94 protein-coding genes and 1 other RNA gene (1 of these 95 running past the window's edge) are annotated in these 115,343 nt (G+C 41.7%); 45 read left to right on the top strand and 50 right to left on the bottom strand.

The window, feature by feature from the left end:
- Positions 1 to 158: 158 nt before the first annotated feature.
- From AAEY87_RS05070 to ilvA, 5 genes are all read right to left on the bottom strand, one after another.
- Positions 159 to 659 (bottom strand): low molecular weight protein-tyrosine-phosphatase, encoded by a 501-nt coding sequence (locus AAEY87_RS05070; protein ID WP_068327284.1) that lies wholly within the window; start codon positions 657 to 659, stop codon positions 159 to 161.
- 238 nt (positions 660 to 897) lie between these two features.
- Entirely contained in the window at positions 898 to 1,338 is a 441-nt protein-coding gene (locus tag AAEY87_RS05075; protein WP_350656213.1) for an RNA-binding S4 domain-containing protein, read from the bottom strand.
- A 108-nt stretch (positions 1,339 to 1,446) separates the two neighbouring features.
- Complete coding sequence (locus AAEY87_RS05080) at positions 1,447 to 1,620, bottom strand: FMN-binding negative transcriptional regulator (protein ID WP_350656214.1); 174 nt, start codon at positions 1,618 to 1,620, stop codon at positions 1,447 to 1,449.
- A gap of 29 nt (positions 1,621 to 1,649) precedes the next feature.
- A complete protein-coding gene (locus AAEY87_RS14495; RefSeq protein ID WP_502945450.1) occupies positions 1,650 to 2,015 on the bottom strand; it encodes an excalibur calcium-binding domain-containing protein in 366 nt (121 codons plus the stop codon).
- A 130-nt stretch (positions 2,016 to 2,145) separates the two neighbouring features.
- Positions 2,146 to 3,699, bottom strand: coding sequence for a threonine ammonia-lyase, biosynthetic (gene ilvA, locus AAEY87_RS05090; protein ID WP_350656215.1), 1,554 nt, complete (start codon positions 3,697 to 3,699; stop codon positions 2,146 to 2,148).
- A 258-nt stretch (positions 3,700 to 3,957) separates the two neighbouring features.
- On the opposite strand from ilvA, the gene rpiA reads away from it, so the two are divergent.
- Positions 3,958 to 4,617, top strand: a complete 660-nt coding sequence (gene rpiA, locus AAEY87_RS05095) for a ribose-5-phosphate isomerase RpiA (RefSeq protein ID WP_068327293.1) — start codon at positions 3,958 to 3,960, stop codon at positions 4,615 to 4,617.
- Between the two features lie 154 nt (positions 4,618 to 4,771).
- On the opposite strand, the gene argF is transcribed toward rpiA, so the two are convergent.
- The 3 genes from argF to dnaB all read right to left on the bottom strand — a co-directional run bounded on the left by argF (position 4,772) and on the right by dnaB (position 8,471).
- Entirely contained in the window at positions 4,772 to 5,695 is a 924-nt protein-coding gene (argF, locus tag AAEY87_RS05100; RefSeq protein WP_068035449.1) for an ornithine carbamoyltransferase, read from the bottom strand.
- Positions 5,696 to 5,889: 194 nt separating this feature from the next.
- Positions 5,890 to 6,996, bottom strand: a complete 1,107-nt coding sequence (gene alr, locus AAEY87_RS05105; protein WP_350656216.1) for an alanine racemase — start codon at positions 6,994 to 6,996, stop codon at positions 5,890 to 5,892.
- Between the two features lie 74 nt (positions 6,997 to 7,070).
- Positions 7,071 to 8,471: a replicative DNA helicase gene (dnaB, locus tag AAEY87_RS05110; protein WP_068035453.1), complete on the bottom strand. Its 1,401-nt coding sequence runs from the start codon at positions 8,469 to 8,471 to the stop codon at positions 7,071 to 7,073.
- A gap of 329 nt (positions 8,472 to 8,800) precedes the next feature.
- On the opposite strand from dnaB, the gene pdxA reads away from it, so the two are divergent.
- The 3 genes from pdxA (at position 8,801) to AAEY87_RS05125 (ending at position 12,078) form a co-directional block, all read left to right on the top strand.
- The gene (gene pdxA, locus AAEY87_RS05115) at positions 8,801 to 9,868 is read left to right on the top strand and encodes a 4-hydroxythreonine-4-phosphate dehydrogenase PdxA (RefSeq protein WP_350656218.1); all 1,068 of its coding nucleotides are present in this window, start codon (positions 8,801 to 8,803) and stop codon (positions 9,866 to 9,868) included.
- 207 nt (positions 9,869 to 10,075) lie between these two features.
- The gene (gene rsmA / locus AAEY87_RS05120) at positions 10,076 to 10,939 is read left to right on the top strand and encodes a 16S rRNA (adenine(1518)-N(6)/adenine(1519)-N(6))-dimethyltransferase RsmA (RefSeq protein ID WP_068035457.1); all 864 of its coding nucleotides are present in this window, start codon (positions 10,076 to 10,078) and stop codon (positions 10,937 to 10,939) included.
- Positions 10,940 to 11,241: 302 nt separating this feature from the next.
- Complete coding sequence (locus tag AAEY87_RS05125) at positions 11,242 to 12,078, top strand: symmetrical bis(5'-nucleosyl)-tetraphosphatase (protein WP_068035459.1); 837 nt, start codon at positions 11,242 to 11,244, stop codon at positions 12,076 to 12,078.
- Positions 12,079 to 12,264: 186 nt separating this feature from the next.
- On the opposite strand, the gene AAEY87_RS05130 is transcribed toward AAEY87_RS05125, so the two are convergent.
- The 11 genes from AAEY87_RS05130 to AAEY87_RS05180 all read right to left on the bottom strand — a co-directional run bounded on the left by AAEY87_RS05130 (position 12,265) and on the right by AAEY87_RS05180 (position 30,746).
- Positions 12,265 to 13,206, bottom strand: a complete 942-nt coding sequence (locus tag AAEY87_RS05130) for a lantibiotic ABC transporter permease (RefSeq protein WP_350656219.1) — start codon at positions 13,204 to 13,206, stop codon at positions 12,265 to 12,267.
- 606 nt (positions 13,207 to 13,812) lie between these two features.
- Positions 13,813 to 16,311 (bottom strand): site-specific recombinase, encoded by a 2,499-nt coding sequence (locus AAEY87_RS05135; RefSeq protein ID WP_350656220.1) that lies wholly within the window; start codon positions 16,309 to 16,311, stop codon positions 13,813 to 13,815.
- A gap of 314 nt (positions 16,312 to 16,625) precedes the next feature.
- Positions 16,626 to 18,410, bottom strand: a complete 1,785-nt coding sequence (locus tag AAEY87_RS05140) for an acyl-CoA dehydrogenase C-terminal domain-containing protein (protein ID WP_350656221.1) — start codon at positions 18,408 to 18,410, stop codon at positions 16,626 to 16,628.
- A 536-nt stretch (positions 18,411 to 18,946) separates the two neighbouring features.
- Positions 18,947 to 20,197 carry an extracellular catalytic domain type 1 short-chain-length polyhydroxyalkanoate depolymerase gene (locus AAEY87_RS05145; protein WP_350656223.1) on the bottom strand — a complete coding sequence of 417 codons (1,251 nt, stop codon included), beginning with the start codon at positions 20,195 to 20,197 and terminating at the stop codon, positions 18,947 to 18,949.
- Positions 20,198 to 20,253: 56 nt separating this feature from the next.
- Positions 20,254 to 20,676 (bottom strand): ribbon-helix-helix domain-containing protein, encoded by a 423-nt coding sequence (locus AAEY87_RS05150; RefSeq protein ID WP_350656224.1) that lies wholly within the window; start codon positions 20,674 to 20,676, stop codon positions 20,254 to 20,256.
- A 393-nt stretch (positions 20,677 to 21,069) separates the two neighbouring features.
- Positions 21,070 to 22,863: an acyl-CoA dehydrogenase C-terminal domain-containing protein gene (locus AAEY87_RS05155; protein ID WP_350656226.1), complete on the bottom strand. Its 1,794-nt coding sequence runs from the start codon at positions 22,861 to 22,863 to the stop codon at positions 21,070 to 21,072.
- Between the two features lie 381 nt (positions 22,864 to 23,244).
- Positions 23,245 to 24,954: a putative bifunctional diguanylate cyclase/phosphodiesterase gene (locus tag AAEY87_RS05160; protein WP_350656227.1), complete on the bottom strand. Its 1,710-nt coding sequence runs from the start codon at positions 24,952 to 24,954 to the stop codon at positions 23,245 to 23,247.
- A gap of 126 nt (positions 24,955 to 25,080) precedes the next feature.
- On the bottom strand, positions 25,081 to 26,013 hold the full coding sequence (locus AAEY87_RS05165) for a 16S rRNA (uracil(1498)-N(3))-methyltransferase (protein ID WP_350656228.1): 933 nt from the start codon (positions 26,011 to 26,013) through the stop codon (positions 25,081 to 25,083).
- 197 nt (positions 26,014 to 26,210) lie between these two features.
- The gene (locus AAEY87_RS05170; RefSeq protein ID WP_350656229.1) at positions 26,211 to 27,065 is read right to left on the bottom strand and encodes a methylenetetrahydrofolate reductase; all 855 of its coding nucleotides are present in this window, start codon (positions 27,063 to 27,065) and stop codon (positions 26,211 to 26,213) included.
- A gap of 13 nt (positions 27,066 to 27,078) precedes the next feature.
- Positions 27,079 to 28,503, bottom strand: a complete 1,425-nt coding sequence (ahcY, locus tag AAEY87_RS05175) for an adenosylhomocysteinase (RefSeq protein ID WP_350656230.1) — start codon at positions 28,501 to 28,503, stop codon at positions 27,079 to 27,081.
- 347 nt (positions 28,504 to 28,850) lie between these two features.
- The gene (locus AAEY87_RS05180) at positions 28,851 to 30,746 is read right to left on the bottom strand and encodes a TonB-dependent receptor domain-containing protein (protein WP_350656231.1); all 1,896 of its coding nucleotides are present in this window, start codon (positions 30,744 to 30,746) and stop codon (positions 28,851 to 28,853) included.
- Between the two features lie 421 nt (positions 30,747 to 31,167).
- Here AAEY87_RS05180 and AAEY87_RS05185 point away from each other — a divergent pair, with 421 nt between their 5' ends.
- On the top strand, positions 31,168 to 33,111 hold the full coding sequence (locus AAEY87_RS05185; protein WP_350656232.1) for a mechanosensitive ion channel family protein: 1,944 nt from the start codon (positions 31,168 to 31,170) through the stop codon (positions 33,109 to 33,111).
- A 44-nt stretch (positions 33,112 to 33,155) separates the two neighbouring features.
- On the opposite strand, the gene AAEY87_RS05190 is transcribed toward AAEY87_RS05185, so the two are convergent.
- The 5 genes from AAEY87_RS05190 to AAEY87_RS05210 all read right to left on the bottom strand — a co-directional run bounded on the left by AAEY87_RS05190 (position 33,156) and on the right by AAEY87_RS05210 (position 37,590).
- Complete coding sequence (locus AAEY87_RS05190; protein WP_068035487.1) at positions 33,156 to 33,788, bottom strand: DNA-3-methyladenine glycosylase family protein; 633 nt, start codon at positions 33,786 to 33,788, stop codon at positions 33,156 to 33,158.
- 149 nt (positions 33,789 to 33,937) lie between these two features.
- On the bottom strand, positions 33,938 to 34,669 hold the full coding sequence (locus tag AAEY87_RS05195) for a Smr/MutS family protein (protein WP_350656233.1): 732 nt from the start codon (positions 34,667 to 34,669) through the stop codon (positions 33,938 to 33,940).
- A gap of 92 nt (positions 34,670 to 34,761) precedes the next feature.
- Positions 34,762 to 35,637: an indole-3-glycerol phosphate synthase TrpC gene (gene trpC / locus AAEY87_RS05200; protein ID WP_350656234.1), complete on the bottom strand. Its 876-nt coding sequence runs from the start codon at positions 35,635 to 35,637 to the stop codon at positions 34,762 to 34,764.
- 96 nt (positions 35,638 to 35,733) lie between these two features.
- Entirely contained in the window at positions 35,734 to 36,870 is a 1,137-nt protein-coding gene (gene trpD / locus AAEY87_RS05205; protein WP_350656236.1) for an anthranilate phosphoribosyltransferase, read from the bottom strand.
- 96 nt (positions 36,871 to 36,966) lie between these two features.
- On the bottom strand, positions 36,967 to 37,590 hold the full coding sequence (locus AAEY87_RS05210) for an anthranilate synthase component II (protein WP_068035495.1): 624 nt from the start codon (positions 37,588 to 37,590) through the stop codon (positions 36,967 to 36,969).
- A gap of 707 nt (positions 37,591 to 38,297) precedes the next feature.
- Here AAEY87_RS05210 and glnA point away from each other — a divergent pair.
- Both glnA and AAEY87_RS05220 read left to right on the top strand, forming a co-directional pair.
- Complete coding sequence (gene glnA, locus AAEY87_RS05215; protein ID WP_068035497.1) at positions 38,298 to 39,707, top strand: type I glutamate--ammonia ligase; 1,410 nt, start codon at positions 38,298 to 38,300, stop codon at positions 39,705 to 39,707.
- 196 nt (positions 39,708 to 39,903) lie between these two features.
- Positions 39,904 to 40,746 carry a DUF4124 domain-containing protein gene (locus AAEY87_RS05220; protein WP_350656237.1) on the top strand — a complete coding sequence of 281 codons (843 nt, stop codon included), beginning with the start codon at positions 39,904 to 39,906 and terminating at the stop codon, positions 40,744 to 40,746.
- Between the two features lie 193 nt (positions 40,747 to 40,939).
- Here AAEY87_RS05220 and AAEY87_RS05225 read toward each other — a convergent pair whose 3' ends face one another.
- A complete protein-coding gene (locus tag AAEY87_RS05225) occupies positions 40,940 to 41,656 on the bottom strand; it encodes an SIMPL domain-containing protein (protein WP_068035498.1) in 717 nt (238 codons plus the stop codon).
- Between the two features lie 256 nt (positions 41,657 to 41,912).
- Between AAEY87_RS05225 and ffs the strand changes: the two genes are divergently transcribed.
- From ffs to msrA, 13 genes are all read left to right on the top strand, one after another.
- Positions 41,913 to 42,009, top strand: an RNA gene (ffs, locus tag AAEY87_RS05230) — signal recognition particle sRNA small type.
- 207 nt (positions 42,010 to 42,216) lie between these two features.
- Entirely contained in the window at positions 42,217 to 42,813 is a 597-nt protein-coding gene (locus AAEY87_RS05235) for a LemA family protein (protein WP_350656238.1), read from the top strand.
- Between the two features lie 50 nt (positions 42,814 to 42,863).
- Complete coding sequence (locus AAEY87_RS05240) at positions 42,864 to 45,800, top strand: M48 family metalloprotease (protein WP_350656239.1); 2,937 nt, start codon at positions 42,864 to 42,866, stop codon at positions 45,798 to 45,800.
- A gap of 122 nt (positions 45,801 to 45,922) precedes the next feature.
- Positions 45,923 to 46,816 (top strand): hypothetical protein, encoded by an 894-nt coding sequence (locus AAEY87_RS05245; RefSeq protein ID WP_350656240.1) that lies wholly within the window; start codon positions 45,923 to 45,925, stop codon positions 46,814 to 46,816.
- A gap of 156 nt (positions 46,817 to 46,972) precedes the next feature.
- Positions 46,973 to 48,082: a 3-phosphoserine/phosphohydroxythreonine transaminase gene (gene serC / locus AAEY87_RS05250; RefSeq protein ID WP_350656241.1), complete on the top strand. Its 1,110-nt coding sequence runs from the start codon at positions 46,973 to 46,975 to the stop codon at positions 48,080 to 48,082.
- A gap of 292 nt (positions 48,083 to 48,374) precedes the next feature.
- Positions 48,375 to 50,207, top strand: coding sequence for an extracellular solute-binding protein (locus AAEY87_RS05255; protein ID WP_350656243.1), 1,833 nt, complete (start codon positions 48,375 to 48,377; stop codon positions 50,205 to 50,207).
- Between the two features lie 178 nt (positions 50,208 to 50,385).
- The gene (gene gloB, locus AAEY87_RS05260) at positions 50,386 to 51,165 is read left to right on the top strand and encodes a hydroxyacylglutathione hydrolase (RefSeq protein WP_068327354.1); all 780 of its coding nucleotides are present in this window, start codon (positions 50,386 to 50,388) and stop codon (positions 51,163 to 51,165) included.
- A 42-nt stretch (positions 51,166 to 51,207) separates the two neighbouring features.
- Positions 51,208 to 52,278, top strand: coding sequence for a microcin C ABC transporter permease YejB (locus AAEY87_RS05265; RefSeq protein WP_068327356.1), 1,071 nt, complete (start codon positions 51,208 to 51,210; stop codon positions 52,276 to 52,278).
- Entirely contained in the window at positions 52,278 to 53,360 is a 1,083-nt protein-coding gene (locus AAEY87_RS05270) for an ABC transporter permease (RefSeq protein WP_350656245.1), read from the top strand. Before AAEY87_RS05265 ends, AAEY87_RS05270 begins: the two co-directional genes overlap by 1 nt.
- Position 53,361: 1 nt before the next feature.
- On the top strand, positions 53,362 to 55,059 hold the full coding sequence (locus tag AAEY87_RS05275; RefSeq protein WP_350656246.1) for an ABC transporter ATP-binding protein: 1,698 nt from the start codon (positions 53,362 to 53,364) through the stop codon (positions 55,057 to 55,059).
- Positions 55,060 to 55,115: 56 nt separating this feature from the next.
- Positions 55,116 to 56,330: a low temperature requirement protein A gene (locus AAEY87_RS05280; RefSeq protein WP_350656247.1), complete on the top strand. Its 1,215-nt coding sequence runs from the start codon at positions 55,116 to 55,118 to the stop codon at positions 56,328 to 56,330.
- Between the two features lie 133 nt (positions 56,331 to 56,463).
- On the top strand, positions 56,464 to 57,792 hold the full coding sequence (locus AAEY87_RS05285) for an iron-containing alcohol dehydrogenase (RefSeq protein ID WP_350656248.1): 1,329 nt from the start codon (positions 56,464 to 56,466) through the stop codon (positions 57,790 to 57,792).
- Positions 57,793 to 57,984: 192 nt separating this feature from the next.
- A complete protein-coding gene (gene msrA / locus AAEY87_RS05290) occupies positions 57,985 to 59,196 on the top strand; it encodes a peptide-methionine (S)-S-oxide reductase MsrA (protein WP_350656249.1) in 1,212 nt (403 codons plus the stop codon).
- Between the two features lie 187 nt (positions 59,197 to 59,383).
- On the opposite strand, the gene folE is transcribed toward msrA, so the two are convergent.
- Positions 59,384 to 59,980: a GTP cyclohydrolase I FolE gene (gene folE / locus AAEY87_RS05295; protein ID WP_228138924.1), complete on the bottom strand. Its 597-nt coding sequence runs from the start codon at positions 59,978 to 59,980 to the stop codon at positions 59,384 to 59,386.
- 342 nt (positions 59,981 to 60,322) lie between these two features.
- On the opposite strand from folE, the gene AAEY87_RS05300 reads away from it, so the two are divergent.
- Together AAEY87_RS05300 and AAEY87_RS05305 are read left to right on the top strand one after the other, a co-directional pair.
- A complete protein-coding gene (locus tag AAEY87_RS05300; RefSeq protein ID WP_068035523.1) occupies positions 60,323 to 61,132 on the top strand; it encodes an enoyl-ACP reductase FabI in 810 nt (269 codons plus the stop codon).
- 126 nt (positions 61,133 to 61,258) lie between these two features.
- Positions 61,259 to 61,957, top strand: a complete 699-nt coding sequence (locus tag AAEY87_RS05305; RefSeq protein WP_350656250.1) for a YoaK family protein — start codon at positions 61,259 to 61,261, stop codon at positions 61,955 to 61,957.
- Between the two features lie 59 nt (positions 61,958 to 62,016).
- Here AAEY87_RS05305 and AAEY87_RS05310 read toward each other — a convergent pair whose 3' ends face one another.
- A complete protein-coding gene (locus AAEY87_RS05310; protein WP_068035527.1) occupies positions 62,017 to 62,202 on the bottom strand; it encodes a hypothetical protein in 186 nt (61 codons plus the stop codon).
- A 510-nt stretch (positions 62,203 to 62,712) separates the two neighbouring features.
- Here AAEY87_RS05310 and AAEY87_RS05315 point away from each other — a divergent pair.
- Entirely contained in the window at positions 62,713 to 64,134 is a 1,422-nt protein-coding gene (locus AAEY87_RS05315; protein ID WP_068035529.1) for an SLC13 family permease, read from the top strand.
- A gap of 123 nt (positions 64,135 to 64,257) precedes the next feature.
- On the opposite strand, the gene AAEY87_RS05320 is transcribed toward AAEY87_RS05315, so the two are convergent.
- Complete coding sequence (locus tag AAEY87_RS05320) at positions 64,258 to 65,430, bottom strand: JmjC domain-containing protein (RefSeq protein WP_350656251.1); 1,173 nt, start codon at positions 65,428 to 65,430, stop codon at positions 64,258 to 64,260.
- A 152-nt stretch (positions 65,431 to 65,582) separates the two neighbouring features.
- Here AAEY87_RS05320 and AAEY87_RS05325 point away from each other — a divergent pair, with 152 nt between their 5' ends.
- A complete protein-coding gene (locus tag AAEY87_RS05325) occupies positions 65,583 to 65,768 on the top strand; it encodes an NF038104 family lipoprotein (protein WP_025653303.1) in 186 nt (61 codons plus the stop codon).
- A gap of 65 nt (positions 65,769 to 65,833) precedes the next feature.
- Here AAEY87_RS05325 and AAEY87_RS05330 read toward each other — a convergent pair whose 3' ends face one another.
- The 4 genes from AAEY87_RS05330 to mnmA form a co-directional block, all read right to left on the bottom strand.
- Positions 65,834 to 66,463 carry a DUF2238 domain-containing protein gene (locus AAEY87_RS05330; protein ID WP_350656252.1) on the bottom strand — a complete coding sequence of 210 codons (630 nt, stop codon included), beginning with the start codon at positions 66,461 to 66,463 and terminating at the stop codon, positions 65,834 to 65,836.
- A 40-nt stretch (positions 66,464 to 66,503) separates the two neighbouring features.
- Entirely contained in the window at positions 66,504 to 67,895 is a 1,392-nt protein-coding gene (purB, locus tag AAEY87_RS05335) for an adenylosuccinate lyase (RefSeq protein ID WP_068035536.1), read from the bottom strand.
- A 154-nt stretch (positions 67,896 to 68,049) separates the two neighbouring features.
- Positions 68,050 to 69,912, bottom strand: coding sequence for a hypothetical protein (locus AAEY87_RS05340; protein WP_350656253.1), 1,863 nt, complete (start codon positions 69,910 to 69,912; stop codon positions 68,050 to 68,052).
- Between the two features lie 67 nt (positions 69,913 to 69,979).
- Entirely contained in the window at positions 69,980 to 71,092 is a 1,113-nt protein-coding gene (gene mnmA, locus AAEY87_RS05345) for a tRNA 2-thiouridine(34) synthase MnmA (protein WP_502945452.1), read from the bottom strand.
- 385 nt (positions 71,093 to 71,477) lie between these two features.
- Between mnmA and ispF the strand changes: the two genes are divergently transcribed.
- From ispF to AAEY87_RS05380, 7 genes are all read left to right on the top strand, one after another.
- The gene (ispF, locus tag AAEY87_RS05350) at positions 71,478 to 71,981 is read left to right on the top strand and encodes a 2-C-methyl-D-erythritol 2,4-cyclodiphosphate synthase (protein ID WP_068035542.1); all 504 of its coding nucleotides are present in this window, start codon (positions 71,478 to 71,480) and stop codon (positions 71,979 to 71,981) included.
- Between the two features lie 135 nt (positions 71,982 to 72,116).
- Positions 72,117 to 72,467 carry a Grx4 family monothiol glutaredoxin gene (gene grxD / locus AAEY87_RS05355; RefSeq protein ID WP_068035543.1) on the top strand — a complete coding sequence of 117 codons (351 nt, stop codon included), beginning with the start codon at positions 72,117 to 72,119 and terminating at the stop codon, positions 72,465 to 72,467.
- A gap of 201 nt (positions 72,468 to 72,668) precedes the next feature.
- Positions 72,669 to 73,250, top strand: coding sequence for a hypothetical protein (locus AAEY87_RS05360; RefSeq protein WP_350656254.1), 582 nt, complete (start codon positions 72,669 to 72,671; stop codon positions 73,248 to 73,250).
- Between the two features lie 294 nt (positions 73,251 to 73,544).
- A complete protein-coding gene (gene mnmG, locus AAEY87_RS05365; protein ID WP_068327390.1) occupies positions 73,545 to 75,443 on the top strand; it encodes a tRNA uridine-5-carboxymethylaminomethyl(34) synthesis enzyme MnmG in 1,899 nt (632 codons plus the stop codon).
- A gap of 216 nt (positions 75,444 to 75,659) precedes the next feature.
- Positions 75,660 to 75,869 carry a ChaB family protein gene (locus tag AAEY87_RS05370; RefSeq protein WP_068035549.1) on the top strand — a complete coding sequence of 70 codons (210 nt, stop codon included), beginning with the start codon at positions 75,660 to 75,662 and terminating at the stop codon, positions 75,867 to 75,869.
- A gap of 176 nt (positions 75,870 to 76,045) precedes the next feature.
- On the top strand, positions 76,046 to 77,005 hold the full coding sequence (locus AAEY87_RS05375) for an AEC family transporter (protein WP_350656255.1): 960 nt from the start codon (positions 76,046 to 76,048) through the stop codon (positions 77,003 to 77,005).
- Positions 77,006 to 77,288: 283 nt separating this feature from the next.
- Positions 77,289 to 78,317 (top strand): ornithine cyclodeaminase family protein, encoded by a 1,029-nt coding sequence (locus tag AAEY87_RS05380; RefSeq protein WP_350656256.1) that lies wholly within the window; start codon positions 77,289 to 77,291, stop codon positions 78,315 to 78,317.
- Between the two features lie 113 nt (positions 78,318 to 78,430).
- On the opposite strand, the gene AAEY87_RS05385 is transcribed toward AAEY87_RS05380, so the two are convergent.
- From AAEY87_RS05385 to katG, 4 genes are all read right to left on the bottom strand, one after another.
- On the bottom strand, positions 78,431 to 78,583 hold the full coding sequence (locus tag AAEY87_RS05385; RefSeq protein WP_350656257.1) for a hypothetical protein: 153 nt from the start codon (positions 78,581 to 78,583) through the stop codon (positions 78,431 to 78,433).
- A gap of 30 nt (positions 78,584 to 78,613) precedes the next feature.
- Complete coding sequence (locus tag AAEY87_RS05390; RefSeq protein ID WP_350656258.1) at positions 78,614 to 79,633, bottom strand: LLM class flavin-dependent oxidoreductase; 1,020 nt, start codon at positions 79,631 to 79,633, stop codon at positions 78,614 to 78,616.
- A 331-nt stretch (positions 79,634 to 79,964) separates the two neighbouring features.
- Entirely contained in the window at positions 79,965 to 80,894 is a 930-nt protein-coding gene (locus tag AAEY87_RS05395) for a LysR substrate-binding domain-containing protein (RefSeq protein ID WP_068035558.1), read from the bottom strand.
- Between the two features lie 321 nt (positions 80,895 to 81,215).
- Positions 81,216 to 83,405, bottom strand: a complete 2,190-nt coding sequence (gene katG, locus AAEY87_RS05400) for a catalase/peroxidase HPI (protein WP_350656446.1) — start codon at positions 83,403 to 83,405, stop codon at positions 81,216 to 81,218.
- Between the two features lie 741 nt (positions 83,406 to 84,146).
- Between katG and AAEY87_RS05405 the strand changes: the two genes are divergently transcribed.
- From AAEY87_RS05405 to AAEY87_RS05425, 5 genes are all read left to right on the top strand, one after another.
- Positions 84,147 to 85,808, top strand: a complete 1,662-nt coding sequence (locus tag AAEY87_RS05405) for an AmpG family muropeptide MFS transporter (protein ID WP_068035559.1) — start codon at positions 84,147 to 84,149, stop codon at positions 85,806 to 85,808.
- 39 nt (positions 85,809 to 85,847) lie between these two features.
- On the top strand, positions 85,848 to 86,771 hold the full coding sequence (prmC, locus tag AAEY87_RS05410; RefSeq protein WP_350656259.1) for a peptide chain release factor N(5)-glutamine methyltransferase: 924 nt from the start codon (positions 85,848 to 85,850) through the stop codon (positions 86,769 to 86,771).
- Between the two features lie 49 nt (positions 86,772 to 86,820).
- Complete coding sequence (locus AAEY87_RS05415; RefSeq protein WP_350656260.1) at positions 86,821 to 87,621, top strand: HesA/MoeB/ThiF family protein; 801 nt, start codon at positions 86,821 to 86,823, stop codon at positions 87,619 to 87,621.
- Positions 87,622 to 87,712: 91 nt separating this feature from the next.
- On the top strand, positions 87,713 to 89,065 hold the full coding sequence (locus AAEY87_RS05420; protein WP_350656261.1) for an ABC1 kinase family protein: 1,353 nt from the start codon (positions 87,713 to 87,715) through the stop codon (positions 89,063 to 89,065).
- A gap of 110 nt (positions 89,066 to 89,175) precedes the next feature.
- Positions 89,176 to 90,456, top strand: a complete 1,281-nt coding sequence (locus tag AAEY87_RS05425) for a YbfB/YjiJ family MFS transporter (protein WP_068327414.1) — start codon at positions 89,176 to 89,178, stop codon at positions 90,454 to 90,456.
- A 10-nt stretch (positions 90,457 to 90,466) separates the two neighbouring features.
- On the opposite strand, the gene AAEY87_RS05430 is transcribed toward AAEY87_RS05425, so the two are convergent.
- Entirely contained in the window at positions 90,467 to 90,955 is a 489-nt protein-coding gene (locus tag AAEY87_RS05430; protein ID WP_068327417.1) for an Lrp/AsnC family transcriptional regulator, read from the bottom strand.
- Between the two features lie 204 nt (positions 90,956 to 91,159).
- Between AAEY87_RS05430 and leuA the strand changes: the two genes are divergently transcribed.
- On the top strand, positions 91,160 to 92,944 hold the full coding sequence (leuA, locus tag AAEY87_RS05435) for a 2-isopropylmalate synthase (RefSeq protein WP_350656263.1): 1,785 nt from the start codon (positions 91,160 to 91,162) through the stop codon (positions 92,942 to 92,944).
- A gap of 281 nt (positions 92,945 to 93,225) precedes the next feature.
- Complete coding sequence (locus tag AAEY87_RS05440; RefSeq protein WP_068035573.1) at positions 93,226 to 93,846, top strand: hypothetical protein; 621 nt, start codon at positions 93,226 to 93,228, stop codon at positions 93,844 to 93,846.
- A 429-nt stretch (positions 93,847 to 94,275) separates the two neighbouring features.
- On the opposite strand, the gene accC is transcribed toward AAEY87_RS05440, so the two are convergent.
- The 5 genes from accC to AAEY87_RS05465 form a co-directional block, all read right to left on the bottom strand.
- The gene (gene accC / locus AAEY87_RS05445) at positions 94,276 to 95,637 is read right to left on the bottom strand and encodes an acetyl-CoA carboxylase biotin carboxylase subunit (protein WP_350656264.1); all 1,362 of its coding nucleotides are present in this window, start codon (positions 95,635 to 95,637) and stop codon (positions 94,276 to 94,278) included.
- Positions 95,638 to 95,748: 111 nt separating this feature from the next.
- Positions 95,749 to 96,177 carry an acetyl-CoA carboxylase biotin carboxyl carrier protein gene (gene accB / locus AAEY87_RS05450; protein ID WP_068035577.1) on the bottom strand — a complete coding sequence of 143 codons (429 nt, stop codon included), beginning with the start codon at positions 96,175 to 96,177 and terminating at the stop codon, positions 95,749 to 95,751.
- A 434-nt stretch (positions 96,178 to 96,611) separates the two neighbouring features.
- A complete protein-coding gene (locus AAEY87_RS05455) occupies positions 96,612 to 97,979 on the bottom strand; it encodes an MATE family efflux transporter (RefSeq protein ID WP_068035579.1) in 1,368 nt (455 codons plus the stop codon).
- 324 nt (positions 97,980 to 98,303) lie between these two features.
- Complete coding sequence (locus AAEY87_RS05460) at positions 98,304 to 99,332, bottom strand: hypothetical protein (protein WP_350656265.1); 1,029 nt, start codon at positions 99,330 to 99,332, stop codon at positions 98,304 to 98,306.
- A 188-nt stretch (positions 99,333 to 99,520) separates the two neighbouring features.
- Positions 99,521 to 100,015, bottom strand: coding sequence for an EVE domain-containing protein (locus AAEY87_RS05465; protein ID WP_068327428.1), 495 nt, complete (start codon positions 100,013 to 100,015; stop codon positions 99,521 to 99,523).
- Between the two features lie 309 nt (positions 100,016 to 100,324).
- Between AAEY87_RS05465 and hemW the strand changes: the two genes are divergently transcribed.
- Positions 100,325 to 101,596, top strand: a complete 1,272-nt coding sequence (hemW, locus tag AAEY87_RS05470) for a radical SAM family heme chaperone HemW (protein ID WP_350656266.1) — start codon at positions 100,325 to 100,327, stop codon at positions 101,594 to 101,596.
- A gap of 128 nt (positions 101,597 to 101,724) precedes the next feature.
- Here hemW and AAEY87_RS05475 read toward each other — a convergent pair whose 3' ends face one another.
- A complete protein-coding gene (locus AAEY87_RS05475) occupies positions 101,725 to 101,865 on the bottom strand; it encodes an entericidin A/B family lipoprotein (RefSeq protein WP_068035587.1) in 141 nt (46 codons plus the stop codon).
- A gap of 374 nt (positions 101,866 to 102,239) precedes the next feature.
- On the opposite strand from AAEY87_RS05475, the gene AAEY87_RS05480 reads away from it, so the two are divergent.
- The gene (locus AAEY87_RS05480; protein ID WP_350656267.1) at positions 102,240 to 102,803 is read left to right on the top strand and encodes a tRNA (cytidine(34)-2'-O)-methyltransferase; all 564 of its coding nucleotides are present in this window, start codon (positions 102,240 to 102,242) and stop codon (positions 102,801 to 102,803) included.
- A 21-nt stretch (positions 102,804 to 102,824) separates the two neighbouring features.
- Here the strand turns inward: AAEY87_RS05480 and AAEY87_RS05485 are convergent, their stop codons facing one another.
- From AAEY87_RS05485 to tusD, 4 genes are read right to left on the bottom strand one after another with little or no spacing between them, the layout of a single operon-like run.
- A complete protein-coding gene (locus AAEY87_RS05485; protein ID WP_068035591.1) occupies positions 102,825 to 103,163 on the bottom strand; it encodes a TusE/DsrC/DsvC family sulfur relay protein in 339 nt (112 codons plus the stop codon).
- On the bottom strand, positions 103,160 to 103,489 hold the full coding sequence (locus AAEY87_RS05490) for a hypothetical protein (protein ID WP_350656268.1): 330 nt from the start codon (positions 103,487 to 103,489) through the stop codon (positions 103,160 to 103,162). The genes AAEY87_RS05485 and AAEY87_RS05490 overlap by 4 nt, the downstream gene beginning before the upstream one ends.
- Before the next feature lie 54 nt (positions 103,490 to 103,543).
- Entirely contained in the window at positions 103,544 to 103,867 is a 324-nt protein-coding gene (locus AAEY87_RS05495) for a hypothetical protein (RefSeq protein WP_350656270.1), read from the bottom strand.
- 47 nt (positions 103,868 to 103,914) lie between these two features.
- Positions 103,915 to 104,376 carry a sulfurtransferase complex subunit TusD gene (gene tusD, locus AAEY87_RS05500; RefSeq protein WP_068327448.1) on the bottom strand — a complete coding sequence of 154 codons (462 nt, stop codon included), beginning with the start codon at positions 104,374 to 104,376 and terminating at the stop codon, positions 103,915 to 103,917.
- A 362-nt stretch (positions 104,377 to 104,738) separates the two neighbouring features.
- Between tusD and glnE the strand changes: the two genes are divergently transcribed.
- The 5 genes from glnE (at position 104,739) to AAEY87_RS05525 (ending at position 112,094) form a co-directional block, all read left to right on the top strand.
- Positions 104,739 to 107,606 carry a bifunctional [glutamate--ammonia ligase]-adenylyl-L-tyrosine phosphorylase/[glutamate--ammonia-ligase] adenylyltransferase gene (gene glnE, locus AAEY87_RS05505; protein ID WP_350656272.1) on the top strand — a complete coding sequence of 956 codons (2,868 nt, stop codon included), beginning with the start codon at positions 104,739 to 104,741 and terminating at the stop codon, positions 107,604 to 107,606.
- Between the two features lie 193 nt (positions 107,607 to 107,799).
- Entirely contained in the window at positions 107,800 to 108,729 is a 930-nt protein-coding gene (locus tag AAEY87_RS05510) for a branched-chain amino acid transaminase (protein ID WP_068327454.1), read from the top strand.
- Between the two features lie 112 nt (positions 108,730 to 108,841).
- Positions 108,842 to 109,678 (top strand): glycosyl transferase, encoded by an 837-nt coding sequence (locus tag AAEY87_RS05515; protein WP_350656273.1) that lies wholly within the window; start codon positions 108,842 to 108,844, stop codon positions 109,676 to 109,678.
- Between the two features lie 59 nt (positions 109,679 to 109,737).
- Positions 109,738 to 110,835, top strand: coding sequence for a glycosyltransferase (locus AAEY87_RS05520; protein ID WP_350656274.1), 1,098 nt, complete (start codon positions 109,738 to 109,740; stop codon positions 110,833 to 110,835).
- A 131-nt stretch (positions 110,836 to 110,966) separates the two neighbouring features.
- Positions 110,967 to 112,094 (top strand): glycosyltransferase, encoded by a 1,128-nt coding sequence (locus tag AAEY87_RS05525; protein WP_350656275.1) that lies wholly within the window; start codon positions 110,967 to 110,969, stop codon positions 112,092 to 112,094.
- Positions 112,095 to 112,175: 81 nt separating this feature from the next.
- On the opposite strand, the gene AAEY87_RS05530 is transcribed toward AAEY87_RS05525, so the two are convergent.
- The 3 genes in view from AAEY87_RS05530 to AAEY87_RS05540 are tightly spaced (at most 44 nt apart) and all read right to left on the bottom strand, a layout consistent with a single transcriptional unit that may run on beyond the window.
- Positions 112,176 to 113,174, bottom strand: a complete 999-nt coding sequence (locus AAEY87_RS05530; protein WP_350656276.1) for an NAD-dependent epimerase — start codon at positions 113,172 to 113,174, stop codon at positions 112,176 to 112,178.
- A complete protein-coding gene (locus AAEY87_RS05535; RefSeq protein WP_068035614.1) occupies positions 113,174 to 114,340 on the bottom strand; it encodes a nucleotide sugar dehydrogenase in 1,167 nt (388 codons plus the stop codon). The genes AAEY87_RS05530 and AAEY87_RS05535 overlap by 1 nt, the downstream gene beginning before the upstream one ends.
- A 44-nt stretch (positions 114,341 to 114,384) precedes the next feature.
- Positions 114,385 to 115,343 carry the 3' portion of a stealth family protein gene (locus tag AAEY87_RS05540; protein WP_350656277.1) on the bottom strand. 40 nt of this gene lie beyond the right edge of the window, so 959 of the gene's 999 nt are visible here — the last part of the coding sequence; its start codon lies beyond the right edge, outside the window; the stop codon is at positions 114,385 to 114,387.

The following is a 115,343-nucleotide window of genomic DNA, read 5'->3' on the forward strand; positions in this document are numbered from 1 at the left end:
TTTATGATTATGTTTGATGATCGTATCAGCAAGCATTTAATCTAAATGGCAGTTACACAGAATCAGGGATGGTCTCACAAAAGCAGATAAAATACTTAGGTTTTAGTATCCAACCAATGTTATTTAGCCATCATTACATTTGTATGCCTAAAGTTTCCTTACATGGCTTTCCAGCTTTCAATCCATGCTTGTGCGCTAGATTCAATACGTTCAATAACGTTTTCAAAAGCTTCTCCATCACCCTGAAAAGGATCTGGCACATCATCGCCGCCATAGGTAGGATCTTCTTCGCTAAACAAAGCTAATTTAGCCAGAGGTTTTTGCGACGTACCTTCAATACTGTCTTTCAATGCTTGCAAATCAGCTAGGTTCTGACCGTCCATTGCAAGGATTAGATCAAATTTACGAAAATCATCAGCACTTATCTGACGTGCCACTAATTTGCTAATATTGTAACCATGACTCTTAGCATGGCGCTGTGAGCGTACGTCAGGGGTATGACCAATATGCCAATCGCTCGTACCTGCTGAGTCTATTTTCATTGAAAGCCCTGCAATAGCAGCTTGCTGACGGAAAATTTCCTCAGCAGTTGGTGACCGACAGATATTGCCTAGACAAACCAATAATACAGATGATGGTGCAGAAGCTTTAATCAGCATAATATGACCCTTTATGACAATAAAAAAACATGCTATAGGAAACCAACATTAATAATGTGGTTCGTTAGCATGTTAGTGGATAAATAAATCAGCGCCAATTTAGAGTAAAATGATAGACAGTTATCTTTGCTTAATTTAATAACGTCTACTTGTAATCTATTATCATCTAGCGCGACTTGTTAAGCGTAACGGTTAATGTGGTGAATAACAAGAGCACAGGCAAAACAATAGAAATATTTTAATCTTGCTGATGTTTGAAGCGTTGTAAATCACGGCGCTCCTTCTTGTTAGGCTTGTTATCAGGTCGAGCAAGGTTGGCAAGTTTACGCTGTTCAGCATAGTACGCGCGGCGCTCTTCACTTTCCTCAGTCTCTGAATACAACACTTGAGCATCGGTAGCATTGCCACGTTGCGCAGTTAATGCTTCGACGATGACTGTCTTTTCGGTCATGGCAGTGGCTGAGCCTTGTCGGATGCTCAATTCATCTCCGACTGCAATCTCTTTGCTGGTTTTGACACGGCTACCTGCATAATGCACGCGCCCACTTTCGATGGCTTCTTTGGCAAGAGTGCGAGTGCGATAAAATCGTGCTGCCCATAACCATTTATCGAGCCGCATACGCACAGCATCAGGTTTACTATGGCTGGGTTGATTATGGTTTTTATTGTGTTTACTCATCAAAACCTCATAGATATCAATAAACTAAGATAATAATGGTGTTTCTTTTACGAATTAAAAGAGTGATAGCCTATTAAAGTAACAGATGATTTAAATGTTTGTCTGTATTTAAAACAAGATAGCATCAACGGAGACTAGGGCGGCTTGATGCCAAAACAATGGTATATGACAAGCTTCAATCCCGTCAGCGGTTTGAGCAATCAAGGTTGCCAGCGGATTAGCCGTAAGAAGATCGATAATACTGTCAAAATTGTTTTCGGCAAAATTTGAAGGGACATGCATGGTATTCTCAATCTAAGCCTTAGTTAAAATCAGTTACACCATTGTTTTTCACACGGTATACCATCGTTGTTACCGTCCATTTTCGTATCTGGGCAGTTATTTGTGAAATAAGTGGCTTCTGCACACGAGGTCATCTGAGAGCAATGCTTTCTGCCATCGCATGAGAAGCTTGGCGCTGCTGGCTGTGACGTCAATACAGGACTTACTGCAGAGGTTGATGTTGAATTTGGATCAGAGTCAACGTAGGTTGGCGTTATATCATCAAGGTCATCAGATGTGAAAGCAACTCCAGTTGATGTGTCATTCGCAATATTAGGTATAGGATTACTCGTGAAATTTTTGGGTTGAAGGATTTTGTAACCTATAATTGCTAAAGTCAACAATACAGCGATCATCAATATTTTCTTTATCACTGCTCAATACCTATTTATAATATTTACCACGAATAATCACTATTAATTCATCTATAGCAGTTTTTCAATTGCTTAAAAAACTGCCACGGAAGATGATAGCTTACGTCTATTTTTATTTTAAAAATAACTGATAGCCAATATTGTCATTTAGCATGGTGCAGTCATAACCAATATCTAGTAAGGCGTCTTGTAACTGACGTGAATTACTCTCAGAGGCTTGCAGACCAACCAACACTCGACCTTCAGCAGCACCGTGATTGCGATAATGAAAAAGTGTAATATTAAAATCGTCACCCAGTTTTTCTAGGAATGTCAGTAATGCTCCTGGGCGCTCAGGAAAGGTGATTTTTAATAATTGCTCGTTCTCGACATGAGCATGTCCACCAATTAAATGACGAATATGTGATTTAGCGATATCATCATCAGTTAAGTCATGCGCCGTGTAGCCATCAGCTGCTAATTGGTTACTAATCGTTTGACGTTCTTTATCACCTTCTTTTAGCGCAATACCGACAAAGATTGACGCAGGCTCCATAGAGTCTGGTGATTTTTTGCTATCAGCACGGTAATTGAACTCAGTGATATTACGTCCATGCAGGCTGCGGCAAAAATTTAAGAACGCGCCGGTCTGCTCAGGGATAGTCACGCCAAAGATGGCTTCTTTTTTCTCACCGATTTCAGTACGCTCAGCGATATAACGTAGGCGGTCGAAGTTCATATTGGCGCCGCAAATGATACCGACACAGTTTTTATCTTGTAGGCCATTAGCTTCGATATATTTTTTCATACCAGCAACGGACAAGGCGCCAGCAGGTTCAACGATACTACGGTTTTCTTCAAAGATATCTTTGATAGCCGCGCAAACTTCATCATTGGTACAGGTCACGACCTCAGGCTCAACGATTGGCCCTGAATTATCGCTTTTTTGCGTACGTACGACGTCAAAAGGTAACTCGCCAATTTGAGCAACTGCCACGCCATCGACGAATAATCCTACTTGATCAAGCTTCACGCGTTCACCAGTCTCAAGCGCCGCTTTTAGGCACGCTGATTGTTCAGCTTCTACAGCGATGACTTTGACATGCGGAGCTACTTCACCTAAGAATGCTGCGACACCAGAAATCAGACCGCCACCGCCAACCGCAACGAAAACATAATCCATGTTGCGCCACTGCTGGGTCAGCTCAAGTCCAATAGTACCTTGTCCAGCAATGACCAATTCATCATCGTAAGGGGGTATGAAGGTTAAACCTTCACGCTCAGCGCGATCAATAGCATAACGGTTGGCCTGATCGAAGCTATCGCCATGCAAGTCGACATTACCACCAAGCGCTCTCACCGCATCGACTTTAATGTCAGGTGTCGTCGTGGGCATTACTATAATGTTTTTAAGATTAAGGGTGCGGGCAGAGTAAGCAACCCCTTGCGCATGGTTGCCCGCTGAAGCACAAATCACTCCGCGCGCTTTTTGCTCATCATTCAGTTGGCTAATACGGTTATAAGCACCACGCAATTTAAAAGATTTGACTGGTTGCAGGTCTTCGCGCTTAAGTCGAATATCATTGGTAAAACGCTGGGTCAGCTTAGGTGCGGCCTCAAGTGGCGTTTGAATAGCAACGTCATAGACAGTAGCTTGCAAGATGGCTCGTACCCAATGTGATAGCATAATGATCCCTAAACAAATGATATATGATGATAAAAATGAAATAGATTAGCCTATGCTGATTTTAACTATCTTGCAAGACACAATTGCAAGTTTTGCTTAGAATTTGATGCTTTGATGGATATGAAAGGTTTGTTTATAGCAAGTAGCACAGCTAAACAAAGATTAAATTAGAGTGGTCATTACCCTAACATCCATCAAATTCATCGGTTATAATAGCCGCGCATTTTGATATTATTCTCACGTTGCCAAGGATTTATGATGAGCGATCAGCAAGCACAGAAACAAGCCGCAGCCAAAGCTGCTCTAAGCTATATCGAAGATGACATGATACTTGGGGTAGGGACGGGCAGTACGGTCAACTGTTTAATTGAGTTGTTGCCTACATTGAGGCTTGCTGGCGCCGTTGCTAGCTCACAAGTCACCGAAGATAAGCTTCGCGCGCTTGGTATCGAGATAGTTGATCTAAACTTTGCAGGTCAGCTTGACATCTACATTGATGGTGCTGACGAAGTTAACGCGCAGTTGCAATTAATTAAGGGCGGCGGCGGCGCACTCACTCGTGAAAAAATCGTCGCAGCGGCGTCTAACAAGTTTATATGCATGGTTGATGAGAGTAAGAGTGTCGAGATACTAGGACGCGCGTTCCCAGTACCAATTGAAGTGTTGCCGCAAGCACGCTCATACGTAGCTCGCCAGTTAGCCCTTCTAGGCGGTGAACCCGTTTACCGTGAAGACTTTGTCACAGATTATGGCAATGTGATCTTAGATACTTATGATTTGGATGTTAGTAATCCAATAGCGCTTGAGAAAGAGTTGAACAATATCGTAGGCGTGGTATGTAATGGTATTTTTGCCGCCAATCAAGCAGATGTACTGTTAAAGGCGGGTAGTAATGGGGTGACGACACTCACTCGTTAAAAACGGCTCTTTAGACGGCTCGTCAACTAGTTGCTAATTTCTAATCGAAAGCTAAAAAGGCAGAACACTATAAATGTGATCTGCCTTTTTTATACGTAATACTTTATGCGTAATATTTTATGCATAAGATTTTATAAATAGTTTGCTTAGTTATCTATGCAGGTAGCTTAATCTTGTCTTTTAATAAAAATTCCATCAAAGCTTTTTGTGCGTGTAAGCGGTTTTCTGCTTCATCCCACACTACAGAGCGTGGATCATCTAGCATATCATGAGAGATTTCTTCGCCGCGATGGGCAGGTAGACAGTGCATAAAGACGACGTCAGGATCTGCTTTATCTAATAGCGATGGCGTCACTTGATAAGGCGCAAAACGACGCGCACGGGTATTTTGCTCTGACTCTTGTCCCATACTTGCCCATACGTCGGTGACAATGAGATTAGAGTCTTTGGCAGCGTCTTGTACGTTTTCAACGAGACTGACACAATGCGAGAAGCGTTCCATCAGTTTTGGGTCAGGCTCAAAGCCATAAGGAGCCGCTACACGTAGCTCAAAACCAAACTGATTGGCTGCTTGCATAAATGATGAGCACATGTTGTTGCCATCACCCACCCACGTCACGATTTTGTTTTCAATACTGCCGCGATGCTCGTAGTAAGTTTGCATATCAGCAAGCAGCTGGCAAGGATGGAATTCATCAGTTAGGGCATTGATAATTGGTACACTTGAATACTTAGCAAAGGTCTCGACCTTTTCGTGGCCAAAGGTACGAATCATAATAATGTCGACCATGCTGGAGATAACGCGAGCTGAGTCTTCTAACGGCTCGCCGCGACCAAGTTGCGTATCATTTGGTGATAAAAAAATCGCACTACCGCCAAACTGCCCCATACCAGTCTCAAAAGAGATGCGTGTACGGGTGGATGACTTCTCAAAGATCATGCCAAGCGTACGACCAACAAACGGCTGATATATCTCGCCTGCGTGTTGCATCTTGCGCAATTCGCTGGCACGTTTGATAAGATTTTCTAGTTCTTGTTTGGTTAAATCAGATAAGGTCAAAAAATGGCGCAAACTCATAGCAATCCTAGCAGTCGATCACAGTCAATGAAACGTTATCAGCCGTCAATGGCGACAGGCAACTGCCTTGGCCGTGGTGACAACAAACTTTTAGTATAGCGTAATTACTTTCAATGTAAATGCCAATTTTTGGTATCTGAGCCAGTATGATGACTGACCTATAGTAAGTAAATTAAATAGAAATACAGTTGCACTTATGCACGTTTGGGACGAGCGCTTAATCTACATAGTAGCTCATAGCCAATAGTGCCTGCATGACTGGCGACTTCATCAACGTGCGGCATAGCGCCCCACAGGACGACTTTGCTATCAAGTGCGATATCTACCGGAGCTGCGCTCAAGTCAATGACAATCATATCCATAGCAACTCGCCCACGGATAGGGCATGGATAGCTTGTGTCGCTTTCAGCATCGATAATACAAACGTAAGCATCATCGCTGATGACGCGTGGATAACCATCACCGTAGCCAATACTAACAAGAGCAGTTCTCGTATCTTGCTGTGCAGTCCAGCGGCTGCCATAGCCGATTGCATCACCAGCATTAACTACTTGCATTGCCATAATATGGGCGCTAAATTCCATCGCAGGCTGTAGGTTTAAGTCGTTAGCTGATTGATCGATGACAGGTGAGCTACCGTATAACATGATACCTGGACGTACCCAGTCAAAATGGTTATCAGAGAAATTTACTATTCCTGCTGAATTACACAATGAGCCTTCAATAGCTGGGCTTATCTGCTGTTGCAAATAGCTCAACATCTCAGAGAAGCGCTGTATTTGAATGGCATTTAGCGGATGGTCACGATTATCAGCGTTCGCAAAGTGCGTTGTTAGAATAAGCTGGTAACCAGCATCGTGTAAGCGCTGTGCTGCTTCTACGACCGTCGTTTCGTTGAAGCCTAAACGATTCATGCCAGTATTATATTTTAGCCAAACTTGCCGCGCTGGGCTGTCAGCTGCTGGGACGTTCTCTAAAGCCCAGTCTAACTGCGGGGCATGATGAATCACACAGCTGCAAGCGTTATCGATAGCTTGCTGCCACTCTTTGGCGCTAAACACCCCTTCAACCAAACCAATCGCTTTATCCCAGCCCAGTTGCCGCGCCTCCATTGCTTCGGCAAACGTTGCAACGCCAATACCATCTGCTTGCTGCAATGCTGGCAACACGGCAGCCACGCCATGACCATAAGCGTTGGCTTTTACCATTGCCAGCACTTTAGCATTGGGCGCGCGTTTTTTGACTTGATTCAAATTGTGAGTAAGAGCAACAGGATTAATAGTAATGGTAGCAGTGCGCATAATTAAATTCTTTATTAGCAATTGGTTGTTAGAAAGTAGTTATAAGTCGTCAATCATTAAATTGACGTTATTCATCATTCATCGTCAAAAGTCACACCTTGATAGTACTCAGGCGTCAGGTTGATAAAGCGGGTAAATTGACCTTCAAAACCTAAACGTATGGTACCGATAGGACCGTTACGCTGCTTACCGATAATGATTTCAGCCACCCCTTTATGGTCTGAGTTTTCATTATAAACCTCATCACGATAGATAAACATAATCAAATCGGCATCCTGCTCAATTGCACCGGACTCACGTAAATCTGACATGATTGGACGCTTGTTAGGTCGGTTTTCCAAGCTTCGGTTCAGCTGCGATAGGGCAATGACTGGACATTCAAGCTCACGTGCTAGAGCTTTTAGACTACGAGAGATTTCCGAGATTTCTCCAACACGGTTACCATCGAGGCCAGGGACTTTCATCAACTGTAAATAATCGACAATGATAGCGCCAAGCTTGCCATCATGGTTTTTAGCGATACGGCGACAGCGTGAGCGCAGCTCTGATGGTGGCAATGCAGTACTATCATCAATGTATAAATGCTTAGACTGCAAATGCTGAATCGCGTTCATCATTTTTGCCCACTCATCTTCATTCATTTGTCCTGAACGCAAATGAGTCTGATTAATGGCGCCCCAAGAAGATAGTAGACGCATCACAATAGATTCTGCTGGCATCTCCATAGAAAACACAACGACAGGCAAATCTTCATTAAACAACACGCCTTCTGCTAAGTTCATAGCAAAAGTAGTCTTACCCATAGAAGGACGTGCGGCGACAATCACTAAATCGCCTGCTTGTAGACCTTGGGTTTTATTATTCAGCTCAGCAAATGGTGTCTGTAAGCCGATCATACCGTCAGGATTTGATTTGAGCTCCTGAATTTTATCAATTACGTTGGTCAATACTGAGGTAATACCGACAGGGCCGCGCTGCTCAGCACGCTTATTGTGTTGCTCGTTGATGCTAAATATCTTGGCCTCAACGTTATCTAAAATATCGCTGACCGTTTGATCTTTAGGATTATAAGCAAGGGTCAGCATATCGTTGCCAGTGGTAATCAGCTGGCGTAGGGTTGATAATTCTCGTACACGCTGAGCGTAGGCGGTCAGGTTAAATAAAGTTGCAGGGCTTTGACTCAAAATATCTGCCAAGTAGCTGTCGCCGCCAGCGGTTTTGAGCAGTTTTTGCGCCTCTAGCCAATCATGTACCATGACAGTATCGTAGGGTTCGTTCACCGCTGCTAGATGAGCGATGGCGTCAAATATGTGTTGATGGCGACCTGCATAAAAGTCGTCTTTGGTGACGATATCTGCAATCTTGTCATATGCCTCTTCGATACTCATCAAAGAAGCCAGTAGCGCCTTTTCAATATCTATATTGTGCGGGGGCTGCTGATTGAGTAGGTCGTCAGTTTTGCTAGTGTCTGCCATGAGTGCCTAAGTATTTATAAGTGAATTATTTATAAGTTAGTACTTTTGAAATCGCTACATGTATAGCGCTAATTATAAGCGCTATATCATAAAATGGCGCATCCAGCACCTACGATAAGTACCATAAAACAAGCCTCAATTGATGCTACAATCAAAAGCGAAAGTCTATCACATTATGATTGTTAAGAGGCTGCTAATAGATGATTTCTCTATTTCTGTTAGTCGACTCATTGTCATAAATAGCAACTGTCATAACCGTATAAATGACGATTTCTTTTATAAAAAATATAATAATATCTGGTATTTAAGACAAAAATAAGGATAAATTCATGAGTCAAAAACAACCGTTGTTAATCACTACAGGTGAGCCTGCCGGTATCGGTATGGATGTAGTATTGTTATTAGCAGAAGCAGGGAAATTACAGGATTTTGCGCGGCCAATCTGGGTGACAGCCGATGCCAAAGCAATGCAAACGCGTGCAGACCAACTAATCGCTGCTGGTGTACTAAAAAACTGTCCTACTTGGCAGAGTGTCGCGCTCACTTCATCGTTAATAACTGATATTGATAGTATGGACTTTAATACGGCAAACAATGCATTTCTATTATTGGACATACCTTGTGCAGAGCCTGTGCTGGCAGGTCGTATTGACACTAAGAATGCAGCAATGGTTGCCAAACAATTGGAAATCGCTCATCAGCTTGCAGTGAGCGAAACCGTAGCCGCCATCGTCACTGGGCCCTTACAGAAGTCTGCGTTAATTGATGCAGATATTAAACTATTAGATGGCACTATGTTTAGCGGTCACACGGAATTTTTTATGCAGCAAAGTGGCTGTGAAAAAGTGGTAATGATGCTGGCCAATCAAGTGATGAAAGTTGCTTTAGTTACGACTCATCTAGCTTTAAGAGATGTACCTGCTGCTATCACTGTAGATAATGTTCGCCAAACCGTGCAAATCGTACTTGATGATATGGAGTCGAAGTTTGGCATAGCAAATCCGCGTATATTAGTTTGCGGTCTTAATCCGCATGCAGGTGAAGGTGGACATTTAGGCATGGAAGAAATTGAGATTATCAACCCCGTACTGCAAGAGTTTATTGCCGCTGGCGTAAACGTATCAGAAGCGATGCCAGCCGATACGTTATTCACCTCTAGGCATTTAAATAACTGTGACGCGGTGATTGCAATGTATCATGACCAAGGACTTCCTGTGCTAAAATCGCACGGCTTTGGTGATACGGTTAACCTAACCTTAGGATTGCCTTATATTCGTACGTCAGTCGATCATGGCACAGCGCTTGATTTGGCAGGGGGCGGCGGTGCAAGTGCTACTAGCTTGTATCAGGCATTAGTTATGGCAAATGAGATGGCTAACAAGTCATTATCTAGATAGTTAACGTATGCAGAATGAAGCATGATGCTAAAATACAGCCAGATTATAAGCTGTGGTATAATTTTGACCCAATACAATGCTATAAAATACAATGCTGCAAAATTATCTTTCAGCATCGTCCTATATTGTTGATGTCTATTAATAAGCTATTCTGTAGCTTTGTAATCTCATTTTATTATTTCGTTTCTCATTAATTAAGAATCTTTTATGTCCACAAACTCGTTTGATGCTAATACATTAGCTGCTAGCTTGCGAACTGCCAAACACCAACCGCGTAAACGGTTTGGTCAAAACTTTTTACATGACAGCAGTATTATTCGCCAAATTGTTGATAGTATTCGTCTAGACCGCGATGACAACTTGATAGAAATTGGCCCTGGTATGGGTGCTTTGACTGAGCCTTTATTGGCAGAAGTTGATGCCATGACCGTGGTTGAGCTGGATCGTGATTTAGCAGATAGCTTACGCATTCGTATCGGCGCAAACAGCCATCCTAACTTTACGATTGTTAAAGAAAATGCCATGAATGTGGACTATCGTGAATTTTATAGCACCGATCGTGGCAAGCTACGTGTGGTGGGCAACCTGCCTTATAATATCTCAACGCCAATACTGTTTCATTTGCTTGGCTATTCTGATGTCATTCAAGACATGCATTTTATGCTGCAAAAAGAAGTGGTCGAGCGTATCACTGCTGATGTCGGTAGCAAAACTTATGGTCGTCTGTCAGTTATTATGCAATATCACTGCGAGACTGACTATCTGCTGACTGTTCCTAGAGGCGCGTTTAATCCACCGCCTAAAGTGACCAGTGCTGTGTTTCGTCTGACACCGCATATTGATAAACCAGTCGTCGCAGAGGATGAACAGTATTTTGCTATCGTGGTGCGTGAAACCTTTAACCATCGCCGCAAAACTTTACGTGCTATCTTCAAAAAATCAACGCTATTACCGACCTTGAGTGAAGATGACTTTGCAGCTTGTGGTATTGATCCTCAAGCACGTCCAGAAACACTCAGTGTGAGCGACTTTGTGGCGTTAAGTAATCAAGCCAAGAGTGTAGAAGAATAAGCTCTACCTGGATTCAACAACTAATAGTTCAATTGCAATAGTCAGTCGTTGTACTTTCACACGTGTACAGTGCTATTATCATTAGTACTTAGGGTGTATCCTCATTTTGATAATGGTAATAAAAATGAGATAGATTTTTGTCAATCAAAGGAAATTTTGCAGAGAATATGAGTATATTGTCTAGAAATTTTCAAAGAGTGACGGAAATATAGCCATTTTTAGCCCATTAGAGGTTTACTCGTTCAGATTGAGGACACGCCCTAGCTATTTAAAAGAATCATTTAGATAATCATCGAGGGATTATGAGTTTTCGCCACCAATATGTCATCGGTGATTTACAAGGTTGCTATGCTGCGTATCAAAAACTACTCGAGACCTTAGATTTTGATCCTACACAAGATAAATTATGGTTCGCGGGTGACTTAGTCGCACGTGGAGAGGATTCGTTAAATACTTTGCGCCATGTGAAAGCACTATGCGAGCAGGGTGCGGCGGCGACTGTCCTTGGTAACCATGATTTAAATTTACTTGCAGTATGGCGGGGCGCAACTAAGATTAGGAAAAAAGATAAAACCGCGCCGATTTTTGCCGCCGAGGACAGTGAAGAATTATTGCAGTGGTTAAGGCGTCAACCGATTCTAGCGTATCCTGATGAGCGCACAGTATTGGTACATGCAGGTATACCACCGCATTGGACGATCGATGTAGCTGCACAGTATGCCCAGCAGTTAGAGGCGCAATTGAAAGGTAGTTTGCAACAACTGGATCGACTATTACCGCACTTGTATAGTAAGAACGCTGATGATTGGCATGATAATATTAATGGCTTTACCAAGATGCGTGCAATATCTAATTATTTTACCCGTATGCGCTTGTGCAAGCAGGATGGGACGCTTGAATTTAGTTTTACTTCTAGTCTAGATCAGCATATGCCTGATGATTTTATGCCATGGTTTGAATGGCAAGTACCACGTGCTCGCAAGATATTATTTGGTCATTGGGCAGCCTTAAAGGGTGAAGTGGACTTGCCACATGCGCGCGCGCTTGATGGTGGCTGTGTTTGGGGTAACTCTCTACTAGCTTACCGACTCAGTGATGGCAAAGTGATAACGTCAAATGAGCAGTGTCCAAACTCTTAATGACCGCTTATCTAACCTTGATATACAAGGCTAGATAAGCGGTCTGTTTTAAGTAGTTCTGTTATAGCAGTCTACTTTGAGTGGTCTATTAATAGATTTTATCAGTGTAATAGACTGGTTCCATTGGGGTATACCCAAAATATAAATCCTCTAAACGATAACTCATCTATCAGTAGTTGAGGCGGTTCAGAAAACTGATTTTACATCCATAGGTCGAGTCGTATGGCGTTTTGCCATATATTTGCCCAGTAAGGGTAAGCAAAATGCTGGTAATTGAAAAGCACCCAGTAACGGTAAAAACACCGTACCCATGAAGGGTGCAGTTATGGTGTAAGCAAGTAATACATTACGTCCACCACACACCAACGCAGCGATAATGGCATTTTCATAGCCAAAACGCCGATATATTATATAAGCGGTAAAATAAAATACCAATGCCAATGCAGAACTTAGCACCAGTAATGACAACGCTTGCCACGGTTTATGATCAAAGGTAGTACGAAACCCTGCCATCAGTCCCAGTGGAAATAACATCAGGAGTAAAATATTAAACTGTGCAATTTTGGGATAATAACGCGACAAAATAGGCGGTGAAACGAACCGACGCACCGCCACAGCTAGCACTATTGGCATAACAATATAAACTAACAAGCGATTAACATATATGCCAACGTCTATATGCGCATTGTCATCGCCTAATAGCCACAATACGCCTAATAATGTACATGGCATAACGAACGTAGCAGCGATAGTTTTTGCCGTCGCCAGTTGTGCATCAAATCCCACCGCATTGACCAACGCACCACTACCGAACAATGGGGCAGTGGCACCAAGACCTGCAATCGCCAATAGCCAATCGCCACGTACACCGAGTGCATAAGCAGTTACTATTAAAACTAGACTCATACCCCCGCTTTGTAACAAGGCAAAAACCCATACATAGCTTGTCGCTATACGCTTTAAAAGCGCATATTGGTCAATGCCTAGTAAAGTAAAAAACATCAAGAAGAACAATATTTGGGGTAAATATACCAATACTGTATTGGATAAGTTTGGAAAAACAAAGCCCACAATTGCACAAACTGGCATAATTAATGTGCTATGGCGCGCAATAAAACGAAGAAGCATGACCTTTCCTAATAAAAAATATTCGTAAAAAAGCGGGTATTACTTCCCTTTTTTACCATCCATTATGCAAATAATCCCCACATGATACTATTTTAATTACATAATCGTGCCACTGTTACGGTTTACTGCCTTTTAATGCTGTGCCATTTTTTACTAAAAAGACGCCGCATATTTCATGGTTTATACTGGTGTTTGCAGTGAGCTTTTTATGCTCACTAGGTTTGCGACATTATCGATATCACTATTGGGCAGATAAATACCATAAAAGTATCTCTTTGATGCGTATGGGTATGCTGAACCACGCTGGGATTGTTTAAGATCCAATGATCTTAGAGAGTAGGAAAATTTCGAGTTGTCTCAATTCATAGATACAGGTAGTAGGTTATTAAATAGCCATAATATGACTAATATTATATTTTTAGACGAAGCTAAAAGAATTATATTTGAGACTGAAGATATGAGGTTTAGTATTACAGACGTTATGGTAAATGGCTAAATCTAGTAACTTTGAATATTTATGTGATGAATATCAATGAGGTATCAAAAAAATATTGTTAGACATGTTATCAGCCGTTGACCAAGTATAAAGCTACCAAAACTGTCCTATTAATTAGGCAGTTTTGGTGGTTTTTTAGGTTTCGGTAATGGCGTTTTTGCATCGCCGGCTGCTTTATTATTAGGGTTTTCATTATCAGCACTACTGTTTTCGCTACTATTAATGGCATCAAGCGTTTTGGTCGCTTTATCGTATTGAATATCACTAGAATAAGGCACGCTATTAAGTTCTTCATCTACTAAACCATCATCTAGGTCAACAACCTTTTTTGCTAAGGCTTTTGGTGAAGAGATGTGTGTTGTTTGCCCAGAACTTTTCAGTGAATTTGAATCTATGAGGTTATCGTGCTCGTTGTTTTGAGGCTGATTATCATAGTAGATATCTGTCGTCATCTGCTCACCTTGTGCATTAGCAGCTACAGATTTAGGTAATATTTTGACGTCAGATAAACGTCGCACTACATAATTGCTAGGTAACGGCTTGCCACCTTTTTGTCCAGCAGTATCATCAAATATCATATGTCCTTGACTATCGATACGTGCGTATTTCATTGGCTTATCTCGGGGCCAAAAAAAGTCAGATGGGTGACTGATGATATGCCCAAAAACCAGTTTTGTTAGTCGGCTCCATTCAAAGAATTGTACCTCTTTTGAGCGCAATGCGACGAAGAGTGCCAGTGAAAAGCTGACCATTAGGTTGACCATACCGATCAGTGCAACACCAAGAATAGAGATTAAAATAACATCCCAACTGATTTGTGCCGATGACATATTGAATAGTCCATGAGCCAAATTGGCAGATGCAAAGGCAATATGGCGAATATCAATGGGTAAGCCAAATAAGAAGCCAATGGTAGCGGTACTACCTAAGAATACACCGAATAAAAAATTTCCCATAATAGCGCCCAGATTGGCTTCCACAAAGCCACCCAAACGCTGAAGCCATGTTTCAGGGAGTAAACGCTGGAGCAACCAATGCCTGCGAATACGAGCGCCAATCTGATTATAGACAGCCAAGTTATCATAGTAACCAGCAATAAGGCCGGACAGGAATAGATATACGCCGGCAATGGCAGCGTGGGGTAGTGCTAAAGAGCGGAAGGGGTCAAGATCATGAAGTAAATGTCCTGCTTTATCGGTGTCAATCATCGGTACGCCTGTATACTGTAACCAAGCAAAAGAGATGATTAATGCTACTGGTATAGCTAGCATAATGTTACCCATGATGGCGATAAACTGGGTGCGCAAGATATCCACTACTAGCTCTGATAACTTAGTAAGCTGATGAGATTTTTTTCCAGATCCTTCCGATATGGTCGAAGCAATGGCAGCGGCAGTCATTGCTGGCTGCTTAGTCGCAACCGTACCATGCACGATATGAATAAAAACAAAGCCTAAACCATAAATCATACTGTTGATAAATGCTCGCCCCATCGGTGCAAGCGCCAAGTGATAAGCCAATATTTTAGTAGTGGCCATAAAGGCAATAATAAAGCCACCAATGGACGCTTTTTTGAACATGTTTTGATAGCCAGCTCTATCTGTGCTGATATAGTGCTCACCAACGCGGCTAGCATTTTCAGTGACTTTGCGTGACAGCAGCTTAGTATTATTATCAATCAAATAGCCAATACTGTAACGACGGTTAGCAGTCGTAATAAGGGTCTGAATCAGATCAATCACGGCTTTGTCGCGATTGTGACCGCTATCAGCAACCAGTTCGGTCAAAATGCGCATACGCTGTAAGCTTTGATCAAGGCGTAACATCATATTGGTCAAGCGAATAGAGATACCAGTCTTATAGATACGTTTACGTACTGTTGCCACGATATCTTCACACTGTTCAAGCATGACAAGTAGGGGTGCAGGATTGACCGCATGTTCGGGAGTAATATCCGTTAACGTGTCGAGCTCGTGCGCCTGCCGATATTGATTAACGAACAATACTGCTTCTTGGTTTTGTGCGACAAAGGATGCTGAGTAGTTCAAAATTTGCGGATAAGCTTCCATTAAATCGGGGTGCAGACCGATACCGCTAATACGGTAAGACAAAATAACAATCGCATTTAGAATACTGTTTTTGGCCGTAGCTACTAGAGGTAAATGCTCGTCTTTGACTTTGAGAAGATCGACGAGAGCATCCCATTTATCTTTTTCGATATGAGCGAGCCAGCGTTCATCCTGACGTTTATGAAACAAATAGCCGACCAGCTCAACGACTGAATCATCCTGAGGTAGTAGCGGTAAAAACCGATGACCGATCAAGCGGCGTAAACTACTAAAAAAACCTTCATCTGACATAATGCCAGTGTCGGTATATAGGGCAATTTGACGGTATTGAATGATTAGCTTTAATACAAAGCTGGCAAGACCATCGCTATATTCTGGATGTTGGCGCAAGATGTCGATAAGGGTTTGGATATTTTGATTAGCAAGTGCAGGCTCTTTCTCATTGACTCGCAGCTCATTAATCAAGCGCTTAAGTACAGACGGCTCTGGCACGTCACTCAAGGCAGTAATCTGTTGTAAAATACGTTTTATCTCTGACACAGCGTACCCTTTATCGTTATTATTTTGATAGTCAATATTTTGATATTTATAATGTCATATCATTTATAGCTATGGCTATCTATAGAGAAATTAGAGGTTATTAGGTATTTATTAAGCGTTTAGATGCAAATATTTTTGACAGTCTAAGAGTGAATGCAAGTTATTTGGAGTTATTTTAATCGCAAGCACATTACAATGCTGAATTATTTTGTTAGCAATTAATTTTGGCAAAAAAAAGGACAGTAATCATACTGTCCTTTTTTGTTGGTAACTTTTTATTAATAAATAAATAGCTATTAGTTTTTGAAGACTAATTAGCTGGCAGGTACATTAAAATAATCCAAGTCAAAATTCATCATTGGATCGCTACCAGCTTTGACCATCTGCGCATGAGCATCAATGCGCGGCAAGACGCGACCAACAAAGTAATCAGCAAGCTTGGCTTTATTGGTATAAAACTCGCCATCTTTACCGTTAGCTGCTTCAACCATCAGCGCAAACATATATGAGTAGCATAGATAGCCGACTGCATGCATATAATCAACTGCGCAGCCATTAATCTCATTTTTGCGAGAACCGATGTTGGTCAAGACTGTTTTAGTCAACTCTTCGACAGTATCAGCGGCATCTAATGTCGCTTGCTTAATACCATGATCAGCTTGCATAGCGCTAACATAATCACGTATCTCACCTAAGAAATGGGTGATATATTTGCCGTCGTTGCGGGCAACTTTACGGCCTAATAAGTCAAGTGCTTGAATACCGTTTGCACCTTCATAAATCTGAGCAATACGCGTGTCACGCACGATTTGCTCCATGCCCCATTCGCGCACATAGCCATGACCGCCGAAAACTTGCTGGCAATCGATAGTGGCTTCCAGCGCTTTATCAGTTAAGAACGCTTTTGCAATCGGTGTTAGTAGAGCAACACGTGCAGCAGCTGCTTGAGCTGCTTCAGGATCAGTGCTGAACTTTTCAGTATCTAGTTGTTTGGCGACATACATCGCAAAGCAGCGTGATGCTTCAGCGTTAGCTTTAGCATTCAATAGCATACGGCGCACATCGGCATGGTGAACGATAGCATCAGCTGGTTTCTCTGGGCTTTGTAGCTGAGTATCACTACGACCTTGACCACGTTCAAACGCATAAAGTGCAGCGTTTTGATAAGCAAGCTCAGTACCGCCAAGTCCTTGCAGACCCATCGTTACGCGCTCATAGTTCATCATAATGAACATTGAAGATAGGCCAGTATTCTCAGCACCAACCATCCAGCCTTTTGCATCGTCGAAATTCATGACACAAGTCGCTGAGGCTTTGATACCCATTTTGTGTTCGATAGAGCCAGCTGATAAGGTATTACGTTCGCCTACGCTGCCATCATCATTGACCAAGAATTTCGGTACAACGAATAAGGAGATACCTTTTGAGCCTTCTGGAGCATTTGGCGTCTTAGCCAATACGAGATGAATAATATTGTCGGTTAAGTCGTGCTCACCGCCAGTAATAAAGATTTTGGTACCAGAGATGTTATAGCTACCATCATCATTTGGTACGGCTTTGGTTTTGATAATACCTAAGTCAGTACCTGCGTGCGGTTCAGTTAAGCACATGGTACCTGACCATTCGCCTGAGTACATTTTTTCTAAATACGTTTGTTTTTGCTCTTCTGAACCAGCCGCGTTGAGACACAAGGTCGCGCCAACCGTTAGGTTAGGGTAGAGTGTAAATGATTGGTTGGTAGTAAAGAGCATCTCTTCGGTGAGCATGGTGACCATTTTTGGAAAACCTTGTCCACCATACTCAGGATTACCGCCAAGTCCGACCCAACCTGATTCAGCATATTGCTGATAAGCTTCTTTAAAACCTTTAGGCGTAGTGACGACGCCATCGCCATGATAAGTCGCGCCTTCTTCATCACCGCTACGATTGATAGGTAGCAAGACGTTTTTACTTAATTTGGCCATTTCTTCTAAAATCATATCGACTGTTTCCATGTCGACATGAGACAAATTGTCATTATTTTGCCAAAATTCATGAGCTTTAAAGACATCAGTCAAGATGAAGCGCATGTCAGTCAGAGGGGCATTATAAACAGCCATAAACATTCCTTTGGTTTAAAATTAATAAAATTTAATTCGCATAGTATTTGAAACTATAATTTTACATTGTTAATTATGAAGCTATCTACAGTATTTGCTTATATTTATCATGATGTTCTTAAGGAGCAACGGTAAATACTGCAACGGTTTTTATCAGATTTAGACTGGTGACAATAAGTAAAGTTTAGCAAATTAGTAGATGAGCTTGTGTATCTCTTAGTGAATAGTGCGTACACTAAAAGTTCGCATGCACCCTTGCAGCGCGCAAATAAAATATTTGAAGGTTCAACAGACCTTAATCTAAACAAAATAAATCGGCAACATACTGAAGTACGTTGCCGATAATAAGCCATTTAAATCACTATACTAACGTCCAAATGCAGTTTTTGATTATATATCTAACTGCATATCTAACTGCTTAATTCAAAAGAAAATGTATAAACGTTTATGCTCATGTATCGCTTAATACCACTACTGATTTAGCTTTGAGGTGCAAACAGTGCAGCTTAAAATCTTTATATAAATCACGTTGAAAATTAGTGATTTAAGAAAAACCGCAGCATCTCCTTTGAAGCATCTGGACCATTGGGATCAGTGTAAGACCCAGCGCTACTGCCGCCTGCCCAGCTATGCCCAGCCCCGTGAATCTTCCAATATTCCAACTGACTAACCCCTTTACTATTACGAATCTCTAGTTGAGTACTGCGACAATTTTGCTCAGAGCATTGCTTATGCTGATGGGTCGTTAAACCAGTTTCTTGCGCTTGTAAGTGCTGCTCTGCCTGCTCAAAGATCTGCCTGCCATTACGGATACTCACCGTATGATCCTGATCACCATGAAACACAATCGTCGGGACAAACTTACTACTCCCTGTACGTTTTGGAGTAGCTGCGCCACCCTGACGCATTGTCATTAATGCAGACGGCAGATCGGTGGCACTGCGATAAGCTAACCCTGAATGCACGCCAATCGCTGCATATATTTCTGGATAAGCCTCTGCCATAATCACTGCCATAGCAGCGCCTGCGGATAGCCCTGCAATGTATACACGTGATGAGTCCACTGCGTAATCTTTAATAATAGATTGAGTTAATGCCGCAAGCCATGCAGGCTCACCTTGACCTTGCCGTTGATCAGTAGGTTTAAACCAGTTCCAACAGCGATTTTGATTAGCAGAAGCTGGCTGAGAAGGATAGACGATCAGGCAACGGTGTTCTTCTGCCAACTCATTCATACGTGTACCCGCTGCAAAATCTTCCGGTGATTGAGTACAACCATGCAGCATGACTATTAGAGGTAAATGTAAACCTTCTTCCACTGCTTTTGTGTAGTTTGAGGGAATATATAACCGGTAGTCATGATTTCCTTGAGATGACTTAAGGGTGCCTTTAAGAAATTGCGCATTGTCAGGAATAGTCGGCTCATTATGCGTATTGAACCCAGTACGCAGGGTACTCACATTCATAACCGTTGGTAAGTCCAGCTTAAAATTCTTCATTTTATCTGTAAGATCTTGCAAGTGATTAGGCAGTTTACTGGACAGCTTATCAGTGCTTGTAGGCTTGTCCGTCGGGGTCGGGGTCAAACGATCTTGTAGCGTTGGCACATCAGATGCTATATCAGGCGTCACATCCTTGATAGTCTTCTCATCAGTATGGCTGGCTGGTGCTGCGCTGCTCAAGTTCTTTTGAATTAAGTTAGTGGCCTCTTGTAGCTGGCCTGATTTCATCAGTTTCATCGCTTCTTCAAGATGCGGTGGTATCATGCTAAATTTTGAAAAACTCATTTGTTATTTCCCGTTACATTCATACAAATTTTAAGAGTGGTCGTAAAAGAAAATGCTTAAGTCATTTTGTTAACCAATACGGCTTTTATCTCTGGGCTTGCCTGCAGCACGCCTAATACCGTAATACTTTCAATAGTAGCTTCCACCAGTTCTGGGGTTACGTCTGCCGCGATGGTCGCCAGACCCAATACTTGAATATGTAATTTTTCATTACGCTCTTGAACGTCTTCAAGATCGGCGCGGGTGTAATGACGTAGGCCTAACTCTAAGGTTTTACGAGCAACGGTTTGACGCACCACGTCAGCATGCGTGGTTAGCTGATTGCGTATCGCAGTGCGAATAAAGTCAGTGCGATTAGAATAGAAACCTTCCTGCACCATTAAGTCGACTTGTCCAAGATCAACGTAGCCTAAATTAATAGTGACCTTTTCTGTATCACCTGCTCTAGTACGAATAGGCGTTATATTGTTGCTTGCCATCGTGTCTTCCTTTGAGTAAAAACTGCTTGATGTGGTAATTATACTCCATATGGAATCCAATTGGAGTATAAAATTAATATTTTAATAAAAATTAACAAGCAAAGTTCTTAAAGTACTTTTAAATCTATACTCATACCATCCCTAAAAATTTAAAGATTAAAGCAACGCGGAAAACTTATACAAGTAACATATCTGATCTAAATTTCAAATTAGTATGAGCTATCGTAGGCTATGGCACTTAGATTACTTATCAAACTGCACACTATCAATAAGCCAATACCAAAAAATCGGCAACATATCTAAGTATGTTGCCGATCCTTATACCGCTTCTAAATTCTTCATCGATCAAAATTCGTAGCATCTAACCATAATAGAATTTATCTAGGCTTGATTCTAAAAAGCAAATTGATCAACGTCCATGCTCATGTACGGCTCAACACCAGTACTGATACGTTGTACATGCGTAGTAGTGCGCGGTAACAACTTAGCAAAATAGAACTGTGCTGTTTTAACCTTGGCGTCATAGAAGGCATGTTCACTGTTGCCGTTTGCAATCTCAGTTTGAGCAACCAATGCCATACGTGCCCATAAATAGGCAAGGGTAACATATCCACTGAAATACATGTAATCAACGGCAGCACCGCCAACGGCATCTGGGTTTTCAGTTGCTTGCATGCCAATACGTGCAGTCAAATCGCCCCATTCTTTTAAATGCTTGGCAAGTGGACGGATGAACTGGCCCATCTCATCGTTGTCTTTATTATCTTCGCAGAAATTTTGAATGATATTGACAAAGTTTGCAAGCAATTTGCCTTGTGAGCCTAAGACTTTACGACCAAGTAGATCAAGCGCTTGAATCTCAGTAGTACCTTCGTACAAGCAGGCGATACGCGTATCACGGACGTTTTGCTCCATGCCCCATTCGCTAATAAAGCCATGACCACCGTAGACTTGCACGCCATGATTAGCGGCTTCTAGACCAGTTTCAGTTAAGAACGCTTTTGCAATTGGCGTCAGTAATGACAGCATTTGATCCGCAAACTTAAGGTCATCGCCTTCGCCTTTTGCGACAGTATCTGCAAAATGAGAGAGATAGTATACTAGTGCGCGGCCACCTTCAGCGAAGGCTTTTTCAGTCAATAGCATATTACGGACAGCTGGATGCACGATGATAGGATCAGCGACTTTATCTGGCGCTTTAGCACCTGATAGTGAACGCATTGCTAGACGATCTTTGGCATAAGTAAGCGAGCCTTGGAACGCATACTCTGCAGCAGTTAGACCTTGAACAGCAGTGCCGATACGTGCCACGTTCATAAAAGTAAACATGCACTGTAGGCCACGGTTTTCTGGGCCAATCAAATAACCGATTGCACCATCAAAGTTCATCACACAAGTCGCTGAGGCTTTAATACCCATTTTGTGCTCGATAGAGCCGCAGACAACGTTATTGTTTTCGCCTAAGCTATTGTCTTCATTAACCATTATCTTTGGTACGATAAATAATGAGATGCCTTTGGTACCAGCAGGTGCACCTGGCAAACGCGCTAAGCAGATATGAATAATGTTCTCAGCCAAGTCATGCTCGCCAGCTGAAATAAAAATCTTTTGACCAGTAATGCTATAGCTGCCATCATCATTCGGCTGAGCTTTGGTACGGATAATACCTAAGTCAGAACCCGCATGTGCTTCAGTAAGACACATAGTACCTGACCATTCGCCAGTGACCATTTTTTCTAAATAAGTTTCTTTTTGGCTGTCAGTACCATGGTGCTCGATGGTTTGGATAGCGCCATGTGACAAGCCAGGATACATAGAGAATGACCAGTTGGCAGTACCAACCATCTCGTTAATCACTGTAGATAGTGAAAACGGCATGTTTTGACCACCAAATTCTTCTTCAGCAGAGAGTGCAGGGAAGCCAAGCTCACAATACTGCTTATAAGCTTCTTTAAAGCCTTTAGGCGTTGTAACCTTGCCATTATCAAACTGGCAGCCCTCAGCATCGCCACTTTGATTTAGCGGTGACAATTCATTTTCAGCAAAACTTGCCGCCATCTCAAACAGGCTGTCCATTAGTTCACGGTCAGCTTCTTGAAATTTTGGTAAGCGTTTATAGTGGCTTTCGCTATCAAGTAACTCATGCATGACGAATTGAATATCACGTAAAGGGGCTTTGTACTGCATAACTTCCTGTCCTTTTTTTGGGTATGACCGACAGCGAATGAACGACTCTATTTATTGATATCTTAGCTGTTAGTATGTTACTGGTATCAGACTTGCCTACACTAATGACTAGAAGCAACGACACCGGTCATATAAAATAACGTTGAAAAATGATAAAAGAATTATGACTGTATTAGTAAATTCACCACAAAAGATAGGCGTTCACTGGGAATTATACAAGTTTGGTTGTAATACTGATAAGTCATCAACCCATCTTGCATCCTTTATATAATCAACGTTAGCGAACAAAAAAATAGTACTAAAACAGGGCTAACTACGGTGCGAAGAGGTGCGAGAAAAAGCTATATAAGCCAATCTATATAGTAGTAACGATTGTTTAAACTAATTGAGATCCGTATTCGGAAGAGACGAATGCCTCAACATTTTGGTTGCTATATCAGCGCAGACGGGCCGACCAAACCAGTAACCTTGTCCATACTTACAGCCCATTTGTAATAACAAATCGCGCTGTTGTTCGGTCTCGATTCCTTCAGCGATAGCGCTCATATCTAGAGCAATAGCCAAATCTAATATAGCTTTAACTATAGCGGACTGCGTACGGTTATCAACGATTTTATCGATGAAGCTTTTATCAATTTTAATAAAGTCAAAAGGGTATTCTTGCAAATAACTGAGCGACGCGTAGCCAGTACCAAAATCATCGAGTGCTAAACAAACCCCCAGTGCTTTTAGAGCAATAAGCTGTTGCTTAACACTAGCGTGCCGTAGCATGAGAGAAGATTCAGTGACCTCAATATGCAATTGGTGAGGTTGAATAGAGTATTGAGTAAAGAGATTGCTTACAAAGTCAAAAAACTCAGGATGGCTAAATTCAGCAGCATCCGCATTAATACAGACATGTTGGGTAAAGTTCATTGACTCCCAAATGCATAGCTGCTCAGCAATTTGAAAAGCCATTTGGCGAAATAAATCAAATGACAGTTTATGTTTAATAATAGCTTCAATAAAGTCCTTTGGTTGTAGTAGCCCGCGTGTAGGATGTTGCCAGCGTACCAATGCCTCAAAACCAGTAATAACCCCAGTATCTAGAGCTACTTTAGGCTGATAATATGCTATGAACTGCTTAGCAACTATCGCTTCACGCAGCTCGGTCTCTAACTGCATACTATCAATTGATGGACAGTTTAGCTCATCGTTATACCACCAAACATCATCGCCTCCATGTTCCTTAGCATACTGTAAAGCCTTTTCAGCCTTGTTTAGTAAGCTGCTCAATTGATTACCGTCTTTAGGGTAATAGCTAACGCCGACGGAGATTTGCAAATAGATACTAGTGCTGTTTAAGACAAATGGTCGCTCACACATATGCATCAAGCTATCGAGCTCATGGCGTACCATATGGGCATCTGTAAACTCGAATAACAACCCAAAATCATCACCACCTAAGTGTGAAAAGCACAGTAGTTGATTAAGCTCAAGGCCATTGATTCTAGCGACAAATTCTTTGATAAGGGCATCGACGTTGTCTTGTCCGAGATTGTTAATCAAAATACGATAACGGTCGATATTTACTCGAATAATAACCACTTCTTGGAAGCTATCCATCAATACATCATTGGTCTGACTCAAAAACACTTTGCGATTGGGTAGACCTGTCAGCTGATTGTGATTAAGTAGATGGGCGACTTGTTGTTGGTCTTCTACGACTGAGGAGATATCGCGCACCATTCCTACATAATAAACGGTTTCATCGACATAGATCCTACGGTAAGATATATGGCAGTTAAGTGTTCGACCGTAGCGGTTTAATAGGGAAAAATTATTTTCATAAAAACCATCGTCATCCAGTCGATTAGATATATCTTGTAATATAGAACGCTCTTTCTCTGATAGGAATTCAGCGGCATATATACCAAGTGGTCGACCAATCATAAATGGCTCTTCAAAACCAATCATTGCTTCATAAGCAGCATTAACTGACATATAGCGTAGATTTGCATCTAGGATAAATACGGCATCTTCCAAGCGCTCACACAGCTCCAATAATAATTGCTGCTTAATCGATGGTGAGATGGGAACAAAGGTAGTCATAATTGAGACTCAATAGTCAATCAAGGTGGTAGTCATGCACATTTTCATAAGCTTAGCGAGTAAGATAGTCATTAGGCATTCACTCACTGGATTTCATTTTTAATAATAAATGAGTATGTTTGTTTATTAATGTTGATGATAAAGCGCATTTAATGTGGCTAGAGCGACTACAGGTGCCGTCTCTGTACGGAGTACTCGATTACCGATTTGCCAAGGGGAAAAGTGAGCTTTTTCTGCTTGCGCACGCTCATCGTCACTCAGTCCACCTTCAGGGCCAATCAATAGCTTGATATAGGGTGATTCGCGTTTCAGTACTGCTAACAAGGACTCAGGCATAGCGGGTTGTCCTGCTGCTGGCACACTCATTTGTAAGCGTAAGTCTGCTGGCTGCTGTAATATCTGATAGTAAGCATCTTGGCTTAGTGCCGCGACAATAGGGCTGACGGGCAGGCCGTTAATATTTTTCTCAGTATTCTCATTTATACTGTTAGCAGTAACTTTGCTCACAGCGTTAATAGCTGTATCTGCTCTCAACCATTGGTCAATAGACTGAGGTGCAAGAATAAGCGGCGGTCGATTTAATCCGCACTGCTCGCATGCGGCGATAGCTACTTGCTGCCAGTGTAAAAGCTTTTTGTCTACTTGCGCAGGTTTTAAATTAACTTCACCATGATGGCTGCTTAACAACTGAATAGCGGTCACGCCTAGCTCAGTGGCTTTCTGAATTGCATAGTCCATACGTTCGCCACGACTCATCACTAAGCCGATTTTGCTGATGACAAGCGCACTACGATCATCATCTAAATGTGCTAATAAGGTGACGGTTGCGTGCTTTTTACTAATCTCTTGTAGCTGTACACGATATTCACCACCAAAACCATCGAACAGAATACCTTGGTCACCAACATTTGCACGTAATACGCGGCACCAGTGATGTACGATACCTTCTGTTAATGCAAGCTCTGAGCCAACAGATAAAGTACTCAGTTTAGGGTAATTGATATCGATGTTGCTACTGGCATCGCGTTCATCACTTATAGCATAAAAAAAACGTCGCACAATCACTTAGTCCTGTATTTCAAACAATAATCTTTCTCAATATCTTAGCAGAATATTGTTTAGGTAAAAGTATCTCTATAGTAAATAGAGCTTAGTATAAGAGTAAATTTTTTAACCATCTAATTGATATGCAAAATTAATGAACAGCATAAAAAAGCTGGCATTCCAAAGAATGCCAGCCATTAGAAGAATTTGCGTTAAATCTGGGAAGTAAGACCTAAAGCTTCAACTAAGCGCTTGTTGGGCTCAACTTTATTCATGCTATAAAAATGCATGGCAGGTACGCCCTCGCTGATTAAGCGCTCACACAGACGATAGACGACATCAAAGCCAAACTCGCGAATAGCTTTACGATCATCACCGAAATCAGTCAATCGCTTGCGCACGTAACGTGGAATATCAGCACCACAGCTATCAGCAAAGCGCATTAGGTTACTAGAGTTAGTAATAGGCATAATACCAGCCACCAATGGCTGTACTACTGTATCGATACCGCGCTTCTCTAAAGTATCACGCAGATACAAATAGCTATCAGCGTTATAAAAGAACTGGGTGATCGAAGCATTGGCGCCAGCTTGGTATTTATTGACCAAGTTGTCAATATCAAACTCAAAGCTACGTGCTTGTGGATGCATTTCAGGATACGCAGCCACTTCGATATGGAAGTGATCGCCTGAATGTTCACGAATAAACTTAACTAAGTCTAATGCAAACGGCAGCTCACCCATGCCGACCTGACCTGAGGGTAAATCACCACGCAGGGCTACCAAACGCTTGATACCTAAGCTTTTATAATGCGTTAAGAGTTCGGCTATTTCAGTCTTGTCATCGCCAATACAAGACATGTGCGGCGCAATATCTGTCTCACCGCGTGCACATAATGTTTGTACGATATCTAAGGTGCGGCTACGAGTTGAACCGCCAGCACCATACGTTACCGAAAAGTAGGTCGGTGATAGCTTATTCAACTCATCGTAAGTGCTAAGTAGCTTTTCGTGACCTTGCTCGGTTTTAGCAGGGAAAAACTCAAAGGAGAAAGCAGGCTTACTCACAGGCTAGCTCCTTTTAGTATTTATAAGCGTCAGGCTTGAACGGACCTTCGACAGGCACACCCAAATACTCCGCTTGCTTTTCAGTCAGCTTGGTTAGCGTACCGTTAAAACCTGCAACCATCGCAGCAGCGACTTCTTCGTCGAGTTTTTTAGGCAATACTCTGACGTATAAGTTGTCAGTGCGCTCATCAACTGGCAAGTCAGCGAACTTTTCTTCGAACAGATACATTTGTGCCAATACTTGGTTGGCAAATGAGCCGTCCATCACACGTGATGGGTGACCGGTTGCGTTACCTAGGTTTACTAGACGACCCTCAGCAAGCAAAATCAAATAATCGTTTTCATCGTCTGAGCGGAAGATTTGATGCACTTGTGGCTTGATCTCAACCCAGCGCCAGTTGTCACGCATAAATTGCGTGTCGATTTCGGTGTCAAAGTGACCGATGTTGCAGACCACGGCGCCCGGCTTCAATGCGGCTAGCATGTGTCTATCACAAACATGGTAGTTGCCAGTAGTGGTGACAATCATGTCGGTATCTTCGAGCAAGCGCTTGTTGATATTTTCTGCGCCGCCAGTGTTATCGCCATTGATGTAAGGTGATAATACTTCAAAGCCATCCATACATGCCTGCATGGCACAGATAGGATCGACTTCTGAGACACGTACAATCATGCCTTCTTGACGTAGACTTTGCGTAGAGCCTTTACCCACATCACCATAACCAATAACTAGAGCGCGGCGACCAGCAAGGAACATGTCAGTAGCACGTTTGATGGCGTCATTTAAGCTATGACGGCAGCCATATTTGTTGTCATTTTTAGATTTAGTAACCGCGTCGTTGACGTTGATCGCTGGTACTTTTAGCGTGCCTTTATTGAGCATCTCAACCAAGCGATGCACACCTGTAGTAGTCTCTTCTGAGATACCATGGATGCTATCAAGCATTTGGGCATAATCATTGTGAATCAACGCGGTTAAATCACCGCCATCATCCAAAATTAAGTTTGCATCCCAAAGCTGACCTGATTCTTCACCGCCAACATGGATTTGTTGACGTAAGCACCACTCATACTCTTCTTCGGTTTCGCCTTTCCAAGCATAAACAGAGATACCAGCAGCCGCAATAGCCGCAGCAGCATGATCTTGAGTTGAGAAGATGTTACATGAAGTCCAGCGTACTTCAGCACCTAACGCGACTAGTGTCTCGATAAGGACAGCAGTCTGGATGGTCATGTGAATACAGCCGGCGATTTTTGCGCCTTTGAGCGGTTGGTCAGCTTCATAGCGACGACGCAAACCCATTAGGGCAGGCATTTCGGCTTCAGCAAGGGAGATTTCACGGCGACCGTAGTCAGCTAAGCTGATGTCAGCAACTTTATAGTCAGTAAAAGAGAGATTGATCGTATGGGCAGATGGTATGTTAGACACTGCGTCCATAATATGCTCCTATCAGTTAATAGATAAAAAGAATAAAAACGCAGGTGCCGTTGTTTGCGCTGTCAGTATCCAAAATGATGGACGCTCAACAGTTAACCGAGCCTAACATAGTTTATGATTTATATGGCTCTATAGCCTGAATACAAAGATCAATAATTATGGTGCAACACCTCTCGGAGGTCGTTATTGTAATAGATGAGTCTGCGATTGTCACCTACTGGATAACATAAATGTTAGGTAATAAAGGTATATATAGTTTTGCAGTTTTAATAGACGTAAAAAAGGCCATCGATTGATGACCTTTTCGTATTTAAACAAATACTGGCTTTTTATACCTTTAAATAAACTTAGAACCAGTTATAAGTTAGTGAGGTAAAGAAGTTAGTACCGTCGGTATTATAACCTGGTATGGTCGTGTACTTCTCGTTAGTAATATTATTTAAACGCGCCGTCATAGATAGACTATCAGTTAATTGATAGTTACCACTGATATTGAACAGGCCATAATCCTCAACGAGTTGTGCATCAGTGTTGGCAACACCGCTATAATAATCGCCTACGTATTGATATTCAGCACGGATATCTACGCTTGGTAAACGATAGCCTAAGTAGACTAGACCTTTATGTTCAGGACGAATAGATAGAAAGTTGCCATCATTATTGCCGCCACTATTGTTTTTTGCTTCTTGATAGTCATAGCTACCACCGAACAGATAATTATCAATTACCCAATCTGAGGTTAGCGATAACCCTTTGATTTTAGCTTCATCAACATTTTCACTGCTGCCTGCCCACTGATCTTCAGGAGTAGGGTTAGCAACATAACCAATTAAGTCTTCAACTTTATTATGATAGCCAGTCAAACGCGTCGACTGCACATCATTATCGTATTCAATAAAGGCTTCATAATTATCGCTGGTTTCAGGTTTTAAGCTAGGATTACCTGAGCCAGGATAGTATAAATCATTGAAAGTTGGTGCACGAAAGCCTTTTGCATAATTGACACCAGTGCGTAAGTTAGGATTAATATGATAAGCACCGCCTAAATTATAAGTGGTTTCATTACCATATTGTGAGTCATCATCGAAACGTAAGTTAGCTTGCGCATCAAACTGATTATTAGCCAGAACATAACCTAAAAATGCACTGGTGACATCGCGACTATCAACATCATATTGAGTCGTATCGATACTTTGATTGAGATATTCTACGCCGTAAATACCCTGACCAACTGGAAGCTTATGTTGACCCACTAGGCTAATTTGATCTTGTTTAGTATCATAAACACTGCTATAGGTTGGATTATCAGACTTATCTATAGAATGTCCATATTGTAGCTTTACAGAAGAACCTGGCATGTAACGCCAATCGACAAACGCTTGTGCTGCACCATTTTCTTGATCAGAATAAGTATCTTCTGCCGCGCCATTATCAAAGTCAGTGGTAGACTTGCTATATAAGGCGCTTGCACCTGCAAGCCATTGGTCATTAATGCGTTGAGTTAAGGCAAGGCTGACGTTATCACTTTCGAAACCATCGTCATCTTTATTATAGCCATAAGAATCTGGTAAAGTTGCATTAAAGCCATCCGTCTCATTATGGCTTGCTGATAGGCTCAATGTCGTTCCTGTCTTATTAGCAAATTGTGCACTGGCACCATACAGATATTCGTCATGTGAGCCTGCCCCAACCGTTACCGAAAAATTGGTTCTGTCAACGTTTGCACCTTTTGTAAATACTTGAATGACACCACCCATAGCGTCTGAGCCATAGATACTAGAGCCTGATGCACCGTATAAAATCTCAATACGGTCGATTTGATCGGCAGGTAATAAGCTAAGGGTCGCGCCACCCGCACTAATTGAACTATAGCGTATACCATCGATTAAGACTAAGATTTGATTACTACCATACCCACGCATGTAGAAGTTTGAAGTGGTTCCAGGACCGCCATTAGTATAATGACTGATACCAGGCTGATGTTTGAGCACTTCAAGGGCGCTTTGACCCTGATAACGTTGTAGCTCTTCACTGTCAACCACACGAGTCTGGGCGATGGTGTTGCTGATTTTGGTAGGGGTGCGCGTAGCCGTCACAACGATTTCATCAAGCTCAACTTGTGGCAATCCGCTATCGTTGATTTCAGGTGTCGCTGCTATCGCTGTGTTGAATGCAAGAAGACCAAGCGCGCTTAAAATGCTCAAACGAAGATAAGTAGTCGAAGTTGAACGTAAAAAAGTCATAATTAATCCAAAAGTTATCGAGCCAAAATTACCAAAAATGTCATAAGGTGACAGCTGTGCTCATTATCTATAAAAGTTACTGCTTTATAAACAACTTTAACCTAATGTTTCTTCACGGTAAGCTGAATGGATTTCATGATGAGCTGCTATTTATTCATCTAAAGATTATCACAATCAATTTGTGAGTCGTTTTATAAGGAATATTAGCAAAGTAGCGCCACGGAATAAGAAATAAATTACTAACGTAGGTTACGATAAAACGCGCAATCAAAAGTACTGATGTTGCAAATAATTGCTATCATAGTGGCAGGTTTTTTCTGTTTTTTGTTGTGCTATTCATAAATCTAAGAGGTTTGTTTTGTCTATTAAGTGTTATCTAAACTCTGCTACTGCATCAATCTCATTAAGCAAAACATCTTTAATGATAGTGTCACTTTTGATTGCTTTGATATTGAGTATGGTATTGCCGAATACCGCTATTGCTGCTGAAGCGGGAGCTGGTGCGCTTGGTGTAGGTGGTAGTAGTGAAGAGACTGTACGCGAACCGTTGCCAGATTCGTTTGGACGTGATACACCACGCCATACGGTACAAGGGTTTATCAGTGCGCTAGGTGAAAATGACTACTTACTAGCAAGCAACTATCTTAATTTATCCAAATCTGACAATCCAACGACAGCTGTGCGGGAGTTCAAACAGGCGCTTGACGCTGGTGGTCGCTTTCAGGCTGACTTGCAGCTCAATAATACGCCTGAGGGTAATTTAACTGACCAGCTGCCGCCAAGCCAAGAAAATGTAGGTAGTATTAATATTGGTGAAAAAAGTGTGCCGCTGTTGCTTGAGAGGGTCGTGTCCAAGCAAGGTGAGCAGTACTGGCAATTCTCCACTGATACGCTTAATTCAATACCAGAAGTTTTAGAAAATACCAATCCTACTTTAGTCTCGCGTTATACGATTGACTCGCTTGAAGGCAAAAAACTATTTGGCTATCAGCTGACGGATCTGGTCGCTGCACTAACTATGATTATCAGTAGCTTTGTACTGACTTATATCATGGTTTGGATACTGTATCATTTGCTAAAAATTGCCTACCCACGAGTACGCGATGTGCCACTGCCTGTGCCTGACAAGGTTATACTGCCACTGGCTGTCGTGATTATGGCACTCATCTTATCTGAAGTGATGGTTTATGCTGGCGTGTCAGTAACACTGCGTGAGCCAGTCAATCGTTTTACTGATATCGCTTCTTGGCTCGCTATAACTTGGTTACTACTACGAGTAATCGATGCGATTTTTACTCGTGCTGTCAACTTAAGCTATAAGAAAAACTATACTGAACGTGTCTCCATTTTAGGTCTACTGCGTAAAGTTGTCAAAGCGCTGTTATTAATATTCGCTGTTATTGTCATATTTGGTAATTTGGGCTTCGATTTGACGACTGGTATCGCTGCTTTAGGTGTGGGTGGTTTAGCCTTAGCGCTTGGTGCACAAAAGACGATTGAGAACCTTGTTGGTAGTGTCGTAGTGGTAGCAGATTCGCCAGTTCGGATAGGTGACTATTGCAAGTTTGGTACTTATGAAGGTACGGTAGTTGATATTGGTATTCGCTCATCACGTGTCCGTACGCTATCTCGTACAATTGTTACTGTACCGAATGGTGACTTCTCATCTATGCAAATTGAGAACTTTACCTCTCGCGATATGTTCCGGTTTTTTCATCAGTTATATCTAAAGCGTACTGCTGATATCGAAGTTGTCTTTAAAATGGTAAAAGACTTGGATGAATTTTTAAATGAGCATTACTTGACCAACCAAGAATGGAACCAAGTCAATATTTTAGAGCTGCGTCAAGATTGTTATGTCATTCAATTACAGGCCTATATCAATGCTAATGATGTAATGGAATTTTATGATAAGCAAAACGTAGTATTCGTTGATGTATTAACTCAAGTGAAAAAATATAAAGTCGAACACGCATTGCCAACGCAGCAATTGATCGTTAACCAAGCTGAGCTTGAACAGCATATGGAAAACGATATTGAAAATAGTGATGATGGAAAAAATAATAGTGAAAACAGCGATAGTCAAAATAATACAGCTGAACTATTAGCAGATTCAGAAAATGGAAGTAATACCAGTACGGATACGGATACGGATACGGATACGGATGGCAAGCAAGATAATGCTGTTGATTTAAACAAAGATGTCGACAGTACTAAAAAGGATAAAGCAGCTAATAAGAAACAAGAAAGAATTAGAAAGGCTGATGGAAAAAAATCCCATAAAGGGAGTAATTATGCTTTAGCAAAACGTAAGTTCAGGCACGCCAAAAAGAACTTCAGCCTTTCTATATGGAATCAGCCTTAGAGGGTCATTTAAGGAAGTCACTTAACGTTTTGTTAGTTATGCGTTTATAAAGGCACTGCAGTTTTCTTACGCAAGAGGCCGTAGTGCGCCCATAGTAGTAAACTTGCGGCGCTAAGATGCGGTGACCATACTTCGATCAGAATTTTCAATTGTTTTGGGGTTGGACGTTCTGTGAGATCTAACAACTGCATTGCTGCAACTTTAATCGCCAAATCATCGACTGCAAGCACATCTGCTCGTTTCAAAGAAAACAATAAATACATCTCAGCAGTCCAACGTCCGATGCCCGTAACAGCGGTTAAGGTTTTAGTCACGTCCTCATTCGTCATAGTTTCCAGTGCTACAAAATCTATATCATGATCTACTAAAGATCGAGTATAACGAATTTTCTGTTTAGATAAACCTTGTGTCCGTAAGGTCTCGTCTGTTGCCTCAGTAATCGCTTGTGGATTGGTCAAATCAGCATCAACCAATCGTTGCCAAATACTTGCAGCAGCTGCCACAGATAACTGTTGACCGACCATCGCTCTCATCAATTGTTTAAACCCACCTGCATTGTGCCTAAGGCTAGGCACACCAACTTGCTCATAGACAAGCGCAAATCTTGGTTCAATGGCAATTAATTTAATGATGTGTTCTTCTAGCTCTTGAGGGCTCTCAATAATCTGTGTGCTCATAATGGATTCACTCTAATAAAAAACGTGCCTAAAAATAGTCTAGATGTTTATCTAAAGCTTGCTGTTAAAGAAATATAGGATTTATTTATACAAAAAAGGACTGCCATTTGCAGTCCTTTTCATCTCTTTTACTGATCTAACACTAAAAGCTATTCGCCATCTGTTTTAGATTTTTTGAGTAGTACCAGTACTGCGCCGTTACCGCCATCTTTTGGCGGGGCAGAGCAAAAAGCTAATACTTCTGGTAACTGACGTAGCCAACCATTTACACAGGTTTTCAGAATAGCTTCGCTACCTTTGCCATGGACAATTTTTACCATAGTCTCATTGTTCTGCTTGGCTTGGCTTAGCAATTGAGTCATAGCAGCACGTGCTTCCTCAATAGTACAGCCATGAATATCTACGGCGTCATACCAACGTAGCTTGCCTTGTTTCAGCTGAGTAAAGATCTTATTTTGCAGCGTAGGCTGTTTATATGATAAGTAAGCTTCAGCTGCCACAGGGTTAAGTAGCGCTTGCATATCTGATAAACCTGCACCCAAATCGCTACTTTCACCACCTTGAGCAGCTGCACGTTTTGAGAGAGTAGCTGCATCAGGTTTGCGTGCTTTTGATGCGTTGGCTGGTGAACGAACGTTCTTATCATCAAGTTGATTTACGCCGTGCATCGCTTGCATAAACAGAACTTTATCATCATCGATATGTTCACTGTCTAACTGTTTGACTGTTTTCTTTACTTGCTTTTGGGTTAGCAATGAAACAGGTTCTGTTGGCTTTTGATCTACGCCATCAGGTGAAGTAGTATCATGACCTTTGCTCAGTTGCCCTTTGAGCTCTTTGAGCTGATCTTGCATTTCTTTTGAAAATAGAGAGTTTGCCATAAAAGTTAACGTATCGTTGGTTAATGAATGAGTGATTTTTTTATTAGCCCTTTAAAAGCTATCTAATCTTAAATTAAGCTATTTCAGTTACTTTACTCGTCTGCTGCGACGCCCGCAAGTAAGGATTGTAACGCTTGTCCAGGGTGATCGGTCTTCATGAACTGCTCACCAATTAAAAAATGCTGAATATCGTGGTCTAACATCAAACGAATATCATCGCTACTATGAATACCACTTTCGGTAACGATAAGTGGTTTCTGCGCTGTACTATCAGCGTCAGTAGCCAAAGCTTCGATTAAAATATTTTTTAAATCGAGAGTAGTTTGCAAATTGACATCGAAAGTATTTAAATCACGATTATTAATGCCGTAAATATTGTGCTCTGAACGTGGCAGCTGGAGTGCGCGCTCAAGCTCAGCTTTGGTATGTACTTCAATCAATACATCCATACCTAATTCGATACTCAGCGCATGTAGCTCTTGTAACTGGGTATCGTCAAGGCAAGCCATGATTAACAGAACACAATCTGCACCCATCAAATAAGATTGATAAATTTGATAAACATCAATCATAAAATCTTTGCGCAATATAGGCAGGCTTGTAGCGTTAGAAGCTTGGATAAGATAGCTGTCATCACCCTGAAAATAATCACGATCAGTCAATACAGATAAGCAACTGGCACCAGCTTGCCCATATTGCTGAGCAAACAAAGCGGGCGCAAAGTTATGATTAATGATGCCCTTAGATGGTGATGCTTTTTTAATTTCAGCGATGATGCCGACACCGTTGTTTTTGTCACTGGCAGCTCGTAGGGCTGCTGCAAAGCCACGGCGTGATTTATTATCAGCGGCTACTTTTGCTTGGAGATTTCCAAGAGATAGCGCCTCACGAGCTGCTTTTACCTCGATTTGCTTAGTCGCGACAATACGCTGTAACACTGAGGGAATATCTGTATTGGTTGTGGTCATGCTGTTATCCGAATATCGTTGAATGTAAATACACAGTGATTGCTAGGTTTGTATCTTTTAACAATGTTGTATAAGTTAAGCATTAGCTATTAGCTATTAGCTATTAGCTACTAGCTGCTGTGTATACTTGGCTAATGATTCAAGCTTAGTCAAAGCATCGCCATTTTGAATAACTTTTTGCGCTCGGCTCACACCATTCGAGTAGTTGCTGGCAAGTCCTGCGGTGTATATCGCCGCTCCTGCATTTAGTGCAATCATATCACGCGCTTTGAGCACAGCACGATCATGGGTGTCCTCACCCGATAAAGCAGCGCGTATCAGCTCAAGACTTTGCTCAGGAGAGTCGACATCGAGACCGATAAGGGTTTGTGATTCGATGCCAGCATCTTCTGGCATCATCTCATAGACTGATATTTCACCGTCTTTTAACTCAGCGACCGTGGTCGAAGTTGCAAGGCTGATTTCATCCAAACCGTCTTTTGCGCCGACAACCATGACATGACGTGCGCCTAAATTTTTCATGACTTTAGCGATAGGCTCACACAGCTGGGCAGTAAATACACCAATGACTAAATTAGGTGTCCCAGCTGGGTTGGTCAAAGGCCCTAAGATGTTAAAAATGGTCCGTGCTTTAAGCTCACGGCGTACCGGATTGGCATAACGCATGGCACTATGGTGGTTGGGTGCAAATAAAAAGCCAATACCTTCATTTTCGATACAGTCTTTCGCTTGTTCAGGCGTAAGTGCCAAACTGATACCCGCTTGCTCAAGTAAGTCGGAACTACCAGACTTAGTCGATACTCCGCGGTTGCCATGCTTAGCAACTTGCGCACCAGCTGCAGCGACAACGAAGGCTGACGCAGTAGATACGTTGAATAAATTAGCGCCATCGCCGCCTGTGCCGACGATATCAACTAAATAATCACAGTTCTTTGGTGCAATATTGGCAGCCAACGCGCGCATGGCACTAGCCGACGCAGTAATTTCATCAATTGATTCACCTTTCATACGCAGACCAGCCAAAATAGCACCCATCATGGCATTGCTACATCTGCCCTGCATAATAATGAGCATGACTTGATACATCTCGTCGAAAGTTAAATCAATATGCTGAAAAATTCTACCCAAGGCAGTGGTCAATAACTGATGAACGCCTTCATCAGAAAGCTGAGCAATATCATCTGGTATATGAGCAGCTGGTTTATAGTTTTCCTGTAAATTAGCAGTGGTCATTAAGGTCTCACTTCTTATTATTTTTTACATTGGTTTTAATTAGACGTTTGGATTGGTTTTGTCGGTTTAGACTTTAAATCCAGTTTTAATAGTCAGCTAGCCCACTTGCGGCAACTCATCTGCAGATAATACTGCCAGATTATGGGTCCGCAAAAAATTATTAAGCAGCTGATATCCTGCTTCACTTAAGATGGATTCGGGATGGAATTGAACACCTTCGATTGCGAAAACTTTATGACGTATGCCCATAATCTCTTCAATGCTACCATCCTTGTTTTGTGTCCACGCAGTCATCTCTAAACAATCCGGTAAGCTAGTTTTATCAATCACGAGGGAATGATAACGCGTCACTTGTGATGGGTTAGGTAGGTCGGTAAAAACGCCTTGACCAGTATGATAAACAGCTGATAAGCGTCCGTGCATGACTTCACCGGCTTTGACCACTTGTCCGCCAAATGCTTGCCCAATCGCTTGATGACCCAAGCATATCCCCAAGATAGGGACAACGCCTTTAAAGGTATCAATCACTTCTAAGGAAATACCCGCACGATCTGGATCACAAGGGCCAGGGCCAATGACGATGACATCGGGAGCAAGGGTTTTAATCTGTTCGATTGTGACTTGATCGTTACGCCAGACGGTGATGTCCTGCTGTAATTCACCGAAGTACTGTACAATATTGTACGTAAAGCTGTCGTAGTTATCGATCATCAGAATCATTATGCTCTCAACCTATTGGTATGGTTATAATTTATAAACGCTCTACTATTATGCTCGTATTTATCAGGCAAAATTTTATAGAAGCTTGATATCTTACCACTATTTTACTGGGTATCAAACGGGACACCTATCTATCCAGCTGTTCTTAGAGGTTTTATTTTTTATTACAAGCGTATTTTACTAAATACTAACCTTATTGTAGAAAAATAAAGATTTTTTGCGCACCAATTTAAACCACAAAAATACTTGAGCACTAATTTAGTGCATTTTTCATATCATTAACGCCTATTATTGTGCAGGTGATAGAGTTGGCATATATATAGTTTTGATGCTGAATTTAGACTTATCCTATACCTACCATGGTTTATCATACAAAATTAACTTTAGGTCGTGATTGCTAAATAAATTTGGCATAGGGTTTGCACCCTTATATTACAATTAGGATGCTAATATAAATTCATCTCGTACCATTCATTATTATAAGTTTAAGGTTAAAATCTAGCAGATGAGTTGGTTGAGATGTTATAACTGTTCAGCATTATTGATCAGATATTGCTAAAATAGCGCCAGCATCGTGTAAGCTTATAAGCGGTAGAGGAAAGTGATTGATCGATATCACAATCATGAGTCTGAGCTAATACCTAAATATAACAGTGAGCACAGCTCTTTAAAATGTAACAACATGATAACCACAAGGGAGACTATTCATGTCTAATAAATTATTGGATCTTATCAAATCATCTAGTGCAAAATGGGTTGATTTTCGCTTTACCGATACTCGTGGTAAAGAACAACATATCAGCTTTCCAGCTTCTACTATCGACGAAGAAGTAATGGAAGATGGCAAGATGTTTGATGGCTCATCTATCGCTGGTTGGAAGGGTATTGAAGCTTCAGATATGATTTTGCGTCCTGATCCAGATACTGCTTTTCTTGACCCTTTCTTTGATGCAGTCACCGTTGTAGTCACGTGCGATATCATTGAGCCAACGACTTTGCAAGGCTATGACCGCGACCCGCGTTCTATCGCTCGCCGTGCTGAAGAATACTTAAAATCGACTGGTATTGGTGATACTGCATACTTTGGTCCTGAGCCTGAGTTTTTTGTATTTGATGAAGTAAAATGGTCGATTGAGATGTCAGGCGTCAGCCATAAGATCGTTGCTGAAGAAGCAGCATGGTCGACTAACAACGATTATGAGTGGGGTAACATGGGACACCGTCCACGTGTTAAGGGCGCTTATTTCCCAGTACCACCAATCGATAGCTCACAGGACATGCGTTCTGTCATGTGTGAGCGTCTAGAAGAAATCATCGGTGAAGGCTGTATCGAAGTCCATCATCATGAAGTTGCGCCTTGTCAGTCAGAGATTGGTGTCGCATTCAACACTTTAGTACGTAAAGCTGACGAAGTGCAGCAGTTAAAGTACGTCGTTCATAACGTTGCCCATCAGTTTGGCAAAACGGCAACTTTCATGCCAAAACCTGTGGTCGGTGATAACGGCTCTGGTATGCATGTACATATGTCTATCTCAAAAGACGGTGTAAACACTTTCTCTGGTGATGAATATGCTGGTCTGTCTGAGACAGCACTATATTTCATTGGCGGCATTATCCATCATGCCCGTGCTCTGAATGCTATTACCAACCCTTCGACTAACAGTTATAAACGCCTAGTGCCACATTACGAAGCGCCTATCAAACTGGCATATTCTGCTTCTAACCGCTCAGCGTCTATCCGCATTCCACATGTTAGTAGCCCAAAAGCCGTTCGTGTTGAAGCACGCTTCCCTGATCCAGCAGCCAACCCGTACTTAACTTTTGCAGCGCTACTGATGGCTGGCCTTGATGGTATTCAAAATAAGATGCACCCAGGTGATGCCGCTGATAAAAACTTGTATGATTTGCCTCCAGAAGAAGAAGCGCAAATCCCAACGGTTGCTGAAAGCTTAGAGGTCGCGCTACAAGCGTTACGTGATGATCATGAGTTTTTATTAAAAGGTGATGTATTCACTGAAGAGATGCTAGAAGCATTTATCGCGCTAAAAGAAGAAGAAGTACAGCGTGTCAATGTTACTGTGCATCCAGTTGAATTTGATTTATATTACAGCTGCTAGTTAACAGTTAAAGCGCTCAGATAATTTGAGTAATAAAAGCCAGCTAAGTAAATCTTAGCTGGTTTTTTCTTTTTTAAAAGAACTTGTAAAACTAAATAATAAGCTTCCTAAAAATCACTACTGATTTAGCGTTAAAAATCCCGCATAATAGTATTAATCATATATTAATAATAAGCACTTATTAGGTTGGCTGACTATGTATACGCATTCGAAAAATAAAATGAAAAAACAAGACAGTTCACAGTTTAGAAATATCAAGCTAACTGGGTTGTTAGCAGGTGTGTTCATTGGTACAGTCAGCCTTTATGCACCGATGATTAATGCCGCGCCCATCTATAAAGTGGTAGATGAAAAAACTGGACACGTAACTTTTACTGATCGTCCGCAAAGCTATGAAAATCAGGCCAATAAACAAGTCAGCCAAACCGATGTTGTTACTAATGTTACTGCTAATAATACTGCTAACGATAATAATGTTAGTAACAGCTTAGGTGCTGGTTCTAATGGCAGAGCTATCACATCATCTCAAACGACAAATTCTTCAGCAGTCTCACAACAGACTGCATCTCCTGCTACCAAATCTGCACGAGTGAGATATCAGCTGACCATGATAGAGCCGAGCGAAGCACGTGCTTATCGCCGTCCTGCACAGAGTATCGATGTCAAACTACAACTAAAGCCTGTGCTACAAGCTGGCGATCAAGTAATAATTTATCTTGATGATAATGAAGTGGCGCAAGGCCTGAGTGCATCTATCGCAACGGTAGATATTTTACCGGGTACGCATAGTATTCGAGCCGTTATCAAAAATGAAGCAGGGCAAACGCTTAGCCAAATTGAGCGTACTATTTACGTAATACAAAATACGGTAATCTTGCAGAACAAAAAGAAAATTGCCGCGCAAATGCTTGCTTATCAGCGTCTACCATGGCATCAAAAAGTAATGTTAAAATTGCGTCAAAAGGAAATCAATCTGCAAAAAGCACAGAATAGCCAACCTATAACTAACGATGCTTTTACTAACATATCTAGGCAATAGCTAGGTAAAGTAGCCAAATAAAACATCAGTGCTCAAAGGTTTATCAGTGCTGAATGGTTTAATGGTCAATGTAGCTTAACAATTTGTATAAAGGGGCAATCACTATCAATAGTGATTGCCCCTTATTTTTGCTTGGAAAATACTGTAATCAAACTAAACTTTAATTAGCTGATTTTTTGCCCACTTAGTTCAATTATTTGGTAAGCTCAATTGTACCGTTAGCGGTGACCGATATTGTACTGTTACCAGACTCAAAGCTCTGACTCGGAACTGATGCATCTGCTGCCTCAGCTTTCATATTCATGCTGCTATACATTGGACGAGGATAGTTGCTACCAGTGTTTAAGCTAACATTCACTACACGATAGCCACGAGCATCCCAAGCGCGTGTTAAATTTTTAGCTTGCTTTTGAAAAGAACGAGAAGCATCAGTCATTAACTTTTGCTCTAGCGCGTCTTTTTTATCATCTGAGACCCCAAAATTTAGATTATCCATCACTAAGGTCTCTTGCAAATCAGCAATAAGCTGGCTAGTCGCTGCAAAATCTGTGCTTTTAAGATCTATATTTGCCTGTCCTGTCCAGCCAATAATTTTGTCGTTTTTATCGTAGCGTGGATAAGTGCGTTGCTGGCCGGTGCTGACTGTCACACTAGGGTAGCGTTTAGCAATTTTCATAGCGTTATTGATTGAAGTGTTGAGAGTCGTGGCCAGTGCTTTAGCATTCGTAGCTTGAGCTTTTTTATACATGCTGGCACGCACTTCATCATTTTGGACTTCTTCTTTAACTTCCGTTTGGAAGCTAAGTTGATCATAACCAGTTGGTTCTGCATGCGCACTGCCCATCATAGCGGTTAGTAGGCAAGCGGTACCAGTAGTAAGAGCTACTTTATTAAGTAAAGTGCTTCTCATAATTATCTCCTAAGTAAAATTAATAATATTGACACAGATCATGTTCAAATAGGAATTGCGATCTATATTAGAAGCTATAGGCATTCATTTTATTTTGTTAGGCATTAGCTTCACTAATTAAAATAGCAAAATTTAGACGAGTCCTTGTGAGAATTTTGTCACTAAATATCGCAATTGTTTGCTATGGTAATTAAACAGTTTTGAGATAGGGGTTGTAATACTGAAAAATTCTTGTATAATCTGCAACTGGTGGCTCCATTGGTAGCCTCGCAACATTGTTCTATGAATCCCGCCAGGACCGGAAGGTAGCAACGGTAATAGTTATGATGTGTGCCGAGGATGTGCTTTTGGAGTCGCTTTTTTTTGCTTAAAATTTGATAACTGCTTCGATAAACCATTTAAAAAGTTTATATGATGTACTAAGCCCTTCATTGCAAAGGGCTTTTTTTGTGCCTGCATTTCGTCTGATTCTGGTGTTTCATTGATTAAGATAGGTTAAAATAATATGTATTAAATTTTATCAACGCTGATATTAATACTGAAAGATTTGAGGCTCATTTATGAAAATATTCGTTTGGCTATTTATTATTATTGTGGTGCTAGTCGTTGTTTTTGGTGTATCGATATCTAACAAGTTGGTACGGGCGCGCAACCAAGCGAAGAATGGCTTTGCACAGATAGATGTGCAGCTAAAGCGCCGTCATGATTTGATTCCAAACTTGGTAGAGACTGCTAAGCGTTATTTAACCCACGAAGAAGAGACACTCAGCCGCGTGATTAGCGCACGTAACCATGCCCAAAGCTTGCAAGACTCTAATAAGCATCAACCAGACTCACTTGAGCATATGGCATTATTTGCTAAAGCAGAAGGTATGCTGTCCAAAGCATTGGGGCAATTCTCAGCGGTCGTGGAAGCGTATCCGGAATTAAAAGCGGACAGTATGATTAAAGAGTTGATGGATGAGCTGACCAATACGGAAAATCGTATAGGCTTTGCCCGTCAGCATTATAATGATAGCGTGATGTTTTATAACAATGACCGTGAAGTGTTCCCAAATAACCTTGTCAGCAGCACCTTTGGATTTCGTCCACTTAGCCCGTTAGTGTTTGAGGATAGAGAGGTAATTGCTCAAGCACCCACTGTTAATATGGGCTGATATTTCATTATATTCAGATGCGTTTAGCTATCTTTAAGTCAGGCATATAGATGGATTTTTTTGGTGAACCGCGGATACGGACGCGGCGCAGCCTGTTGCTCTACGGGCTGTTTTTTCTCATAGTATTTGCACATATAGCAGTGGCGCTTGGGGTAATGACGCTGCTGCTTACCCTATTTACTGGTGGTATGTACTATTGGGCACTGGTACTAGTCATTGTTTGGACGTTGGCTAGCTTTATTGGTGGTAGCTTTTTAGAGTACCGTCGTTTAAAGGCTGGTGGCCGTGCTATTGCCCAGCGCGTGGGTGCGGTGCGTTTGTTTATTGATAATAGTCAGAACACTTGGGAACATAGCAGCGGGGTCGCCCATCAGCATGAGACGGTTGCCAAGGTTCGCTTTAGTGACCGTCATATAGCGGTACGTGATGAGCGTGATTTTCCGCCTGTTTATCGGCGTTATTATGAGATTGCCCAGCAGTTGGCTATTGCTTCCGGTCTAAGTATGCCGATTCTCTATGTGCTGCCTGATGAGCAAGGCATCAATGGTTTCGTTGCGGGTCGCCATAGTCAGGATATGGTGTTAGTCGTCACCCAAGGTGCGCTAGATAAACTGTCTGATGATGGGCTATACGGGCTTATAGGGCATGAATATGGTCATATCTTGCATGGCGATGCGACGTTCAATTTGCAGCTGATGGTAGTATTAGCTGGTTTGCAGATAGTCTATGACTGGAGTGATCCTATCAGTAATAACGCCTCTAGTTATAGTCGGCAAGGCAGTTATTTCGATAGCTCGATTAATAGCTCTTTTAATAGTGCTGTTAATCGAGACATGCCTTTGCCACAAAGCGCAATCGATAGTCGTGCGCGCAGCACTGAAACGCAGACAGAAAGCTTTACTACCCATAGCGATTGGGTATCTTACTGGCAAACCCAATCGAACAGTCATCAGTCATCAGCAAAAAGCCAGCCCAGATGGCTAGAAAATAGACCTGTGATTGATCGGCAAGCACCGCGCAGTGTTTGGACATTGCTGTTACATGGGTTGAGTTTTTCGAGTATGGCAAGTGCGCAGCTGATTAAGCATAGCTTTAACCGTCAGCGTGAATTGCTCGCTGATGCGACCAGCGTGCAGCTGACACGCTCGCCTGCAATTATCGAAACTTTAAAGGCTATTCATCAAGACTCGCTTGGTTCACGCTTATCAAATATCGCTGATATCAATGGGCTGAGTCACTTCTTTTTTGCTAGCAGTGGGGCGGATCTGGGGAATGTCTCATGGTTTGCTACGCATCCTAGCTTAGCTGAACGCATGAGAGCCATTAATGCTAATGCTTATCATGACTTTGCCGTTCAGGTCGCAAGAGAGAAGCGCATAAATCAACAAAAGATAAAAGAGATATATGAACAGCGTCGTCTTGGTAATTGGGGAGCAATAAAAGTAAATAGCCTAAGCAGTAATCAAGAAGAAATCACGCCCCAATCTCATATCTCCAAAGCTGAATCAACATCTGTTAATCATGCTGTTGATAATAGTATCAACGAGAATCCTAATGATATTACTAACAATGAAGTTTCAGCTTTTTCTGTGAATAAACTTAGCAATGAATTGGAAATATATACAGGAGTTGAGTTTGTCGTAGAGGAAGATGTGGTTGTTGATGGGCGTTTGCAGGTACTGGCAGAAGATATTGGTACTTATCAGCTGTTAAAACCATGGATGGCAAAACCTGACAGCGATTTGCCATCAGCAGCTTTGATTAGTATTGACGATATAAACAAAGTTACACTACCACAGCATGTGCTCAATCACAGTCATCACCCACTAGGAGCGCAGGCATTAATAGAAGCCATCATGCTATGCCATCAAGGACAGACAATATCTACGACTGGCATGTATGATTTAAAAGATATTTGGATTGGGCTTCCAAACGATAGTGTGTCTGCTGCTGACACCGATGCTAATACTAATAATAATACTTTCAGTAACCCTCAAATTTTAGCGCATACGCTAGACCATAAATTATTAAAAATAGTGGCGAGTTTTGACCGGCGTTTAGACAGCGCTTTGATTACATTCGCTGTGAAGCAAATCAGTCAGCATAACTTATCAGAAAGCACTATTGATCAATTACGTCTCAAAAGTGAACGCAGTCATAGTAACCAAGCCCATCAACACTATGTAAAGCAGCAAAAGTGCCGTACGATGCTGTTGCGCTATCAACAAGGCCTGCTTGAGTTGTTTGGAAAACAGCTATCAGCTGATCTGACTAAAAGTTTCGCTCATAACGTATCAGCTAAAAAAGATTTAATGGTTAACGAACAGCCAGTACCGACTCATGTAAAAAGTACCTTGATCTCAACTCCAGCGCAGCAAGCTTCACCAATTCTATCGCTATGGCAAGCACTGCATTTACAGCAGTTACTGCCGATATTTTCTGAAGTTTTAAATGATACTGATGTAGATACACAGAGTGAATGGCAACCGCTATTACAGAGGGCTATATTGACGTTGCTTGCATATCGGCTATCGAAAGATGTCAAAGGTCAAATGATATTGACATTAGATAGCTCAGTATATATTTCAGGGCTCGGCTATAATAATGACAGTGTTGCGCACTATATTGTAGATTTACATCGCCATGCGCGATTGATTGATATTGATTTAACTATGGTCAGTGATGCAAATTTGCAGTGGTTATTACTAACCGCTCAAAGTCTAAATAGCGTTCAGCTATTGGCTATTTTTAATGCTGTGCCTGCCCATCCTGCATCTACTTCTATTGAATCTACAATAGAGACTCAGAGGAAAGAGAATTATCCAGAGAGACAACAAGAAAGCAGTCAAATAGACTATAATGAATATCGGCAATGGCTGAGTACATTGCATACGGTGATGTTACACGATACGATAATCAGTCAAGATGAGTATGATTGCTTGATGGTACTCGCAGAGCAATGGTTAGGCGTTCGCGAGCTTTTTTGAATGCAGCTTGGCTGACGCCTCAGAAACTATTAAAAACTGTGATGAGTACTTTAGTTAAGCTGTCAAACTGATCAGCCCATCTGTAAATGATTCAAACAAAATAAGTAGGATAATAGAGACACATGAGTGATATCCAAGAACCGCTAATTGTATTGCAGCGCCGCATGCAGCAACGCCAAATTCTAGCGATGATGGGTATCAATCAGTGGGTGCAGCCGAATTCAGAAACCCTAAATATTGCAGATATTTCTGCGCCTGTTTTACCTGACCCTACTATAATTAATAGCGCCATTCAGTCTACTTCTGCCGATACAACTATTCAACAGCCAAGCATTAGCCGTCCAAATATAGAACATCCAAGTATTGACGCTGCAAACGTTGATCATTCAAATATAGAGTCTGCGGAATCTATATCAGGCATAGTAGATGATGAATCTATTAACCATTATCATGATGACGTTAATGAGCCAAATTTAAGCTATCCTGACGAACAAAGCCCCGTTACCTATAGTTTTGACACGACTGTCCCTGATACCTCTAAGACAGTCATTACATCCCTTGTAGATTCTGTCGTTCAGCAAGCCGCTATTGCTGACACAAATAGCGCTGAGAATTTTAAGGAAGATAGTTTTAAAGAGGACAGCTTTAAAAAAGTAGTGCCATTTGATTTACAAGGTGGTCGCTATGGCGATTGGGTGGTTTTGGTTGATATCCAAGCACTTAATAACGACAGTCAAAAACTGTGGCAAAATATCACGCAAGCGTTGTCAATCACCTGTGAGACAACATCATTTCCTATCTGCGAGGGGATGGATACGGCTGAGCTTGCCAATGCTAGCCTTGCTGGATATGTGTTTAAAATTGGACGCAGCGAAGAGATAAAAGTTGCTGCATTGACTGCGTTGCCTGATGGCCTTGAGCATCCTACTCTGACTACTGTGCCCACATTGGATGAGATGCTCGCTGATAGTAGCTTTAAGCGTCAGCTTTGGGAGCAGTTGTCGAGACAAGGTTAAAAGCTTACAGTCTGCTGCAATAGCTATTGAACATAGTGATTAAGAATAAAAATAGAGACAAGACTTACCTTAAGGGGTTTTAAAGCAGCAGTTTGAAAACTTAGCTGTTAAAACTTATATAACAACGATGATTTCATCATATTTAGGATAATGATTATGACTACCAAAGCCGCTCCTAACCGTGTACCTAATTTTTCAGCGGGACCCGCCACCATACCGACCGCAGTGCTAGAGCGTGCGCAAAGTGAGCTACTTGATTGGCAAGGGCGCGGTATGTCAGTCATGGAAGTGAGCCACCGTAGCAAAGAGTACATCGCAATTACCGAAAAAGCCGAAGCTAAATTGCGCTCATTGATGGACATTCCAGACAATTATAAAGTGCTGTTTTTGCAAGGTGGTGCCAGTTTACAATTTTCAGCGATACCATTGAACTTATTAAATGGTGGGCGCGGTGACTACCTGACTACGGGTGCATGGTCAGGTAAAGCCATCAAAGAAGCACAGCGTTATGCCAATCTAGGTCTTGGTGAGATTAATCTAGTGGCAACTGGTAAAGATAGTAACTTTACTGACGTGCCAGCCCAAAGCGATTGGAATATAAGCGAAGATGCTGCGTACTTCCACTACTGCGCCAATGAGACTATTCATGGTTTGCAAATATTTGAGCCACCACAAGTTGATGCACCTCTAATTGCCGATATGTCTTCTTGCATTTTGTCACAGCCAATCGATGTCTCTAAGTTTGGGATGATATATGCTGGTGCGCAAAAAAACATTGGTCCAGCAGGATTGATCATTGTGATTATTCGTGAAGACTTATTGGGGCAGGCGAGTGAGTGGTGCCCACTACTAATGAACTATGAGCATCAAGCTGAAAAAGAATCCATGTCAAACACGCCAGCGACGTATTCTTGGTACTTGGCAGGGTTGGTATTTGATTGGTTAGAAGAGCAAGGCGGCGTTGCTGCTATCGGCAAAATTAATCAGCAAAAAGCAGATTTGCTCTACAAAACGATTGATGATAGCAACTTATATAGTAATCCAGTTGATCCTAAGTATCGCTCTATCATGAATGTACCGTTTACTTTAGCAGACAGCAGCCTTGATAAAGTGTTTTTAGAAGAGTCAGAGGCAGCAGGTTTGATGCATTTAAAAGGTCACCGCGATGTGGGTGGTATGCGTGCCAGTATTTACAATGCAGTGTCGCTAGACTGGGTGCAGCAATTGGTTGACTTTATGATCGCGTTTGAAAAAAAGCACGCTTAAGTTAGCATAAGCTTTAGAACAAAGGGCGCAGCTTTTATGAGTTGCGTCTTTTTTTATCAAAAGTCAACCTTCTTTTTGGATGAGTAGGGCGTTATACCGCAACCGTAACACTGCAAACCATTAGGTTAAAAAACCTAAATTTGTTATGATGAAATTTTGCAGCAATTATGAGAGCTTATGTTGCGCCGTATGTTCTTTTAATTGTCATTTAAGCTGCAATGAATTTTCAGTCATTAAGTAAATTCTGCATAAATCCATTTGGTTTGGTAGAGGGGTTTGTTATAACTTTATTATGATAAAAAATACCACGCTAAAAACTGTCCTGTTAGTGGCAATTGTGAGTTGGATACCAGCCAGTATCGCAGTTCCAATCACCACGACTGCGCTTGGTCATAATAGTACCACTGAGTATATTGATGCGCCCTTTATGCCCTATGCCAATCCAAATGCACCGATAGGGGGTACATTATCGCTTGATGCGCGTGGCACCTTTAATGCTGCCAACAAATGGATGACAACTGGTGTAGCAATGATTGGCACCGATTATCTATATGATACCTTGATGACTGGCTCACTAAATGAAGCTTTTACCATGTATCCGCAGCTGGCAAGCAAGGTAACTTACGACCCTGATGACACCAGCTGGATTATCTATCATATTAACCCGGCCGCACGCTTTTGGGATGGGTCTCCTGTGACCAGTAGCGATGTCAAAGCTACTTATGACGCGATATTGAATAAAGGGCCGATGTATATTCGTAGCTATTTAGGTGATATTAAAGACATTGAGATTATTAATAAACAACAAGTAAAGTTTGTCTTTGCCTCAGATAATAATAAAGAAATTTTATTAACAGTCGGGCAGTTTCCTATTTTTGCCAAATCCTCTATTGATGCTAACTTTGAAAAAATCAGCTTAACGCCATTGATGGGCAGCGGTCCTTATAAGTTAGGTCGTGTCGATGCGGGGCGCGCGGTTAGTTATATACGTGATCCCAATTATTGGGGTCGTGATTTGATGGTCAATCGCGGTCGTTATAACTTTGATATGATTAAGTTTGTGTATTATCAAAGCGATGAGATTGCTTTTGAGGGTTTTAAATCTGGGCAATATCGCTTCCGCCCAGAAAACAAGGCCTCTAATTGGGCAACGGGTTACAATTTCCCAGCCGTCAAAGCAGGTATGATTAATAAAGAAACCATAAGTAGTGAAAACCCAGTACCGATGCAGGGTCTAGTGATGAATGTGCGTCGGCCACTTTTTCAAGATATTCGCGTTCGCCAAGCATTGACGGCTGCTTATGATTTTGAGTGGATGAATAAAACCTTGTTTCATGGGCAATATGAACGCTTGCAAAGCTTCTTTCATGGCTCTGAGCTTGCCGCTACTGGTACGCCATCTGCTGCTGAGATGCAGGTGCTAACACCTTTGTTATCTAAGCTTGAACCAATACAGCGTCAAGCCGTATTAGCAAAGTGGCAACTGCCGACTAGTGATGGTAGCGGCTTTAATCGCAAAGCGTTATTAAAGGCGCGGCAGCTGTTGCTAGATGCTGGCTTTTATTATGACGATATGAAGCTATATCAACCTGATGGTAAGCTTGCTCAGATCGAAATTTTGATGACGGGCGAGACTATGGGACGTGTATTGTTGCCTTATATTCGTAATTTAAAGCGGTTAGGATTTGATGCCACCCTACGTCAAGTGGATGGTCCGCAATATTACGAGCGTGTGCGCCGTTTTGATTATGATATGGTGGTTGATGTATTCGCCCAAAGTTTATCCCCTGGTGCTGAGCAAGCGGCTTTTTGGGGTAGCGCGGCTGCCGATGAGCCTGGTAATAGAAATACAATCGGTATTAAAAACCCAGTTATCGATGAGATAACAGCTGCACTTGCAAATGCTAAGAGCCGTGAAGAGATTGTTTTATATACTAAAACACTCGATCGCCTGCTACGAGCTGGTCATTATTTAGTACCTCTATATGGCAAATCTGCAACCAATGTTGCCTACTGGAATCAATATCGTCATACTGAAAAGCTGCCGACCAACGCTGTAGGCATTGATTATTGGTGGTCAGATAAAGAAGCTGAAGCACGCGTTGATAAATATTTAAGACAATAAGTGACAATGTTTTTAAAGTAACGGTTTTTAGTGATGGACCTTTTTTAAATAACAGCAATTTAAGATATTGATAAGGTTATAAACTAAAAGTATTGGCTATCGTTATTTAATACAGACAAAGTGGTTTAGCCGTTCGTGGATAACTAGTAATAGAAATAACTATTGGTAAGGATTTAATATGAGTATTCGTATTCACCCAATTAAAGCGTTCAATGATAATTATATTTGGACATTAATCAATGAAAGTAATAAACAGGCGATTGTCATTGATCCAGGTCAAGCCGAGCCAGTCGTTGCCTATCTAGAAGAAAACCAGTTAGAACTCACCTCGATTTGGACTACGCATCATCACCACGATCACATTGGCGGCGTAGCAACACTGCAAGAGTCTTATCCTATGACGCATTTGGTCGCACACAGCGAGCATACGGTAGACGAAGATCAGACCATTAAAGATGGTAGTACGGTAAGTGCGTGGGGCTGTTCTGCACAAGTATGGGATGTCTCAGGTCATACTGCCAGTCACATGGCTTATATATTAGATATCGACGGCAGTAAGCATTGCTTCTGTGGTGACACCCTGTTTAGTGCTGGTTGCGGACGCGTTTTTACTGGGACGATTGAGCAATTGCATGACAGCTTTAAGCGCTTAAATGAGCTGCCTGCTGAGACGTTACTGTATCCAGCCCACGAATATACTGCTAGCAATCTACGTTTTGGCCTATCTATTGAGCCTGACAATGAGGCGATGAAGCAAGCACTGGCGCAAGCAGAAGAAAAAACCGCCCAAGGCGTTCCAACTTTACCCGTAACCTTAGAGCATGAGCGTGCAATAAATGTGTTTTTACGGACGCAAGAGCCGAGTGTGATAACAGGCGTAAAGTCTAAAGTAAATATCGATGATGACAAATCTTTGACGGTGTTTGCAGCGTTACGTGAACTTAAAAACAACTTCTAAATGCTAAGTTGTCATATCTGTTTATTCTAGGAAACCGCCATTATGGGTCGTTATATCTTAAAAAGATTGTTACTGATATTACCGACGCTATTTTTGATATTGCTGGCGAACTTTGTGATTGTACAAGCGGCTCCTGGCGGTCCTGTAGAGCAGCAGCTAGCGCTTATCGAGCAGGGCGCAAAAGACAATGCGCTCGGTGGTAATATCGGCGCGGGCAGTGCGGGCGGTAATAACAGTACCTATCAAGGGACTCGTGGTTTATCAGAAGAAATGGTTGCAGCGATTAATGCCCAATACGGCTTTGATAAATCGGCACCTGAGCGCTTTTGGCTGATGTTAAAGAACTATGCTCAGCTGGACTTTGGTGAGTCTTTTTTTAAAGGCCAATCAGTGACCGATCTCATCATAGAGAAGCTACCAGTATCAATCTCGCTTGGGCTTTGGAGTACGTTACTGATTTATATGATAGCCATTCCACTGGGTGTTTATAAAGCCATGCATCATGGCTCGGGGATTGATAAAGCCACCGCTATGCTACTTGCCATTGGGCATGCGATACCTGTATTTGTGTTTGCAGTCATACTACTGGTGTTTTTTGCGGGTGGTAGCTACTGGAATATTTTTCCACTGCAAGGACTAACCTCTGAGAATTTCGATCAATTAAGCGCATTTGGTAAAGTGAAAGATTACTTTTGGCATCTTGCATTGCCACTGCTGGCAAGTACCGTTGGCGGTTTTGCAGGCTTAACCTATTTGACCAAGTTTAGCTTTCTAGAAGAGCTGGGTAAGCAATACGTGCTCACCGCCCGTGCGAAAGGCTTGGGTGAGCGTCAAGTTTTATACGGTCATGTTTTTCGTAATGCGATGCTGATTATTATTGCCGGTATTCCAGCGGCTATCGTTGGAATTTTCTTTGCTGGTAACTTCCTCATTGAAATCATCTTTAAGCTTGATGGTTTGGGATTGCTAGGTTTCGAAGCCATTCAGCAGCGCGATTATCCAGTGATATTTGGTACGCTATTTATCTTTACCTTGGTGGGACTGTTATTACAGTTAATCAGTGATTTAAGTTATCACTTAATTGATCCCCGTATTGATTTTGAGGGGCGTTAATGTCAAGTCATCCATTACCTTCAACACCCTCAACCGCATCTTCTATTCCACTAGAAAAAAAACGCCGTTTAAATCCTATTTGGCAGGCGCGACTTAATCGCTTTCGCCGTAATCGCCTTGGCGTGATATCGCTGTTTGTTTTTGCGCTGATATTTATCATCTGTATGGCAGCCAATGTGATTGCCAATGACAAGCCACTACTGGTGCAGTATCAAGGCGATTACTATTTTCCAGTGTTGAAAGCCTATCCTGAAACAACTTTTGGCGGGGTATTTGAGACCGAAACCAATTACAAAGACCCTGCGGTGCAAACGCTGATTAATGATCAGGGTTATTATGTGATGCCGCTCATTCCATTTGCCGATCAGACGCCAAACGTTGAACTGGGCATTCCATATCCAGCCGCACCCAATAGCCAGAACTGGCTGGGTACTGATGATATGGGTCGTGATGTGCTAGCGCGGATACTTTACGGTATGCGCGTATCGTTATTGTTCGGTCTGGCACTGACACTAGCGGGCGCATTGATTGGCGTTATTATCGGTGCGATACAAGGATATTATGGTGGCTGGGTAGATTTGGCAGGGCAGCGTTTCATGGAAGTGTGGAGCGGTATGCCGCAGCTGTTTATGATTATTATTTTGGTCAGCTTGTTTAGCCCTAGTATTACCATGCTATTTGCCATGATGCTGTTATTCGGTTGGATGGGGCTGGTTGGTTTGGTGCGGGCAGAGTTTTTGCGGGCGCGTAACTTTGATTATGTCCGTGCTGCTCGCAACCTCGGGGTATCGGACAGTCAAATCATGCTCAGGCATATCTTGCCTAATGCGTTGGCCTCAAGCTTGTCGCAGCTGCCGTTTATCTTAACCGCCAATATTATTGCTTTAACAGCACTAGACTTCTTAGGATATGGTTTACCGCCTGGGTCACCATCGCTTGGTGAGCTGATGGTACAAGGGAAAAACAACCTTGATGCGCCTTGGCTGGCCTTATCTGGATTTTTTAGTTTAACTTTTATTTTATCATTGCTAATTTTCGTTGGCGAAGCACTGCGTGATGCCTTTGATCCGAGGCGCTCCTGATATGACAACTGATAAGATGATAAACGCCAATATGAAAACTGCTACTGAGCAAAACAACCGTTTAAACAACAGTCATAGCAATGTACAAAACAAACTCATGCTGACAGTGAATAAGCTTAGTATTGCCACCAATGTAGGTACTGCTTTAGTCGATAAGCTATCGTATGAACTAAGACAGGGACAAACGCTAGCTATCGTTGGTGAGTCTGGCTCTGGTAAGTCGATTGCCAGTCTCGCGTTATTGGGCTTGTTGCCAGACAGCTTGACCGTTACTGGTGAGGTGCAGTTAGCAGATGTAACAGGAAAGGCTACATTGCCGGTCACTAATAATAGGACACGTAACGCAGCGTTACGATCTGTGCGTGGGCAGCGCATTGGGATGGTGTTTCAAGAGCCAATGACGGCGCTCAATCCGCTACACACGGTCGCTAAGCAAATTGCAGAATCTCTGCGTCTCAGCGGTGTGCCAAAAAAGCAATGGCGAGAGAAAAGCATTGCCTTGTTAGACGATGTCAATATTAGCGACCCTGCTGATAAGCTGAAACGCTATCCGCATGAGCTATCGGGTGGTCAACGTCAGCGGGTAATGATTGCCATGGCATTGGCACAACAGCCAGATATTTTAATCGCTGATGAGCCAACCACTGCGCTTGATGTGACCTTGCAACATGAAATTCTCGCCCTATTAGATGATCTTAAGAGACAGCATAATATGGCGATGATATTAATCAGCCATGATCTCAATTTGGTCAGGCGCTACAGCGATGAAGTCATCGTCATGCGTCAAGGGCAGACTATTGAGCAGGGGAAAACCGCAGCGGTATTCAGTCAGCCTAAGGCAGAATATACCCGCTCGCTTATCAAACAAGACTTTGGACAAGCGCTGAATTTATTTGAGAATGAAAGTCAGCAACCAACCGTATTGCAGGTCAGCAATTTACAAGTACAGTTTCCAATTGAGAAAAGCTTGTTTGGCAGTACTAAACGTTGGTTCGATGCGGTAAAAGATGTCGATATGATCCTGCAAAAAGGGCAGGCATTAGGTATCGTTGGTGAGTCAGGCTCTGGGAAAACAACAATTGCACTTGCGTTAAGTCAGTTACTCAGCAATCAAACGCGTGTCGGTGGTCGGATACTGGTTAATGGACAGGATATTTCAGCATTGTCCAAGAGCGAGCTGCGTAAGTTCCGCTCACAGATTCAAATGGTATTTCAAGACCCCTTTGCCAGTATCAATCCTCGCATGACGGTCATGCAGATAGTCGAAGAAGGATTATTAGTACAAGGTGTTGATAAAATATCCCGCCAGCAGGCAGTGATGGAGAGTCTTGCTACCGTGCATTTGCCGTTAGAGTTTGTGCAACGTTATCCGCATGAGCTATCGGGCGGTCAGCGTCAACGGGTGGCGCTTGCGCGCGCACTTATTATGCAGCCAAGTTTATTGATACTGGACGAGCCAACTTCTGCGCTTGATAGTACCACGCAAGTCACTGTGGTCAACTTGCTACGAGAGATTCAGGAAAAACTGCAAATCAGTTACATGTTTATCAGTCATGACTTAAAAGTAGTCCGTGCTTTGTGCCAGCATATTATGGTGCTAAAAGAAGGCAAGTGCATTGAGTCTGGTCGTACCGAAGATATTTTTAATAATCCAAAGCATCCGTATGCGAAGCAGTTATTGCAGGCGAGTATGCTATAGCCTAAGCAGTCAGAATTGGATACTTATATGAATTTAGATAAATCGGAACACCCTACATGATTGACAGGCTCAAAATAAAACCCATCCAAGCCCGAGATCCTAATGAGCCAAATCGACCATCAACCACGCTTGAGCTGTTGTTTGATTTAGTCTATGTCATCGCCGTTGCTGCTGCTGCAAACGGTTTCTATGACCGCTTGAGTGAACATGATCTTTCAGGGTTTTTAACCTTTATCGTGGCATTTTTTATCCTGTGGAATGCATGGACCAGCTTTACTTGGTTTGCGTCAGGATATGATCCTGACGACTGGTTTTATCGCATATCAGTGATGTTTCAGATGTTTGGCTCGCTTATGATAGCAGCCAATATCCATCAGTTTTATGAGCAAGGGCTGACATGGATTGGGGTAATGGGCTATGCCATTATGCGGCTGGCGAGTTGTAGTCAGTGGTGGCGTGTCTATCGACAAGTACCAGGACATAAAAAGGTCGCTGGGCGTAGTATAGTCGGTTTATTAACCTTGCAAGCACTCTGGATAATTTGGCTGTTTCTACCCGCATCATTACAAACGCCTGCATTGTTCTTATTTATCGTAGCAGAGTTACTCATGCCTGTATGGGCACGCTCGGAGCAGTTCAACAATTGGCATCCTGGACACATTGCAGAGCGTTATGGCCTGTTGACCATTATCGTATTAGGCGAGGGTGTGGTAGGGGTTAGCAATACGATTCAATATTTTTTAGCCAATTCTTATTCCGCTGCAAGCTCTATTATGTTTCTAGGCTCAAGCTTAGTAGCATTGGTGTTTTCTTTATGGTGGTTATATTTCATCGTCCCTTTCGATACGATCCTAAACAAAGAACGCCGTCGCCATGATTTGTTTTTATTTGGCTATGGTCATTTCTTTATCTTTGCCTCAATAGCAGGTTTAGGCAGTATGCTTAATTTGGTTACCGAGTCCGTAGCGGGCGATACCAGTGATGGCGCAAATCAAGTCATCTCACAGACGTACGCGATGGGTATGTTGATGGGCATGTTAAGTGTGTTTTTATTGACGCTAACGATACTGCGAGAGTTAATGTGCCGCAAGTCGAGTCATAATATTATTGCGATGGTCATTGCTTTAATCATTATTGGGCTGAGTTATATTGCTGTGGCGCAAGGTTTGAATATTACTTATGGTATTTGGCTGAGTATTTTAGCGCCTGTAATGATGATTTGGTATTTTGGTCAAGATAATGAGCAATGGTTAGTTAAAGAGAGTAGTTAATAACGATTGAGAACACATCAGTTCACAATAATAGCTGTATTTTAAAAGCTACAGTGTCAAAATGAGATCAAACAGTAGTTAGCTATTATATCTACCTACACACTTCTTAGCATTTCCGTTTAAAGGATTTTTCATGCCCACAAAAAAACAAACAAGTATTTCTAAGCTCATTAATACTGATGGTTTGCAGTATGCAGGTTACCTAGCGGTTGCCAAAACTCGAGCTAAGATATTAAATGCCTTCTCACATTTAATGACAATACCAAGGCCTCTATTGTTTGTAGGCGAAGAAGCGTGTGATGAGCTGTGTGACATGATTATCAATGAAGGTGGCCACAATGTATTCATTGTCACTGATGCTGTGCTAAACAAGCTAGGTGTACCAGCCAAAGTTACTGACTATCTACAAAAAAATAATATTGGCTATCATGTCTATGACTGCATTACACCAGACCCTACTTTTAAAGTGATTGAAGAAGGTTTACGTCAATCTGTGAATGCTAATTGCGATGTCGTATTAGCTATCGGTGGTGGTTCGGTGATTGACGCGGCCAAAATGATTGCTATGTGCCAAAGCAACAACTACAAGCCAAAACAGCTCATTGGACTTTTTAAAGCCAAAAAACCTTGCATGCCACTTTATTGTATTCCGAGTACCGCGGGTACCGGATCAGAAGCCACTATTGGTGCAGTTGTCTCAGACGATAAAACCCATCAAAAGGCGATCGCTATCGATCCAAAAATGGTGCCATTAGCGGCGGCTATTGATTCGACCATCATGCAAGGTATGCCAGCGCATATTACAGCCGATACCGGTATTGATGTCCTCACGCATGCCTTAGAGGCGTGGATGAGTATAAACGCTAGCGCTGAGACTGATTACTACGCTGCTTCTGCTGTCAAATCAGTTATGCAGTATCTACCGATAGCCTATACAAATGGGGACGATCTCAAAGCCAGAGAAGAGATGGGGATTGCAGCTCATTATGGTGGTATTGCTTTAAACAAAGCAGGTCTTGGTTATGTTCATGCCATCGCTCACCAGTTAGGGGCGTATTATAGTGTCCCGCATGGTCGCGCTAATGCGATTGTACTACCTTATGTACTTGAGCTAAACCGTGAGGCAAGTCAAAAAAGACTGGCAATATTGGCAAGAAAGACAGGTATCGTAAAGAGTAGCCACGCTAGTAATAGTGATAGCGACGTGGCAGATTATCTTATTGCCCAAGTGCGAGACTTGCTCGAAACAGTAGGTATCAACCCTACTGTTGAAGGTATAAAAACTAGTGATTTTGATAGTATCGCCAAAGCGGCTGCTAAAGAAGTCAGCGACACTTATGCGGTCCCTACTTATATGAAGGCACCGGAAATAAAAGATATCTTAATGAGAATTAAGACAGCGAGTGATGATCGTACCAATAAGGCTAAAAGTAGTGATAAAAGTAATGATAAAGCTGCCTAGTAGATAGAATCTTGTTAGAGAAGACGTCACTAAATTTGTATACGAGATGTTTTTAATCGGTTGAAAGTTTATCAAAAGTCCTTCATATACAGCAATACATATACAGCAATATGGGAATCTTTCGGTACTGCCTATGTTTTGGTACTTCCTAAGGGTTGCTAAAGTTTTACAACGTTACTCTTAGGAAATTTTATGAATCGTAAATTAAAGACAGGCGCTATTGTCATAAGTATAGCGGCAAGCAGTATTTTTTACGTTGGCTGTGCTTCTACTGAAAAGCCAGCTACTACGACCACCGTCGTTGACAACCCTTATGCGCCCAAAGACCCCAACTTGGCAGTGGCTACGCTAGCTGGCGGTTGCTTTTGGTGCGTAGAAGCGGGTTACGAGAAAATACCTGGCGTTGTAGAAGTGGTTTCTGGTTATAGCGGTGGCCAGACTGAAAATCCAACTTATAGCACGGTATCGGCAGGTGGCACTGGTCATACTGAAGCGGCGCAAATATATTATGATCCGACAAAGATTACCTACAATGGTATCGTTCAAGCGCTATGGCGAATTGCTGATCCTACTGATGACAAAGGTCAGTTTGTAGATAGAGGTACTCAGTATCGTCCGGCCATTTTTTATAACAATGACCAAGAAAAGCAGATAGCAGAAGCTGCTAAGCAATCATTACAAGCTTCTGGTGTTTATAACAAGCCAGTAGTGATCGAAATTGTTCCTGCTAGCAAATTTTATCCAGCAGAAGAGTATCATCAAGATTATTATAAGAAGAACCCACTACGCTATAAGGCCTATACTTTCAATTCTGGTCGCTACCAGTTTATTGAAAGCGTGTATGGTAAGAATTACCAGTTGGATTTCAGTAAGTTTAAACCTACTGCGGCCAGCGCAAAGCCAGAAATGACAAGCAAGGCTGTAAACGGCAAAACAGGCGCTGGTTTTAATCCAGAGACGTTTGTGAAGCCGACACAAGCTGAGCTTAAAAAATCACTAAGTGACATTCAATATAAAGTCACGCAAAAAGACGATACCGAGCGCGCCTTTGATAATGCCTATTGGGATAACAAAGAGCCTGGACTGTATGTAGACGTGGTGTCAGGTGAACCATTGTATTCGTCTCGTGATCAATACAAGTCTGGCACAGGCTGGCCGAGCTTTACCCGTCCACTGCATGCTAGTCTGGTGGTGGAAAAAGCAGATCGAGGAATATTTGGAACTCGTACCGAGATTCGCAGTCGTTATGCAGATTCACATGTAGGTCATGTCTTTGACGATGGTCCAGCACCTACAGGTAAACGCTATTGCATGAACTCAGCAGCTATGCGCTTTATTCCGTTAGCCCAAATGAAAGAGGCTGGTTATAGCGACTGGATTGCGGAAGTACAGCCAGTTAGTTAACGCCATTTTATCAGAACGAAAAATCGCTCATTATTGTCTAAATGACATGGTGGGCGATTTTTTTTATAAGAGCTTAGCAATTGCGAATACATCAGTTACAGCGACAGCGTATATTAGAAATATTGAAACTGGCACAAAAAAAGGATACTCATGTATCCTTTTTTATTCTTTAGCATTTTGAAAAGACTTAAAACGCCGGTTGACGCTTAGGTACTGCGCCTAAGAACTCATTACGTGCTTGATTATCATGCACGTATTCACCAAGCATCGCTGTACTGCGTGTGGTTGAATGCTGCTTACTAACTCCGCGCATCATCATACACATATGCGATGCATCCATTACTACTGCCACACCGCGACAGCCAGTCACATCCATAATGGTTTGTGCCACTTGTTCACTTAAGTTTTCTTGAATTTGTAAACGACGGGCGAACATATCGACGATACGAGCAAATTTTGACAAACCTAATACGTGTCCATTAGGCAAATAGCCAATGTGTGCAACGCCGTGAAAGGGCAACATATGATGCTCGCATAGCGAATAAAATTCAATGTTCTGTACTAATACCAACTCACGGTTGGTCGATGGGAATACTGCGTCATTGACAACTTCATCCAAACTTTGATGATAGCCTTGGGTCAAATGAGCAAAGGCTTTTGCCGCGCGCACGGGCGTATCTTCAAGACCAGGACGTGCTAAATCTTCGCCTGTTGAGCCAATCAACTGACGATAGGATTCGATACTTTCTTGATATTCTGAGGTTATTATTGGGGTGTTACTCATAAGTTTGGCAGCCATCCAAAATGTAGGTGTAGCTTAACGCTAAATCCTTGGTTATAAACAACGCTTATAAAGGATTTTTATAAAAAGTGTGCAAGCTGGGAAGGGCTGTGATTATACTTGAAATCAGCCCAACTTAATACCGTTATGGACAATGCTTAACGGTTTAATAAATGAGTGCAAAAAATAAGGTGTTATTAGTTTACGACTGTTTACTTAATTTGATTCGTGTATAATAAGCTATCTTTTCTGACATCTTTTTGCTACTTATCTTATAGTAGCTTTACTGATGATATTGAATCACCTTAATTTTAAATCGTCTTAATCGGTCAACAAGGAAACATTATGCTACTGCAAGGACAACGTTTTGTCGTAACTGGCATCGCAAGCAAACTCTCTATCGCATGGGCTATCGCAGAAGCACTACATCGTGAAGGGGCGTCATTGATCCTAACGTATCCAAACGATAAAATTAAAAAGCGTGTCGATATGGCAGCCGAAAAGTTCGAAGCTGATTTAGTGCTTGAATGCGATGTGGCATCAGACGACTCCATTGCCGCTTGTTTTGAGCAAGTCGCTGCCCATTGGGGTGATGGTATAGATGGTGTTGTCCATGCAATTGGCTTTGCACCGATGGATCAACTTGATGGTGACTTTGTCAGTGCCACCACGCGTGAAGGTAGCCATATTGCTCATGATATCTCAAGCTATAGTTTTGTTGCATTAGCGAAAGCTGCTCGTGAATTGCTGGCTATGCGCCATGGTTCTATGTTGACACTGACTTATGAAGGTAGTATTTCAGTACTGCCAAACTACAATGTCATGGGTATGGCTAAGGCCAGTCTTGAAGCCAGTGTTCGCTATTTGGCGACTTCTATGGGCGGTGAAGGTATCCGTGTTAACGCCATCTCAGCAGGACCTATTCGTACTCTTGCAGCTAGTGGTATCAAATCTTTCCGTAAAATGCTCGATATCAGTGAGAAGATTGCACCGTTACAACGCAATGTTAATCAGATGGAAGTGGGTAATGCAGCATTATTTTTGCTATCGCCTTGGGCATCTGGTATTACTGGCGAGATTATGTTCGTTGATGCAGGTTTCAATACGGTTGCCATCAGTGAACAATTAATGATGCTTGATGAAGAATCTAAGTAATCACGTTTAACTATTTAACTATAAGCTATAAACTTTATAATTTGAAATGTATAGAAGGCAGCCAATCGGCTGTCTTTTTTGGTTATACTATGAACTTTTTTGCTAATAAGCCTTTAGGCGATAGATATGATAACCAAACTACCAAATTGGATATTGTGGGGCGGGGCGGTATTAGCGTTTAGTGCTGGTTGTGTTAATACCGCAGCACTTATGGGCTTTGCCGGGTTGTCTGTCTCTCATGTCACTGGCAACGTTAGCTTGTTTGCAGCGGCTATTGCCTATGTAGACGCTCGTAGTATCTTATATATCGGTGCACTACTACTGTCCTTTTTGGCGGGGGCAATACTAAGTGGTTTTGTTATTGGTCAGACTTCTTTGAAGTTAGGCAGACGTTATGGGCGCGCGCTATACATTGAAGCGTCGTTATTATTGCTTAGTTACTGGTTATATCAACAGCATGATTATTTAGGACAGTTGGCTGCGGCAATGGCTTGCGGATTACAAAATGCGATGGTCGCTACCTATAGTGGGGCGGTCATTCGTACCACACATTTGACAGGCTTGACATCAGATATGGGTGCAGCGATTGGCAACTGGCTAGCTGGACGACCGATTAGTAAGCCAACACTCGGTTTTCAAGCCATTATTTGGTATTGCTTTTGCGGTGGCAGTGTTGTGGGGGCGTTTCTATATGCCAAAGTTGGTTATGGTGCGCTATTTGTACCAATAGCTATCGTGTTGACAGCAGCGTTTGTCTACAACCGTGCTTCAGATCGTCTGCCAGAAATCAGGCAACCTAGACAAAAAAGACACCCATCTAATTGATAGGTGTCTTCGTATTTGTAAACCGAATTATATCGTTATAAAAACTATAGAGCTAAGTTTTATTTTTCTTCGTCTTCATCATGATTTTCATGCTCATGCAAGCCTTGCATCATATCAAGAACGCAATCATCAGTGCGTTGTTGGTCTTCTTTGGCAAGGTCATCTTGGTTGATATCTGTTGGTGCCATTTTAGTCGTTGCGTCAGCTTTGTCACGGTTTGCGTCTGTTTTATCATGGTCTGCCATGAGATGCTCCTATTTGTTTCTATATTCCAATTTTTTATATCGTAATCGCCTTTTATATCACAACTACGACATTCCACAAGAATCACTAATATCAATTAGATAAGTTTCATGGATTTACCTATTGAGTATGAGATATCATTGCTTGCTTGTACAGGGTCAGACTGAGCCAATTTAGTGATGATGTGTAACGATGTGATTGTTTCTACAAGTCGCTTATTACACTATGCTTTATTTAGTAATTTGAATAAAGTGCTGATTATAATGATGACTAGCACATCAAACAAAGAGCGCTAGTGGCTGCTATCTACGGTCGATAACTTGATGAAAAAACGTTATTTATAAGGTTTGTGTAAGGTTTTTTTTGTAATTATAAAAAAATATTGGAAGCGAAGTTCTTTTACGATGGTGGCGTATTTTAGTAGGTAAGCGATGAGGTAACTGCTGACCATTAAAATACGCTTTTATTTTTATGACTTTTAATAATGTCTCTGGGCGCAATAAGGACACTTTATGTCAGAGCAAAAACTAGACAGCCATCTTCCGGATGATGGCAATGAATATTTATTTACCGACACCTTTCCAAAAGGGACAGGTAAAGGGCTTATAGTTGTCGCAATCGCTGCAATCGTTAGTATGATTATCTACAATGTATTACCATTTGAGATCAATGCTAATAAAGGCCTTGCCATGCTGTTTTTTATTGGCGTATTATGGCTGACTGAAGCGGTACATGTGACGATCACCGCGCTCTTAGTAGTAGTGGTAGGTGCGCTAATTGGTATACCAGAATTCGATGCCAAGATAGGTTTGCAGAGTTTTGCAAGCCCAATTATTTATCTGTTTTTCGGTGGTTTTGCTTTAGCGGCAGCTCTACATGTACAGCAATTGGATAGAAAGATTGCGCTGAAGATACTATCAATGTCTGGTGGTAATCTTGGCACAGCGGTCTTTTTAATATTTGGTGTGACAGCATTTTTATCGATGTGGATATCAAATACAGCGACTGCAGCGATGATGTTGCCATTAGCTCTTGGTATCTTAACGCAGGTCGATCGAGAAAAAGATCGCGGCACCTTTGTGTTTGTATTATTGGGTATCGCTTATTCTGCCAGCTTAGGTGGTCTAGGTACTATCGTTGGTTCACCCCCTAATGCTATCGCTGCTAAAGCACTAGATATCGCTTTTGTCGATTGGATGAAGTTTGGTGTACCAATGATGTTGGTGCTGCTACCATTATTGTTAGGGGCAATGTATTTCGTGCTTAAACCTAACCTCAATCGCAAGGTCACTGTTACACAAGAAGCGCCTATTGAGTGGAATAAGCCTCGTGTATTAACGATTATCGTCTTCATCGTAACAGCATTCAGTTGGATATTTTCCAAAAAAATCGGTGCAGCACTCGATATTACGGATACCGATTCTATTATTGCGCTGTCAGCAGCAGCAGCGGTAGTCAGCTTGGGACTAGTGTCTTGGAAACAAGTATCAGACAATACTGATTGGGGCGTGCTCATGCTATTCGGTGGCGGTATCGCGCTATCGACAGTATTGAAAGTCTCTGGCGCATCTTTAGTGCTTGGTGAGACAGTCGCCAATGCATTATCTACTGCACCTATTATCTTGGTCATGATTGCAGTTTCAGCATTTATTATTTTCTTGACAGAATTTGCTTCTAACACAGCGTCGGCAGCGCTATTAGTGCCAGTATTTGCCGCTATCGCTGAGCAAATGGGGTTACCTCATGAAGTGCTAGTGTTGGTCATTGGTATTGGTGCATCGTGTGCCTTTATGCTACCGGTAGCGACGCCGCCGAATGCTATTGTCTTCGGTACAGGTCTGATAAAACAGTCAGAAATGATACGTACAGGCGTGGTATTAAATATTATTGCCACATTCGTAGTCGGTCTTTGGGCTTACTTTTTCCTAATTTAATTTTTTCCTGATTTAATAATGCGTTAACCAACAAAAAACCGATATCTGATTATTTAGATATCGGTTTTTTTATGCTTGTGTGAAGTTGATTTTGTATGAGCTGACTAGAGCATGTCCTAAAAATTATTCAGGATAATCAATCCAGACCCAGCCATTCTCCAGCCATTCGCTCAAATCGTCTGAATCGACATTCTTGACGTCTTGACTGTATAAATGCTCACCATTGGCTAAACGTACAAGGACAGCCTTTGTCGAATCATCCAGACCATCGATACCCTGACCATTGGCATACAGCGTGATGCCATCATTGGTTTGGCTATAGAGTAGGCGATTGCTATAGTCGGCTTGCAGCGTTGCACCTTCTGATAAGGCTTGCATTAGCTCATCAGTATCTACCGTTTCTTCGGGTACCAGCGCATCATATTGACGTTTGCTCACGACTTCCGACACTGCTTGATGAATGATATCGTCGCCACGCTCAGATTGCAGCATTTGCAATAACTGGTCTTTAATCGCATCAATACTATCTGCTTGCAATTCACCTGACGCTTGCATCGTTTGTGGCAATAACATTGGGATAAATAAGTCACTATCATTGGTGGCGATATCAGCTAGGCTATCAATAATTTGCATTAAGTTTGGACGACGACAGCCAAAAGAGAATGTTAGGCAGTCATCTTGAGCAACCCCAAAATGCGAGAGTTTTGGCGGTACATAGAGCACATCACCAGCTTCTAGTATCTCATCAAAGATGATCTCGCCCATATCATCAAATAATCGAATCGGCTCATCTGCGACAAACTCAGTGCTCTTATCACAGAATTTGCCGAGCTGCCAACGCCGGGACCCAAACCCTTGCGCTAAAAACACATCATAATCGTCATAGTGCTTGCCCACCGAGCCGCCTTTGGGTGCATATGAGACCATAATGTCGTCACGCTGCCATTGCGGAATAAAGTCAAATGCCTGCCATAACTGTCCAAGCTCAGGTGACCACTGTTCCATATTCTGAACCAGCACTGTCCATTGTTCTGGTAAGTTATCAAAATCAGTTTCAGCCAATGGGCTTTTTTTAAGCTGCCACTGTGGCAGGCCTTTTTGCTTGCTCGCGGCTTGGGTCAGTAGGCGCACTGAAGCGTCTTCTTCAAGGGCAAGGCCAAGCATGTCTTCTGACTCGAACATGCCGACTAACTGTGGTAAACCTTGCTTAATAAGTAATGGTTTTTTTTGCCAATACTCGTTCAAGAATTGCTCAGGAGTAATAGAATCGGGTAAACAAAGTGGAATTGAGGTCATTGATAAATCCATATCTAAAAATGGGTATAAGATTAATAGTGAGGAGTGCTTTATAGGAAGGTTTTAATAGTTTATGATTATCGCCTATCTGATAGTGAGCATTACAGTATCAATAGCTACTGTCAGAAAATCCCATCAATCGTAGGAAATTTATGAAAAAATTACATTTTATCGTCATCATCGCTAGCGTGTTTTTATTACAAGCCTGTGTCCATAAGATTGTGACCGTACCTGCTAAAGTCGCTTATAAAACCACCAAAGGCGTGGTAAAAGGCACAGTCGCTGTCGGTAAAGCCATCATACCGGGCGATAGTGATGACGACAAAAAAGACGATTAATTTATTCTATGACAACCATTTTGTGTCTGTTCTAAAAGGCTGTTATTTAACGGTTATTGCTAAAGCTACGATTCTGAAGTAGAAGCTTGAAATAAAAGAATACCTGCTGCAATCAGCCCACCGAGGAGTGCTAACGCCATGTCCTTGTGGGCATCCCAAATATCACCTTGCTGACCATTATAAGCTTCTGCTGCCTCTGGTGATAAGGTCGTTGCAATACCCCATTCTAGTAGCTCATAGAGTAGGCTTGATGACATATTAATCATGAGTGCAATAGCGATTAAAAGTTTGACTGATTGAACCTTAAAGATGGACTTTGAGATCTCAACCATCGCAGAAAATAGCAACAATCCATAGCTAAAATGCACCAGCCTGTCATACATATTGCGCTGCCAACCAAACAACTCGCTTAAATGTACACCGAATAGCTGCTCTGTCCAATCATCGTAGGGCACATACGAATATAGATAGCGCGCACCTATAATGTGGATAATTAAAAATATTGCAGCGAGCACATAAGAGCGCGAGCTAATATGCCAGTAGCGGTATGCTAATGTCATTAATCCCAAAAACAGCAACGTGCCTAATTGATGGAATAGGTAGCTTGACCACTTTAGAGGCTCAATACTTGCCAGTACTATGACGATAAATACCGCAACAGTACTGACAATGACAGAGTTAAAGTTTCGATGCATTTGCACGCTTTTTTTGTTAACTGTTATCGATAGCTAATGATTAAAGCTTAGCAATCCATTCTTTAATCGTACGTGCTTGCTCAGCCGCATTACCGATATAGGTCGCTGGAGTCATCTCACGTAGACGTGCTTTATCGCTATCTGAAACAGCTGCCAGCTCGTCACTTTCAACGAATGTCAACATCGCTTCGCGAGTCATGGCATTACCACGAGTTAAGGCTTTAAGCTTCTCATAAGGGTTCTCAACACGGTAGCGACGCATGACCGTTTGAATCGGCTCAGCCAATACTTCTTGTGCTTGGTCAAGGTCGTCATTCAAGCGCTGTGCGTTCAGCTCTAACTTACCAACGCCTTTTAAACAAGCATCAAATGCAATCATGCTTTGTGCCAGACCAACACCGATATTACGTAGTACGGTTGAGTCTGATAAATCACGCTGCATACGTGAGATTGGAAGCTTCTCACCCAAATGTGCCAACATCGCATTGGCAACGCCCAAGTTACCTTCTGAGTTTTCAAAATCAATCGGATTGACTTTATGCGGCATCGTTGATGAACCAACCTCACCATCTTTTAGACGCTGCTTGAAATAGCCTAAGCTAATATACTGCCAAATATCACGGTTAAAATCGATCAAGATGGTATTGAAGCGTCTTACCACATCAAACAATTCAGCGATGTAGTCATGTGGCTCAATTTGCGTGGTATAAGGATTAAAGGTCAGCTCTAAACGCTCATTAATGAATTGCTCTGCATGGGTCTGCCAATCAACATCAGGATAGGCTGAGAAGTGAGCGTTGTAGTTACCAACCGCACCATTAATTTTACCCAATAGTTCAACTTGACCGATTTGTTTGATTTGACGAGCTAAGCGATAAGCCACGTTCGCCATCTCTTTACCAAGCGTGGTTGGACTGGCGGTTTGACCATGGGTACGTGACAACATCGGTTGGTCAGCATGAGTAATCGCCAAGTCAACGATGCTATCGGTTACTTGCTGCATTTTGGCAACCACAATCTCGCGGCTGTCTTTTAACATCAACGCATATGACAAGTTATTGATATCTTCACTGGTACAGGCAAAGTGAATAAATTCTAGTGAGTCAACTAAAGCATCCTGACCACGGAATTTGTCTTTAATAAAGTACTCGACCGCTTTTACATCGTGATTGGTTGTCGCTTCGATATCTTTAATCGCTTGCGCATCCGCTTCGCTAAAGTCGTCAACAATGCTGTTTAAAAAGGCATTGGTATCTGCATCAAATGCTGCTAATTCACCAATTGCACTATTATCTGCCAAAGATTGTAACCAACGGATCTCAACGGTGACGCGAGCTTTAATTAGACCGAACTCAGACAAGTAAGGGCGTAAGCTGTCAGCTTTAGATGCGTAACGGCCATCAATTGGGGATAGTGCGGTAAGTGGAGTCATAGTCATGCCTCGATAGTTATGGAGATTAAAAATTATGAGAAACTTCAAAAGTCTAGCTAAGAAAAATCGTCATAAAAAGTGTGGTTGAAATAATTGAGCGTAATATAGCAGAAATACGGGTTTAAAAAACCCGCCTATTCATATAGCTTCATATTTAAGGTGTATTGGTTGTATCTGATTGTGTTGAACCATATTGAGTATTAAAGTAAAAACTACGATTAGATCTTGCACCTAAACTTAAAGATACTGTTTTCACCGTTCCGTTTTCGCCGACAGGTACACTATCAGTAGCATAGTCGCTTGCTTGATAACTTGGGTTAGCTAGTTTTGACGTCACCATAGCCTTGTTGTCACCTTTTTTCTGTAGAACGTCTCGCATTACAAAATTGTTAATATCAATATTGGCACGATTGGTCGCAGTGATCTTGTAAGCGATGCATTGTCCAGGTCTAACATTTGCGCCAGAGCCAGTTTCAGAGCTAGAAAGAGGGTCTTTGCTATAAGTTAGAGTAGTAATATCAGTAGTTTTACAGTCGTTAGCAGCTTGCTCTTTTTCCAGCACTAAAGCTGCATTCTGGTCAATGACTCTACCGAAGTCGTTACTTGGATAGTTATAGGTACTCGCTGCCAATGAGACAGTCTTTTTCTCACTACTAGTACGGATAGGATAGCTAGTATTGGGACGTGTTTCGATAATGCATACTGAACTTCTATTACCAATAGTACTCGGAAGTATATTAAATTGATATTTGCCAATTTGATTGGCATCCGTTGATGTCAAGGTTTGGGATGCGTATTCTATAGTAGGGTTAGCACAATCATTTACCAGTCTTATAGTACTGCCTGTAATCCCTTTCTCAGTTGTATTAAATATTCCGTTGAAGTAATCCGCATTATTATACATACCACCGATAGTACTAGCATTTGCGTTATTATCGTCTATACCGCCATTATCATTAAATACTGTACCTGAAAAGGTATATAAAGGTTCGCTCTCTACTCCAAAGCTAATCCATTCGTTATAAGTCTCACCCACCACGTCAGCTTCAAGTGCACTATTGCCTCTCATGATGCCTTCGTACGTTAAAGTTACCGACTCTGCATTCCTGACTGCGATTACATAATTGCTTTTTGAGTTTTCAACACCATAGCTGACGTAGCTACCGTTATTAGGGATAACGGTGCTGGTATTGAGAGCAGCGTATGTGTTTTGGTTATTGGGGTTGGTAGAGGTTTCTTTTAGAATATTGGTAAAGGTAGGCGTAGGGGGCAAGGTACCTCTTTTTTGACCAGATGCAAAAGATACTTGTCCATTAGCATTGGTAGTAGGCGTAAACGAGCTGCTATTGCCGCTACCGTTAAGCGCAGTGATTCCGTAATAATATAAACCACTATCCCCACCATTTGAGCTATCGAAGCGTAGCTGTGGCCGACTTAGCGTATTATTAGAACTAAAGCTATTTCTTGCCAGTTTTTTACCCATAAAGTAATCACCCATGGCACCAAAAAAGTAGCCAACATCGGGGTTTTCTCTAACCGTCGCTTGTACAGGCAGATTGATCTGAGTGTTTCTAGTAAAACTTAGTGTTTGGCGGGCAATTTCAGAGTTACCACCTGTGGTATAGCTGGTTTGACCAATTTTTATGGTATGTAAAGATGTGATGTCATCAGGCGTAATAGTTATCGTATAGGTAAACTTATCTTTGTCAGTAGTAGTATTTGCATCACTCTTAATCTCAACACCATTACCTCCAACTGTAACACTAGAGCCGTTATAACCGTTTGACGGTCCTGCGGTAACCTTAAACTTACCAGTAGCATTTGCTGCTGTTCTGTAAGTACCTGAAGCAATACTGCCTGCGATTGTATTTGTGTCGCGAGTAAATGTTCCAAAACCTGTAGGGTTAGCTTGTGCAATTAAAGGTGTAGTAGTAATAACGACGAAAGCAAGGACATGTTTTTTCCATATTGAATAAGGTTTTACAATATTAAAAACAGAAATGAAACGGCCAGTCATGAAATATCCTACAAGCATATCTAAAAAATATTAGTTGATAACGAACGTTGATAAGTAATTATTAGTCTTAAAACCCACAAGGCGCATCAATGGATGCAATCACGCCGCCGCCTAAACATACCTCGTCAATATAGAATACTGCTGATTGACCTGGAGTGACTGCACGTTGCAGTTCGTCAAATACGACTCGGACTTCACTGCCGTCTGTATTGGTTGCAAATACATAGCAGGCTTGATCTGGTTGACGATAGCGTGATTTTGCCATGCAACGTAAGCCTTCAGCGCCAAATATATCCGTAGGGGGCAGACCATCAATCCAGTCGAGCTTATAAGCTTGCAGCTCATTACTCATGAGCATCGGATGTTCATGTCCTTGACCGACGATTAGACGGTTTTTGTCCAAATCTTTTGCTAGTACAAACCATGGCTCTTCTGGACGGTCTTTAACACCGCCGATACCGATACCGCCACGCTGACCTAACGTGTAATACATCAACCCATCATGAGTACCAATCACTATATTGTCGTCAGTGATAATGTCGCCTTTTTGGGCAGGCAAGTACTGCTGTAAAAAGTCTTTAAAACGACGCTCACCGATAAAGCAAATACCCGTAGAGTCTTTCTTTTTAGCGGTAGCTAAATCATGTTCTTCAGCGATTTGACGTACGACTGGTTTTTCAAGCTCACCAACTGGGAACAAGGTCTTGGCAATTTTGTCGCCGCCAACCGCATGTAAAAAGTAGCTTTGGTCTTTGTTGTTATCTAGGCCACGCAATAGCTGTGCAACTTCTACGCCATCATCATTTTTGTAGTTCACACTGCGGCGGGTATAGTGACCGGTGGCAATATAATCGGCGCCAAGGGTCAAGGCATAGTCTAAAAACGCTTTGAATTTAATCTCTTTATTGCACAAGATGTCAGGATTGGGCGTGCGTCCAGCTTTATATTCCGCTAAGAAGTGCTCAAAAACCCGATCCCAGTATTCCATGGCAAAGTTGGCCGTGTGCAGCTTCATACCAATTTTGTCACATACGGCTTGCGCGTCTGCTAAATCGTCCATTGCGGTACAGTATTCGGTGCCGTCATCTTCTTCCCAATTTTTCATAAATAGACCTTCCACCTTAAAGCCTGCTTGCTGGAGCAAAACGGCAGACACGGAAGAATCGACCCCACCTGACATGCCAACAATTACATGTTTGCTGCTAGGATTGTCGATATCAGCGAGCGTCAAAGGGCGCTGGGCGCTGAAAGAATCAGAAACTGGTATGCTTGATATATTTGGCATGACTGACATAGAACGGCTCAACTTTTTATACCTTGTCCAAAGTTTGAAGTACTACTGAAATGAAGACAACACCTAAGGTCAATAGGCTTAGTAAGTTGATAGGGTCATTTCATCTTTTGGACTTATCTCTTGGACTAGGTAATATGATAAAATAAGCGTCATATTATACCAGCTAATTGAAACTGGTGGCGAGCTATGGCATCTTAGAGCCGACAAAACCGCTTTGAAAATTCAGATAGTAGTTTTGAATTATTTTAATCATCTTTAATTTGGAATAATAATGATAAAAATTGGTCAAGGTATTGATGTGCATGCTTTTCATAATAATGGTCAGCAGCAGCAATATGTTATATTAGCAGGCGTGCCTATCGAGCATAGCCATAGTCTCCTAGCCCACTCTGATGGTGATGTAGTACTGCACGCGCTCGCGGATGCACTGCTTGGCGCATTAGCGCTTGGCGATATTGGCCAGCATTTCCCTGATACTGACGCGGCACATGCGGGTATGGACTCGCGAGTATTGCTACGCTATGTCTATAGCAAGGTACAAGAGGCAGGCTACATGCTGGGTAACGCTGACATTACCGTGATGTGTGAACGTCCAAAACTTGCACCACATAGCCAAGCGATGCGCGAAAACATTGCTAGTGATTTGCAAACAGCAGTCAATAATGTCAGCATCAAAGCCACCACAACTGAAAAATTAGGCTTTACCGGTCGGCAAGAGGGTATCATGGCCAATGCCGTGGTATTATTAGTCCCTAATGTCGTCGATCCTAAATAACGATTGTTGAACCAATATATAGATTTTGCTTGTAATACAGTGGCAATCGCCCCATGTATCAACCATATCTCCATATAACTATTTTGTAATATAAATAATCATTTTCAATGAACCGCTTTATCAATAGGAGCTTTTATGAGTGAGCAAACCCCAAATACCGCTGCAAACGATGTTGAACAACTGATTCGTGATCAAATTAAAGATAATAAAGTTATCTTATATATGAAAGGTACGCCGCAATTCCCGCAGTGTGGTTTTTCAGCACGCTCTATCGAAGTGTTGACCCAAATCGGTCGTCCATTTGCGTTTGTAAATATTTTAGAAAATCCAGAAATTCGTGCAACTTTGCCAAAAATTGCCAATTGGCCAACTTTCCCGCAATTATGGATTGATGGTGAGTTGATGGGCGGGTCAGATATCATTTTAGAGATGTATCAATCAGGCGAGCTTAAGCCATTGGTTGAAGCAAACAGCCCTGCTGCTTAATGTTTGAGCGCTTGTATTGGACTGTATTAATGTCTAAATAAACGCCCCACAATATTGAAGCCAAGCAAACCCGAGTAGCCTTTCCTAATAAATTGGAATGGTTACTCGGGTTTTTTATTGTCTTGGTAATTGGTTGTTTTTATAGGTTTTAGCCCCATATAGTGTTCAAGATAAATCCAGTTTAAATAATAAGAGATACTTATGAATAATCAATTAAATAATAGTGAATTAACCGAACAGCAAGCCATTGACCAAAAAAACGATCAGCAAAGTGAGCAACAAGAAGCGATCGAGCAAGCTGCTATCGAAAAGCGCCGTGAACACCTAAAAAATGAATCTACGCGTATTATTGATATGGCGGGCAATGAGCCGAATTCAGCACTCAAATGTATCCATCAGCTTAGTGTGGCAGGTGGTGCGACTGAGAGTACATATGTCGCTATCGAACAACGTGTCATTGCGGATCAAGATACGGCGGGTGCTTATCACCTAGCATTGATGGCGCAAAACACGCCAGATTTACCAATTGATGCGCGTCAACTGATTGAACTGGTCGTCAATAAAGGCGATAACGATCAGCGCTTGGCATTACTCAAAAACTTACCACTGCCACCAGTTGAACTGATTAAAGAGCAGATTTTAGCAAGTGATGATGGTGATGCCATTGGGCAGATGAATGCCTACTTGCAAATTAACCCAGAGGGTTATGGTAGTCAGCATATGCTAGGTAGTGGTCACGCAGATCGCATTGTACCGCTTAGTCCTGGTAACAATCTAAGCTAAACCAGAATGATAACGATTGTAGCAATGACAATTAAACTTTAATGAGATGGCTCTTATGGCCTAACTTTTAAGGCCATAGGTTAATTTTAATAGTTTTTACCGTAACGTTTTTTAAGCAGCAAAAAATTGTTATAATTGCCAGTTATCTATTTAGTTTCTTTTGCTTTTAAAGATTTCTAACAACTTATCTTATCCGTTCTTAAAATACGATTGACGCCCTTTTATCACGCGACAAGTTATATTCAGTAATTGGTAACTTGTCGCTATAAACATCGTCATTCAAGCGAGGCATGCATGCAATATCCAAAACATTACGACGTGGTAGTCATCGGTGGCGGTCACGCCGGTACCGAAGCTGCTCTGGCAGCCGCACGTATGGGCGCGCAGACCTTGCTGTTGACGCATAATATTGAGACGCTCGGTCAGATGAGCTGTAATCCGGCGATTGGCGGTATCGGCAAATCACATTTAGTACGTGAGATTGATGCGTTGGGTGGTGCTATGGCATTGGCAACCGACAAGGCAGGTATCCAGTTTCGCGTATTGAATAGTCGCAAAGGTGCTGCAGTACGTGCCACCCGTGCGCAAGCGGATCGTATTTTGTACAAAGCCGCCATTCGTGAGACGCTTGAAAACCAGCCCAATCTTGATTTATTCCAACAAGGTGCTGATGATATTTTGGTAGAAAACGGTCGTGCGACTGCGGTTGTCACCTCGACAGGCATTATCTTTAAGACTGAAACTGTTGTACTGACTTCAGGTACATTCTTAGGCGGTGTTATTCACATCGGTCTTGAGAACTCAAAAGGCGGACGAGCAGGGGATCAGCCTTCCATTAAATTGGCAGACCGTTTGCGTGAGCTCAAATTGCCAGTAGGTCGTCTAAAGACAGGCACGCCCGCTCGTATCGATGCGCGTAGCGTTGACTTTAGTGTGATGACCGTACAGCCCGGTGATACACCGTTGCCAGTGATGAGCTACATGGGTGATGTCTCTATGCATCCTGAGCAGGTCAATTGCTATATTACGCATACTAATGCGCGTACCCATGACATTATCCGTGAGAATTTAGACCGCTCGCCGATGTTCTCTGGCAAAATCGAAGGCGTGGGTCCACGTTATTGTCCATCGATTGAAGATAAAATTCACCGCTTTGCCGATAAAGACAGCCATCAAATCTTTATCGAGCCAGAAGGTCTGACCACGCATGAGCTGTATCCAAACGGCATCTCGACCAGCTTACCATTTGATGTGCAACTAGACTTTATTCATAGTATGAAAGGTCTAGAGAATGCGCATATTACCCGTCCCGGTTATGCGATTGAATATGATTATTTTGATCCACAAAATCTAAAGCCGACGCTTGAGACCAAATCTATTGATCGCCTGTACTTTGCGGGTCAAATCAACGGTACGACTGGCTATGAAGAAGCGGGCGTGCAGGGTCTGCTAGCAGGGACGAATGCGGCGTTAGTGACCACTAATAATAGTGAGTTTGAAACTTGGACACCGCGCCGTGATGAAGCTTATCTTGGCGTGCTTGTCGATGATCTGATCACTCATGGCACTACTGAGCCGTATCGTATGTTTACTAGCCGTGCAGAGTATCGCTTATTACTACGTGAAGATAATGCGGATCAACGCTTGACTGAGACTGGTCGTAAACTTGGCTTGGTTGATGACGTGCGTTGGCAAGCTTATCAACAAAAAATGGAAGCCATCGCTACAGAATCCTCACGCCTAAAAGACATGTGGGCAACGCCTGCGAATGCTTTGGGACAAAAAGTCACTGAGCAAACAGGCGAAATACTTAGCAAAGAAGCGACTGCTTTTGATTTGCTGAAACGTCCGCAGATTCACTTTGCTGATATCGCTGCTATTACTGATTCGCAAGTCGCTGCACAGGTGGGTGAGCAGATTGAAATTTCTGTCAAGTACGCCGGCTACATTGATCGTCAGCAAGAAGATATTGATCAAATGAAGCGCTTAGAGAATACGGCGCTGCCAATCGATTTTGACTATAGTATCGTGTCAGGGCTATCAAATGAGATTGTGCAAAAGCTAACGCAAGTACGTCCTGCTACGCTTGCCCAAGCTGGGCGCGTGAGTGGTGTGACTCCTGCGGCTATTCAATTATTAGCCATGACAGTCAAAAAGCACAAAAAAGTCGCAGCAGCTTTGAATTTGTCGTAAAACATCACTAAAAAAAGAACACTGAGTAAAGAATCTTAAAAAGAGCTCATAACGTTGTTTCGTTATGGGTTCTTTTTATGGTCAAGCGCATAACAGTGCTCTTAACAATTTAAAAACAGCATAATACTGCTCTATTCTGTTTTGAGAACAAATAATAGGTAGAATAGGATTGTTAAAGATAATGGCGTTAGTCGATTACAGACAAGGAATGCTTTTATGCCTTATGATAAATTATCAGACTTACCGGATGCGGTAAAAGACAACTTACCCAAACACGCACAAGAAATCTTTCGTGCGGCGTTCAATAGTGCGAGTAAACAGTATGATGAGGAGTCACGTTGGTTTGCTACCGCATGGGCAGCCGTTGAGAATGTCTATGAAAAAAATTCTGACGGTAAATGGGTAAAAAAACCAGATCATAAATAGATATGCACTACACTGTAATGTCTCATTCTATAATGCAGCACTCTATAACATTTTAATCTTCCAATATTTAGGGCGTGTTGAACATTCACAAATACACCCTAATCCGACCTATAACAAGTATATGCTCATGGCTTTGAAAACATAGCTTTGGGCATATTGCTGATCCGAGCTTATCTATGATCGAAGCCATTGTTTTTGCGATTACTATTGTACTGCCCAACCTTGCTTTAATGGGATTGGGCTTTTTTATGCAAAGACGCGGCGAGGCGAGTCAGACCTTTATCGATCAGTCCTCAAGCTTCGTATTTAATTACTGTTTGCCATGTTTGCTTTTCTTTAGTGTGGTCGATAGTGATGTTGATTATGGCAAACAAATCACGCTGATAGTTGCTGGTATTTTAGTGACCTTTATCTTATTTATCGGTGCAGAAATTTATGCCAAGCGTTTTGTCAGTCGTCCAGCGGATCAAGGGGTATTTGTACAAGGTATATTTCGCAGCAATATGGCTATTATTGGACTGGCGACAGTTGCTAACGCCTATGGAGAGCTGGGCTTAAGTATCGGTGCGGTATATATGGGTGTGGTGACGATATTATTTAATATCTTAGCCGTTATTACCCTCAGCCGTGTGTCAAAGAGTGTAGACGATACGTGGGCTAGTCGCAGTACCATGATCATCAAAAAACTATTTACCAATCCATTAATTATCGCCTTACTAGCCGCCTTTGCTTACAAGGCTCTTATGTTGCCGCCACTCACTGGTGTCATTCATACGACTGGCGACTTACTAGCAGCTGTAGCACTGCCATTAGCACTGATTTGCGCTGGTGCTAGTATTGACTTAAAGTCGATGCTGCATCCTTCAGGATTATCCATGCAAGCCAGTATTGGCCGCATTGTTATTGCGCCAATAATCGCTATCACAGTAGGGTTGGGCTTTGGGCTGACGGGTGTACACATGGGGGTGTTGTTTTTAATGGCAGCATCACCGACCGCTGCTGCCAGTTATGTAATGGCAAAAGCAATGGGTGGTAACGATATCCTAGCGGCTAATATTTTGGCTTTTACTACCGTAGTAGGGATGTTTGGGATGGCGATTGGCGCGGCGATGTTACGTGCTTTAGGGTGGATGTAGTAACCATATATTATGGCAATTTAGAGAAGCTATCTTAAATCGCATTTTTTAATTTACCTAAAAAAACTGACAAGATTTTTATTTTGAATGTTTTTTAATAAAATAGTATTTACTGGGTGATGTTTCAACTTAGCATTAAAGTGTTATCGTTACGCCTATTGCCTTGCCTGATAGATAAAGGCATGATGATATGTATCTAAGTATTGAATAGATGGAAGTAACAATAACTTTATAATAAATACGATTATAAACTCACAAATTTAATAAGCAAGGAGTGCTCATAGTGCAGTTATTAAACAAAGCGGTAGTGACCGAACATCTTAATATGCAAGCAGCCATTGATGCCATTGAAGAATTATTACATCAGCAAGCGGCGCATCCTAATTGGATTAAAGCGCCTGAACGTCTAGTCATTGAAACCTTTAGTGAAGATAAGAAGCATAGCTCAGGCTCGCATTTATCAATGCCAGCAACTATTTATGATGGTGAAAAAGAGTACACTGCCGTAAAGCTCGTCACTATTTGCCCTGATAATCCTAGTCGTGATATGCCAACGACCACTGCTATTATCACCGTATCAAACAATGATACCGGTGAGATATTAGCGATTATGGATGGCATTTATATTACGCAGGTGCGGACGGCAGCTTTATCAGGTATCGCTACTAAGTATATGGCAAAGTCTGATTGCCAAAGTGTCGCTGTTATCGGTTGTGGTGGTATGGCCTATGAGCAGTTAAACGCCGTATTAACAGTACGCTCTGAAATTAAAACAGTGTATTTATGGAATAGAAATCATAAAGGTGCAGAGCAATTTAAAACGAGTTTTGCCCGTGATTATACTCAGTGGGACGTTGAAATTAAGGTTTGCGCAGAGTTAAGTGATGCGGTCCGTGATGCAGATATTATTAACGTAGCAACGCGTGCTACTGAAGGTTTATTTAGTATTGATCAAATTAGATCTGATACACACATCAATGCGGTAGGCGCCTATCAAGCGACAATGAAAGAGATCGGTAACGACGTCGTTGCAAACAGTAGCATGGTTGTCGTTGATGATTTGGCTGGTAGCCGTCACGAAGCAGGCGATTTAATCCAAGCGCATGATAACTCTGATTGTGCATGGACATGGGATGATCTCAGCGGTGATTTGCAAGCGTTAGCAACGGGGGCGTTAAAAGAAGAGACCACTAAGTCTGATGGAGTCACTTTGTTTAAGTCTGTAGGTGCGGCAAGTTTTGATGCGGCAGTTGCTTTATATGTCGCAAAACAGGCTGAACAAAAAAATCTCGGATCGTCAGTTGATTGGTAATCTTGTTTAAAAACACTTTGTATTTTAGTTACTTATAATAGTTGTTCGAACCGTAAAAAAGCCACCTTCTCTTATTTAAGAAGGTGGCTTTTTTAACGTTAATTCAGAATGCATTAATTTAAATTATCTCTATCGCGCTTATCTTTTCGCTGCTGTTTCCGTTTTGCAGTAGTATGATACGTCAGATAACCACCAAGTGCCATCACTGCGATAAATGCGATAATGTATAAAAATATTGATGAACCGATAAAAGTAGATGATTCCATGATCACAATCTCATTAGAGTTCATCATTAATTATGCAAGAGTCATATCTCGTTGTAAAGTAAACAAATTTAGCTCAGGTGTAAGTTCAAGTGAACGTAAACGTGCTGCCTGATCATAAACGTTCGCCGTTACAATTAGCTCATCTGGTTCGTATTTCGCAAGGAACTCAGCAAGCTTCGGTTTAACGGTCTCAACAGAGCCAATGAATGATATCGATAACGCATTGTCTACCATCATCTTTTCTGCTGGACTCCAGATCCTATCCATATCATGAGTCGGTTTTGGCATTTGACCCGTTTCACCGCGGCGCAAGCGCACAAAACTCTGCTGCGCTGAGGTAAAGTGATAATGTGCGGTCGCATCGTCATCAGCAAGTAGTAAGTTCGCTGCTACCATGACATAAGGCTTGTCTAAATTAGCCGAAGGCTGGAATTGCTCACGATACGTAGTAATAGCCTGATTGAGCATTTGCGGTGCAAAATGAGAAGCAAACACATAAGGTAGTCCTAGATGTGCAGCTAGGGTGGCACCAAATAACGATGAGCCTAAAATCCAAATAGGAACGTTTGATTTGGCTCCAGGGAATGCCTGTACAGGACTATTATCTGTGCCATCACCCAAGAAGTACATCAACTCTTGTACATCTTGCGGAAAGCGCTCAGCATCTTTCATTTGCCTACGTAAGGCCTGAAAAGTCGCACCATCTGTACCAGGGGCGCGGCCCAAACCTAAATCAATACGGTCGCCATATAGCGCTTGCAAGGTGCCGAATTGCTCAGCGATGACAAGTGGGGCATGATTGGGAAGCATAACTCCGCCTGCGCCAATACGGATGCGCTTAGTTTGACTACCAATATGCGATAGTAGCACCGAGGTCGCTGCACTAGCGATACCGGGCATATTGTGGTGCTCAGCCATCCAGTAACGGTTGAAGCCGACTTCTTCTGCTTGTTGTGCTGTCTCAACGGTCTGGGCGATACCTTCAGCGATGGTTTTACCTTCAGGAACGGGAGCTAAATCTAAAAAGGATAAAGGAATTGTGTTACTCATAAATCACCTATTTTTTTATGATGCCGCATCTCAACGACATTATTATATTTGTATTCAATTATAGTTATAGAAGGCACTAGTTTGACGTGACTGCTTACTGATTGTTCAATAGTTAGTATGATGGGGCGGTTATATTGAATATAAAGGTCAAGACTCAAGGTGATAACAAATCTTAATAATGTGATAAGCGTACAAGATACAATGTAGACTTTTAGCAAAAATAGCAGTATGAAAAGCAAACGGCACCGCTATCTATTGATAACGATGCCGTTGAATTTTTATAAACACAAGTGTTAATTAGCTATGCTTATAGTAGTTACTATTTAAAAAGCTACTGGCTAAACTGCTTTTGACACAGCTCCATAAAAGCACGGCCATATTGGCGAATTTCTGCATCATCACGTACAGCCATCCAGCTGGTAAAGCGACCAAAGTGATCTACTGGAATAGCCGTTAAATTTTGGTAATGACTTGGCTCAAAAGCCATTTCAGCGATAATACCAATTCCTAAACCAAGACCGACGTAGGTGCTTATCACATCAGCATCGAGCGCTGCTAATACAATGTCAGGCTCTAACCCTGCAGCCTCAAAGGTTTTATCAATAGCGCTGCGTCCCGTAAAACCCCCGTGATAGGTTACTATCGGATAGCTGGCGAGAGTAGGTAGGTCGATGGATTCTTGTCCGGCAAGCTCGTGATCACTCGGTACAATAATACGGTGTGTCCAATCGTAATAGCGATAACAGCGTAGATAATTGTTATGGAGCAACGACTCGGTTGCAATACCGATATCGGCCTGCCCACGAATAACCATCTGCGCGATAGTCTCAGGGTCAGCCTGTTGCAGGATTAAATTAACTTTAGGAAAACGCTCTTTAAATTCTTTAACCACTTGTGGCAATACATAACGTGCTTGCGTATGAGTGGTGGCAATCGTTAACGTACCAATATTTGGATTATTAAAATCAAGACTAAGGTTCTCAATCGTACGAATTTCAGCAAAGATAGACTCAATATGCGGCATCAGCGCGGTGCCCATGGTCGTAAGACCAGTTAAGCGTTTGCCTTGACGGACGAACACTTCGGTTTTGAGTTGGTTCTCAAGTGCAGCAATATGCTTTGATAAGCTTGACTGACTGGTATGCAATACCGTCGCTGCTTGACTTAGGTTATAGCCATTAATCACCGTATGCCACACCGTCTCCAACTGTTTGAGTTGGATTTGTAGATGCCGCTGATTGACCACTACGTCGATTGCCATAACTTAATCCTATTGTATAAATATACAAACCCTGTCTGTATATAAAAATAAAAACGTATAAATATGCAGTAAGCGACCAGTGTAAATCAAATCTATTATTCTTGTATATAATAAATAGCTATCAATTTATAATAATTAGGAATATAGAGGGGTTGCTTTGTACAATGTGAAGCAATGAGCCTAAATGAGACCAATATCATAAACAAAAAAACAGCTATCTTCTAGAAGGTAGCTGTTTGTGAAATAAGGGTTATTACGTTAGTGTTAGAAAAATTTTATTCTATATCTAATAATTGCGATTAATCTAGATAAACAAAATCCTTATGCGATATCAAAACGATCCGCGTTCATGACCTTGCTCCAAGCGCGGACGAAATCATTGACGAATTTTTCTAAATTATCGTCTTGCGCATATAGCTCAGCATAAGCACGTAGTATTGAGTTTGAACCAAACACCAAATCTACACGGCTTGCTTGCCATTTTGTTTTTCCGGTACCACGCTCGCGTACTTCATAAAGATTAGAGGTATGAGGTGTATCGTTGCTTGTCTTGACTGGATGCCACGTATAGTTCATATCAGTTAGATTAACAAAGAAATCATTAGTAAGCACACCAGGTCTCTTAGTAAAAACGCCCTGTTGACTCTGACCATGGTTGGTATCTAAAACACGCATACCACCGATTAATACCACCATCTCAGGAGCAGTTAATCCCATTAATTGAGTGCGATCAAGCAGCATTTCTTCAGGCGCTACGGCATAGTTGCCTTGTACCCAATTACGATAACCGTCGTGCAATGGCTCTAAATCTGCGAAAGATTCAGTATCGGTCATTGCTTCTTCAGCATCACCGCGTCCTGCTTTAAATGGCACATTAATATCTACGCCAGCATCAACTGCAGCCTGTTCAATCGCAGCATTACCAGCTAGAACAATGAGGTCAGCTAAGCTAACATCTTTTTCAAACTCAGCTTGAATACGTGTCAATGTTTCAAGCACGCGTTGTAGTTGTGCTGGCTCATTACCGATCCAGTCTTTTTGCGGCGCAAGACGAATGCGCGCACCGTTAGCACCGCCGCGATAGTCTGAGACACGGAAAGTACGAGCGCTATCCCAAGCAGTGATAATCAACTCTCGGCGGCTCAAATCGCTGTCTAATATTTGCGATTTTAAAGTGGCCATATCATCAATCGTCAATTCAGTATTGCCTGTCGGAATAGGATCTTGCCATACAAAGTCTTCGCTTGGCACATCTGACCCTAAGTAGCGAGCTTTTGGTCCTAAGTCGCGATGCGTCAGTTTAAACCAAGCCTTAGCAAATACTTTATCGAAGTACTCTGGGTTTTGATGAAATTTCTCTGAAATCTCACGATAGATAGGGTCTTTTTTTAGTGCCATATCAGCATCGGTCATGATCGGATTACGGCGTACACTTGGGTCATGCGCATCTAATGGGCGATCTTCTTCACGAATATCGGTAGGCTCCCATTGCCATGCGCCTGCTGGGCTTTTGGTTAATTCCCAGTTATGACCTAAGAGTAGCTCAAAATAACCATGATCCCATTGGGTTGGGTTGGTAGTCCATGCGCCTTCAATACCACTCGAAACCGTATCGCCTGCATTGCCTTTACCTTGAGGATTACGCCAGCCTAAGCCTTGTTCAGCCATATCCGCAGCTTCTGGCTCATCTTCTAGTATCGTTGCATCGCCATTACCATGACACTTACCAACGGTATGACCACCAGCAGTCAATACTACCGTTTCTTCGTCATTCATCGACATACGGGCGAAGGTTGTGCGCATATCTTGAGCTGTTTTTAGTGGATCAGGGTTGCCATCGACCCCTTCAGGATTGACATAGATCAAACCCATTTGTACCGCTGCGAGTGGGTTTTCGAGTGATGTACGCTCTTGGTCACTCTCGTAGCGATTTTCAGTTGCAGCAAGCCATTCACGCTCAGAGCCCCAGTAAATATCTTTTTCTGGATGCCAAATGTCAGCGCGACCACCAGCGAAACCTAAGGTTTTAAATCCCATCGACTCATAGGCCATGTTACCAGCCAAAATCATCAAATCAGCCCATGATAGTTTATTGCCATACTTTTTCTTGATAGGCCATAATAGGCGACGTGCTTTGTCTAAGTTAACATTGTCAGGCCAGCTGTTCAGTGGTGCAAAGCGTTGATTGCCTGTATTAGAGCCGCCACGACCATCAGCACTACGATAAGTACCAGCCGAATGCCAAGCCATACGAATCATCAGACCACCATAATGACCCCAATCTGCTGGCCACCATTCTTGTGATTCAGTCATCAAAGCTTTCAAATCTTGTTTGACGGCTTCTAAATCTAACTGTTTAAATGCTTCAGCATAGTCAAAGTCAGCACCCATTGGATTAGTTTTTTGGTCTTGCTGATGTAAGATATCTAAATTCAAGCTATTCGGCCACCAGTCGGTTGCTGCAGAAGCAGTGGTGGTGTGCGCTTGATGCATGACAGGACAGCCGCCCATGCTAGGACGTTGCGGTGCATGTGATTGGTCTACATTTTCACTATGGATAGTTGGACCTTTATCATCGCCTTGATCGTAGGTCGTGTTAGTTGCGACATTATTGTGAGCATCGTCACTACCGTGTTCAACTGGGCAACGTCCAGTTTCTAGTGGTGCATTTTTGTCAGTTGGGGTCGAGTTGGACATCGTATAACTCCTAGGCTCTTGTGGTAAATAAGATAACTGGCTAATTACGATAATTATCGGTCATATATAAAGCATATATAAAGACTATTTATTTATAAAACTCATATATAAGAATTATAAGTTTTATATAACTCATCGTAATTCAATCGTCATAAAAAATTTTAGGTTTATTTTTTTTCATTCTACTGCTGTATTTTTATTATATTGCGGTAGAAAGCTATAACGTTACATTAGTCCTTAATGATAGTAATGAAAAATTGTGTAATAAATAGCTATCAATTAATATTTCTGCAAGCTAATGCTACATAGATTTACTATGTAAATTGACATATGGTTGTTGAGATAGGTCTCAAGCGTTTTAATGCAAAAATATCGTTAGAATGTCTAGTCAAGGTAGGCGTTCTGAAGTACCATAATTCAATTTTGCTGCAAGTGTGGCTTTCTTTATGCAACTCTAAGCAACTTTTATCGATTTTTAGTGTTAATTATTGCTGCTAACGATTGATAAGAATTGTGCATAGTTGTGTTCTTTGTCTCAAGTTTTGGTGAGTTGTTATGTCTGCTGTCCAACCTGTGCCCCCCAATCCTCCAGTCGCCAAAAAGTCATGGGGAGACGCGGCCAAAGCCTATCTCGACCGGCGCGCTATTATCATGCTGTTCTTAGGGTTTGTTGCTGGTATTCCCATTTTGCTTATATTTTCAAGTCTTTCATTATGGTTGCGTGAGGCAGGTATTGATCGCGGCGTAGTAACGATGTTTAGTTGGGCAGCGCTTGGTTATTCGTTCAAATTTATTTGGGCGCCATTAGTCGATGCAGTACCACTTCCTATATTAACCAAACTACTAGGTCGACGTCGTAGCTGGATATTAGTCGCTCAGTTGATGATTATTTTGGCGATTTGCCTCATGGCTAGTGTCAACCCAACCAATGAAGGCAGCCTTGTTTATATGGCAATTGGCGCAGTATTGCTTGGTTTTTCTTCTGCTACCCAAGATATTGTCATTGATGCGTACCGTATTGAGCTTGCGCCTCCAAGCCTCCAGTCAGTGTTATCGGCGATGTATACGGCTGGTTATCGTTTAGGGATGATTGTCGCAGGGGCAGGCGCGCTATATTTAGCAGATTATTTTGGCTCAACTGAAACATTTTATAGTTATGAGGCGTGGCGTAATACTTACTGGGTTATGGCAGGGGTCATGGGAATTGGTGTAGCGACCACTTTGATCATTCATGAACCAGTCAGTAATCAGGTGCGTGTTGAACGTAAAACCTCGGACTATTCGCGTTTAGTATTGGTATTTGCTTTATCGGTCGTAGGCTTTGTATTCATATTTGCTAATTTGGGATCGTTATTGCCCGAAACGGAAAGTGCGCTTTTAGGGTTTCTGTATGAATTAGTACGTATGGTATTGAGCTTAATAGTTGCCTTGATTATTGGTTATGGGTTAGTGAAGGTCAATCTCGTAGAAGCAGAAGTCGCCAAAACAACTTGGGTTGAGCCTATTGCTGACTTTTTCCGTCGTTATGGCAAAAAAGCATTATTGCTCCTAGCACTTATTGGTTTATATCGTATTTCAGACATTGTCGCAGGTGTGATTTCCAACGTTTTCTATCAGGATATGGGTTTTACTAAGACTGATATTGCCAATGCTGTCAAATTGGTCGGCGTCATTATGGTGATTGCTGGCGGCTTTTTAGGTGGGTTATTGGCACAAAAACTGCGTATGATGCAGGCAATGATGGTCGGGGCAATATTGGCTTGTACCACCAACTTGTTGTTCGTATTGTTGACATATCATCCAGGTAGCATGCCTTACATGTACCTAGCTGTGATCTTTGATAACCTTGCTGCAGGTCTTGCTAGTGCTGTATTCATTGCTTTCTTGTCTGCACTGACCTCTATTCGCTTTACCGCTGTACAGTATGCGATATTTTCATCACTCATGACCTTATTGCCAAAGGTACTGGGTGGTTATTCTGGTACCATCGTTGATAGCACCAGTTATCCGTTCTTCTTTATCTTTACCTTCGCTATTGGTATTCCTATTTTGGCATTAATTTATTTTGTCGATAAGCATATTGTCATTGGTGATAATGACGACATTTATGGCGACGATGACACTAATAATGATGGTGATAATAATGGTAAACCGATACTAACGAAGGCGAACCCTAATTTGACAAATACCAATGAGCCACCACGGGCTACCGATTAAGCCTGAGATAAGCAAATAAACGATGTTTAAGAGTCAGTAATGATACTACCTAAAGTACAGAACATGACAGTAAAGCAAATCAAGCAGCAAAGCCATCAACCAATGGAAAATGTAGCGGCAGCTGGGGTTTCAGTAAATGAGATGCCTAAGTTTTGGATAACAGACTGGCTACTACATGTGTTGGATAAGCCTGCCATATCCTTAATCACTGATGAAAGCTATGAGCTGACTGAGTCCGAGTATGAGCAGTTCTATGCAGGTGTGGTTCAGATGCAAACAGGTACACCGCTCGCTTATTTAACGGGACAGCAAGAGTTTTGGTCGCTCAACTTTACCGTTAATGAGCATACTTTGATACCTCGACCTGACACTGAAATTTTGGTCGAACAAGTTTTAAATTGGATACATTCTAAGCCAAAAAATGCAGGTGATGATAATAAACCAAAGCGCTTGTTAGATTTGGGTACTGGCTCAGGATGTATTGCCATTAGCTTGGCACATGAGTTAAAACACAAATCGAAACATGGTAACTGGCAAACGGTAGCAGTTGATTTATCGCTAGAAGCGTTGAAAGTTGCTAAACATAATGGCGTTATCAATGATGTCGCCAATATTGAGTTTGTACAAAGCAGCTGGTATGACGAGCTGTCTACTCAGGACGAGAGTTTATTCGATGTGATTGTCTCAAATCCACCTTATATTGATGAGTCTGACGAACATTTAGCACGCTTAATAGCTGAACCGATTAGTGCGTTAAGTGCCCCTAATCATGGATTGGCCGATATAGAGCATATTGTCCAGCAAGCGCCGCAATATTTATATAAAGGTGGACTGTTGGCGATTGAACATGGTTTTGATCAAGGTGAAGCAGTACGTCAAATATTGTCAGATAATGACTTTACAGCGGTACAAACGGTGCAGGATTTTGGCGGCAATGATCGGGTTACGTTGGGGCAGCTTTGATAATTGTATTTTTTATGCAGTAATCTAAGTAATAATTTTGGTGATAAATATGACTTATTCAGCAGAGACAGTTGCGCTATCAGATGATGATTTGATGCGTTATGCGCGGCAGGTATTGCTCGAGGGCTGGGATATCGATGCGCAGCTACGTTTGAAAGTATCGCGAGTGGTCATGATAGGCGCAGGCGGCTTAGGTTGTCCGGCTTCTGAGACCTTAGTACGTGCAGGACTTGGGCAAATTCATCTGATTGATGATGATGAGATTGAGGCAAGCAATTTACAGCGGCAAACGCTATTCTTACCTGAAGATATCGGTAAGCCCAAGGCGTTGACCGCTGCCGAGATGTTAGAGAGGATTAATCCTTTAATAACTGCTCGTGGTACGGTTGCACGGCTGAGTGAAGACAATGCTTATGATTTGCTTGATATGGCGACAGGTAAGCCTGATCTTTTATTAGATTGTACCGATAACTTTGCGACGCGTGACATCATTAATCGCATTAGTGTGCGCTACCAGATCCCTTTATTATCTGCCTCAGCGATAGCCATGCAGGGACAATTAGCGTTGTATGAGCCGCATCTTAATACAGGCTGCTATCATTGCGTGTTTGGCTCAGTAGCAGTTGATGCAGAGGCTGATGAACGTACCTGTGCCAATTCAGGGGTGCTCGCCAGCACGACAGCCATCATGGGTAATTTGCAGGCCAATGCTGCGTTGCAGTATTTGGGATTAACCAAAAATCCACTGACAAACAAACTGCTAATATGGGATGGTAGCCAGATGCAGCAACGGTTGATGGGCTACCGACAAGATGTTCATTGTCCGGTTTGTGCCAATTTTTCCCAATGATTTTTAAGCAGACCATTAGCAAGCGTTCAACTCGTTCATATTTTACTTTACTTATTCTTATCCCTTCTTTTTATTACCATAGTTGTTTCTTATGAAAATTCATCGCCCTCATTTACTAAAGCATTCGTTCAATGTGGTTAACCGTATGCGTCAGACGGTCAGTGTCGCTGGCTTATCTGCGCTAAGAGTCGCAAAAGGCGAGAAGCCTGATGCAAGATTATTAAAGGATACCTTTGAGCAGCTTGGTACTACTTATATTAAAATTGGCCAGTTTATAGCCAGTACGCCATCTTTATTCCCGCGTGAATATGTAGAAGCGTTTCAAGATTGTTTGGATCAAACGACCCCATTATCCTACGCTTACATCAAGCAGGTATTGACGGCTGAGCTGGCAGTCGATGGGCAAACGCTGTCTGATAAGTTTGCATTTATTGACGAAAAACCATTAGCATCAGCCTCCATCGCCCAAGTGCATGCCGCGCGTTTGCATAATGGTGATGAAGTGGTATTAAAGGTGCAAAAGCCTGAAGTCGAAACCATTATGCAAACCGATTTAGGCGTGTTGCATGGAGCGACCAAACTGATTGAGCTGCTAATGCCTTCGATGAGGTTTGCTAGTATCGCACCGATTATCGATGAGATTCGTTTGCGCATGCTTGCTGAGACTGATTTTATTGCTGAAGCCCAAAACATTCGTGATTTTCAGCAGTTTTTAGCTGTATCAGGGAATACCAAGGTGGTTGCGCCGCAAGTCTATGATGAGCTGACCACTAAGCGCGTGCTGACTATGAGTCGGTTACATGGCGTCTCCATGATTGATGAGTCGGCAATGCGCCAGTATTGTGATGACCCAGCCCAAGTGATGGCAGATACGTTGAATACGTGGTTTGCAAGCCTTATGTTCTGCAATAGTTTCCACGCTGACCTGCATGCAGGCAACTTAATGCTCTTAACCGATGGCCGAATTGGCTTTTTGGATTTCGGTATTGTGGGCAAACTAAAGGCCGAAAGTTGGCGTGCCTGTATGGGCATGATGCAGGCCTTGCAAGATAATAACTATCAAGCAATGGCACAGCATATGATCGATATGGAGATGACCCGTGGTCGTAGTAATGTCGATGAGCTTGATTTAGCAAATGATTTACAACGCATGATGAAAACCATCATGGCAGAAGATATTACGTTTACAAGCGGTGTGCCTTTTAACAGTAAAGAGCAGGCTGATGAGCTGAATAAAATGATGCTTGAAATCGTTGAAGTGGGTAAACGTCATGGTATTCATTTCCCACGTGATTTTGCTTTACTGACCAAGCAGCTGTTATATTTTGATCGGTTTATGCGTACTTTAGCCCCTGATATGGATATGTTTAGCGACCAACGGGTACAGATATTAGGGCAGACCGATACAGAGCAACCTTCAACGCCCGCACTTAACGTTTCGTAGTTTTTAAGTAGCTTTTATTCGGTTTTTATAGTGTATTTCCGATTTTAAGTATTATCTGTAGATTTTTAACACAAAGGATTGTGTGCCCATTACCACAAATTGGCTCTGTCATGATGACTGCTCTCAAAAGCCGCATTCTTCCTATTATTACCAATGAAATTACCATCGCTTGGATAGGTCTTTACTGTCTGGCGGTGGTAATGGGTTATGGGCGCTTTTTATTTACGGCCACCTTGCCTGATATCATGATTCAATTGTCGTTATCGACGGCCATTGCTGGATGGCTAGCTTCAGTTAATTATGTTGGCTACTTTATCGGTGCGCTCATCGCCATGTTTGTCCCGCAGCGACTCACGTGGCAAATGCTAATGCTATGGACGATTGTTAGTGTGTTCACGACTATGCTGCTCGTCGTGCCGGAGATGTCATTAAACCTATGGTATGTTATTCGTTTGCTAGCAGGTATCGCGAGTGGGGTGGCGATGATTTTGAGCTCATCATTGGTGATTCAAAGCTTTAGCAATGAGCGCCGCTCTGTGCTTTCGGCATTACATTATGCGGGGATAGGAGTAGGTATTAGCCTCTCAGCCGTATTGACTTGGTGGTTATTGTTGCTTGGCTATCATTTTGATATTATCTGGCTGGTAGCAGGCGTGAGTAGTTTGCCATTGCTCTGGCTACTCTATGGCATACGACTAATAAATGCAGATACAAATACAACTGCATCTGGCGAGACACGGCTGGCAAACTCATCGTCCAATGCTGCGCACCGATCTATACGCCAAACCTATATTAATTTTAAACGTTCATTATACGAAGCAGTCACCGGACATACCAAAGCAATTATGCTGTTGTCAGCAAGCTATGTGCTGGCAGGTTTTGGTTATATTACATCAGCGACCTTTTTGCCAGTAATGGCAGCACAGCGGCTTACAACCCAAAGTTATGCTGGGCTGCTTATTTGGTTGCTGGTTGGTATTTTTGCGATGCTGTCCAATCCTTTGTGGGGCGCGCTTGCTAAACGTATTGGTGAGACCAAAACCTTGATGGGTTTAACCTTATTACAAGCATTTGGGATGCTTTTACCTTTATGGTCCAAGGGTGCATTTGGCTTATACGCGAATGCGGTAATTTTAGGATTAACCTTTGTTGGTATGGTTTCAATGACCTTGAATATTATCAAAAATATCAATCCAGCCTACTCTAATTTGCTGATAGGATTGGCAACTTTGGCCTATGCGCTCGGTCAGTTTATTGGACCATTAGTGACGGTCGCATTAGCAGGGCAGGATGATAATTTTAATGCAGGCCTATTAGTCGCTGCTATTGGGCTACTAGTTGGACTTTTTCTAATAGCGCTATTTCGTCGGCAACGTAATAGTTATTCTTAAAAGTAGTTTTTTAGACAATGCTGCGGCTAAAAACTTCTCGTAACTCAAAGCTAGTATGTACTTGTGCAACGCCTTCAATACGATTTAGCCGATGTAATAAAAACTCCTCATAGTGTGCCATATCGCGTACTCGTACTTTAATTAAGTAGTCTTCAGAACGGCCTGTAACGATGCTGCAACTGATAACCTCATCGAAGCTTTGCACCTTTTTTTCAAACTGCTCAAAACGCTCAGCTGTGTGGCGATCCATACTAATAGCGATAAATATAGCGAGCGGATAGCCAAGCTTTTCTGCGTCTGTCTGAGTATGATAACCAGTGATAATGCCTGCGTCTTCTAGACGTTTGATACGGCGTGCGCAGGGAGTAGCTGATAGGTTAACGTTTTCAGCCAGCTCAGTAATGCTCATCCGTGCGTCAGTCTGTAATAGACGTAAAAGACGTTTGTCAATATCGTCGATAGTATGTGTAATCTGATGGGCAAATTGATTAACAGTCATCGTTTTTATCTAGTATTAGTGGTTTGCACTGATTATATCTATAAAATTAGCGATAATCACTAATAATTATTATAAAATTGTTTAATAAAGCTGCTTTTCACTTCAAAATCTTTGCTATTATAATGACATAACTATTATCTCTTATGATAACGCCATTTAGTTAGATATATATCTAGCTCATCATATCGTCTAAAAGGATTGATTATGTCTGACCAAGCCATCCGCAATGCGACCACACGTACTGCAAAGATTACGCCCAAAAACGCTGCTTTCGATTTCCGTAAATATCGTCCATTTGCGTTTGCACCTTCATTGTCAGATCGAACATGGCCAAGTAAAACTATTGAAACATCGCCAATATGGGCGAGTGTTGATCTACGTGATGGCAATCAAGCTCTGATTGATCCGATGACTATTGAACAAAAAATGCGCTTTTTCAAAACCTTAGTTGAGGTGGGTTTTAAAGAGATTGAGATTGGTTTCCCATCAGCCGCTCAGGTTGAATTTGATTTTGCTCGTAAACTTATTGAAGAAAACCATGTACCTGAAGATGTGACGTTGCAGGTATTGGTACAAGCGCGTGAGCATTTGATTGCACGTACCTTTGAATCATTAAAAGGCGCAAAGCGAGCCATTGTCCATGTCTATAACTCAACTTGCCGCATACAGCGTGAAAAGGTTTATGGTAAAGATAAGTCTGAGATTAAAGAAATTGCGATTACTGGTGCCAAGCTATTACAGCAGTATGCGGCAAAATATCCAGAGACAGAATGGGTATTCCAGTATTCACCTGAAAGCTTTAGCCAAACTGAAACTGAATATGCGGTAGAAGTCTGTGATGCTGTGTGTGAAGTTTGGCAGCCGCAGAACGGTCAGGAAGTTATTCTTAACTTACCAGCGACCGTTGAAGCGTCTATGCCTAATGTCTTTGCAGATCAGGTTGAATACTTCTGCCGTAATCTTGCGCAGCGTGAGCATGTCATTATTAGTCTACACACCCACAATGACCGAGGCTGTGCGGTTGCTGCTGCGGAGCTTGGTGTACTTGCTGGTGCAGATCGTATCGAAGGCACCTTGCTTGGTAACGGTGAGCGTACTGGTAACATGGATATCATGGTCATGGCGATGAACTTATTCAGCCAAGGTATCGATCCTGATCTTGATTTTAGTAATATGAGTGAGATTGTGCAGGTGGTTAGCGAGTGTAATAATTTACCGCTACATCCACGTCATCCGTATGTGGGTGAGCTTGTATTTACCGCCTTTAGTGGCTCGCATCAAGACGCCATCAAGAAGTCTCTCGATTATAATGAGAAGCATCAAGATCAAACTGATAATGTATGGGATGTCGCTTATCTACCCATTGATCCTGCGCATATTGGTCGCAGCTACCAAGATGTAGTACGTATCAATAGTCAGTCTGGTAAAGGCGGCGTTGCTTATATCTTGCAACGCAATTATGGATTTAATTTGCCGCGCTGGATGCAAATTGACTTTAGCGGTGTGGTACAAAAGCAAGCTGAAACCGCGGCGCGTGAATTACAGAATGATGAAATTTTGCAGACCTTTGAAGATACGTATTTGCAGCAAGGCAACTTTGAATTACTAGACTATAGTGTCAATAATAAGGGCGGCGAAGTTTACTTCAATGGTCAAGTACAGATGAATAGCGATACTATTACGATTGATGGAACAGGTAATGGGCCATTGTCATCATTCATTGACGGACTTGCGCAGCACACTGGTAAATCAATACACGTTATCAATTATGCCGAGCATGCTATCAATCCGCAGCATAATAGTGGTAATGGTATCGATGATGACAATAACAGCGATAACAAAACCAATGCCAATGCAGCAGCTTACATTCAGCTTAATGTTGACGGTGAAGTTTACTCTGGTATCGGTACTTGTAGCAGCACAGTATCGGCGATGTTAAAAGGCGCACTATCTGCATTTGCTCAAGCGCCAAGCATGACGGCAGCTTAAGTTTAAATAGTTAGACTTGAATTAAAGTACCGCCATATCTTTTAAAGGGACATGGCGGTATTTTTTACGGTTAATAAATATTAACTATGAACATCAACTATAAATAACAACTGTGTTTTTTGTTACTTTTTCAATATATAGATATATTAATGTAAACGTCATTGGATGACTTATTGGTTGTACATCCGACTACCTATAGCATAATGTTACTTGTGTGTTTGGTATCTAGGACTTACACTAATGTATGTACATAACTCATTATTATAAGTATAAGGTTAATTATGGAACCTATTTCGTTTGCTTCATTTACGTTAGCAGCTGTTTTAGCCTCACTACCTTCGAATAGCGAGCCTATTAGTCAGTCGGTAATTACAACGCATATTAGTCCTGCCATCGCTGGTCAATGGGAGATAGATTTAGATAGTGATGTTACCATGACCAAAGAAGCTGCAGCGAAGCAAATAGCGTCGGGTAATATTCAAAATATAGAAAGTAACGAGCCTGAGGTATCGGCTGGGGCAGTAGATGGTGTTTTGGGTCAAAGTGAACGCCGTGTCTTTAAGGTCGCACCCAATACAGCGACCAGCACTAATGTAAAAACAAAAAAATCTACTCAGTGCCGAGAGTTGTATAACTTTGGCTCAGACAATGAGATGTGGGCTGTGAGTGGTAAAGAATGGACTTACGGTCGCTATTTGGTGACGCATCGTGAAGAAGGTTTACCTATTATTGCTATCAAAACTGTCTATGATAATAATGAAGTAGATTGCTCAGGTAATAAAATTGATCAGACTGACGAGGCACTAATTGCTTACTTGAACCATGATGGTAATCAAATGCAGTGGTGTGCTGATCCTGATGGTAAGGAATGCTTTATGAATTTCCATAGAGTATTACCGTAATTAGGGTCTATTGAACATTCAGATATTAGGACTGCTGATCGCCAAAATCTCCAAACATCTAATCAAATCAGGTGTAAACCGACGATAATATTTACACCTTAGCTAGGTTTATAACAACGTTTGGAGTGATTTTAGCATCAGCCTTTCAGGGCATGGCTATTTTTTGCCAATACATGGCGAAATTGTCTAACCTAGAATGACTAGGCGTCAAAAATTTCACTGCGTATTGTCTAAAAAATAGCCACTGCCAGTTCCACATTTGAATGTTCAACAGACCCTAGCATGTTTTATATTTAGTCTAAGAAATATGTTCAACGAGCTGTAGTAAGTTACTTATAACGTGAAAAAAACTGTAACGCATAAAAAACCCGCTTTCTGATAAGAGAGCGGGTTTTTTATGTTTGTCACAATATCAATAAAAAGTTTTGGCTATTTCGCTGTTTTAGTTTTTTGCGATTTAAGTAGCTCTTCTTCAAGGTAATGTATATTTTGAGCCTCATTGGCAAAATCTTCATCGGCTAAGATCACATCACGATGCATAGGGATATTGGTCTTAATCCCTTCAATGACAAGCTCATCAAGCGCATGCAACGTCTTTGCAATCGCTTGTTGACGCGTTTGTCCATGACAAATAAGCTTACCAATCAGTGAGTCATAATAGCTAGGAATGTCATATCCAGGGTATAGATGGGAGTCAAAGCGAACACCAGCCCCACTAGGAGTATATAGCTGAGTGACCTTACCCGGTGATGGCATAAAAGTTACTGGGTCTTCAGCATTAATACGACACTCTATCGCATGACCTTGGACTTCAATTTCGCTTTGACGATACGATAAACCGTACCCTGCTGCAATTTTGAGCTGCTCAACGACCACATCAATACCAGTAATCATCTCGGTGATAGTATGCTCAACTTGCACCCGTGTATTCATCTCGATAAAGAAGAATTCGTTGTTTTCGAATAAGAACTCAAAGGTTCCAGCACCACGATAATTAACCAGTTTACAAGCTTTGACACAAGCTTGTAAGATAGGCTCACGTACATCATCAGGGATATCAGGAGCAGGGGCTTCTTCTAGTACCTTTTGATGGCGACGCTGTAGTGAACAATCACGATCATACAGATGAATAGCATTACCATTACCATCGCCAAGTACTTGAATTTCAACGTGACGTGGGTTTTGTAGGTAGCGTTCCATATAGACTGTATCATCACCAAACCAAAGCTCAGCTTCTTGTCTCGCTGCTTGTACCTGACCGATAAGGTCATCGAAACGCTCAACGACACGCATACCACGACCGCCACCACCGGAAGCCGCTTTAACTATTAGCGGAAAGCCAATATTACGTGCTTGCTCTTCAGCATTGTGCATCGTAACGGCGCCAACTGAACCGGGAACAGTCGGTACGCCTGCTTTTTTCATCGCATTGATAGCAGAAACCTTATTGCCCATCAGACGAATATGATCTGCAGTAGGACCTACGAAGGTTAAGCCAGCTTCTTCAATACGTTCAGCAAATTCAGCATTTTCAGCCAAAAAACCATAACCAGGATGAATGGCGTCAGCACCAGAGATTTCAGCAGCCGTCAAAATAGTATTGATATTTAAGTAGCTTTCGCTAGCATTTGGTTTGCCAATACAGATGGCTTCATCAACGAAGCGTAGATGCATGAGGTTTTCATCAGCGGTGGAGTAGACACCGACAGTCTCGATACCAAGTGCTTTACACGCACGTACGATACGTAGAGCAATCTCACCTCGGTTGGCGATGAGCAGTTTTTTTATCATAGGGTCATCCTTGTCAAAGCGGCGTTGATCAATTCAATCGTTATGGATTATTCATATAGTATGAATATTAACGAGATATTGAGCGTAACAAAGTAAGGTATAGCAGTACAATTAGGCTTTATAGCGTATAACTGGCTGGCCAAACTGTACAACCTCAGAGTTGTCCACTAAGATTTCATCGATGACACCACTTTGAGTGGCCTCAAGCGGATTCATAATCTTCATCGCTTCGATAATACCAAGCGTATCGCCAGCCTGTACTTTTTGGCCAACTTTGGCAAACGGTGGATCGTTAGGGCTAGGAGCAGAATAGAATACTCCAACCATTGGTGAAGTCTCAACGCTACCGGCTTTGACAGCTGCTTTGGCTTCAGTAGCGATAGGTGCTGCACCAACAGTAGGCGCTGCCATCATCGTTGGGGCTGGCGCATCGTAGTGACGGGTTAAACTGATATGCTCATCGTCTGAACTAACTTCTAGATTGACTAGTTCGTTTTCTTCCATGAGGGCGATTAGCGTGCGTATTTTTTCGATATCCATAATTTTAATGATGCCTTTTTCTAAAATTGAAGAAAGAAATAGTGTAACAAAATATTGTGTAATTGATTGCTAATGATACCTATATTCGGCGCAATGAGCAATCAATGTACAGTTGTTAACTGGAATTTTTACATATTTTTGACTTTAAGGCGAGTATTAGTAACATGCGTCTTATTTTTATCGAGCTTTTTTTGACAACATTGAGCTTCTCTTAACAGTCTTTTGATTACTGTTTACGTACTAGATATAGCGTTAAAAGGAAGATCCATTTTATAAAAGGTACGTTGTTCATCATAATCGATGTCGCTAATGAGCGCTAGCATTGGTTACTAGAAGCTACGATAGAAAATTATGCTAGAAAGCTGAAAACCACTCTTAATGTTATCTTAAAAAGCAGTCATTAGCTTGTTATCAAAATAAACAAAACGAATTGTTTAAGCCCACATTGCCGTTAAGCGTTTTTGTTGGTAGCGTAAGCGCAGGGTGAGTAGAATGGAAGATAGGAATAAACCAGTAATCAATGCCATCCAAAACCCTTGTGCACCAACATCTGTAAAACGCACTAGGTAAACCCCCAGTGGCAAAGCGACTACCCAATAGCAGAAAAGCGTTACCCACATCGGTATCGTTGTATCTTGCATTCCGCGTAATATACCGGCTACGTTGACCTGCCAGCCGTCAAACAGCTGATAAGCCAGCGCAAAAATTAACAGGTGCATGGCTTGTGCGCGCAGCTCAAGATTGTCCGTAAACGCTGCAGCCAGTTGTGGTCTGAACAACCATATCCCAAGCATGCAGACAAGAGCAATGAGCACTGTCCAGATAAGTCCCGTTGCTTGTACGTGGCGTAAAGCCAGCAAATTCTTTTCGCCAAAGCGATTAGAGACCATAATAGTCAATGCCATTGCAACCGATATAGGAATCATGAATAGCTGCGAGGTCACCGAAAGAGCGACTTGATGTGACGCTGTGGCTAATTCACCTAATGGACTAATAACCAATGCGCCTAAACTAAATAAGCTGGCCTCAAAGAAGATAGAAAGACCAATTGGAATACCAAGCTTAAGTAGCTTAGTTATTTGCTCACGATTGGGAGCCGTAAAGCTATAGAAGAAACGTGTGCTAGCAAATTGCTGACGTTTAGAAAAAGTAGTATAAGCGCCTAAAAGTAGCACGTTAATCCATAGTACTAATGCCGTTGCAACTCCGCAACCGGCACCGCCCATCTCTGGCATACCAAATAGCCCGTGGATAAAAATATAATTGAGCGGAATATCTGCCAATAGACCAATAATACTAATAACTGTGACTGGTTCAGGTCGACCGAGCGCCTCGCAGTAACTACGCAACACAGCATAAATGGCAAGGGCAGGGAAGCCAAAAGAAACGCCATGCAGATATTGAGTAGCTATCGGTTGGATATTTTCGGGGACGCCCATTATACTTAGGACATTTGGCATCAAATTGACGATAATAAAACCGCAAAGACCGATAACACTAGCCGTCCATATCGACTGCTGAGTGATATGTGGGACTTGGCTGTGTTTGTTTTGACCAATTGCTTCCCCGATTAGAGGAGTGGTGGCGATTAAAATACCTGTTGCCAATAAGAACAGCGGTAGCCAAATACCAGCACCAACAGCCACAGCAGCCAAATCAAGTGCTGAGACGCGTCCCGCCATAATGGAGTCAACGACACCCAGTGCAGCTTGGCAAAATTGGGTAATCAAAATCGGTAGCGCCAGCACGCCTAAACGTAAGCTGTAGCTTTTAAAATCTATAAAGGATAATGGCAAAACCATAGTTAGCAACTTTTCATTATTCACGTTGGTTATTATTAATATTCAAGTACTGCGATCAGTAAATCATTAGCGAGGCAGTAACATAGGAATCGTGTCGATGATAATACTCCGATAAATAATATGAGCAAGTCTATATAAGCAGAGTATGAAAGAAATGCAGATGCTAAAACAAAAATAACCCGTCAATCTACGAGATGCATTGACAGGTCAAAAGTAGATAGGATAATAAAGAGCTAGGGTATGATATCAACGCTTAAGAAGCGTCTGACATTTTTTAGAATAATTATAAATTTAACACTATGTTTATACTTCTAAAACCAAGGTCTATAACGATTCAGGTAAATCTTGCACCACTGCTTGATAACCAATCAGTTTATTATTCGCGTCAAATGCTTGCACGACAATAGCGTAATTAGTCGAAATATTTGGAATCACAGGCGTAAACAGGGTTTCGTTGTTGGTTAAGACAACATTCTGTACGTAACCGTTAGCACCAGACTCTGCTTTATTGACATTGATTTGACTTACCAATACCTGTTTGGTATTACTTGGATTCTGCCAAGTAACGATTTTTTGGCTACCATTACCAGTGATGTCGAGCATCATAGTACCCAGCTTATAATCAAGCGCATAGGTGGTAAAGTTAGAACGATCACTGAGGGTATAAGTCACTTTACAGTTATCTTCAGCAGCTGAGAGGGTAGTGCCACCTAGACTATCTTGATACTCAAAGCTACCGCGCCATGGTTTACCTGTTTGCTTATCTTCAAAACTACCTGCAAATGTAGTCATTAAGTTTGGCGTTTCAAGATTTAAATCATTGATATATTCTATATCTAAAAATTCTGCTGTATCGAGGCTACCAGTTACCTTACCTGTAATATAATTATCTACTTTAAAACCAGTATTAACATCGAGTGTGCGGTTTTGTTGGCAAATCTGCTGTTGATAACTAATGCGCCCATCAACACTGCCCGCGCCGTCGTTACTAATATCGAAATATATCGCCCCGATATCAATATCGCTATTATCACCATCATTGAGCTCGACGAAGTGACCGACATAGAGACCGCCACGACCACCCTCTGGTGTTAATTTATCTAAGAAATTATCCAATGATTCCTCTGGTAAAAATACAGACTCCAGAATCTTAGCCATACTTTTTTCATCATCAGTCAGCTTGTCTTCGACTTCTTTGACTTTATCTTCCACACGATCGTATTCGTTTTTAACTTGGTCTTCGATACGGTCGTACTCTTCTTTGACTTTATCACCATCGCTGCCACAGGCGCTTAGCGTAAGCCCCAATATACTGACAGTTAATACAGATAGTACGAGTTTGGGTGCGCTCATAAATGAGTCCTAGAATGTGAAAATAGTTTAGACAAAAGAACTAAGGCGTAAATCTAGGGCGTAAATATAGCAAACTTTGATAAGATAGTGATAGAAAAACCTTAAAGTGGTTTTATCTCATATAACTACGTAAAAAACTTGTTTGTTTTTTATATATGCAAATTATATATTGTCGATACAAGCGTTCATTACTCGCACTCATTACTATCTGGCACTAGCTCCAATGTCTCCGCCATATCTATAATAGCCTGCCAGTGTTTGGGCTCAAGCGGTATAACTGTCAATTGCTCGCAGCCCTTTCTAAGTAGTAATGAATCCTCAAGTGTAGGGATAAATTTCAGTTCAGATAGTGGTAAGGTTTCTTTAAAAGCTTGTTCAAAAGTCACATCGACCATATACCAGCGTGGTTCTTCTTCGGTTGCGATGGGGTCGTAATGCCGATGTTCAGGATGAAACTGGGTAGGATCAGGGTAACCAGCTTGGCTTACAGTCATGATGCCAGCGACGCCAGATGGTTTTGCGCTTGAATGATAAAAAAACACTTTATCACCTACCTTCATATCATCGCGCATAAAGTTACGAGCGCGGTAGTTGCGCACGCCGTCCCAACATTCTGTGCCCAAACGTTGTAGGTCTTCAATTCCAAAAAAGCTTGGATTAGACTTCATTAGCCAATATGCCATATCATGTATCCTAATATTTGTCATGTGATATTAAAGCTGTTACGTAGGTTGTTATAAGAGTGTTTGCACGATTTTCTATAACCTGTGCCTTATAAGTAAAGTTTATATATTTTGCCTGTCAGATGGCATTGTTGATAGTAACGTTTGTTGATACAAGCGTTTATGAATAGTTATAGTTAGTTCAATATAAAAAAGACACGTTAATAGACTAAATTAGTAAAGACAGTGCTTTTCTTTCATGTACGTAGCCGTTATCCTAGCCGTATTTTTTGCAGTTTGCCGCCGCTTTTTATTGAATAAGTTTACGTTATGTCCAGATCTGAGTTCGATAATATTACAACGCCATCTAATGCTACGAGTACTTCTTGTATAGAAGCAATAGTCATACCGTTGGCGCTATACATTCATATTCCTTGGTGTGTGAAAAAATGCCCTTATTGTGACTTTAATTCGCACGAGTTGGGCGCTGATGTACAGTTATCAATGTATGATGAGTACGTAGATGCGCTCTTGCTAGATGCGCAGATGCAGCAGCCTCTAACTCAAGGGCGTCAGATTAGCTCAATATTTATTGGTGGTGGTACACCGTCATTATTACCGATTGTACAGTATCAGCGTTTATTTGCCGGTTTACGAGCCTGCTTTGAATTTGCGGATGATATTGAAGTTACCATGGAGGCGAACCCCGGAACTTTGGAGCATGCGCCATTCGCTGAGTATCTAAAAGTAGGTATCAATCGCTTATCTATCGGGGTACAGAGCTTCGCTGCTGATAAGTTGCAAACACTTGGGCGTATTCACGATCCTAAGCAAGCAACAGCAGCTATTCATGCTGCTCGCGCTGCTGGTTTTGAGCGGGTAAATGTAGACTTAATGCATGGTTTGCCGCAGCAGTCACTCAGCGAGGCATTATATGATATCCAAACGGCGCATGATGCTGGCGCAACGCACATCTCTTGGTATCAGCTGACAATTGAGCCGAATACCGTATTCTATCGCAGTCAGCCTATCCTACCTGATGAAGGTAGCTTGGCTGATATTGAGGATGCAGGGCAGGCGCTGCTACAGCGTCTGGGTTATGATAACTATGAAGTATCAGCATGGGCAGGTGAGTCAGATAAGCCATGTCGACATAATGTCAATTACTGGCAGTTTGGCGATTATTTAGCAATTGGTGCTGGCGCGCACGGTAAAATAACCATAAATGATGGTTCGTTAGATAACAGTGTGTCAGGTTTATCAAAAGATAATGAGACGCTCTTAGAAGCAGGTATTTACCGTTTTAGCAAATCACGCTCTCCAAAAGACTATATGACTTATCAAGATATCCCAAAAATGGTCAATTGGCTGCCAATTGCTGACGATGAGTTGGTCAGTGAGTTTATGCTTAATGCGCTACGTTTACATGAAGGAGTGACATGGTCGCTATTTGAATCGAGAACAGGACTGAGCTATGAGAGCATAGCGCTGCAAGTGAATAAGCTAGTCGAGCAAGGCTTATTAATGAATAATACTGAGCTGTTACAACCAACTTTATTAGGTCGTCGCTATTTAAATCAGATATTGCACGCATTTTTATAAGGCTTACATGCTTAACATTTTATATATGTGCTTATAATGACAGTGATTCATAAATTACTGTTATTAAGAATCAAAAAAAGGCTTACCAAATGGCAAGCCCTTCAAACATTTAATCTAAAATGTGAAACTTAGATTTTGTTTTGAACTTCTTGAGCACTACCACTAACAGCGTTACCAGCACTTGATACGTCTTGGCCTAGACCTTTGAAAGTGTTGCAACCAGTTAATACAAACATAGCGGTCAATGATGCGATAATTACTTTTTTCATAATAATGTCCTCAAAGTGAATAGATTCATACGATGGAAGTAGTAACACTAAGCATTTTGGCTAAGTATTACTAACTAGATACAGGATAAAACTGCAAAATCATGATATCAGCCAAACATTGATATAAATGCTGTTCTGATGTCATCAAACTGTCTTGATATCCATTGCAGCCATGATAATCAAAGTTAAAATCTGTGCACAGTATCAAAATGTAATTATTGACAATAAACTGTAACTTTTAATTACGAAAGGTAGCAATCTATTTTACCTATCTGTTATTTGATAAGAGCTAATGAAACATAATTTAAGCGGTTAATAGCCTGTAGATGTCGTGAATAAAATCAATCTTCTCTAACCCTATTTATGGAAAATCTATGACCATTCATATTGTGCTAGTAGCGCCCAAAATGCCTAGCAATACTGGCAATATTATTCGTTTATGTGCCAATAGTGGCGCACAGCTGCATTTAGTGCAGCCATTGGGCTTTGAGCTGGATGATAAAAAGTTGCGACGTGCTGGATTGGATTATCATGAATACGCACACCTGCAAGTACACGCTGATTGGTCGGCAGCGAAGCAGGCGTTACTTGAGTCAGGTTGTCAAGCAATCACAGCGTTGACGACTAAACTTAGTACACCATTTTATGATTATAATTTCATGGCGCAAACAAATACTAATACCGACAATACACCAGCGGTAGCGCCTAGCGTAGCACTGGTTTTTGGTTCTGAAACTGCAGGTCTAGCGGATGATATACGTGAAGATATTGGTGTTGATAACTGGTTAAGATTGCCGATGTTGCCCGACTCCCGCAGTCTTAACTTGTCTAATAGTGTGGCAATATGCCTCTATGAGGTATGGCGGCAGCAAGGCTTTAATGGCGATGAAGGTCGCAGTATTGGCTATGAGACCCTCACTGTCTATGATCCAAAATAGTACTTTATAAAGAAGTGGTTTTTATAAACAGTTAGGCGGCTTTGGTAGGCCAGCCAAGCGATTGACATGACGGGCGACTAAACCAGTATGAAATAATTGCTGCAGTTTTTGGTTGCTGATATCGTGATCAGGCAAAGTCTTCTGCAACCATTTAATTAATGGACGGGTAGCTGGCGAGTGATTGAACTTAGCAAAAAAAGCACGTACTTGTTGTAGGATGGCTAGGTGCTCGTCGTTTAGCCTTACATCTAATGTATCTGCCAATTGTTGAGCGATATCAGGTGTCCAAATACTATGGTCACAAAGATGGCCGTCTTGATCTAGAGCGATGTTAGATATAGTAATATTAGATACAGTCATAAGGCGATTGTCACTACTTTATCAAACTGTGGGTCTTGGGTCATGGTTACCCAATCATCATCAGTTAAAACACCAGTTAGCTTGGCGTTTAAGTTTAGCTTGGCAGTCGTGTTGTTACTAAGCTGTGCGACATCATCAGCTAGAGCATAAATGCCAGCGATACCTTCTATATCACTATCACTTAAATAGGCATGAAGCCATTCAATAAAAGCGACAGTCGCGCCTAACAAGATAATGCTGTCACCAGCGCGCCATGTTAGTGCCATTTCTTCTGTGCTGCGCCTGAGTCTATCCATTGTGCTGTGTAATTGGTATAAAGTTGCCATATTAATTTTCCGAATGATTGCAGATAGCAAGTTAGTATCTAGAGAGAGATATCGTTAAAAAGCTAGGATCTGCTCAAAATCTTGTGAGTTAACGACTTCTGGTATTAGCGTAAGCTGCGAGGCCAAGTCACTTGGTACCATTCCTGTAAGCCAACCGCTAAATACATCCTCAGGTAGCCAAGCTGGTGGCATGTCATATAGTTCAAGAGATTGAATCATACCGTGCAAACGAGACTTCGGCTGCATTAATAATCCAAAGACAGGGGCGTCTAAATAAAGCTGTACCTCATGACCGAAAGTTGCAAGCGTCAAGGCGAGGGCACAGCCTTCATAACTTGCCATCTCCGTTGCAGTGCGCAGCTGAATGAGTAATTTCATAGGTTACTTCTCATTATTCATGATTAATATTTGTGCTCAATTGGCACTTAAAACTGTATTAGACGGCAGTTGCCTTGCATCATCATCGCAAGCTCGCTAAGTCCAACTAAATGAAAGCCATCGGCGATATTTTCACCATTCAGCTGATGGCGTGCGCTGTTATCGTTATCACTAATACCGCGACTAAGCGCGGTGCTGACGCATACAGGTAGCGAGAGCTGGTATTGCTTAGCAAGCGCTTGCCATTCTTGAGTTAAGTCGGTCTGGTCGGCTGACTGCCAGCGTAAACGATTGGCCATATGCGCCGCGTCAGCATAAAAAAAGACATTTAACGACTGCGTATCGTTTTCAACGACTTCCTGCTCATTATTCTTATCAGCAGGTTGTATTTGTTGCAGCTTTACTTGTTCTAAAAGGGCACGGGCATAACGCAGCGCCAACTGAGCAAGCGGCTGGCTCGGATCAGTAGTAAGTAGGAGTAGCGGGGTAGGTTTGTTAATTGTAGGCATGGTCATATACGTAGTATCGCCAGTTATCGGTTATTATTAATATTGAAAGAAAGATGGTTGAATATAAATAACGAGATTTTATCTCTATTCAGCTTTGCATTTATGTTGATTATCATGCATTTTAGTTGTCTATCTAGTATTCTTCAACATCTTACTATCAAAAGAGTTGTCCCTAGTTTAAGTTTTAAGTATTCATGCTACCATAAAGTTGACCCAGTCAAATGCTGTATGTATTTTAATAAGCAAACTTATAAAAATACAACGACTTATCTAGTGTGACCATCTCGTAAGAAAAAACTATGAACAATCATGCTTGGTTCAGGTAGTCTTATAGTCCTATGCTGTACGGAGCTCTTATCATTATGTCACCAGCTATGCCATCTAATAAATCTAATAACCAAGGTTATCAGCCCACACCCGAACAGATACAAGTCTTAAGCACTGCAAGTGCTTTTGCCTATCAGATTTGGGAAAGTCGAACGATCTCTTGCCAGACGTTTTTGCGCAGTTATTCACTTAATCAAACGTTGACGCGTCAGCAGATAGATGACCTTATTCAGGATTATACTTTAGATGATAACTATCAGCTTGGTGATGAAACAACAGTGATGAGAGGTCTGCGCAATCTGCGAAATCTATTAATGATGCGCTGGATTTGGCAAGATGCATTGGGAATGATTGAGCTTGAGCAGTTGACTGATGAGCTTTCTGAGCTTGCTGACGGCTGTATTCTATTTGCCAAGGATTATACTTATCAGCATCTAGTCGCCCAATATGGTCAACCGACTTTTATTGATGCAACAGGTGTAAAGCACATGGACGATATGGCAATTATGGCCATGGGTAAGCTTGGCGCGCATGAACTAAATTTATCGAGCGATATTGATTTAATCTTCGTCCATCAAGCACGTGGCGAGACTGATGGAGATAAGGCACAGGGCACGCGAAGTATTGATAATAAGCGCTTTATGACCCGTCTTGGACAAGGCATTATTAAGCTCTTGGATAATTGTACGGCAGATGGTTTTGTGTTCCGAGTAGATATGCGTTTGCGTCCATGGGGTGATGGTAGTGATTTGGCTATTCATCTGTCAGCATTACAAAAGTATTTCGCCAATCATGGTCGGGCATGGGAACGTTTTGCTTGGCTAAAAGCACGCGTAGTTGGTCAGATTACGCCGCCGTTTTATGACGAGCTACAGTCGCTCATCAAGCCATTCGTTTTTCGGTATTACGTTGATTATAGTGCCTTTTCAGCGCTGCGTGAGATGAAGTCGCTCATTCAAAACCAAGTCGCACAGCGAGAAGACTTAGATAATATTAAGCTTGGTGCCGGTGGTATTCGTGATATCGAGTTTATTGTACAAGCCTTTCAGCTTATTTATGGCGGTCGTCATCCACAACTGCAGGTTAAGTCATGCCTGCAAGCAATGGAGGCACTATGTGAGCTTGAATATCTTGAGCCTCCTACCTATGAGCAGCTACAGGCGGCTTATCGGTTTTTACGTCGACTTGAGCATGGCATCCAAGCGATTAATGATCAGCAGACCCAGCGCCTGCCACATGATCTACAGTGGCAGCACAATTTGGCCATTACTTTAGGCTTTGAGAATTGGGAAGCATTATTAACAACGCTTAATCATCATCGAGACAATGTAAACCTACCATTTGAACGTATGGTAACTGAACGACAAGTACCAGCTCAAGAAGATAACAAGCTTGAGCCTGTTAATCTTGATGAACAAATTGCAAAGCTTGACACGGTATTGACAGAACAGAACCGCGCAAAACTAGAAACTTTCTGGCAATCGAAAATGGTAGCCAACCTAAGCGATGAAGCTAGAACGCGTCTAGATGATGCTTATCCAGTAATCATTCATGCTTTGCTTGCGCATCAAGAACAACAGCAGTTGGCCAATAGCGCACTACCGCGCCTGATCGCTTTGCTTGAGGCAATTTGTCGGCGCTCAATCTATCTAGTAATGATTGCAGAAAACCCTAATGCCACGGTTGAGTTGATTCCGATGTTGTCTGCCAGCCCTTGGATTGCCAATGAGCTGGCACGTTATCCTGTGTTACTTGATACCTTTTTACAGCAGCGCTATCGTCATCTGCCGGACAAGCTAGAGCTACACGACATCTTGCGTCAGCGTCTTTTGCGAGTAGAGCCTGATGACGAAGAAGAGTTGCTTAGTGTGTTGCGTTTGTTTAAAAAGAACCAAGTACTGGCCGTTGCGGCTAGTGACGTCTTGGCTGAACGGCCCATTATGAAAGTATCAGACTCCTTGACCTACATTGCAGCCGTCGTGCTAGAAGCCGCACTTGAACGTGCTTTTGCAGAATTGGTCAAGCGTTATGGTTATCCTATCGCTCAAAACGGTGATCCAGTAACCGAAGCGGATTGTGGTTTTGCTATTATTGGTTATGGTAAGCTTGGTGGCCTTGAGCTGTCTTATTCCTCTGATTTAGATTTGGTGTTTTTACACAAGATAAAAGAGCAGGGAATGACGACTGGTGAAAAGTCAGTAAGCGGGATGAAGTTCGCCGCACGCCTGGCTCAAAAGCTCATGACTTATCTCAATACGCAAACGCGTGATGGACGCGCTTATGAGATTGATATGCGTCTGCGACCATCGGGTAATGCAGGTATGATGGTGGTTTCTTGTCATGCCTTTGAGACTTATCAGCGTGAAAAAGCATGGGCTTGGGAGCATCAAGCATTGGTTCGAGCACGGGCAATATGTGGCGACAAACGTGTAACAGCGCTTTTTTGTGATATTCGCCGTACGATATTATCACTGCCACGTACGCTTGATGAAGTGCGTACAGAAGTAACAAGTATGCGCATCAAGATGCAAAAGCATCTGGGCACTAGCCAGTGGCAGCAACAAGCAGGCAAGTTCCATCTCAAGCAAGACGCTGGTGGCATCATTGATATTGAGTTTTTAGCGCAATTTGCGGTACTCGCGTATTCGCATGAGTATCCAAGCCTGACTAAGTGGAGCGACAACGTGCGTATCTTTGAAGAGGTCGCGCTGCTTGGCATTTGGGAGGAGCAAGTCTGTCAAGATTTGACAGATGCTTATTTGCGTATTCGCGCTGCCACCCATCAGTTAGCATTGGCTGAGCAATCATTGTTGGTGGATGAGTCATTGTGGACAGAGACGCGTGCGCTGGTGCAAGCTCAGTGGCAACATCTTATGGGTGTTCCCCCAAGAGAAGAGAAATAAGTTTTTCTACCAAAAGTGATATAAACAAAAGCCATGCAGTGACAAACCAAAATATTTCATTTGCTTGGCCTGCCGATGATATAATCATTTGCACACTAATACGGACTCAGTGTAAGCATGCAATTTTAATTAAAATACTTACTTAAAACTCAACAAAAAAGTTAGTCGTCAGTACTAACATAAGGATCTTTACATGAATATGGCAACACAGGAAGGCAAGCTTTGGATGAATGGCACAATGGTTGAACAGCCCGATGCCAAAGTTCATGTACTTACCCATAGTTTGCATTATGGTATGGCTGTGTTTGAAGGCGTACGTGCCTACCAGACCGCTGACAAGCGCACGGCGATTTTCCGTTTAAAAGACCATACCGACCGTCTGCTAGGTTCTGCAAAAATCTTCCAAATGGACGTACCTTTTGATGCCGCTACTTTAGAACAAGCGCATAAAGATGTAGTTAAACAAAATAACTTAGCAGAAGCTTATATTCGTCCACTTATTTGGGTTGGCGCAGAAAAGCTAGGTCTATCTTCGCATGGCAACAGTATCAATGCGATGGTTGCTGCTTGGCATTGGGGCGCTTATTTGGGCGACGAAGGTATCCAAAACGGTATCCGCGTCAAGACATCATCGTACACACATCACTTGCCTAATGTCACGATGTGCAAAGCAAAAGCCTCTAGTAACTATCCAGTATCTATTATGGCAAACCAAGAGGTTACTCGTAATGGTTACGACGAAGCTATCTTGATGGATCCGCAAGGCTATGTCTGTCAAGGTGCAGGTGAGAATTTGTTTTTGGTTAAGAATGGTGAGTTACATACTCCAGATCTAGCTGGTGGTGCACTTGACGGTATCACTCGTCGCACTATTATTCAGTTCGCTGCTGACCTAGGTATTAAAGTTACTGAACGTCGTATCACTCGTGATGAATTCTATTTAGCAGATGAAATCTTTATGACGGGCACAGCTGCTGAAGTAACACCTATCCGTGAATATGATGATCGTACTATTGGTAACGGTGGCCGCGGTGAGATCACCGAAAAGCTACAATCCTTATATTTTGATGTGGTGCATGGTCGTAATGAAAAATATATGGATTGGTTAGACTTTATTGATTAATTATCAATTTATTTAAAGAAACTAAAAAGGCTGAACATAATTGTTCAGTCTTTTTTTTATGCTAATATACTCGTCATATTATTTATTCACAAGATTAAAGCGAGTAGTTTCAATGTCGATAGGTACTAAAACAGTAGATAACAAAAACATTAAGCAAATTATTTGTATTAAGTGGGGCACAAAATATGGTGCTGATTATGCCAATAAGCTATATGGTATGGTGTCACGCAACATTACCCCGCCGTTTCGTTTTGTCTGTTTTACCGATGACACAACAGACGTACGTTCAGAGATTGAGTGTCAAGAACTGCCACCTCTAGATGTTACGATGCCAACTAACACCTTAGGTAAATGGCCAAAGTCACGGCTTTGGGGCGAAAAGTTAGGTGATTTATCGGGTACGGTTTTATTTGTAGATTTGGATGTCATTATAGTAGATAGTCTTGATCCATTCTTTGAGTATGGCGAACCAGATGACGTTATTTTATCTTATAATCCAAGTAACCCTCTGGAGCGTCTAGGACAGACATCATGCTTTAGGTTTCAGGTAGGCTCATTGGTATCGCTACAAGAGAAGTTCAAGGCAGATCCACAAGGAATCGCTGACGAGTATCGTTTTGAACAGCGCTTCGTGACGCGTAATGCACCAGGCGGTGTAGAACTATTTCCAAAGGCATGGGTGGCACACTTTAGACGTAAATGCCGTCAGCCATTTCCGCTTAATTATATTAAGGAGCCAAAGATTCCTAAAGGTGCTCGTATCGTCATCTTCCCAGGTGATTTATATCCTACGCACGCTATTGAAGGTAGATACAATAAAAATGCTGCCAATAATCCTAAAGATCATTTAAAAAGACTCACTGAGCCCAAAAATCTAAAAAGTCCATTACGTCATTTACGTCATTTTATCTTGCCAGTAGGCTGGATTGAAAAGTATTGGAAGGAATAGTTAGATATTACTTCTGAAAATATCAAGTTAATTATCAATTTGCTAATAAGTTATAAAATATGAACCAACATCCTAAAATAGCTGTGCTTATTATTAGTAATCTTAGAGGAGGCGGTGCAGAGCGCTCTGTACTTACTCTAGGACAAGGATTCTATGAGTTAGGTTACGAGGTTCACGTCCTAAGGTTCAAAACTATAGCAGAGTATGACCTTAATCCAAATTTAAACTATCATGTATTTAACTTGAAACCCTATCGAATAATCCCAAAAGGACAGATTCGTCATCAGTTATTTGCCCGTGCAGTTGATAAGTACATTTCAAGTAAAATAGGGCAGGCAGATATTGTTCTATCTAATCTAGAACCTTCTGATAGAGTTATGGTCTATAGTAAATTACCTCATGTTATGTATGTGATCAGAAATAATACCTCTCATAGATTTGGATTAATTAACAACCCTAAAGCTAAAGATAAAATTAGAAAGTTGCAAAAAATATATGAAAAACATCCCTGTATCTGTATTTCAAAAGGGGTTGAGAATGATTTACGAGCTAATTTAGGTTCTAATATCATTACTACTACAATTTACAATCCTTTTGACAAAAGCGCTATTGAACAACTAGGTAACGAGACGCTTAGTTGCTCTCATGAAGTGCTCAAATCTAAACAATATCTTTTGCATGTTGGGAGCTTTAAACCTCAAAAAGCCCATGATGTCCTGCTCAAAGCTTACGCAGAATCATCTAGATTATATCCTCTAGCATTGTTAGGACAAGGTCAATTACTTGACCAAACTAAAGAATTGGCCGAAAGCTTAGGTATCGCTGATAGGGTGGTGTTTCTAGGGTTTGATAAAAACCCTTATCCCTTTATGAAACATGCAAAAGGATTGGTTTTATCGTCACATTTTGAGGGTTTTGGACGTGTAATAGTGGAATCATTGGCTTTAAAAACTCCAGTGGTGAGCACCGACTGTCCGTCAGGACCAAATGAGCTACTACCTGTTCAAAATCTTGTACCTGTAGATGATGTACCTGCTCTAGCGAATAAAATGACAGCATTGATGGCAGAGCCACAGAAATTTGCAGTTAGATTTGATGAACAGTTTTTACCTAAGAATATTGCTCAGCAATATGTTGATTACTTAGATGCTAAGTAGTTTCTTAAGACGTAAACAGTTATGACAATAAAAGTAAATATATTTGTAAAAAGAGCAGAGGAAGTTATAGGTTTTTTAGCGTAAAAATTCTACTTACTCGTGACATTAAAACTCAGTTAACAAGGTTTTTCATGAGTAACAATATTATAGAAAAACAAGAAAGTAGTGACAAAATGGTTCAAAAAAAGGTATTACTTGTCATTAACTGTCTACAAGGTGGAGGTGCAGAGCGCTCCGTCCTTACTTTGGGACAAGGCTTCTATGAGCTGGGTTATGAAGTACATGTGTTGAGATTCAAGCCCCTCGTAGAGTATGATCTCAATCCAAATCTAATCTATCATGTGCTACGATCTAAGCCATATAAATTAATACCAAATGCGCAACTTCGCTATCAGTTGTTTGCACGTACTGTTGATAGGTATATTCTAAGTAATATAGGTCAGCCAGATATTATTTTATCTAACCTTATACCTTCAGACCGAGTTATGGTCCATAGTAAATTACCTAACCTTATGTATGTTATTAGAAATACGATTTCTAATAAATTTGAATTAAACAACCATTCTGAAGTTAATAAAGTTAAAAAGCTACAGAATATTTATGGGAAGCATCCTTGCGTCTGTGTTTCAAGAGGTGTCGAGAAGGATTTGCAAGCCAGTTTGGGTTCGTGTATTTCTAGCACCACAATTTATAATGCGTTTGACAAAGAGTTAATTGAGAAGCTGGCTAGCGAGCCACTCAACTTGCAGCATGAAGCACTAAGATCAAATCAATATCTTTTGCATGTAGGTAGCTTTAAACCTGAAAAAGCCCATGATGTGCTATTAAATGCCTATGCTCAATCATCTATGGCATATCCTCTAGTGTTACTGGGTAAAGGAAAAATGCTTGACCAAACGAGAGCGTTGGCTAAAAAATTAGGAATTTCTGATAAAGTTATATTTTTAGGGTTCAACAAAAATCCTTATCCCTTTATGAAAGATGCAAAGGGATTTGTGCTATCCTCACGCTCCGAAGGCTTCGTTAGAGTTATACCCGAGGCAATGGCTCTGAACGCTCCAGTGATAAGTACTAACTGTCAGTCAGGTCCAAGTGAGATGTTACCGATTTATAATCTTGTACCTGTAGATGATGTACCTGCTCTAGCGAATAAAATGACAGCATTGATGGCAGAGCCGCAGAAATTTGTAGTTAGCTTTGATGAACAGTTCCTACCTAAAAATATTGCTCAGCAATATATCGACTACATGGCTTCTTAGTGAAATTTTATAAAGCATAACTGAAAACAGTTAGAGCGTATATGCAGGTAGTAGGCTAAGTAAAACGTGAAGATTCTTTACTTAAACTGAGTAATATTGTTTGTACCACGCGACAAATCTTGCAATTCCATCTTCAATATTGGTTTCAGGCTTAAAGCCAACGTCACTTATAAGCTCATTTATATCCGCATAGGTAATCGGTACATCACCTGGCTGCATTGGCAATAAGTTTTCTTTGGCTTTTTTACCACAGGCGTTTTCAATTGCTGTAATAAAACGGCGCAAAGTAATAGGCTGATTATTACCGATGTTATAAATTTTATATGGCGCATTTGCTGTGGTTATGGAAGAGGTCTGAGGAGAAGGAGTCTTATCTATTATACGGACGATACCTTCTACAATATCATCAATGTAGGTAAAGTCGCGTTGCATCTCGCCATTGTTAAATACATCAATTTCTTCACCAGCTAATATCTTTTTAGTGAAGGAAAAATAAGCCATATCAGGTCGACCATAAGGACCATAAACCGTAAAGAAGCGTAAACCAGTCGTAGGAAGGTTATATAAATGGCTGTAGGAATGTGCCATTAATTCGTTAGATTTTTTCGTGGCTGCATATAAGCTGATAGGAAAATCAACACAATCAGCAGTTGTAAATGGCTGCTTTATATTCATACCATAAATAGAACTAGAGCTGGCATATATCAAGTGCTTAACGTTAGTGTGTCTGCATCCTTCAAGAACATTCAAAAATCCCACCACGTTTGAGTCAATATAGGCATTTGGATTTTCAATAGAATATCGTACACCAGCTTGAGCCCCAAGATTGATGACAATATCAAATTTATAGTTAGAGAAGAGAGTAGACATTGCCTCACGATCGGCAAGATCTAGCTTAATAAATGTAAATATATCTGCTGATGAGTTTTCACCTAGCATTTTTATGCGATCATTTTTCAAATCTACATCATAGTAGTTATTGATGTTATCAATACCAACAATAAAGTAGTTCTTATCTAATAATTTTCTTATGAGATGAAAACCGATAAAACCTGCTGCACCAGTTACTAAGATTTTCATTAATCGCTCCCAAATAAATCTCGAGTAAATACTTTGTGCGAGACATCTTGTATATCGGATGACAACCGATTTGCGACAATGACATCACTCATCGCTTTAAATTCTGCCAAATCCTCTATCACGCGCGAATTAAAGAAATCCTTTTCTTTTAAGACAGGTTCATAGACAACAACCTCAATACCTTTTGCTTTAATACGTTTCATAATTCCTTGAATAGCAGAGGCTCTAAAGTTATCCGAACCGCTTTTCATTACCAGCCGATGCACTCCAACGATTTTCGGTTTTCTTTCGATAATTTTATCAGCGATAAAGTCTTTACGAGTTCCATTAGAGTCAACGATGGCTTTAATAAGATTGCTTGGCACTTCATCGTAATTCGCTAATAGTTGCTTGGTATCTTTTGGCAAGCAATAACCGCCATAACCAAATGATGGATTGTTGTAATGATCACCTATACGAGGATCTAAACCAACCCCTTCAATAATTTGTTTGGTTTCTAGTCCAAATATCTGTGCATAAGTATCCAATTCATTAAAATACGCAACACGCATTGCTAAATAGGTATTTGAGAATAGTTTGATAGCTTCGGCTTCAGTAGATTTAGTGAAGAGTTGTGGCACATCTTTTCTTATAGCTCCCTCAAGCAATAAATCTGCAAACAGTTGAGCACGTTTGGACTGTTCGCCAACGACGATTCTTGAAGGATAAAGATTGTCGTACAAGGCTTTCCCTTCTCTTAGAAATTCAGGAGAAAAAATAATGTTCTCTGTTGAATAACGTTTTCTTGCTTCACTAGTATATCCAACTGGTACGGTTGATTTAATAATGATTAAGGCTTTCTGATTTACTGAAATGACTTGCTCGATAACATCTTCTACACTACTAGTGTTGAAATAATTAGTTTTCGAATCGTAATCAGTAGGCGTAGCAATAATAATGAAGTCAGCGTCTTTATAGGCGTTTTTAGCATTTAAGGTCGCTGTAAAATCAATATTTTTGTTCAACAAAAAATCTTCGATATCTTTATCTTCGATAGGAGATTTTTTTGAATTGAGCAGTTCAATTCTTTCTGGGACAACGTCAACTGCAATCACTTTATTATGTTGAGCAAGCAACATAGCATTTGATAAGCCTACGTAGCCTGTACCTACTACTGTTATTTTCATAAAAAATCCAAATATACATTTAATTTATTATTCTAGGTTTGTTTCTATTCACTGGTATCTAATAATAAAGATGGCAAGTGCGCTGAAAATTTCTGCATCATAGCACTAGTAACTCTCTGATAGGAATCTGAATCAAGAAGATCTAGACTTTGTATACAGCCATATTTAACCTCATCTTTTTGTAAATTTGTTATAAAGTTCTCAACACCACTTTTATTTTTTAGATAATTTATAGTTGTAGGAGGTTTTAAACAAGCCTCCTTTTGTTGAATTTTTAAATGGTTTGTAAGGGTAATAGGATTAAATTGGGCGACATCTCTAAATCTATACTTGATTTGCTCGCTTAGTAATTGTACGTTGCTTAAAAGATAATTTTTTAGTGTGGTTTTATCTACCATATGCGGATAATGATGAATTTCGAAAAACTGATTCATGTTAAGGATCTGAGCGCTTAGCATTTGAGCAGTAGTGTGCTTAGGTTGAACCTTTGTTCCTAATATTTTTTGTAAGGATTTTCTATATTTAAGCTTAGCCTTTATAGCTGAGCTTTTTCTCCAATGACCGTGGATAATAATACTATCATCATCTAGAAAGTCTCCAATTTTTGCAGGCTGATTAAAAAAGAAATCATCATTCATGTATATGAAGTAGTCGGATAGTTCAGGAATATTCCACAACATAGTTTCGATAGATCTGGTATTAAAAGTAGGTAAGAACTGCTCGTAACCTAAAAATATATCTTTGTGATCTACAATGCGAATCTTATCCTTTGGACAAAGACCTTCATTGAAAAATTCATTAATAAACTCTGGTTGTTGTTGGTCAGTAACAACATATATATGGCGGCAGAAAGGAACATATTTAATAATAGAGGCAATATTGTAATAGATCTCATTATTACTTGCGAAGCGTGTTGCACTTACGGCACCTGAGGCTACGTTTTCTGTTTTCTTATAATGTTCTCTTTTCTTTTTAAGTGTTGGACTATCGCCATCTACCCATG

Source organism: Psychrobacter sp. S1-30-MNA-CIBAN-0213 (assembly GCF_040309845.1).
Classification (GTDB): domain Bacteria; phylum Pseudomonadota; class Gammaproteobacteria; order Pseudomonadales; family Moraxellaceae; genus Psychrobacter.

Bases quoted from the DNA above. Each gene is read 5' to 3' on its own strand.
- AAEY87_RS05070 (WP_068327284.1), bottom strand. From the start codon at position 659: ATGCTGATTAAAGCTTCTGCACCATCATCTGTATTATTGGTTTGTCTA.
- AAEY87_RS05075 (WP_350656213.1), bottom strand. From the start codon at position 1,338: ATGAGTAAACACAATAAAAACCATAATCAACCCAGCCATAGTAAACCT.
- AAEY87_RS05080 (WP_350656214.1), bottom strand. From the start codon at position 1,620: ATGCATGTCCCTTCAAATTTTGCCGAAAACAATTTTGACAGTATTATC.
- AAEY87_RS14495 (WP_502945450.1), bottom strand. From the start codon at position 2,015: ATGATCGCTGTATTGTTGACTTTAGCAATTATAGGTTACAAAATCCTT.
- ilvA (WP_350656215.1), bottom strand. From the start codon at position 3,699: ATGCTATCACATTGGGTACGAGCCATCTTGCAAGCTACTGTCTATGAC.
- rpiA (WP_068327293.1), top strand. From the start codon at position 3,958: ATGAGCGATCAGCAAGCACAGAAACAAGCCGCAGCCAAAGCTGCTCTA.
- argF (WP_068035449.1), bottom strand. From the start codon at position 5,695: ATGAGTTTGCGCCATTTTTTGACCTTATCTGATTTAACCAAACAAGAA.
- alr (WP_350656216.1), bottom strand. From the start codon at position 6,996: ATGCGCACTGCTACCATTACTATTAATCCTGTTGCTCTTACTCACAAT.
- dnaB (WP_068035453.1), bottom strand. From the start codon at position 8,471: ATGGCAGACACTAGCAAAACTGACGACCTACTCAATCAGCAGCCCCCG.
- pdxA (WP_350656218.1), top strand. From the start codon at position 8,801: ATGAGTCAAAAACAACCGTTGTTAATCACTACAGGTGAGCCTGCCGGT.
- rsmA (WP_068035457.1), top strand. From the start codon at position 10,076: ATGTCCACAAACTCGTTTGATGCTAATACATTAGCTGCTAGCTTGCGA.
- AAEY87_RS05125 (WP_068035459.1), top strand. From the start codon at position 11,242: ATGAGTTTTCGCCACCAATATGTCATCGGTGATTTACAAGGTTGCTAT.
- AAEY87_RS05130 (WP_350656219.1), bottom strand. From the start codon at position 13,206: ATGCTTCTTCGTTTTATTGCGCGCCATAGCACATTAATTATGCCAGTT.
- AAEY87_RS05140 (WP_350656221.1), bottom strand. From the start codon at position 18,410: ATGGCTGTTTATAATGCCCCTCTGACTGACATGCGCTTCATCTTGACT.
- AAEY87_RS05145 (WP_350656223.1), bottom strand. From the start codon at position 20,197: ATGAGTTTTTCAAAATTTAGCATGATACCACCGCATCTTGAAGAAGCG.
- AAEY87_RS05150 (WP_350656224.1), bottom strand. From the start codon at position 20,676: ATGGCAAGCAACAATATAACGCCTATTCGTACTAGAGCAGGTGATACA.
- AAEY87_RS05155 (WP_350656226.1), bottom strand. From the start codon at position 22,863: ATGCAGTACAAAGCCCCTTTACGTGATATTCAATTCGTCATGCATGAG.
- AAEY87_RS05160 (WP_350656227.1), bottom strand. From the start codon at position 24,954: ATGACTACCTTTGTTCCCATCTCACCATCGATTAAGCAGCAATTATTA.
- ahcY (WP_350656230.1), bottom strand. From the start codon at position 28,503: ATGGACGCAGTGTCTAACATACCATCTGCCCATACGATCAATCTCTCT.
- AAEY87_RS05180 (WP_350656231.1), bottom strand. From the start codon at position 30,746: ATGACTTTTTTACGTTCAACTTCGACTACTTATCTTCGTTTGAGCATT.
- AAEY87_RS05185 (WP_350656232.1), top strand. From the start codon at position 31,168: ATGATAGTGTCACTTTTGATTGCTTTGATATTGAGTATGGTATTGCCG.
- AAEY87_RS05190 (WP_068035487.1), bottom strand. From the start codon at position 33,788: ATGAGCACACAGATTATTGAGAGCCCTCAAGAGCTAGAAGAACACATC.
- AAEY87_RS05195 (WP_350656233.1), bottom strand. From the start codon at position 34,669: ATGGCAAACTCTCTATTTTCAAAAGAAATGCAAGATCAGCTCAAAGAG.
- trpC (WP_350656234.1), bottom strand. From the start codon at position 35,637: ATGACCACAACCAATACAGATATTCCCTCAGTGTTACAGCGTATTGTC.
- trpD (WP_350656236.1), bottom strand. From the start codon at position 36,870: ATGACCACTGCTAATTTACAGGAAAACTATAAACCAGCTGCTCATATA.
- AAEY87_RS05210 (WP_068035495.1), bottom strand. From the start codon at position 37,590: ATGATTCTGATGATCGATAACTACGACAGCTTTACGTACAATATTGTA.
- glnA (WP_068035497.1), top strand. From the start codon at position 38,298: ATGTCTAATAAATTATTGGATCTTATCAAATCATCTAGTGCAAAATGG.
- AAEY87_RS05220 (WP_350656237.1), top strand. From the start codon at position 39,904: ATGTATACGCATTCGAAAAATAAAATGAAAAAACAAGACAGTTCACAG.
- AAEY87_RS05225 (WP_068035498.1), bottom strand. From the start codon at position 41,656: ATGAGAAGCACTTTACTTAATAAAGTAGCTCTTACTACTGGTACCGCT.
- AAEY87_RS05235 (WP_350656238.1), top strand. From the start codon at position 42,217: ATGAAAATATTCGTTTGGCTATTTATTATTATTGTGGTGCTAGTCGTT.
- AAEY87_RS05240 (WP_350656239.1), top strand. From the start codon at position 42,864: ATGGATTTTTTTGGTGAACCGCGGATACGGACGCGGCGCAGCCTGTTG.
- AAEY87_RS05245 (WP_350656240.1), top strand. From the start codon at position 45,923: ATGAGTGATATCCAAGAACCGCTAATTGTATTGCAGCGCCGCATGCAG.
- serC (WP_350656241.1), top strand. From the start codon at position 46,973: ATGACTACCAAAGCCGCTCCTAACCGTGTACCTAATTTTTCAGCGGGA.
- AAEY87_RS05255 (WP_350656243.1), top strand. From the start codon at position 48,375: ATGATAAAAAATACCACGCTAAAAACTGTCCTGTTAGTGGCAATTGTG.
- gloB (WP_068327354.1), top strand. From the start codon at position 50,386: ATGAGTATTCGTATTCACCCAATTAAAGCGTTCAATGATAATTATATT.
- AAEY87_RS05265 (WP_068327356.1), top strand. From the start codon at position 51,208: ATGGGTCGTTATATCTTAAAAAGATTGTTACTGATATTACCGACGCTA.
- AAEY87_RS05270 (WP_350656245.1), top strand. From the start codon at position 52,278: ATGTCAAGTCATCCATTACCTTCAACACCCTCAACCGCATCTTCTATT.
- AAEY87_RS05275 (WP_350656246.1), top strand. From the start codon at position 53,362: ATGACAACTGATAAGATGATAAACGCCAATATGAAAACTGCTACTGAG.
- AAEY87_RS05280 (WP_350656247.1), top strand. From the start codon at position 55,116: ATGATTGACAGGCTCAAAATAAAACCCATCCAAGCCCGAGATCCTAAT.
- AAEY87_RS05285 (WP_350656248.1), top strand. From the start codon at position 56,464: ATGCCCACAAAAAAACAAACAAGTATTTCTAAGCTCATTAATACTGAT.
- msrA (WP_350656249.1), top strand. From the start codon at position 57,985: ATGAATCGTAAATTAAAGACAGGCGCTATTGTCATAAGTATAGCGGCA.
- folE (WP_228138924.1), bottom strand. From the start codon at position 59,980: ATGAGTAACACCCCAATAATAACCTCAGAATATCAAGAAAGTATCGAA.
- AAEY87_RS05300 (WP_068035523.1), top strand. From the start codon at position 60,323: ATGCTACTGCAAGGACAACGTTTTGTCGTAACTGGCATCGCAAGCAAA.
- AAEY87_RS05305 (WP_350656250.1), top strand. From the start codon at position 61,259: ATGATAACCAAACTACCAAATTGGATATTGTGGGGCGGGGCGGTATTA.
- AAEY87_RS05310 (WP_068035527.1), bottom strand. From the start codon at position 62,202: ATGGCAGACCATGATAAAACAGACGCAAACCGTGACAAAGCTGACGCA.
- AAEY87_RS05315 (WP_068035529.1), top strand. From the start codon at position 62,713: ATGTCAGAGCAAAAACTAGACAGCCATCTTCCGGATGATGGCAATGAA.
- AAEY87_RS05320 (WP_350656251.1), bottom strand. From the start codon at position 65,430: ATGACCTCAATTCCACTTTGTTTACCCGATTCTATTACTCCTGAGCAA.
- AAEY87_RS05325 (WP_025653303.1), top strand. From the start codon at position 65,583: ATGAAAAAATTACATTTTATCGTCATCATCGCTAGCGTGTTTTTATTA.
- AAEY87_RS05330 (WP_350656252.1), bottom strand. From the start codon at position 66,463: ATGCATCGAAACTTTAACTCTGTCATTGTCAGTACTGTTGCGGTATTT.
- purB (WP_068035536.1), bottom strand. From the start codon at position 67,895: ATGACTCCACTTACCGCACTATCCCCAATTGATGGCCGTTACGCATCT.
- AAEY87_RS05340 (WP_350656253.1), bottom strand. From the start codon at position 69,912: ATGACTGGCCGTTTCATTTCTGTTTTTAATATTGTAAAACCTTATTCA.
- mnmA (WP_502945452.1), bottom strand. From the start codon at position 71,092: ATGTCAGGTGGGGTCGATTCTTCCGTGTCTGCCGTTTTGCTCCAGCAA.
- ispF (WP_068035542.1), top strand. From the start codon at position 71,478: ATGATAAAAATTGGTCAAGGTATTGATGTGCATGCTTTTCATAATAAT.
- grxD (WP_068035543.1), top strand. From the start codon at position 72,117: ATGAGTGAGCAAACCCCAAATACCGCTGCAAACGATGTTGAACAACTG.
- AAEY87_RS05360 (WP_350656254.1), top strand. From the start codon at position 72,669: ATGAATAATCAATTAAATAATAGTGAATTAACCGAACAGCAAGCCATT.
- mnmG (WP_068327390.1), top strand. From the start codon at position 73,545: ATGCAATATCCAAAACATTACGACGTGGTAGTCATCGGTGGCGGTCAC.
- AAEY87_RS05370 (WP_068035549.1), top strand. From the start codon at position 75,660: ATGCCTTATGATAAATTATCAGACTTACCGGATGCGGTAAAAGACAAC.
- AAEY87_RS05375 (WP_350656255.1), top strand. From the start codon at position 76,046: ATGATCGAAGCCATTGTTTTTGCGATTACTATTGTACTGCCCAACCTT.
- AAEY87_RS05385 (WP_350656257.1), bottom strand. From the start codon at position 78,583: ATGGAATCATCTACTTTTATCGGTTCATCAATATTTTTATACATTATC.
- AAEY87_RS05390 (WP_350656258.1), bottom strand. From the start codon at position 79,633: ATGAGTAACACAATTCCTTTATCCTTTTTAGATTTAGCTCCCGTTCCT.
- AAEY87_RS05395 (WP_068035558.1), bottom strand. From the start codon at position 80,894: ATGGCAATCGACGTAGTGGTCAATCAGCGGCATCTACAAATCCAACTC.
- katG (WP_350656446.1), bottom strand. From the start codon at position 83,405: ATGGGCGGCTGTCCTGTCATGCATCAAGCGCACACCACCACTGCTTCT.
- AAEY87_RS05405 (WP_068035559.1), top strand. From the start codon at position 84,147: ATGTCTGCTGTCCAACCTGTGCCCCCCAATCCTCCAGTCGCCAAAAAG.
- prmC (WP_350656259.1), top strand. From the start codon at position 85,848: ATGATACTACCTAAAGTACAGAACATGACAGTAAAGCAAATCAAGCAG.
- AAEY87_RS05415 (WP_350656260.1), top strand. From the start codon at position 86,821: ATGACTTATTCAGCAGAGACAGTTGCGCTATCAGATGATGATTTGATG.
- AAEY87_RS05420 (WP_350656261.1), top strand. From the start codon at position 87,713: ATGAAAATTCATCGCCCTCATTTACTAAAGCATTCGTTCAATGTGGTT.
- AAEY87_RS05425 (WP_068327414.1), top strand. From the start codon at position 89,176: ATGATGACTGCTCTCAAAAGCCGCATTCTTCCTATTATTACCAATGAA.
- AAEY87_RS05430 (WP_068327417.1), bottom strand. From the start codon at position 90,955: ATGACTGTTAATCAATTTGCCCATCAGATTACACATACTATCGACGAT.
- leuA (WP_350656263.1), top strand. From the start codon at position 91,160: ATGTCTGACCAAGCCATCCGCAATGCGACCACACGTACTGCAAAGATT.
- AAEY87_RS05440 (WP_068035573.1), top strand. From the start codon at position 93,226: ATGGAACCTATTTCGTTTGCTTCATTTACGTTAGCAGCTGTTTTAGCC.
- accC (WP_350656264.1), bottom strand. From the start codon at position 95,637: ATGATAAAAAAACTGCTCATCGCCAACCGAGGTGAGATTGCTCTACGT.
- accB (WP_068035577.1), bottom strand. From the start codon at position 96,177: ATGGATATCGAAAAAATACGCACGCTAATCGCCCTCATGGAAGAAAAC.
- AAEY87_RS05455 (WP_068035579.1), bottom strand. From the start codon at position 97,979: ATGGTTTTGCCATTATCCTTTATAGATTTTAAAAGCTACAGCTTACGT.
- AAEY87_RS05460 (WP_350656265.1), bottom strand. From the start codon at position 99,332: ATGAGCGCACCCAAACTCGTACTATCTGTATTAACTGTCAGTATATTG.
- AAEY87_RS05465 (WP_068327428.1), bottom strand. From the start codon at position 100,015: ATGGCATATTGGCTAATGAAGTCTAATCCAAGCTTTTTTGGAATTGAA.
- hemW (WP_350656266.1), top strand. From the start codon at position 100,325: ATGTCCAGATCTGAGTTCGATAATATTACAACGCCATCTAATGCTACG.
- AAEY87_RS05475 (WP_068035587.1), bottom strand. From the start codon at position 101,865: ATGAAAAAAGTAATTATCGCATCATTGACCGCTATGTTTGTATTAACT.
- AAEY87_RS05480 (WP_350656267.1), top strand. From the start codon at position 102,240: ATGACCATTCATATTGTGCTAGTAGCGCCCAAAATGCCTAGCAATACT.
- AAEY87_RS05485 (WP_068035591.1), bottom strand. From the start codon at position 103,163: ATGACTGTATCTAATATTACTATATCTAACATCGCTCTAGATCAAGAC.
- AAEY87_RS05490 (WP_350656268.1), bottom strand. From the start codon at position 103,489: ATGGCAACTTTATACCAATTACACAGCACAATGGATAGACTCAGGCGC.
- AAEY87_RS05495 (WP_350656270.1), bottom strand. From the start codon at position 103,867: ATGAAATTACTCATTCAGCTGCGCACTGCAACGGAGATGGCAAGTTAT.
- tusD (WP_068327448.1), bottom strand. From the start codon at position 104,376: ATGCCTACAATTAACAAACCTACCCCGCTACTCCTACTTACTACTGAT.
- glnE (WP_350656272.1), top strand. From the start codon at position 104,739: ATGTCACCAGCTATGCCATCTAATAAATCTAATAACCAAGGTTATCAG.
- AAEY87_RS05510 (WP_068327454.1), top strand. From the start codon at position 107,800: ATGAATATGGCAACACAGGAAGGCAAGCTTTGGATGAATGGCACAATG.
- AAEY87_RS05515 (WP_350656273.1), top strand. From the start codon at position 108,842: ATGTCGATAGGTACTAAAACAGTAGATAACAAAAACATTAAGCAAATT.
- AAEY87_RS05520 (WP_350656274.1), top strand. From the start codon at position 109,738: ATGAACCAACATCCTAAAATAGCTGTGCTTATTATTAGTAATCTTAGA.
- AAEY87_RS05525 (WP_350656275.1), top strand. From the start codon at position 110,967: ATGAGTAACAATATTATAGAAAAACAAGAAAGTAGTGACAAAATGGTT.
- AAEY87_RS05530 (WP_350656276.1), bottom strand. From the start codon at position 113,174: ATGAAAATCTTAGTAACTGGTGCAGCAGGTTTTATCGGTTTTCATCTC.
- AAEY87_RS05535 (WP_068035614.1), bottom strand. From the start codon at position 114,340: ATGAAAATAACAGTAGTAGGTACAGGCTACGTAGGCTTATCAAATGCT.